This window comes from Streptomyces sp. NPDC017943 (assembly GCF_044328425.1).
Classification (GTDB): Bacteria; Actinomycetota; Actinomycetes; order Streptomycetales; family Streptomycetaceae; genus Streptomyces; species Streptomyces djakartensis_A.
Map to the genome: position 1 here is coordinate 115,344 of NZ_JBIRHH010000002.1, position 115,343 is coordinate 230,686.

Annotated in this window: 78 protein-coding genes (2 of these 78 cut by a window edge); 46 read left to right on the plus strand and 32 right to left on the minus strand. The window is 73.5% G+C overall.

Features of this window, described 5'->3' with window-relative positions:
- Positions 1-123, minus strand: partial view of a glycosyltransferase family 2 protein gene (locus ACH4C6_RS05495; protein ID WP_398107917.1) — the 5' portion only. The gene continues 594 nt to the left of window position 1, outside the view; only the first 123 of its 717 coding nucleotides appear in the window; the start codon lies at positions 121-123; the stop codon falls past the left edge of the window.
- A gap of 146 nt (positions 124-269) precedes the next feature.
- Between ACH4C6_RS05495 and ACH4C6_RS05500 the strand changes: the two genes are divergently transcribed.
- Positions 270-992, plus strand: a complete 723-nt coding sequence (locus tag ACH4C6_RS05500) for a response regulator transcription factor (protein ID WP_398107200.1) — start codon at positions 270-272, stop codon at positions 990-992.
- Positions 982-2,094 carry a sensor histidine kinase gene (locus ACH4C6_RS05505; protein WP_398107201.1) on the plus strand — a complete coding sequence of 371 codons (1,113 nt, stop codon included), beginning with the start codon at positions 982-984 and terminating at the stop codon, positions 2,092-2,094. The genes ACH4C6_RS05500 and ACH4C6_RS05505 overlap by 11 nt, the downstream gene beginning before the upstream one ends.
- Before the next feature lie 85 nt (positions 2,095-2,179).
- On the opposite strand, the gene ACH4C6_RS05510 is transcribed toward ACH4C6_RS05505, so the two are convergent.
- From ACH4C6_RS05510 to ACH4C6_RS05520, 3 genes are read right to left on the minus strand one after another with little or no spacing between them, the layout of a single operon-like run.
- Entirely contained in the window at positions 2,180-3,232 is a 1,053-nt protein-coding gene (locus ACH4C6_RS05510; RefSeq protein WP_398107202.1) for an NAD-dependent epimerase/dehydratase family protein, read from the minus strand.
- 53 nt (positions 3,233-3,285) lie between these two features.
- Positions 3,286-3,729: a hypothetical protein gene (locus tag ACH4C6_RS05515; protein WP_398107203.1), complete on the minus strand. Its 444-nt coding sequence runs from the start codon at positions 3,727-3,729 to the stop codon at positions 3,286-3,288.
- Positions 3,726-4,862 (minus strand): molybdopterin-dependent oxidoreductase, encoded by a 1,137-nt coding sequence (locus tag ACH4C6_RS05520; protein WP_398107204.1) that lies wholly within the window; start codon positions 4,860-4,862, stop codon positions 3,726-3,728. The genes ACH4C6_RS05515 and ACH4C6_RS05520 overlap by 4 nt, the downstream gene beginning before the upstream one ends.
- Before the next feature lie 176 nt (positions 4,863-5,038).
- Here ACH4C6_RS05520 and ACH4C6_RS05525 point away from each other — a divergent pair, with 176 nt between their 5' ends.
- The 5 genes from ACH4C6_RS05525 to ACH4C6_RS05545 all read left to right on the plus strand — a co-directional run bounded on the left by ACH4C6_RS05525 (position 5,039) and on the right by ACH4C6_RS05545 (position 9,498).
- The gene (locus ACH4C6_RS05525) at positions 5,039-6,385 is read left to right on the plus strand and encodes a hypothetical protein (protein WP_398107205.1); all 1,347 of its coding nucleotides are present in this window, start codon (positions 5,039-5,041) and stop codon (positions 6,383-6,385) included.
- Positions 6,386-6,612: 227 nt separating this feature from the next.
- The gene (locus tag ACH4C6_RS05530) at positions 6,613-7,791 is read left to right on the plus strand and encodes a Cmx/CmrA family chloramphenicol efflux MFS transporter (RefSeq protein ID WP_398107206.1); all 1,179 of its coding nucleotides are present in this window, start codon (positions 6,613-6,615) and stop codon (positions 7,789-7,791) included.
- Between the two features lie 415 nt (positions 7,792-8,206).
- Positions 8,207-8,305: a CGNR zinc finger domain-containing protein gene (locus ACH4C6_RS05535; RefSeq protein ID WP_398107918.1), complete on the plus strand. Its 99-nt coding sequence runs from the start codon at positions 8,207-8,209 to the stop codon at positions 8,303-8,305.
- Positions 8,306-8,485: 180 nt separating this feature from the next.
- A complete protein-coding gene (locus tag ACH4C6_RS05540; RefSeq protein WP_398107207.1) occupies positions 8,486-8,677 on the plus strand; it encodes a hypothetical protein in 192 nt (63 codons plus the stop codon).
- A gap of 269 nt (positions 8,678-8,946) precedes the next feature.
- The gene (locus ACH4C6_RS05545) at positions 8,947-9,498 is read left to right on the plus strand and encodes a YceI family protein (RefSeq protein ID WP_398107208.1); all 552 of its coding nucleotides are present in this window, start codon (positions 8,947-8,949) and stop codon (positions 9,496-9,498) included.
- Between the two features lie 114 nt (positions 9,499-9,612).
- On the opposite strand, the gene ACH4C6_RS05550 is transcribed toward ACH4C6_RS05545, so the two are convergent.
- Positions 9,613-9,945 (minus strand): glyoxalase superfamily protein, encoded by a 333-nt coding sequence (locus tag ACH4C6_RS05550; RefSeq protein WP_398107209.1) that lies wholly within the window; start codon positions 9,943-9,945, stop codon positions 9,613-9,615.
- Positions 9,946-10,325: 380 nt separating this feature from the next.
- Here ACH4C6_RS05550 and ACH4C6_RS05555 point away from each other — a divergent pair, with 380 nt between their 5' ends.
- On the plus strand, positions 10,326-10,661 hold the full coding sequence (locus tag ACH4C6_RS05555) for a hypothetical protein (protein ID WP_398107210.1): 336 nt from the start codon (positions 10,326-10,328) through the stop codon (positions 10,659-10,661).
- Positions 10,662-10,724: 63 nt separating this feature from the next.
- On the opposite strand, the gene ACH4C6_RS05560 is transcribed toward ACH4C6_RS05555, so the two are convergent.
- Positions 10,725-11,615, minus strand: a complete 891-nt coding sequence (locus ACH4C6_RS05560) for a transglutaminase domain-containing protein (RefSeq protein ID WP_398107211.1) — start codon at positions 11,613-11,615, stop codon at positions 10,725-10,727.
- Positions 11,616-11,783: 168 nt separating this feature from the next.
- Between ACH4C6_RS05560 and ACH4C6_RS05565 the strand changes: the two genes are divergently transcribed.
- The 6 genes from ACH4C6_RS05565 (at position 11,784) to ACH4C6_RS05590 (ending at position 20,272) form a co-directional block, all read left to right on the plus strand.
- Positions 11,784-13,292, plus strand: a complete 1,509-nt coding sequence (locus tag ACH4C6_RS05565; protein ID WP_398107212.1) for a DUF4246 domain-containing protein — start codon at positions 11,784-11,786, stop codon at positions 13,290-13,292.
- 241 nt (positions 13,293-13,533) lie between these two features.
- Positions 13,534-14,100: a GNAT family N-acetyltransferase gene (locus ACH4C6_RS05570; RefSeq protein WP_398107213.1), complete on the plus strand. Its 567-nt coding sequence runs from the start codon at positions 13,534-13,536 to the stop codon at positions 14,098-14,100.
- 828 nt (positions 14,101-14,928) lie between these two features.
- Complete coding sequence (locus ACH4C6_RS05575; protein ID WP_398107214.1) at positions 14,929-15,843, plus strand: diiron oxygenase; 915 nt, start codon at positions 14,929-14,931, stop codon at positions 15,841-15,843.
- A 38-nt stretch (positions 15,844-15,881) separates the two neighbouring features.
- The gene (locus ACH4C6_RS05580) at positions 15,882-17,531 is read left to right on the plus strand and encodes an FAD-dependent oxidoreductase (RefSeq protein ID WP_398107215.1); all 1,650 of its coding nucleotides are present in this window, start codon (positions 15,882-15,884) and stop codon (positions 17,529-17,531) included.
- 183 nt (positions 17,532-17,714) lie between these two features.
- A complete protein-coding gene (locus tag ACH4C6_RS05585; protein WP_398107216.1) occupies positions 17,715-19,472 on the plus strand; it encodes an aminotransferase class I/II-fold pyridoxal phosphate-dependent enzyme in 1,758 nt (585 codons plus the stop codon).
- Positions 19,469-20,272 (plus strand): phosphatidate cytidylyltransferase, encoded by an 804-nt coding sequence (locus tag ACH4C6_RS05590; protein ID WP_398107217.1) that lies wholly within the window; start codon positions 19,469-19,471, stop codon positions 20,270-20,272. The genes ACH4C6_RS05585 and ACH4C6_RS05590 overlap by 4 nt, the downstream gene beginning before the upstream one ends.
- A gap of 78 nt (positions 20,273-20,350) precedes the next feature.
- Here ACH4C6_RS05590 and ACH4C6_RS05595 read toward each other — a convergent pair whose 3' ends face one another.
- Positions 20,351-20,884, minus strand: a complete 534-nt coding sequence (locus ACH4C6_RS05595) for a 2'-5' RNA ligase family protein (RefSeq protein ID WP_398107218.1) — start codon at positions 20,882-20,884, stop codon at positions 20,351-20,353.
- A gap of 215 nt (positions 20,885-21,099) precedes the next feature.
- Here ACH4C6_RS05595 and ACH4C6_RS05600 point away from each other — a divergent pair, with 215 nt between their 5' ends.
- Entirely contained in the window at positions 21,100-22,161 is a 1,062-nt protein-coding gene (locus tag ACH4C6_RS05600) for a fatty acid desaturase family protein (RefSeq protein ID WP_398107219.1), read from the plus strand.
- 126 nt (positions 22,162-22,287) lie between these two features.
- Positions 22,288-23,157: a GyrI-like domain-containing protein gene (locus ACH4C6_RS05605; protein WP_398107220.1), complete on the plus strand. Its 870-nt coding sequence runs from the start codon at positions 22,288-22,290 to the stop codon at positions 23,155-23,157.
- 81 nt (positions 23,158-23,238) lie between these two features.
- Here ACH4C6_RS05605 and ACH4C6_RS05610 read toward each other — a convergent pair whose 3' ends face one another.
- On the minus strand, positions 23,239-23,457 hold the full coding sequence (locus tag ACH4C6_RS05610; protein WP_398107221.1) for a hypothetical protein: 219 nt from the start codon (positions 23,455-23,457) through the stop codon (positions 23,239-23,241).
- A gap of 304 nt (positions 23,458-23,761) precedes the next feature.
- Between ACH4C6_RS05610 and ACH4C6_RS05615 the strand changes: the two genes are divergently transcribed.
- Together ACH4C6_RS05615 and ACH4C6_RS05620 are read left to right on the plus strand one after the other, a co-directional pair.
- Positions 23,762-26,803 (plus strand): family 16 glycoside hydrolase, encoded by a 3,042-nt coding sequence (locus ACH4C6_RS05615; protein ID WP_398107222.1) that lies wholly within the window; start codon positions 23,762-23,764, stop codon positions 26,801-26,803.
- A 93-nt stretch (positions 26,804-26,896) separates the two neighbouring features.
- A complete protein-coding gene (locus ACH4C6_RS05620; RefSeq protein ID WP_398107223.1) occupies positions 26,897-27,298 on the plus strand; it encodes a thiol-disulfide oxidoreductase DCC family protein in 402 nt (133 codons plus the stop codon).
- A gap of 47 nt (positions 27,299-27,345) precedes the next feature.
- Here ACH4C6_RS05620 and ACH4C6_RS05625 read toward each other — a convergent pair whose 3' ends face one another.
- Positions 27,346-28,530, minus strand: a complete 1,185-nt coding sequence (locus ACH4C6_RS05625) for a mannose-binding protein (protein ID WP_398107224.1) — start codon at positions 28,528-28,530, stop codon at positions 27,346-27,348.
- A 504-nt stretch (positions 28,531-29,034) separates the two neighbouring features.
- Between ACH4C6_RS05625 and ACH4C6_RS05630 the strand changes: the two genes are divergently transcribed.
- The 4 genes from ACH4C6_RS05630 (at position 29,035) to ACH4C6_RS05645 (ending at position 35,681) form a co-directional block, all read left to right on the plus strand.
- On the plus strand, positions 29,035-29,745 hold the full coding sequence (locus ACH4C6_RS05630) for a type VII secretion system-associated protein (protein WP_398107225.1): 711 nt from the start codon (positions 29,035-29,037) through the stop codon (positions 29,743-29,745).
- Positions 29,742-30,974 carry a ricin-type beta-trefoil lectin domain protein gene (locus ACH4C6_RS05635; RefSeq protein ID WP_398107226.1) on the plus strand — a complete coding sequence of 411 codons (1,233 nt, stop codon included), beginning with the start codon at positions 29,742-29,744 and terminating at the stop codon, positions 30,972-30,974. Before ACH4C6_RS05630 ends, ACH4C6_RS05635 begins: the two co-directional genes overlap by 4 nt.
- 145 nt (positions 30,975-31,119) lie before the next feature.
- Positions 31,120-34,437, plus strand: coding sequence for a right-handed parallel beta-helix repeat-containing protein (locus ACH4C6_RS05640; protein ID WP_398107227.1), 3,318 nt, complete (start codon positions 31,120-31,122; stop codon positions 34,435-34,437).
- The gene (locus tag ACH4C6_RS05645) at positions 34,434-35,681 is read left to right on the plus strand and encodes a S8 family serine peptidase (RefSeq protein ID WP_398107228.1); all 1,248 of its coding nucleotides are present in this window, start codon (positions 34,434-34,436) and stop codon (positions 35,679-35,681) included. The genes ACH4C6_RS05640 and ACH4C6_RS05645 overlap by 4 nt, the downstream gene beginning before the upstream one ends.
- A 77-nt stretch (positions 35,682-35,758) precedes the next feature.
- Here ACH4C6_RS05645 and eccCa read toward each other — a convergent pair whose 3' ends face one another.
- Positions 35,759-39,772, minus strand: a complete 4,014-nt coding sequence (gene eccCa, locus ACH4C6_RS05650; protein WP_398107229.1) for a type VII secretion protein EccCa — start codon at positions 39,770-39,772, stop codon at positions 35,759-35,761.
- Between the two features lie 454 nt (positions 39,773-40,226).
- Between eccCa and eccD the strand changes: the two genes are divergently transcribed.
- From eccD to ACH4C6_RS05705, 11 genes are all read left to right on the plus strand, one after another.
- Positions 40,227-41,627, plus strand: coding sequence for a type VII secretion integral membrane protein EccD (gene eccD, locus ACH4C6_RS05655; RefSeq protein WP_398107230.1), 1,401 nt, complete (start codon positions 40,227-40,229; stop codon positions 41,625-41,627).
- A gap of 44 nt (positions 41,628-41,671) precedes the next feature.
- On the plus strand, positions 41,672-43,246 hold the full coding sequence (eccB, locus tag ACH4C6_RS05660; RefSeq protein WP_398107231.1) for a type VII secretion protein EccB: 1,575 nt from the start codon (positions 41,672-41,674) through the stop codon (positions 43,244-43,246).
- 533 nt (positions 43,247-43,779) lie between these two features.
- Entirely contained in the window at positions 43,780-44,115 is a 336-nt protein-coding gene (locus tag ACH4C6_RS05665; protein WP_398107232.1) for a hypothetical protein, read from the plus strand.
- Positions 44,116-44,203: 88 nt separating this feature from the next.
- Positions 44,204-44,512: a WXG100 family type VII secretion target gene (locus ACH4C6_RS05670; RefSeq protein WP_398107233.1), complete on the plus strand. Its 309-nt coding sequence runs from the start codon at positions 44,204-44,206 to the stop codon at positions 44,510-44,512.
- Positions 44,513-44,617: 105 nt separating this feature from the next.
- Positions 44,618-45,088: a type VII secretion system-associated protein gene (locus ACH4C6_RS05675; protein WP_398107234.1), complete on the plus strand. Its 471-nt coding sequence runs from the start codon at positions 44,618-44,620 to the stop codon at positions 45,086-45,088.
- Between the two features lie 129 nt (positions 45,089-45,217).
- Complete coding sequence (locus ACH4C6_RS05680; protein ID WP_398107235.1) at positions 45,218-48,913, plus strand: AAWKG family protein; 3,696 nt, start codon at positions 45,218-45,220, stop codon at positions 48,911-48,913.
- A 31-nt stretch (positions 48,914-48,944) separates the two neighbouring features.
- The gene (locus ACH4C6_RS05685; RefSeq protein WP_398107236.1) at positions 48,945-49,397 is read left to right on the plus strand and encodes a YbaB/EbfC family nucleoid-associated protein; all 453 of its coding nucleotides are present in this window, start codon (positions 48,945-48,947) and stop codon (positions 49,395-49,397) included.
- 2 nt (positions 49,398-49,399) lie between these two features.
- A complete protein-coding gene (locus tag ACH4C6_RS05690) occupies positions 49,400-49,777 on the plus strand; it encodes a hypothetical protein (RefSeq protein WP_398107237.1) in 378 nt (125 codons plus the stop codon).
- Positions 49,778-49,858: 81 nt separating this feature from the next.
- A complete protein-coding gene (locus ACH4C6_RS05695; protein WP_398107238.1) occupies positions 49,859-67,453 on the plus strand; it encodes a hypothetical protein in 17,595 nt (5,864 codons plus the stop codon).
- 106 nt (positions 67,454-67,559) lie between these two features.
- Positions 67,560-67,853 carry a helix-turn-helix transcriptional regulator gene (locus ACH4C6_RS05700; RefSeq protein ID WP_398107239.1) on the plus strand — a complete coding sequence of 98 codons (294 nt, stop codon included), beginning with the start codon at positions 67,560-67,562 and terminating at the stop codon, positions 67,851-67,853.
- Between the two features lie 313 nt (positions 67,854-68,166).
- The gene (locus ACH4C6_RS05705; RefSeq protein ID WP_398107919.1) at positions 68,167-69,945 is read left to right on the plus strand and encodes a S8 family serine peptidase; all 1,779 of its coding nucleotides are present in this window, start codon (positions 68,167-68,169) and stop codon (positions 69,943-69,945) included.
- Positions 69,946-70,099: 154 nt separating this feature from the next.
- Here ACH4C6_RS05705 and ACH4C6_RS05710 read toward each other — a convergent pair whose 3' ends face one another.
- The 4 genes from ACH4C6_RS05710 to ACH4C6_RS05725 all read right to left on the minus strand — a co-directional run bounded on the left by ACH4C6_RS05710 (position 70,100) and on the right by ACH4C6_RS05725 (position 74,980).
- Positions 70,100-71,539, minus strand: a complete 1,440-nt coding sequence (locus ACH4C6_RS05710) for a GH1 family beta-glucosidase (protein WP_398107240.1) — start codon at positions 71,537-71,539, stop codon at positions 70,100-70,102.
- Positions 71,540-71,658: 119 nt separating this feature from the next.
- A complete protein-coding gene (locus ACH4C6_RS05715) occupies positions 71,659-72,582 on the minus strand; it encodes a carbohydrate ABC transporter permease (RefSeq protein WP_398107241.1) in 924 nt (307 codons plus the stop codon).
- Between the two features lie 12 nt (positions 72,583-72,594).
- Complete coding sequence (locus ACH4C6_RS05720; protein ID WP_398107242.1) at positions 72,595-73,581, minus strand: carbohydrate ABC transporter permease; 987 nt, start codon at positions 73,579-73,581, stop codon at positions 72,595-72,597.
- Between the two features lie 88 nt (positions 73,582-73,669).
- Entirely contained in the window at positions 73,670-74,980 is a 1,311-nt protein-coding gene (locus tag ACH4C6_RS05725; RefSeq protein WP_398107243.1) for an ABC transporter substrate-binding protein, read from the minus strand.
- A 325-nt stretch (positions 74,981-75,305) separates the two neighbouring features.
- On the opposite strand from ACH4C6_RS05725, the gene ACH4C6_RS05730 reads away from it, so the two are divergent.
- Positions 75,306-76,319, plus strand: a complete 1,014-nt coding sequence (locus tag ACH4C6_RS05730; RefSeq protein ID WP_398107244.1) for a LacI family DNA-binding transcriptional regulator — start codon at positions 75,306-75,308, stop codon at positions 76,317-76,319.
- A gap of 149 nt (positions 76,320-76,468) precedes the next feature.
- Here ACH4C6_RS05730 and ACH4C6_RS05735 read toward each other — a convergent pair whose 3' ends face one another.
- A complete protein-coding gene (locus ACH4C6_RS05735) occupies positions 76,469-77,428 on the minus strand; it encodes an SDR family NAD(P)-dependent oxidoreductase (RefSeq protein WP_398107245.1) in 960 nt (319 codons plus the stop codon).
- Between the two features lie 137 nt (positions 77,429-77,565).
- On the opposite strand from ACH4C6_RS05735, the gene ACH4C6_RS05740 reads away from it, so the two are divergent.
- On the plus strand, positions 77,566-78,159 hold the full coding sequence (locus ACH4C6_RS05740; protein WP_398107246.1) for a TetR/AcrR family transcriptional regulator: 594 nt from the start codon (positions 77,566-77,568) through the stop codon (positions 78,157-78,159).
- Positions 78,160-78,176: 17 nt separating this feature from the next.
- Here ACH4C6_RS05740 and ACH4C6_RS05745 read toward each other — a convergent pair whose 3' ends face one another.
- The 9 genes from ACH4C6_RS05745 to paaA are packed head-to-tail and all read right to left on the minus strand — an operon-like array spanning position 78,177 to position 85,878.
- Positions 78,177-79,436, minus strand: a complete 1,260-nt coding sequence (locus ACH4C6_RS05745; protein WP_398107247.1) for a kynureninase — start codon at positions 79,434-79,436, stop codon at positions 78,177-78,179.
- Positions 79,433-80,281 (minus strand): alpha/beta hydrolase family protein, encoded by an 849-nt coding sequence (locus ACH4C6_RS05750; protein ID WP_398107248.1) that lies wholly within the window; start codon positions 80,279-80,281, stop codon positions 79,433-79,435. The genes ACH4C6_RS05745 and ACH4C6_RS05750 overlap by 4 nt, the downstream gene beginning before the upstream one ends.
- Positions 80,271-81,116 carry a tryptophan 2,3-dioxygenase gene (locus ACH4C6_RS05755; protein ID WP_398107249.1) on the minus strand — a complete coding sequence of 282 codons (846 nt, stop codon included), beginning with the start codon at positions 81,114-81,116 and terminating at the stop codon, positions 80,271-80,273. Before ACH4C6_RS05755 ends, ACH4C6_RS05750 begins: the two co-directional genes overlap by 11 nt.
- 45 nt (positions 81,117-81,161) lie before the next feature.
- The gene (locus ACH4C6_RS05760; protein WP_398107250.1) at positions 81,162-81,941 is read right to left on the minus strand and encodes an SDR family oxidoreductase; all 780 of its coding nucleotides are present in this window, start codon (positions 81,939-81,941) and stop codon (positions 81,162-81,164) included.
- 43 nt (positions 81,942-81,984) lie between these two features.
- The gene (locus ACH4C6_RS05765; RefSeq protein ID WP_398107251.1) at positions 81,985-83,136 is read right to left on the minus strand and encodes a 2Fe-2S iron-sulfur cluster-binding protein; all 1,152 of its coding nucleotides are present in this window, start codon (positions 83,134-83,136) and stop codon (positions 81,985-81,987) included.
- Positions 83,137-83,143: 7 nt separating this feature from the next.
- Positions 83,144-83,656 (minus strand): 1,2-phenylacetyl-CoA epoxidase subunit PaaD, encoded by a 513-nt coding sequence (gene paaD, locus ACH4C6_RS05770; RefSeq protein ID WP_398107252.1) that lies wholly within the window; start codon positions 83,654-83,656, stop codon positions 83,144-83,146.
- Positions 83,653-84,480: a 1,2-phenylacetyl-CoA epoxidase subunit PaaC gene (gene paaC, locus ACH4C6_RS05775; RefSeq protein ID WP_398107253.1), complete on the minus strand. Its 828-nt coding sequence runs from the start codon at positions 84,478-84,480 to the stop codon at positions 83,653-83,655. Before paaC ends, paaD begins: the two co-directional genes overlap by 4 nt.
- Complete coding sequence (locus ACH4C6_RS05780) at positions 84,464-84,775, minus strand: 1,2-phenylacetyl-CoA epoxidase subunit B (RefSeq protein WP_398107254.1); 312 nt, start codon at positions 84,773-84,775, stop codon at positions 84,464-84,466. Before ACH4C6_RS05780 ends, paaC begins: the two co-directional genes overlap by 17 nt.
- A complete protein-coding gene (gene paaA / locus ACH4C6_RS05785) occupies positions 84,772-85,878 on the minus strand; it encodes a 1,2-phenylacetyl-CoA epoxidase subunit PaaA (protein WP_398107255.1) in 1,107 nt (368 codons plus the stop codon). Before paaA ends, ACH4C6_RS05780 begins: the two co-directional genes overlap by 4 nt.
- A gap of 334 nt (positions 85,879-86,212) precedes the next feature.
- Between paaA and ACH4C6_RS05790 the strand changes: the two genes are divergently transcribed.
- From ACH4C6_RS05790 to ACH4C6_RS05800, 3 genes are all read left to right on the plus strand, one after another.
- Positions 86,213-86,461 (plus strand): acyl carrier protein, encoded by a 249-nt coding sequence (locus ACH4C6_RS05790; protein WP_398107256.1) that lies wholly within the window; start codon positions 86,213-86,215, stop codon positions 86,459-86,461.
- Complete coding sequence (locus ACH4C6_RS05795) at positions 86,461-87,945, plus strand: class I adenylate-forming enzyme family protein (RefSeq protein ID WP_398107257.1); 1,485 nt, start codon at positions 86,461-86,463, stop codon at positions 87,943-87,945. The genes ACH4C6_RS05790 and ACH4C6_RS05795 overlap by 1 nt, the downstream gene beginning before the upstream one ends.
- A gap of 188 nt (positions 87,946-88,133) precedes the next feature.
- A complete protein-coding gene (locus ACH4C6_RS05800; protein WP_398107258.1) occupies positions 88,134-88,883 on the plus strand; it encodes an enterobactin synthetase in 750 nt (249 codons plus the stop codon).
- Positions 88,884-88,947: 64 nt separating this feature from the next.
- Here the strand turns inward: ACH4C6_RS05800 and ACH4C6_RS05805 are convergent, their stop codons facing one another.
- The 4 genes from ACH4C6_RS05805 to ACH4C6_RS05820 form a co-directional block, all read right to left on the minus strand.
- Positions 88,948-89,142 carry an antitoxin gene (locus ACH4C6_RS05805; RefSeq protein WP_398107259.1) on the minus strand — a complete coding sequence of 65 codons (195 nt, stop codon included), beginning with the start codon at positions 89,140-89,142 and terminating at the stop codon, positions 88,948-88,950.
- Between the two features lie 109 nt (positions 89,143-89,251).
- Positions 89,252-90,481 carry a crotonyl-CoA carboxylase/reductase gene (ccrA, locus tag ACH4C6_RS05810; RefSeq protein WP_398107260.1) on the minus strand — a complete coding sequence of 410 codons (1,230 nt, stop codon included), beginning with the start codon at positions 90,479-90,481 and terminating at the stop codon, positions 89,252-89,254.
- 22 nt (positions 90,482-90,503) lie between these two features.
- Positions 90,504-94,388 carry a type I polyketide synthase gene (locus tag ACH4C6_RS05815; protein ID WP_398107261.1) on the minus strand — a complete coding sequence of 1,295 codons (3,885 nt, stop codon included), beginning with the start codon at positions 94,386-94,388 and terminating at the stop codon, positions 90,504-90,506.
- Positions 94,381-103,005: an amino acid adenylation domain-containing protein gene (locus ACH4C6_RS05820; RefSeq protein ID WP_398107262.1), complete on the minus strand. Its 8,625-nt coding sequence runs from the start codon at positions 103,003-103,005 to the stop codon at positions 94,381-94,383. The genes ACH4C6_RS05815 and ACH4C6_RS05820 overlap by 8 nt, the downstream gene beginning before the upstream one ends.
- A gap of 472 nt (positions 103,006-103,477) precedes the next feature.
- On the opposite strand from ACH4C6_RS05820, the gene ACH4C6_RS05825 reads away from it, so the two are divergent.
- Together ACH4C6_RS05825 and ACH4C6_RS05830 are read left to right on the plus strand one after the other, a co-directional pair.
- On the plus strand, positions 103,478-104,773 hold the full coding sequence (locus tag ACH4C6_RS05825) for a condensation domain-containing protein (protein WP_398107263.1): 1,296 nt from the start codon (positions 103,478-103,480) through the stop codon (positions 104,771-104,773).
- A gap of 66 nt (positions 104,774-104,839) precedes the next feature.
- Positions 104,840-105,358: an RNA polymerase sigma factor gene (locus ACH4C6_RS05830; protein ID WP_398107920.1), complete on the plus strand. Its 519-nt coding sequence runs from the start codon at positions 104,840-104,842 to the stop codon at positions 105,356-105,358.
- A 121-nt stretch (positions 105,359-105,479) separates the two neighbouring features.
- On the opposite strand, the gene ACH4C6_RS05835 is transcribed toward ACH4C6_RS05830, so the two are convergent.
- Positions 105,480-106,166 carry a PAS domain-containing protein gene (locus ACH4C6_RS05835; RefSeq protein WP_398107264.1) on the minus strand — a complete coding sequence of 229 codons (687 nt, stop codon included), beginning with the start codon at positions 106,164-106,166 and terminating at the stop codon, positions 105,480-105,482.
- Between the two features lie 682 nt (positions 106,167-106,848).
- Between ACH4C6_RS05835 and ACH4C6_RS05840 the strand changes: the two genes are divergently transcribed.
- Positions 106,849-108,135, plus strand: coding sequence for a helix-turn-helix domain-containing protein (locus ACH4C6_RS05840; protein WP_398107265.1), 1,287 nt, complete (start codon positions 106,849-106,851; stop codon positions 108,133-108,135).
- Positions 108,136-108,217: 82 nt separating this feature from the next.
- Here the strand turns inward: ACH4C6_RS05840 and ACH4C6_RS05845 are convergent, their stop codons facing one another.
- A complete protein-coding gene (locus ACH4C6_RS05845; RefSeq protein ID WP_398107266.1) occupies positions 108,218-109,414 on the minus strand; it encodes a cytochrome P450 in 1,197 nt (398 codons plus the stop codon).
- A 154-nt stretch (positions 109,415-109,568) separates the two neighbouring features.
- Between ACH4C6_RS05845 and ACH4C6_RS05850 the strand changes: the two genes are divergently transcribed.
- From ACH4C6_RS05850 to ACH4C6_RS05870, 5 genes are all read left to right on the plus strand, one after another.
- Complete coding sequence (locus ACH4C6_RS05850) at positions 109,569-111,074, plus strand: FAD-dependent oxidoreductase (RefSeq protein ID WP_398107267.1); 1,506 nt, start codon at positions 109,569-109,571, stop codon at positions 111,072-111,074.
- A gap of 100 nt (positions 111,075-111,174) precedes the next feature.
- On the plus strand, positions 111,175-111,861 hold the full coding sequence (locus ACH4C6_RS05855; protein WP_398107268.1) for an adenosylcobinamide amidohydrolase: 687 nt from the start codon (positions 111,175-111,177) through the stop codon (positions 111,859-111,861).
- Between the two features lie 77 nt (positions 111,862-111,938).
- Complete coding sequence (locus ACH4C6_RS05860) at positions 111,939-112,445, plus strand: GNAT family N-acetyltransferase (protein ID WP_398107269.1); 507 nt, start codon at positions 111,939-111,941, stop codon at positions 112,443-112,445.
- A gap of 121 nt (positions 112,446-112,566) precedes the next feature.
- Positions 112,567-113,661 (plus strand): nitrous oxide reductase family maturation protein NosD, encoded by a 1,095-nt coding sequence (locus ACH4C6_RS05865; protein WP_398107270.1) that lies wholly within the window; start codon positions 112,567-112,569, stop codon positions 113,659-113,661.
- A 91-nt stretch (positions 113,662-113,752) separates the two neighbouring features.
- Positions 113,753-114,781, plus strand: a complete 1,029-nt coding sequence (locus tag ACH4C6_RS05870) for a methyltransferase (RefSeq protein ID WP_398107271.1) — start codon at positions 113,753-113,755, stop codon at positions 114,779-114,781.
- Between the two features lie 124 nt (positions 114,782-114,905).
- Here the strand turns inward: ACH4C6_RS05870 and ACH4C6_RS05875 are convergent, their stop codons facing one another.
- On the minus strand, positions 114,906-115,238 hold the full coding sequence (locus ACH4C6_RS05875; protein WP_398107272.1) for a TcmI family type II polyketide cyclase: 333 nt from the start codon (positions 115,236-115,238) through the stop codon (positions 114,906-114,908).
- Positions 115,239-115,265: 27 nt separating this feature from the next.
- On the minus strand, positions 115,266-115,343 hold the 3' end of the coding sequence (locus ACH4C6_RS05880; RefSeq protein ID WP_398107273.1) for an SRPBCC family protein. 393 nt of this gene lie beyond the right edge of the window; only the last 78 of its 471 coding nucleotides appear in the window; the start codon falls outside the window, past its right edge; the stop codon is at positions 115,266-115,268.

Consider the following 115,343-nt stretch of genomic DNA (forward strand, 5'->3'; position numbering starts at 1 on the left):
GTCGACCACGATCGCGCGCCAGTTGCGGGGGATCCGGCTCAGCACCCAGGGCAGGGCCGCCGCTTCGTCCAGGCAGGGCAGCACCACGTCGACAGGGGCGGGGGAGGTCGGGGATTCGTCGATCACGTGACTCACCCTACGAACGCAAAAGGGGCATAAAGGATCTCGGGGCCTTACGGATCGCTGACGTCCGCGCCCTGCTTACCGTTTGCTGACGTCTGCGCCCGGCCCGCGGCACGGCCGGCCGATCCGGTGCCAGACTCGTAGCCGTGAAACGTGTACTGGTCGTCGACGACGACCCGACCATCGTGGAAGTCGTCGCCTCGTACCTGACCCAGGCCGGCCTGGCCGTCACCGCGGCCACGGACGGTCCGGCAGCGGTCGCGGCCGTCTCCGCCGAACTGCCGGACCTGGTGGTGCTCGATCTGATGCTGCCCGGCATGGACGGCTTCGAGGTGTGCCGCCGTATCCGCGGGCGCGGCCCGGTGCCCGTCATCATGCTGACCGCGCGCGGTGACGAGGAGGACCGCATCCTCGGCCTGGAGATCGGGGCGGACGACTACGTCACCAAACCCTTCAGCCCCCGTGAACTCGTCCTGCGCGTGCAGTCCGTACTGCGCAGGGCCGCGACCGCGCACACCGCGGGCCGTGACGGTGGCCCCGCCCACGAGATGCGCGCCGGTGCGCTCGTCCTGGATCCGTCGGCTCGCCGCGCCCGACTGCGAGGGCGTGAACTCCCCCTGACTTTGCGCGAGTTCGACCTGCTGGAGTACTTCCTGCGCCATCCCGGGCAGGCCACGAGCCGCGAGGACCTCATGCACCGCGTGTGGGGATGGGAGTTCGGGGACCTGTCCACGGTCACCGTCCATGTGCGGCGGCTGCGGGCGAAGATCGAGGACGATCCGGCACGGCCGCGGCTGATCAGCACCGTGTGGGGCGTCGGCTACCGCTTCGACGCGGATCCGGCGGGAGGAGCTCACGATGTGGCGTGACACGTTGCTGATCGTCCTGTACGCGACGATCGGCGCGGTCGGCGCCGGTGTGCTGGGCACGGTGGTGCTGCGGCTGCTGCGCCACCGGTCCCTGACGGTGTCGCTCGCCGTCGTCGCCGGTGTCACGGTCGTGGCGATGCTCGCCGGAACGATGCTCGTGGCCTGGGCGATGCTGCTGTCCGACCACGACCTGTGGGTCGTGACGACGGTCTGCTCGATCGCCGCCGTCGTCTCGCTGATCGTCGCCCTCGTCCTGGGGCGGAGTGTCGTGCGCGGCAGCCGGGCGCTGGCACGGGCCACCCGCACGCTCGGTGAGGAGGGCGTCTTCACCCCGCCGGCTGCCGCGCCCACCGCGGAACTCGCCGAACTGGGCCGGGAACTGGCCGAGACCAGCGCGAGGCTCCGCGCCTCGCGGGAACGGGAACGCGCCCTGGAGGAGTCCCGCCGTGAGCTGGTCGCCTGGATCTCGCACGATCTGCGCACCCCGCTGGCGGGTCTCCAGGCGATGACCGAGGCGCTGGAGGACCAGATGGTCGCCGACCCGCACGTGTACCACGCCCGGATGCGCGCGGAGGTGGGGCGCCTGAGCGAGATGGTCGGCGACCTCTTCGAGCTCTCCCGCATCCAGGCCGGGGTGCTGACGCTGAGCACGACCCGGATGTCGGTGTACGACCTCGTCGACGACGCGCTGGCCGGCGCGGGCGCCCTGGCCGAGGAGCACGGGGTGCGGCTGGTGGGCGACGGCGTCGAGCCGGTTCCCGTCGAGGTGGACGGCCGTGAGATGACCCGGGTGCTGACCAATCTCCTGGTCAACGCGATCCACCGCACCCCGGCCGACGGCACGGTCGCCGTCTCCGCCAGGCGGGAGTCCGGTGACGTCGTCCTGGCGGTGACCGATGCCTGCGGCGGGATCCCGGCCGAGGATCTGCCCCGGGTCTTCGACACCGGCTGGCGGGGAACCGACGCCCGTACGCCCCCGGCCGGGGCGGGGCTCGGGCTCGCCATCGTGCGCGGCATCGTCGAGGCCCATCGCGGTCGCGCGGCGGTGCACAACGTCCCCGGCGGCTGCCGCTTCGAGGTGCGTCTGCCCGCCACCGCCTGAGGGCGCGCCGCCACCGCCCGACCGGGGGCGGCGGTGCCGTGGCCCGGTCGACCGGGGGCGGCGCTGCCGTGGCCCGGTCGACCGGTCAGTCGCCCCGCAGCGGTGCGGTGGCGAACTCGGTCATCCCCTGGGTGAACGGCACGTGCGGCGTCCACCGCAGTTCCTCGCGCAGCCGCCGTGAGGAGGCGGTGATGTGCCGGACGTCGCCCAGCCGGTACTCGCCCGTCACCACGGGCGGGATCCCGCCGCGGGCGGCGGCGAGAGCGGCGGCGGCCTCACCCACCGTGTGCGGCTCTCCGCTGCCGACGTTGTACGCCCGCGCCGTACCCGCCGGGAGAGAGCGCAGTCCCGTGAGGGCCGCCAGGTTCGCCGCGGCGACGTCCCGGACGTGGACGAAGTCCCGCAGCTGACCGCCGTCCTCGAACACGCGCGGCGGCTCTCCCCTCTCCAGCGCGGACCGGAACAGCGAGGCCACCCCCGCGTAGGGCGTGTCCCGGGGCATGCCCGGTCCGTACACGTTGTGGTAGCGCAAGGCGGCCACCCGTCCGCCGGTCGCCCGGGCCCAGGAGGCGGCGAGGTGCTCCTGGGCCAGCTTGGTCGCCGCGTAGACGTTGCGCGGGTCGGTGGGAGCGTCCTCGGTGACCGGGCCGGGGGCGAGCCGGTCACCGCACCGCGGGCAGGGCGGTTCGAACCGGCCCGCCTCCAGGTCGCCCACCACCCGGGGGCCCGGCCGGACGTGGCCGTGGCGCGGGCAGGTGTAGTGGCCTTCGCCGTAGACGACCATGGAACCGGCCAGGACCAGGTGCGCGACGCCGGCCGCGGCCATCCCGGCCAGGAGGACGGCCGTGCCGAGATCGTTGCAGGCGACGTAGTCCGGGGCGTCGGAGAGGTCCTTGCCCAGCCCGACCATCGCGGCCTGGTGCAGGACGGCGTCCACTCCGGCGAGCGCGTCCGCGACGGCCCCCGCGTCGCGGACGTCGGCGCGGCGGAAGTCGACTCCGTCGGGGACCGCCGGCGGAACGTGGTGGGCGGCGGGGAGCAGGGCGTCGAGCACCCGCACCTCGTCGCCGTTGCGCAGCAGAGCGTCGACGATGTGCGAGCCGATGAAGCCCGCGCCTCCGGTGACCAGGATGTTCATGCCCGCGACCGTACGGCTGCGGGGAGCCGCGCGGGGTGCGTCGGCCCGGTGCGTCAGGAGTTCGTAAGGCTTGTGCCGCCGGCGCCCGTGCGTCGCGGCCTCCGTCGGCCGCGGCGCACCCTGCGGACGGCAACGAGCACCGCGGTCACCACGGCCACGCTCAGCAGGGTGAGCAGCCAGTTGCGCGGGTAGTCCAGCGGGAGCACGGAGGGGTTGCCGCGGGGCCCGGGGCGCAGCAGGGGCGGCAGGGCGACCGCGGTCAGCGCGCCGGCCACCAGCAGGCCGCCCCGGACGGCCCCGCGGGCCGCGCCGCGCACCGCGATCATGCCGATCAGCAGCACCGCGGGCGCGATCAGAGCGTCGTGCAGCAGCACGGCACCCCCCAGCCACACCACCACGCCGGACAGGTCACGCACCTCCAGCAGCAGGGACACACCCGTCCCCAGCAGGGCCAGGCCGAGCAGGCCGGTGAGGAGCCGCAGCAGTCGCGTCGTCATGCCTCCAGCACCTCCAGCCGGGCGACCCACTTGGTCTGGAGGACGCCCGGCCGGTTCGGTGCGATCAAACGCGCCGGGAAGCCGTGGTCGGGGGCGAGTTCCTCACCGTCGAGGCGCAGGGCGAGCAGGGTCAGCGGATCGCGCGCGTGCGCGACGTCCAGCTCGGACACCCGGTACCCCCCACGGGTCTGCAGGGAGATCACGCGGACGCGGGCGTGGGCGGGCGCACCCGCCCGTTCCAGCAGGTCGGCGATCCGCACACCGCCCCAGTGCGCCGACTTGCTCCAGCCTTCCACGCATGCGATGGGCAACTCGGCCTCGTACTGCGGCAGTCCGCGCAGCTCGGACAGGGTCAGGACGAAGGGGCGGGGACCGACGACCGTGAGCCGGTAGCCGTCCGCGGCGACCGTCCCGACGCCGGCCGCCGCGGCCGTCCGGTTGACCGGCAGTCCTTGCAGGCCCTTGTCCGGGTGACGCGGAGCGAGAAGGTCGAGGCCCTTGAGGGGTGTGAAGGACTGACCGACGGTCGTCACCGTCACCGCGCCGGCCGCCAGCCCCACGGCGGTCAGCAACGAGCGCCGGTCCCAGGCGTCCTGAGCGGGAAGAGCGAGCGTGTCGGCCGACCGCCGCCTCCAATGGTCCCTGATCTGCGGTGCCTTGACCGCGATGTGCAGGACCAGGGATCCGGTGACCACCCAGGCCAGGGCGTAGTGCACGGGGACGAACGAGAACGGCCACGGGTACCACTGGGCCGTGTTGAGCAGTCCGGTCCCCACCTCCAGAACAGCAGCGCCCACCAGCAGTCCGACCGACAGGCGTTCCAGCCCGTGGCGCGCCGAACGCACGGGCGGCCGGACGAACAGCCTCGGGTACACGGTCCACAGCTTGGCGAGCAGCAGGGGAACGGCGGCGATGCCCGAGGCGACGTGGAGGCCCTGGGTGAGCCGGTACCCCCAGACGGGACGGCTGGGGAAGCCGGGCAGCCACGCCGGAGGGTGCTGCATGAGGTGACTGATCAGCCCGGTGCCGAAGCACAGCACGAAGGCGGCCCCGAGCCAGCGGCCGATCACGGTCGCCGTACGGGGGTCGTGGAGCCTGCCGTCGAACCGGGGTGGGAGCAAGCGTGGTCTCATGCCTCCCATCCCACTGCCTGTGCGCGGGCGCCGGAACGGGCAAATCCTTACGGGGCGGGGACGTCTGCGCCCGGCGCGGCGACGGGCGGACGGGTACCGGACGGGTGTCTTACGGACCTCTGACGTCTGCCGGTGTGCACGCCCGGTGCGGCACACCTCGATCTAGCGTGGCGCCGGTGAACCGCGCCTCTCTTCGTGATCTGTGCTCCGCCGCTCTCGCCGCCGGTCTGGTCGCCGCGGCGATTCTGGTCGGACGGCACACCGACGACTTCCGTGACACATTGCGGGTCGGCTGGCCGCCGCTGCTGGCCGACTTCGACCCTCATTTCGGCCCCGGCACCCCGGCGGCCGTCCTCCTGGCGGTCGCCGGCGTGACGTACGGGCCGCGGGTGGCGGCGCGCCTGCCGTGGCGGGCCGTGCCCCTGGGCGCCTGGCTGACGTCCATGGCCTGGATCTGGTCCCTGGCGCTGATCGACGGCCCGCACGCCGGGGTCGCCGTGCGCCTCACGACCCGCCACGAGTACCTGCAGGTCGTCGACCGCTTCCACGACATCCCGGCGGCGCTGGGCGGCTTCACCGAGCACATCCTGCTGCACTCCCCCGACAACTGGCCCGCCCATGTCGCCGGCCATCCGCCCGCGGCCACCCTGACCTTCGTCCTGCTGGACAGGGTGGGTCTGCACGGGGGCGGCTGGGCCGGGGCGTGGTGCATCACCGTGGGCGCCAGTGCCGGTGCGGCGGTCCTGGTCGCCGTGCGCGCACTCGCCTCGGAAGACCTCGCCCGCCGGGCGGCCCCCTTCGTGGTCCTCGCCCCGGCCGCCGTGTGGATGGGCACGTCGGCCGACGCCTACTTCGCGGGGGTGGCCGCGTGGGCCGTCGCCCTGCTCGCCGTGGCCGTCACCAGGCGCTCGTGCGGGGCGGCCGCCGCCTCCGGGCTGCTGTTCGGCCTCACCTGCTACCTCTCCTACGGCCTGACCCTGTTCGCCCCGATCGCCGCGAGCGTGCTGTTCCTCGGGCGTCGCGGGCTGCGCGCCCGGCCCGCGCTGGGGGCGGCCCTCGCGGCGGGCGCGGCGGTCGTCCCCACGCTGTTCACCCTGGCCGGCTTCGACTGGTGGGAGGCGTACCGGCTGCTCGTCACGCGGTACTACCAGGGGGCGGGCGGAGTGCGCCCGTACGGCTACTGGGTGTGGGCGAACCTCGCCTGCACGGTCGTGATCACCGGGCTCGCCACCGCCGCGGGCCTGGCCCGGGCCGCCGGTGTGCCCGCGCGGCTGCGGCGGGAGGGGCCCTCGCCCCAGGGCACGGCTCGGGCGCGGCTGGCGCTCGTGGTCGGTGCCGCGTGCCTCGCCCTCCTCGTCGCCGACCTGTCCGGCATGAGCAAGGCGGAGACCGAACGCATCTGGCTGCCGTTCGCGATGTGGCTGCTGCCCGCGTGCGCCTACCTGACGAGGGCGCGCGGCTGGCTGTGCGCCCAGGTGCTCGTCGCCCTGGCCGTCAACCACCTGCTGCACACCGGTTGGTGACGCACAACCGGGATGCCTCGCGCGGCACCGGTCCGGTAGCGTGCGGGCCATGTCGAGTCCTGAGTCGGACGAGGTGGGGGCTCACGGTCACGCCGTCAGCCCCCTTGCTCACTGAGTCCGCAACCCTGCCGTCGCGCCGCTCTCCGCGGCGTGACACGTGTGCGTTCCCGGGCTGACCGCGGTGACGAGATGACCTCTCGTGCTTCTCCTCACCCCGGAGCCACTCGATGCCTCTTCCCCTGTATCTGCTTGCCGTGGCCGTCTTCGCCATGGGCACCTCGGAGTTCATGCTCGCCGGCCTCCTGCCGGACATCGCCTCGGATCTCGGCGTCCCGGTCGGGACAGCGGGCTCCCTCACCTCGGCCTTCGCGATCGGCATGATCGTCGGCGCCCCGCTCGTGGCCGTGCTCGCCCGTAACCGGTCCACGCGGGCCGGCCTTCTCGTGTTCGTCCTCGTGTTCACGGCGGCCCACGCCGTGGGTGCCGTCGCCACCGGCTTCCCCGTCCTCTTCGCCACCCGGGTCGTCGCGGCGGTCGCGAACGCCGGGTTCCTCGCCGTGGCCCTGACGGCCGCCGTCACGCTCGTCCCGCCCGACCGGAAGGGACGCGCGCTGGCGGTGCTGCTGTCCGGCACCGCACTGGCCACGATCGCCGGTGTCCCCGGCGGGGCCGCGCTCGGCGCTCTGCTCGGCTGGCGTGCGACGTTCTGGGCTGTGGCCCTTCTCTGCCTCCCCGCCGCCCTCGGCATCCTCCGGGGCGTCCCGGCCGGACGTGAGGGGGCCGGGGTGGCGGGGAGGCCCTCGCTGCGGGCGGAGCTCGCCGAGCTCACCCGGCCGCCGCTGCTCCTGGTGATGCTGCTCGGCGCGCTGGTGAACGCGGCCACCTTCGGGAGCCTCACCTTCCTCGCCCCCGTCGTCACCGGCAGCGCCGGGCTGGGCGAGTGGTGGGTCCCCGTCGCCCTGGTGGTCTTCGGCGCCGGCTCGTTCGCCGGCGTCACCGTCGCCGGCCGGCTGTCCGACCGGCGTCCGGGCCGGGTGGTCGCTCTCGGCGGTCCCTTGCTGCTTGCCGGCTGGCCGGCCCTGGCACTGCTCGCCGGCGAGCCGATCGCCCTGTTCCCCCTGCTGTTCGTGCAGGGCGCCCTGTCGTTCGCCCTGGGGAGCACCCTCATCGCGCGGGTCCTGCACGAGGCGGCCGGAGCCCCGACCCTGGCCGGCGCCTACGCCACGGCGGCGCTCAACGCGGGCGCCGCGGCCGGTCCCGTCGCGGCCGCGGCCGCCCTCGGTTCCCCGGCCGGGGAGTCGGGGCCCCTGTGGCTGAGCGGACTGCTGGTCGCCCTCGCGCTGCTCGTCGCGTACCCCGCCCTTCCCGTCCTCACGGGCGGCCGGAGCAGCGAGATGCCCGGGTGACGCCCTCCGGGGTCACGCGGCCGCCCGGCGCAGCCGCGTGGCCCGCAGGGCGTCCACCACGGCGCCGACGGTGAAACGGACGGTACGGGCTCCGTCCCCGGCGATGTCGACCCGCGCGGTGCCGGTGACCTGGAGGGTTCTGCCGGTCGTCCAGTCCGCGAAGAGCAGGCTGGCTCGGGACCCGGGACCCGGGGCTCGAGGCTCGGGACCCGGGGCTCGGGGGCGGGGTGGGGCGTGACCTGCTCACGGGCACCGAGGGGCTGACCGTCTGGCCGGCGAGCAGCAACGCGGAGGCGGCGTCCGGCGTGGGTCAGCCGACCCCACAGGGGGGTCCGGCCCGGACGGCCGCCTACTCCTGCCTGCGGTTGCTGCGTGTCCCGACCCGGTCCGCGGGTGTGCGCGCCCCTCCTGTGCGCTGCGCTTCTTCGACACGTCGCGCGACGGGACGCGCCGCTGGTGCTCCGAGGCGGTGTGCGGCGACCGGGCCGAGGCGTCACGCCAGCACGCGCGGTAGCGCGGGACCCGACGACCGGGCGCCGGGGCAGTGGTAGGTGCGCGGGACGGGGTCGTCGGCCGGTGGCCGTCCCGCTGCCGCGACCTTTCCGCGGACGACGTGCGTCACCCGCGCCTCGGTGGGAACCCGGGCCCCGCAAGTTCGCACCACCAGATCGCACCACCAGAGGAGGTTCGTGGCATGCCCAATCCGCAGCAGCCGGAGCTACGGCGCAACGACAAGGGAGCCGCCACCCCCGAGGACAGTCGCCAGATGAAGGCGGCCCAGCCGGACGGCACCGGAGGCGGTACCCCGCACGGCACGGACAAGGGCGAGAAGGGTGGAGGAGAGGGCGGCGGAGTGCCTCCGGCGCAGCAGCCCGACCACCCCTGAGCCCGGCGCACGACCCGGCCGAACGGCCCCGCTCGGGGCCGTTCGGCGCGTTCCGAGCCTCTTCCGGGTCGGCCGGCGACCGGCCGGGCGCCGAGTCGTCCGCGGCCGCGAAGTGCACCTGAACGCGTTGCAGTGGCGATCGCCGGTCAGGGTGCAATCGCCCGCGGCCGTGCGCGTTGGGCGGGACGGGAATCGCGTGGCGGCCTAGCGTGGCCGGTAACGATCCCGGCGGTCCGCCGCCGATCCGGCTCCCAGGGAGGTTCCTCACCATGACTGTCCCGATCCCCGACCTCACCGGCGACTACGTGCTCGACCCGGCCCACACCCGGATCGGCTTCGTCGCCCGCCACGCCATGGTCACCAAGGTGCGCGGCGCCTTCCACGAGTTCGAGGGCACCGCCCACCTGGACGGCGCCGATCCGGCCCGGTCCAGTGGCCAGGTGGTCATCAAGGCGCAGAGCATCGACACCGGCGTGGAGCAGCGCGACCAGCACCTGCGCACCAACGACTTCCTGGACGCCCCCAATTTCCCCGACATCACCTTCCGCACCACCGAGGTCGAGAAGCGGTCCGACACCGAGTACCGGGTCACCGGCGAGCTCACCATCAAGGACCTGACCAAGCCGGTCACCATCGACTTCGAGTACACCGGCAACGCCGTCGACCCGTTCGGCAACCTGCGCGTCGGTCTGGAGGGCTCGCTGACCATTTCGCGCAAGGAGTTCGGCGTCACCTGGAACGCGGCCCTGGAGGGCGGCGGCGTCCTCGTCGGCGACAAGATCGTCCTGGAGTTCGACATCTCCGCTATCAGACAGGGTTAGCGACCGCGCGAACCCCGCCGGCACACCTGCCCCACGGCGTGCGGGAGCGACCACACGGCGCGGTCCCGGCAGCCGGATCGCGCCGGTACCCCCGTGGGTGATGCCGGCGGCCCGTCATGCGGTGGGCGTGCCGATCCGCAGGCGGTTGCCGTCGGGGTCCCGCAGCTCGATCTCACGTGCCCACGCCGCGTCGCTCACCGTCACACCGAACTCCCGGGCGAGGGTGTCGACATCCCTCACACGGAGGTACACCAGCGTGCCGGGCCGGGCGTCGCCCCGGTGCTCCGACAGGAACAGCCGCAACCCGCCCCGGGCCACCTCGACGAACGCGGGTAGTCCCGGCTCGAAGCGGTGCTCCCACTGCTGGGCGAAGCCGAGCCGCGCATACCAGGCGACCGCCGCCGCAGCGTCCTCGACGCGCAGAATGGGGATGACTTCCTCGTCCATGGCGCCATCGTCCCAGACCGGTCAGGAGGCCCCCGGCTCGCGCGGGACCCACCTCGGCAACGGCGAGCGTGCGCTGCCGACCGAAGTTCATCACCATGGGTTCGACCCTGGAGGGCTTTGCGCAGTTGCTCCGGTCGACAAGCGTGCAATGGAGCAAGCGTTTTCCCGCACAGCGCAGTACTGTGTGGGCGGTTACTCACGATCGTTCCTGTCGCTCTGCTTTCGCAGGACCTTCGCGGAATGACCGCCTTGGTCGATCGGATGGGGGGCCGGCTATGCCTTGGGGGCGGCGGCGAAGAGAGTCTGCACCCGCACCACACGCGGGGACGGACCACCTGGCGTTCGAACTCGCCCACAGCGACTTCCAGATGCTCACCCGGGTGATCGAGCACGCCCGACAGCGCCTGGAGGCGGACAGCGACGCGGACGCGCAGACGATCGGCAACGCCAGCGGGGCGGAACTGCTCCCCCTCCTCCACGCCCGGGCAGGGGCGGTGCCGGCATCCGGTGCCGCGGGCGTGCCGATGCTGGTCAGCGAGATCCGTCATGTGGAAGCCGCAGTGATCAACCTGCAGTCCTACGTCGGCCACGAAACCGTACTGTGCGACGGGCACAGCCTGTTGGAGCGGCTGGCCGTACTTGCCCGAGAGGCCCGCACCGGGCGGATCGTGGACGGCGTGCTGAGACTTCCCCATCCGCAGGCCCCGTGCGGGTGACGGCGGGAGAGGGGTGGTGGGCCGGGCCGTGAGCGGCGCTGCCACCGTCGGCCTGCGTGGCGCTCAGCTGCGAGCTCCTGCGGCCCAGCGCCCGAGGATCGGCTCGGCCAGCAGCCTGGCCGGGGAGCAGAGGGTCTGGCCGTGCTGGGCGAAGAGCTCGTCCCGTGAGTCGAAACGACCGAGGTCTGCCAGGACGTAGGAGGACAAGTCGCAGCTCCTCGCGGTGACGTCGTCGCCGGTCCGGCTTCCGGTGGCCGCATCCACGGTACCCCCGGTGGCCGTCCCCGTCGGGCAGACGGTGACCCCGTCCCAGTCGACGGCCGTCCGGGACAGCGCCTCGAACAGCGTCTCCGGTCCTCTGTTGGTGAAACCGCCCTCATCCCGTCGGTTAAGTCGGCTCAGGTCACCGAAGATCTCGGACGCCGTCAACCACTCCACACCCGTTCCCCCGTTCTCCCCCGCACCGGCCGAAGCCGCCCCGCCCTCCGCCTCGATGAGGAACTCCGGCCAGGCCAGCACGACGCGGTCGGGCACGATCTGCCGCATGCGCGGGAAGCGCGGGTACCAGAACGCTCCGTCCACCAGCAGGCCCCGGACCCGGGTCGCGGTCCCGCTCGCCCTGGCGACCGCCTCCAGGACCGCGAGCCGCTGGCTGCACGAGCCTCGGCCCCTGCGGAGCACCTGGGACACCGGTCGCTCGTCCTGCACGGAGTAGACGGGACGCACCGCGTCGGTGATCACACCGTGAGCTCGCCGAAGCAGGTCGATCCGGGCACCGGCTCGGGAGCCGGCTCCTCGCTCGGAGTGCGGTGTCGCCACGTCGATGTCGCGGAGCAGCGCGGTGACACGGCCGTCGGTCCAGTCGAGGACGGCTGTCGGCGCCGTGCTCCCGGTCACGTGCCGTGGAGCGTCGACGAACGCGCGTCTTCTCGGCGTCAGCAGTGAACTCGTCATGGCAGTGGTTCCTCCCCCGCCGGGTGAGCAGCACACCGGCCGGGCTCATACTGACAGAGCTTTTGAACGCGTTCAACCAGCGCGGTCCGCTCGCAGGAGAGTCCGGCGATGTCAGTGCACTGTCGTAGTCTTCCCGCCACCGCACACCGACCCGGAGGACCGAAGAACGTGTCCAGCTCGCCCCCGTTCCCCCTGCCCTTCCAGGCATCCCGTTCCACGGCGTTCGCACGACCGCGGACCTTGCGGGAACTGCAGATGATGGAGTGCAGCGCCCACATACGGGCGAAACCGGGGTGGTTCGACAAGATGAACGACCCGGGCATCGTCGCGACGTGGACGCGGGAAGCGGTCGCCCAGGGGCTGACCGAAGCGCAGGTCGCCTTCGTCGTCGCGGAACTGGCGCACTACGCCGCGCTGCGGGACGAGCGGACGGGCATCGAAGTGGCCGCCGTCGACGGAGTGTGGCAGTCGGACACGCTGGTCGACGACACCCTCCGATCGCGCCTGCGCGACGCCGTCAAAGTCCTGGAAGAGGTTCCCGAGGCGGAGCGGGACTGGCATCCGGGATCGGACGGCCAGGTGCTGGACCTGGTGCATCCCTCGCTGTTCTGCCTGGTGAGGGAGGTCAGCGGCGCACCGGAGCGGGCCTGGCGGAACCCGACGGACCGCTACTCGAAGCACGAGTTCTCCGAGCGTTTCCAGTGGCTGCCCACGGACGTCGACGTCGACGACGAGGGTGACGTCACCTTCCGCTCCTACATCAACAACGTGCATCCCGAGAAGCACCGAGAACTGGCCTCCGTCCTGCCGGAGTTGTTCGCCCGGATGCGTCCCCTGTGGGAGAACGTGCTCACCGACCTGCGGCATCCGCGCCCTCTGCGGATCGAAGCCGATCCGTACGGTTGGTACGACTCGGAGCCGGAGTACCCCGACAAGGCTTCCTTCACCGACGAAGCGGCCTACGCGGAGGCCTACCGCGCGTGGCAGCAGGCCCTTGACGCATGGTGGGAGAACCGCCGCCCGGTCGTTCCGGACGCCCCCGCCTTCACGCCACCCGCGGTGCCCGATGGGTCCGCGCGTGTGGACCTCCGCGGTCGCCGCCTCCAGGTCATCGTCAAACTCGCCACCCTTCATCTCACCCCGGACAAGCCCGAGTATCCCGGCGGTTCCTGGCATGTCGAGGGAATGCTGAACGAGCGGATCGTCTCGACCGGCATCTACTACTGGGACAGCGACAACATCACCGAGAGCCGGCTGGGTTTCCGCACGGCACTCGACGACCCGGACTACGAGCAGAACGACGACAACGGCTTGCGAGAGGTCTACGGCTTGGAGGACGAGGACGCGCTGAACCAGGTGCTCGGATCGGCGCCGACCCCGGCGGGCCGCTGCCTGGCGTTCCCGAACACCCTGCAGCACCGCGTCGGTTCGTTCCGACTGAAGGACCCCGCACGGCCGGGTCACCGCAAGATCCTCGCGTTCTTCCTGGTCGATCCGTCGGAACGGATCGTCTCGACGTCCGACGTTCCCCCGCAGCAGCCCTGGTCCGGCACCTCGACCATGACGCTCGACCAGGCCAAGGCGTACCGCGAGGAACTCATGCGGGAACGCAAGTTCTTCGTCGCCGAACACAACGAGCAGCTCTACGAGCGGGAGTTCTCCCTCTGCGAGCACTGAAATGCCCCGTGGTCGCTCCCCTGTCGTCCGCGCCCGGCGGCACGAGCCGGGCGCGTGCGACGATCAGGCGGTGAAGACATCTGATCTGGTTGCCGCACGAAGGCTCCTGACCGACGCCCTGTCCGTGGTGGCGGCCGATGCACCGACCCAGACCGCCTGGCACGGTCTGAACGCCCAGTGACTGCGGTGCTTGATGGGCCAGGGCCGGCAGTGCCCGCGATCGAGAGAAGCGACGAGCGTCATGACTGACATGTGGACGGGTGAGAAGGTACGGCTTCGCGGCGTCGAGCCGGAGGACTGGCAGGGTTTCCGTGACCTTGCCCGGCACACCGTCGACGTCCGCAACGCCGACGTCGTCGAGCCGCCGCGCTCCGAGGAGAGCTTCCGCATCTGGACTGCGGAGCGCGCCGGCCGTCCACCGGGCGGGGACGCGTTCCGGCTGGTCATCGAGGCGTTGAACGAGCGTACCTTCGCGGGGTCCGTGACAGTCGGCGAGACCGACCGCCGGGCCGGGCGGTTCAGGACCGGCATCGAGGTCGACCCGGGCAGTCGCCGGAAGGGATACGCGGTCGAGGCCATGGAGCTGACCTTGACCTACATGTTCGCCGAACAGCGCCTCAACAAGTGCGAAGTGGAGATCTACGCCTTCAACGACGCGTCCCTCGCCCTCTGTCGCAAGCTCGGCTTCGTCGAGGAAGGGCGGCTTCGCCAGCACGAGTTCTTCGCCGGCGACTACCACGACGTCGTCCTCATGGGCCTCACCGCGTCCGAGTACTGGGCCACCCGTCGGCCTCCGTCGGTGCGGTGAACCCGGAAAACCCGGTGACCTCGAGGACGTGTTCAGCAGGAACTGCTGCAGGACGAAGAACTGCTGCCGCACGACGAGGAACTGCTGCCGCACGAGGACGAGCTGCTGCCGCACGACGAGGAACCGGAGCCGCAGGACGAGGAGCTGCCGCACGAGGAACCGCCGCCCGAGCAGCCACCGGACGAGCCGTCGCCGCCCGGCGCCCACCAGGACGAGTGGTCGACCGGGCTCCCGGCACCGTGCGTCGTCGACGCTCCGTACGGAGCGCCCGCGGCGCCGGCGCTGCCACCGGTCGACCACGCTCCACGTCGCGCCCCGGCGCCCGGACCGTACGCCGCCGCCCGTACCCCCAGGTCGTTCCAGGCGCGGTGCCATGCCCGGCGCACCAGCCAGGTCACCACCGTGACGGCCACCAGGACGAACCCACCCACCAACACGAATGCGATCAACACAGCGTCCCCCTTACGCCGGGCGGTGCCCGGATTGCCCGCAGTATGCCCGGCATGGGGACCACCGGTATCGCTTCTTGAGCAAGTCCAGAGCTTCGGCGCCGTCCCGCCCCGTGCGGCGGGACGGCGCCGATGGTCGTTCCGGAGGAACCACTGCCTACCGAGGGGTAGGCCGAGCACCGCCCCTTGTTATACATTCCGTCTAACAAGAGGGCCCGGCGGTGGACCGCGCCGCGCGTCACCTCGTGGCCGCGTCACGCCCGGCGGCACCTCCGCAGACCCCGCGGAGCGCCCCTGGCGCACCGGACGGCCCTGCCCCACCGATCGCATGTGCCACAGACGGAGACGGACCGTCACTCGAGACTGAGGAGTTGAGAGCATGGCAAGCAGCACGGCCCGGCCCGGAGTCGAGCGCGACACCCGGACCGGCGAAGTCGCCGGCCGACTGCTCGACTCGGCCGCGACACTGTCGTACGACCCCGCGACCGAGGTGGACTGGGAGACACCCCTCGACAAGGACTTCCACGGCGCCAGCCCGGAGTGGAGCACCCTGTACGGCACGTCGTACTGGAACGAGCTCTCCGAGGCGCAGCGCAAGGAGCTGACGCGGCAGGAAGCCGCCTCCGTGGCCAGCACCGGCATCTGGTTCGAGATGATCCTCCAGCAGCTGATCCTCCGGGACGTCTACGCCAAGGACCCGACCGACGACACGGTCCAGTGGGCCCTCACCGAGATCGCGGACGAGTGCCGGCACTCGATCATGTTCGCCCGCGGCGCCCGGAAGCTCGGGGCACCGGCCTACCGGCCCCGCCGCCTGGCGATCGAACTGGGCCGGGCCTTCAAGACGCTGGCGTTCGGCGAGGCCGCCTACGCGGCGATCCTCGTCGCCGAGGAAGTCCTCGACGTCATGCAGCGCGACTGGATGCGGGACGAGCGGGTCGTGCCGTTCGTGAGGACCATCAACAACATCCATGTGGTCGAGGAGTCCCGCCACATGAAGTTCGCCCGCGAGGAGACCCGGCGGCATCTGGCGAAGGCCGGGCCGGTCCGCCGGCACATCCACGCGTTCGTGATCGCCGTGGCGGCGTACGTCATCGTCACGAGCATGGTGAACGAGTCCGTCTACGCCAACTCCGGGCTCGACCCCGAGCGGGCACGCGCCGAGGCACGCGCCAACGAGCACCACAAGGCGATGATGCGCTCCAGCTGCGCCGGCCTGATGGAGTTCCTCGCCTCGGCGGGGCTGCTGACCAAGCCGGCGCTGGCGTTCTACCAGCGCGCCCACCTCATCTGACCAGCCCCCAGGCAGCGCTGTTCGAGCAGAGCGGACCCATGACCTACGCCATCACCCAGACCTGCTGCGCCGATGCCACCTGCGTCGCCGTCTGCCCGGTCAACTGCATCCACCCCACCCCTCAGGAGCGGGCGTTCGGCAGCACCGAGATGCTGTACGTGGACCCCAGGGCCTGCATCGACTGCGGCGCGTGCGCCGACGCGTGCCCGGTCGACGCCGTCTTCCCCGTGGACCGGCTGACCGGCCCGCAGAAGGCGTACGCCGACATCAACGCCGCCTACTTCGCCGAGGCGCCGGCACCCGAACTCCCCGAGGAGAGCCCGAACTTCCACGTCTGGGACGGGCCCGTGTTCGACCGGGTCCTGCCGGCGGACTTCCGGCCGTTGCGGATCGCCGTCGTCGGCACGGGGCCGGCCGGCATGTACACCGCCCAGGACCTGCTGCTGCACACCAACGCCGAGGTCACGCTCGTCGACCGGCTGCCGGTCGCGGGCGGGCTCGTGCGGTTCGGCGTCGCCCCCGACCATCCCACGACCAAGCAGATCGGCGACACCTTCGCCCGCTTCCACGCCCACCCGCGGGTGCGGATGCTGCTGGGGCTGGAGGTCGGCGCACACGTGTCGGCGCAGGAACTCGCCGCCCACCACGACGCGGTGGTGTACGCGGTGGGGGCGTCCGCCGACCGCCGGCTCGGCCTCCCCGGGGAGGATCTGGCGGGCAGCCTGTCCGCCACGACGTTCGTCGCCTGGTACAACGCCCACCCGGACGTCGCCCCCGACGCGGTCGACCTGTCCGCCGAGCGCGTGGTCGTGGTGGGCAACGGCAACGTCGCCCTGGACGTGGCCCGCATCCTGGTCACCGACCCCGAGCAGCTCGCCGGCACCGACATCGCCGACCACGCGCTGCGCGCCCTGCGCGACTCCCGCGTGCGCGAGGTCGTCGTCCTGGGCCGCCGCGGCCCGGAGAACGCCGCCTGCACGCGGCCGGAACTGCTCGCCCTGACCCACCTGCCCGGTGTGGACCTGATCGTGGACGACCACGATCCCCGCACCGGCCGCGCCATCGAGGCCGCCGGGCCGCACGACATCGCCGCGGTGCTGCGGGAGGTGCGGCGCGAGGAACTCGACTGGTCTGGGGCGCCCGGTGCGGGCCGGCGCATCGTGCTGCGCTTCCACTCCGCGCCCACGGAGATCGTGGGAACCGACGCGGCGGCGGTTCGGGCCGTGCGCGTCACCGACGCACGCGGGGAAGCCCTGATCCCCGCCACGTCCGTGCTGCGGGCCATCGGCTACCGCGGGACGCCGGTTCCCGGGCTGCCGTTCGACGAGACGACGGGAACCGTTCCGCACGACGAGGGCCGGGTCGCCGGGATGCCGGGTGCCTACGTCGTCGGATGGATCAAGCGCGGTTCGTCCGGAGGCATCGGCACCAACCGGGCCTGCGCCGCCGAAACGGTGAGCAGCCTGCTCGCAGACGCCGTCGCCGACGTCCTCGAGCCGCCCGCCCACTCGGCGAGGTCCTTCCAGCGGCTGGCCCGCCGCCGAGCACCGCGCCTCGTCGACGCACGGGGCATGGCGGCCATCGACCGGGCCGAGCGCCTGCGCGGCGGACCGGACGGCAGACCCCGCAGGAAGCTGGCCACGGTGACCGAGCTGGTCACCGCGTCACGGCGTGGACCGGCCCTCTGACGACCGGGGAGCAATACGTCCCGACAGCACGCCCAGGATCCGAACACGCCGACGGCGCACAGCCGGTCGGGCCGCTCACCGCCTGAGTACCCGTACTCAGACCGTCCGAGCTGTCCTACCCTGCTCCACCAAGATCGGCCGACGTCACACTGAACCCCCTTGGTCCCGACCGAAGAGGTTCCGATGAGCCGTCCCCTCACCCTGCGCTCCGCAGACGCCGACGACATGGTGTGGATCCATGAACTCCGGCACCGTGTCTACGCGGAGGAGCTCGGCCAGCACCCGCGCAACAGCGAGGGACGGCTGGTCGACGGGTTGGACGGCGACAACGTCTACCTGGTCGCCGCGCGGGACGCGGACCGCCTCGGGTTCGTGAGCGTGACGCCGCCGTGGGTGGGACGGTACGGGCTGGACAAGTACCTGACCCGGGCCGAACTCCCGCTCCTGGACGGGCCCGACGTCTTCGAGGTGCGGCTGCTCACCGTCGAGCCGCGGGCCCGCTTCGGCGCGTCGGGCCTCCTGCTGATGTACGCGGCACTGCGCTGGATCGCCTCCCGGGGCGGGCGGCACGTGGTGGCCATGGGCCGCTCCGACCTGATCGGCATGTACCGGGCGGCGGGTCTGCGTCCGGCCGGCCGCACCGTCCGCAGCGGCGCGGTCGACTTCGAGGTGCTGACGGCAGAGGTGGCGGAGCTGTCCCGCTGCGCGACGGGACGGCATGCGGGGGCCCTGGCGCGCGCGGCGGCCGGCGTGGACTGGCGACTGGACGCCCCGTTCGCGCCCGGGCCCGACGGCTGCGAGCACGGTGGTGCCTCGTTCACCGCGATCGGGACGGACTTCCGCACGCTCGAACGGCGTCGCGAGGTCGTCACGGCCGATGTGCTCGACGCCTGGTTCCCACCGGCCCCCGCGGCACACGCCGTGCTCACCGAGGACGCCGGCTGGGTCGCCCGCACCTCGCCCCCGACCGGTGCGGAGGGCATGCTCGCGGAGCTCGCCTCCGTCCGCGGGCTGCCCCCGCGGACGCTCGCTGTCGGCTCCGGCTCCTCCGACCTGATCTTCCGGGCCTTCGGCCGCTGGCTGACCCCGGCGAGCCGGGTCCTGCTGATGGACCCGGGCTACGGCGAGTACGCCCACGTCACGGAACGGGTGATCGGCTGCCGCGTGGACCGGTTCCGGCTGCGGCGCGAGGAGGGCTGGCGCATCGATCCGGGGAGGCTGTCGGCGGTCGTCGCCGACGGCTCGTACGACCTCGTGGTCGTGGTCAACCCGAACAACCCGACCGGCCGCCACGCACCGGCCGGCGAGCTGGCCGCGGTGATCGCGGCGGCGCCCGCCCACACCCGGTGGTGGATCGACGAGGCGTATCTCGGGTACGTCGACCCCTCCGAGTCCCTCGCCCCGCTCGCCGCGCGGGACCCGCGTGTGGTGGTCTGCACCTCGATGTCGAAGACGTACGCCCTGTCCGGAGTGCGGGCCGCGTACCTGGTGGCCGAGCCCGGCACGGCCGCGGAGCTGCGCCGATGGACGCCCCCGTGGGCGGTGAGCCTGCCGGCCCAGCTCGCGGCGGTGGCGGCGCTGCGCGATCCGGGCTACTACGCCGACCGGTTGCAGCGCACGCACGAGTTGCGCGCGCTGCTCGCGGCGGACCTGGCCGCTGTCGACGACTCCGTCACGGTCGAGGAGTCGGTGGCCAACTTCCTCACGCTCACACTGCCTCGGGGCGGGCCGAGCGCCGCGTCCCTGGTCGCGGAGTGCCGGCGGCACGGTGTCCACCTGAGGGACCTGTCACCGCTCTCGCCGGCGTACGAGGGCCGCACGGTGCGTGTCGCGGTCCGCGACACCGGCGAGAACGCCCGCATCGTGGACGCGTACCGAGCCGCTCTCGGCGAACTGCCGCTGCGTGAGCGCACGTTGTCGGCCGCCGGGGCCGGGCGGTGACCTCGGTGGCCGCGCTGGCTCCGTGGCTGGGCGGTGCTCTGCTGGTGAGTGGCGTGGCGGTGGGGACGTCGCGGCGAAGGGAGTTGGTCACCCGGTGGTGTGCGTGGGCGGTGGGTGTGCCGGTGGTGACGGCCGCGTTCTGGTGGGGGCGGCCCGGGATCACCCTGCTTGCCGCAGTCGTCGCGGTCGTCGCGGTGCTGGAGTTCGGGGCGTTGGCTCGGCTCCCCCGCCCCGACCGGGCGGTGCTGGCGTCGGCCGTGCCCGCTCTGATCGCCGCCGCCGCGTGGGCGCCCGATCAGGTCGGCCGGGTCGCGGGTGCCGGGGCGCTGGCCCTGGTCGCCGTGCTCCTGGTGAGCGGCGACGCGGACGACGGGCTGCGGCGGCTCGGCACGGGGTTGCTCGGCCTGCTCTGGCTGGGGGTGCTGGCCGGCCTCGCGCCGCTGGGCGCGCTCGGTCTGGCGCTCTTCGCCGCGGTGTCGGTCGCCGACGTGGTGGCGTACTTCGCCGGGCAGCGGCTGGGTGGGCCGCTGCTGTCGCGGCTGTCGCCGGCCAAGCGGTGGAGTGGCACGCTGTGCGGCGCGGCAGCGGGCCTCGCGGTCCTCGCGCTGCTGTCGGCGTGGAGCTGGCAGGCGGCACTCGCGGTGGCCGTGGGCGGCCCGGCGGGCGACCTGGTGGAGTCCCTCGTCAAGCGCGGTGCCGGGGTCAAGGACTCCGGTCGATGGCTGGCGGGAGCCGGAGGACTCCTGGACCGGATCGACTCCCTGCTGGGCGCACTGGCGGTGGCGGTCCTCCTGGGCTGAGGGGTCCCGCTCGGGCAGGGAGGGCCGCACACTCGATCAGCCGTCTTCACGCGCGCTGTTGCCCTCCCGGGCGGCAGCTCACTCACGGGGATCCAGGACCTCCAGGGCACCGGTCACGGTGTCGTAGCTGCGCAGGGTCGTGAGCTGCAACGGAGAGGGTGGGGGCGGCAGCAGTGCGGGGATCCGCCGGTCGGCGAAGGCGCCGGCGCGCCTCGTGCGGCCGAGGGTGATGTGCGGGGCCCAGCGATCGGGCTCGTGGAAGGGGTTGAGCGTGTCGGCGGGGCTGTCCGCGGCCACCGCGTCCCACACCCGGCGGTGCAGTGCGACCAGGGCGGCGTCGAGTTCCAGCTCCCAGGCGAGCACCGAGGTGGGCCGTTCGAAGCGGACGACGCCGGTGCACCGCGCGAGCAGCGGCAACGTGGCGGCGACCTCGGTCAGCTCCCAGCGGATGGGTGCGGTCAGCTCCGGACAGGTGGCCAGGGTGATGTGCGGGCTGTTGGTCGGTGAGCGGTGGCGCGCCTGACTGGGCAGCCCCGCGTCCGCGAGCCGGCGCCAGGCCTCCCGGACCTCGTGCTCCGCACCCTCATCCAGCAGCAACTCGACCGTGCGCACGGTCGCAGCCTACCGATCGCGAGGGGCCGGGTCGTGGTGACGGCCCTGCGGGCCGAGCGTGAGTGATTCCACGATGGTGCCGGAGGGCCGACCGCGTCGCACCGCGGTGCCCTCTCGCGCTGCGGCTCTCCCCAGGTGGGAGGTGGTGCTACCTCCACCTTGATCAGGGGGAGCACTCCATTCTGCGGGCGGCGGGTCGCCCGGACACTGAGGGCATGACGAATTCCCTTGTCCTTCCGGTCGATCCGCCGGCGTCAGCCGGCCGAGGCACGCAGCGGGGTGGCAGCGACTTCGCGGAACTGTCACGGCGGATGGCGGAGGCCGGACTTCTCCGGCGGCGTCCGCTGTACTACTCGGTGCGCTTCGGGCTGGTCGCTGCCGCTCTCGCGGGCTGCGTCGGCGCGTTCGTGGCCCTGGGGGACAGTTGGGTCCAACTGGTCGTCGCCGTCGCCCTGGCCGCTGTCTTCGGGCAGCTCGGGCTGGCCGCGCACGACCTGGCCCACCGGCAGGTCTTCTCACGTCGCCGGCCCAGCGAGGCGGGCGGACTGCTCGTGGCCGACCTGCTGCTGGGCATGAGCTACGGGTGGTGGATGAACAAGCACACCCGGCATCACGCCCATCCCAACCACGAGGGCAAGGACCCGGACGTCTCGCCGGACATCCTCGTGTGGTCACAGCGGCAGGCGCGCAAGGCCAAGGGATTGCCGGCCTTCGTCGGGAAGCACCAGGCCGCGCTCTTCTTCCCGTTGCTGACCCTGGAAGGACTGAATCTCAGCTTCAACAGTTTCCGGTCCCTGACGAGCCCGTCGATGAAGAAGCCGGTGCTGGAGGGGACGCTGCTCGTGGCGCATTTCGCGGTGTATCTCGGCGGCCTGTTCACGGTCCTCTCGCCGGTCAAGGCGCTCGTCTTCCTCGCGGTCCACCAGGGCCTGTTCGGGGTCTATCTCGGTTCGGTGTTCGCTCCCAACCACAAGGGCATGCCGATGATCGAGGAGGGAACCCGGCTGGACTTCCTGCGCCGCCAGGTGCTCACCTCCCGCAACGTGCAGGGCGGCGTGCTGATCGACGTCTTCATGGGCGGGCTCAACTACCAGATCGAGCACCACCTCTTCCCCAGCATGCCGACGCCCGCCCTGGCCAGGGCCCAGCACATCACCGAACGGTACTGCGCCGAGCTGGGCGTCCCCTACCACCAGACCGGGCTGATCGAGTCGTACGGCCTGGCGCTGCGGCATCTCAGGAGCGTCGGCGAGCCGCTGCGGGCCCGGGAGGGCTGACACGCCCGCGGTGCAGCCCCGGCGGGGCTCCGGGCGTCGCGGGCCGGGCATCCGATCGAACCCGTCCTCGGCGATCAGGCGCGGGCCCCCTGCCCGCTGCCAAGGTGGGAGGCGAAAGGAGGCCGCATGATCTCGGCACTCAACCAGCTCGTCGACCTCGTCGAGGAGCACCTCTCCGAGGAACTCGACGTCGGCCGGCTGGCCGGGTCGCTCGGCACCACCGAGTACCACCTGCGCCGGATGTTCTCGTCGCTGGCCGGCATGCCGCTGTCGGAGTACGTGCGGCGGCGGCGCATGACGCTGGCCGCCGCCGAGGTGGTCCGGGGCGAGGGCGACCTGCTGGGCATCGCCGTCCGGTACGGCTACGGCTCGGGCGAGGCGTTCGGCCGCGCGTTCCGGGCGGTCCACGGCGCGGGCCCCGGCGACGTACGCCGAGACGGAGGCCCCCTGCGCACACAACCGCAGCTCAGGTTCCGCCTGACCGTCGAAGGGAGTACCCCCATGGACACCCGCCTCGTCGACCGCCCCGCGTTCCGTCTGGTCGGACACGCCGTCCGTGTCCCGCTCATCCACCGCGGCGTCAACCCGCACATCCAGGAGCACATCGCCTCACTGCCGCTGTCGGAGCACCAGCGGCTGAAGGACCTCGGCAACACGGTGCCCGAGGGCTTGTTGCAGGTCAGCGACGACGTCGATCCCGACGGCCGGGAGGGCACCGAGCTGACCTACCTGCACGGAGTCGCCGTCAGCGGGGACACACCGGTGCCGGAGGGGCTCGACGTCATCGAGGTGCCGGCCGGCAGGTGGGCGGTCTTCCGCACCAGCGGGCCGCATCCGCAGGCCCTGCAGTCGACCTGGGCGGCCACCGCCACCGAGTGGTTCCCCTCCAACCCGTGGCGACTGCGACCGGGTCCCTCGGCCGTCTCCGTCCTCGACCGTACGGACGACTTCACCACCGCCACCTGCGAGTTGTGGCTTCCCGTCGAGCCGGGGTGACACCCGTGCGGGCACCGCAGGCGCAAGGCGTCACGATCACCACGGGTCAGCACCGAACCTCGGGCCGCATCGCCCGGCAGTTCAGAACAGCCGCCCCTGCGTGACCTGCCGAGCAGGGCGCGCGTCGGGCCGGCCCGTCCCCGCGCGCGCCGGCACGGGCTCCTCGCCGAACAGGGGCGCCGTACCGCACTCGTCCAGCTCGGCCGGAATCCACGTGTCCGCCTCCGGGCGCGGCGGCGCCTCACGGTCGAAGTCGTCCGGGGTCATGCACACCCAGTCGCGGCCGCCTTCTTCGGTCACGTGTCGTCACCGCCTCTCCCCCGGGCCCACTCCCGGAACGCTTCCCGGGTCCCAGTGCACCCTCTCATGATCAGTTCCACCGTCGCGGGTTTCTGAACACCCCGGTCCCGCGGCGGCGGAAGCACCATGGTGGTGACGGCTCGTCAAGTGGCGCGTGCGGTCCGGCCGGACCACTTTGAACACATCGATGACAAAGTCTGGACATGACAAGCGAAAGTCTCTTACCTTTGCGGCGCAACCGCGCTCCACCCCGTGAACGACCGGAACGATCCGGCACGGTCCGGTCCCCAGCACAGGAGGACCAATGCGCCAACGACCCTTCCCACGAGCCCGAAGACACTTCCTCGCGCTGCTCGCGTCCACCGTCCTCGCCGGCGGCGCCCTCGCCGTCCCGGCAGTCGCGGCGGATCCCGCCCCGGCGGTCACCGAGCCCCCGCCGGCGGCCGCCGCCGACATCCCGCCGCAGGAGCCGGGCGTCACACTGCGCGTCTACGACGTCCAGACACCGCTCGGCAAGCTGTGCACCCTCAAGCCGGGGCAGACGCCCAACCACGACAAGCTGATGCCCACGATCGACTGGTCCACGGCTGCCGACTTCGGCGGGTTCGAGGACCGGTTCGTCTCGGAGGCGACCGGTTACCTGGTCGCCCCGCGCGACGGGTCGTACGTGTTCCGGCTCACCAGCGACGACGGCTCCCGCCTCTCGCTCGACGGGTCCACGGTGATCGACCACGACGGACTGCACGGCGCCGAACCGAAGGACGGCACCGTCCACCTCACCGCCGGACCGCACCCCCTGCGCGTGGACCACTTCGAACGCGACGGCGGGCAGCAGGTGCAGCTGTCCTGGAAACCGCCGGGGGAGAGCGAGTTCACCGTCGTGCCGCGCGAGGCGCTGAGCACCGACGCCGGTGTGGTCCGGGTGACGGCGCCCGGACGCAAGGAGTGCGAGGCGGGCGGCGACTCCCCGGGCGACGGGCTGCCCCTCACCTCCGTGCGCCCCGACCTCGACCTCACCGATCTGCGTCCGGAGGGTTTCGAACCCCAGGTCAGCGGCATGGACTGGCTGCCCGACGGACGGCTGGCCATCAGCACCTGGGGCGGCAGTGACAACGTTGCCGGTGAGGTGTACCTGCTCGGCAACGTCACGGGCCGGACCAGCCGCGACAAGGTCACCGTCAAGAAGGTCGCCGAGGGCCTGCGCGAGCCCATGGGCATCAAGTACGTCGACGGGTCCCTGTACGTCTCGCAGAAGCACGAGCTGACACGGTTGGTGGACGACGACGGCGACGACGTCACCGACACCTACCGCACGGTCGCGACCTGGCCCTACGGGGGCAACTTCCACGAGTTCGCGTTCGGCCTGCTGTACCGCGACGGCTACTTCTACGTGAACCTGTCCGTCGCCATCGACTACGGCGGCGCGACCACCACCCCACAGCCGGCCCCCGACCGCGGGACCACGTACCGGATCAGCAAGAAGACGGGCCGGATCAGCCCGGTCGCGGGTGGGCTGCGCACACCGAACGGGATCGGATGGGGCCCGGAGGGCGGCCTGTTCACCACCGACAACCAGGGCGGCTGGCTCCCCTCCTCGAAGCTGGTCCAGATCGAACAGGGCCGCTTCTTCAACCACTACACCGAGCCCGCCGGGCCCTTCGAGTCCTCCCCCGTCACCGCGCCGGTGCTGTGGCTGCCGCAGAACGAGATCGCCAACTCGCCCTCGACACCGCTGTACCTGAAGAAGGGGCCGTTCGCGGGCCAGATGCTGATCGGCGACGTCACCTACGGCGGCCTCCAGCGCGCCTACCTGGAGAAGGTCAAGGGCCAGTACCAGGGCGCGGTCTTCCGCTACACCCAGGGCCTGGAGGCCGGCGTCAACCGCCTCACCCTCGGACCCGACGGCGCCCTCTACGCCGGCGGGCTCGGCGCCGACGGCAACTGGGGCCAGGAGGGCAAACTCCGCTTCGGACTGCAGAAGCTGACACCCAACGGCGGCAACACCTTCGACATCAAGGCCATGCGCGCCGTCCCGGGCGGCTTCGATCTGACGTACACCCAGCCGGTGTCCGAGCAGACCGCCGCACAGCTCGCCGCGCGCTACCGGATCGAGCAGTGGCGCTACACCCCGACCAAGGACTACGGCGGCCCGAAGATCGCCGAGGAGCAGCTGGCCGTGCGCTCGGCGACGCTCTCCGGCGACCGCCGGACCGTCCGGCTGCGCACCGACGGGCTCAAGCCCGGACACGTGGTGCACGTGCGTTCCCCGCGCCCCTTCACCTCGGCCTCCGGGGAGGCCCTGTGGAGCACCGAGGCCTGGTACACGCTCAACGCCCTGCCCGGGAAGCAGCCGCCGGCCGCCACCCTGTACGAGGCGGAGGAGGCCCGGCTGACCGGCGCGGCCGGGATCAACACCGACTACTCCGGCTACTCGGGCAGCGGCTTCGTCGACCGGTATGCCACCGAGGGCAAGGCCGCCACGACATTCGACGTGACCGTCCCCAGGAGCGGCACGTACGACGTGAACCTCCGCTACTCCAACGGCCCGAACCCGTTCGCAGGCACCAAGTCCCTGTCCCTGTACGCCGACGACAGGAAGGTCCGGCAGACCCTGCTGCCGTCCACCGGGGACTGGGACTCCTGGTCCACCCGGACCGAGCAGGTGAAGCTGCGCGCCGGCCGCAACGCCCTCTCCTACCGGATCGACGCCGGTGACACCGGCCATGTGAACCTCGACCTGATCACCGTGCGTCCGCACGGCGCCGAGGTGACGCTCTTCGACGGAACCGCCGGGTCGCAGGCGCAGTGGCAGCACACGGACGGGCGCAAGGCGGCCTGGCCGCTGAGCGAGGAGAAGTCGATGGAGGTGTGCTGCGGCGACCTCCGCAGCAAGGACGCCTACCAGGACTTCGCCCTGCACGTGGAGTTCCGCGTGCCCCTCCTCCCACCGGACGTCACCGGCCAGGACCGGGGGAACAGCGGCATCTTCCTCCAGGACCGCTACGAACTGCAGATCCTCGACTCCTACGGCGACACCTCGCCGGCCGACAACGAGGCCGGTGCCATCTACCTGAAGAAGGCACCCGACAGCAACAGGGCGACCGCGCCGGAGACGTGGCAGACCTACGACGTCGTCTTCCGTGCGGCCCGCTTCGACGAGGAGGGCAGAAAGACCGCCGACGCCCGGGTGACGGTCGTGTGGAACGGCAGGAAGGTCCACGACGACCTCGTGCTCGACGGGCCGACCGCCTCCGGCCGGGCCGAGACGCCCGCGGCGGGAGCGATACGCCTGCAGGACCACGGCAACAAGGTTCGTTTCCGCAACATCCAGGTGCGTCCCTTGTAGTGCGTCCTGTGTGGCCCCCCGCGGTGTGCCGTCGCCGGCGGCCGTCCGCGGGGCGGCCGACGGCCCGTCCCCCGGGTGAGGGACGATGGAGGGGTGCGAAGGCAACCAGTACTGATCTTCGACGGGGACTGCGGCTTCTGCACCTCGTCCGTGGGTGTCGTCCAGCGCCTGGTGCGGCCCCGCTGCGAGGTCGTGGCCTGGCAGCAGGCGGATCTCGGCGCGCTCGGCGTCACCGCGGAGCGCGCCCGCCACGAGGCCCTGTGGGTGACGCCCACCGGGCGGGTGTACGGCGGTGCCCAGGCGGTGGCGAAGACCCTGCTCAGCGCCGGTGGAGCGTGGCCCGTCGCGGGAGCCGTCCTCACCCTGCCGCCCGTGCGGTGGGTCGCCCACGGCGTCTACCGTCTCGTGGCCCGGAACCGCATGCGGCTGCCGGGCGGGACGGCGGCGTGCGCGGTGCCCGGAGCGAAGGCGCGGCCGGCCGCGCCCCGGACGTAGCACCGCGTCGCCGTCGACTCCGGCGGCAGGGGTCGGGACCGGGTGGGTCAGGTCGACCAGATGACTCCGCCGTTGTGCACGATGACCACCTTGGCGTCCGCGCGCAGCACCAACTGCGCGCCCTCGTGGCCATGGGTGCGGGCGGCCCAGATGGGACGGTCGTCACCGTTGTGGATGACGAGGTTGCCGTCCTGCTGGAAGATCGCCCGGTGGTTCTCGCCGAAGGTCATCGACGCCCAGATGGGCTTGCCCTTCTCGTTGTAGACGACGAGGTTGCCGTCGGTCTGCATGATCATGCGGATGCGGTTGGTGGTCCAGGCCTGGTTCACCTCCAGGACGCTGACCGCCGAGACGGTCGCGGTGCCCCAGTCGGGCTTGGGCGCGGCCTTCGGCTTCGGTTTCGGCTTGGGCGCGGACTTCTTCGTGGGCGAGCTGCTCGGGCTCGGCTTCGGCGGGGCCGCCACCGGCTGGGGCGCGGCCGCCACCGGGGCGGCGCTCTTCCGCGGCTTCTTCCTGGGCGACGCACTGGGCTTCTCGGCCACGTAGTCGTCCAGGGCGGCGGGGGCCGACTCCGGCTTCAGGACCGTGTCCGCGTCGCCGGCCGTCACCGTCCTGGACGCGTTGCGGCCGTCGTCGTCGTTCCCGCCGCCGGTCAGCAGCAGCGGTACGGCCACCAGCACGGCGCCGAGGACCGCTGCTCCCGCGAGGACGGGTTTGCGGGGCCGGCCCGTCTGGACGCCGGTGCCGGACGCGGGGGCGGGATGCACCGCGGTGGCGGCAGCGGCCACGCCGATGCGCGTGACGGGAGCCTCTGGTGCCGCCGACGCCTGGGACGCCGTGGCTTCCGGTGCGGAAGCGGCGGTCTCCGGCGCGGCGGTGCCCGTCCGGGGTTCCGCGGCCGGGTCCGGCGCGGCGGGGGCCGCAGTGCCCTCGGGCTCGGCTTCGGGAGCGGTGGGAGCGGCCAGTCGCCCGGCAGGTGCGGCACCGGGCTCGGCCGTACCCGACTCGGCTGTGCCCGGTTCGGTCGTGCCCGACTCAGCCGTACGCGTGTCGGTCGTACCCGACTCGGCCATGCCCGGTTCGGTGGTGGCCGGCTTCTCCTCGGGCGCGGTGGCACGGCCCGGGCCCTCGGCCGTCGGTGCGGACGTGCCGGACGGGGAGCCGGTCTCCTCTCCGCCGGGGCCGGCGGCCCTCTCCGCTCGCGCGCCAGGGGTGTGGTGCTGGGGGGACATGCGGTTACTCCTCCTCGGTGGCGGAGCTCTCGGTGATGGGCGGGGCCGCGCGGCGGCCGAACGCGGTCAACGCCGCGCCGCCGGGCGCGGGTTCGGCAGTGCCACGCCTCGGTGAGCCTTCGGCTCGTCCGCGTCGCCGAGCATGCACGACACCTCGGCACCCCGGAACGCAGCACGCCTGCGGTCGGACGTCCCGGCAGGACCGAACCGTACGTCGACGAGTCCGACGACAAAGCCAACTTAACGCGTCCCCGGGACGACGACCCCGCCACCGCTGCAACACCCGGAGTCGCTTTGTCCGTTGGCGTCTCGCTGCTCCCGGAACGTTCTCCACCCGGGCAGCAAACGGGCACGCCACAGGCCCATACGGAGCTTGCTCGGGCACCTACGGACCAGGCCGGTGTGGCATCCTGAGGACCCCGGCCGATCGGTGTCGGCGTGTGTCCGTGCCGTTCGGCACTCGACTACCCAAGTATGCGTAGGGACCCAAGAGTTCAGGTGGAGATGCGGCCCCGAGAACGGCAAGCGGCCCTGCCGGGCGCCCTGCCCGAGACACCTGACACACCCGAGACGATCAAGACACCCGAGACACCCGAGATACCCGACGCCGTGCGCGCCGCGGCCCGTCGGGCCCCGGGGCACTGGATCGGTGTGGTGGACCCCGACTGGGCGCCTGAGCGGACGCCGCCGGAGTGGGCGGTGCTCGGGGAATGGCGGTCGGACGACAGCGGGGACGTCACCGAGTTCCGCGCCAACCCCGCCTACCGGCCCTCGGCGAGGATGCTCGGCTGGCCGGAGCCCACGGATCCGGTGGACGCCGCGGCGCAGCGGGCCGCCACCGGATACGGCCCGGTGGACGACGCCCTGGCGGCACTCGCCGCAGCGGAGGTCGCCGTCGTGCGCGGGCCGGACGGCGGGCCGCTCGTCGCCGCCGGGCGGGACGGGGCGCCGGTGGTGCTGTTGTTCACCTCACCGGCGCACGCGTTCATGTCCTCGGCACTTCACCACGACACCCTGTCGGTGGAGGAGCTGACACCTTCCCTGCCCGGCCCCGGCACCGTGCTACTGGTCAACGCCGGGGCGGCGGCGCCGCTACTGGTCCCGGCTGACAGCGTCCCCGGATCCGGAGCCGGTACGGGGGACGGGGCCGGCCCCGTGTTCCCGGGTGACGGCTTACAGGAACCCTGGCCCCACACCACAGGGAGGACCCCGTGACGCGACCGGCCCAGCAACCCCCCACCACCCCGGACGCCCCCGCGCAGGCCCGCCCCGAGAGCGAGGCCGCCCCCGCCACGACCACCGCCACCGGGTCGGCCCCCGAGCGGGAGACGCCGGAAGCCGGCACGGGGACGACGGCGACGGCGGCGGCCGGGGCACCGACCACCGGACCACTCCCGCCGGACGAGAAGGGCGAGGTGGCGTCGCAGGGCGAAGAGGCGTCCTCCACAGCGGTGAAGGCGACCGGTCACGGGAGCGGAACCCCCACCGGCGCCACGACCGCAACGGCCCCCGCCGCCCTGGCCGGGAGCGACGCCGACCCCGAGGCCGCCGCGGTGGCCGAGAGCCGGCTGCCCGCCCTCGTACGGACCATGTCCCGCACCGCGATCGACCGGCCGCAGCCCCAGGCGGTTGCCGTCGGGCGGCCCGGCAAAGCGGTCCTGGCCGGAGCGGCGATCGTCGGCGCGCTGCTGGTGTCGGTGCCGTTCCTCGTGCTCGGCGGTAACGACGACGGTGGCGAGCGCAAGCAGGCGGCCGGTGCGGGCACCGTGCTCGGCGACGACGGCCAGGAGGCGCCCGGTGAGTTCGTGGCGGCCTCGCCCGGCGACAGGCCCTCCCGCGCACCGGAGAAGCCGACCGCCGAGCCCGGGAAGCCGGCGACCCGGGTCACCCCCGGTGCGGGCACCGACGAGCACGACGGCGACAAGGCGCCGAAGACGCCGAAGAAGGACTCCGGGGCGAAGGCCGAGCCCGAGGCACCGGCCGACAGCGGGCGGGACGGCGCGGACCGGTCCGGCGGCGGCAAGGACCGGCCCGCCAAGGCCGGTTCGGGCGTCAGCCTCGGCTCCCCCGTCTCGCTGCACAGCCACCTCTCCGGCCGCTGCGTCGACGTAGCCGACGGCGACTTCAGCGACGGCAAGCAGCTGTGGGTGTGGGACTGCAACGGCAGCCCCGCGCAGAAGTGGCAGTTCGCCTCGGACGGCACCGTGCGCATCGGCGGCAAGTGCCTGGACGTGGCCGGGGCCGACTACGGCGACGGCACCCCCATCCAGATCGCCTGGTGCAACGGCAACGCCGCGCAGCAGTTCACGCTGAACGGCAGCCACGACCTGGTCAACACGGTGGTCGGCAAGTGCGTCGACGTCAAGGACAACAACCGGGGCAACGGGGCCGGGCTGCAGCTGTGGACCTGCGCCGGTACCGACAACCAGAAGTGGAGCGTCTGACCGGACAGGCAGCGGAGCGACGTACCGCTCCGGGAGACTCGCCTCGCGCAGGGGCGAGGCATCATGACCCCGTCGGCCCGCCGACACGCGCCCCCGTCGAGCGGGGCGCACGCTGAAGACCACGCCACGGCAAGGAGGTTGGTGCGTGTCGCGCCAGGTACTGACGGTCGGCCCGGGAGACGGGGACCGCTACCGGACGATCGGTGAGGCGCTCTCGGCTGCCCGGACCGGCGCGATCATCAGCGTCCGGCCCGGGACCTACGCGGAGAACCTGGTGATCCACACCCGGGTCACCCTCACCGCGGCCGAGGGACGGGGCACCGTGGAGATCAGGCCGCGCTCGGGCAGCGTGCTCGCGTTGCGCGCCGACGCGGTGATGCTCTCCGAACTGACCCTGCGCGGCGGCGACGCCGAGGAACCGGCCGTGGACGTGCGGCGCGGGCAGGCCGCGCTGGACGGCTGTGAGATCGTCGGCGCCGCGTGGACCGCGCTGCTCGCCGGAGGCACCGGCTCGCTCGCCCTGCGGGACTGCCGGGTGAGCAATGGGCAGGGGGCGGGCGTCGTGGTCACCTCGACCACGCCCACCACGGTGGAGTCCTGCACCTTCGAGCACCTGGGGACCAGCGGCCTGGTCCTCGCCGAGCAGGGCGAGGCACGTGTGCGGGGCTGCACCGTGCGCGACGCCCGCGGCAACGGCCTGCTCGCCAACGGTGAGTCGCGCGGCACCGTCGAGGACTGCGACCTCTCCTCCACCGACAAGCCCTCCCTGGCCCTGGAGCAGAACTGCTCCCTCTCGGTCGTCCGCACCGTCGTGCACGACACCAGCACCGGCGTGCACCTGAGCAGCGCGGGCCGTACGACGCTGGAGGACGTACGGGTCACGGGCGCCTCCGGGAACGGGATCACGCTGGCCGCCGGGACCGACCCGGTGCTGCGGCGCTGCCGGGTCTCCCGTACCCGCGGCCACGGTGTGCTGGTCACCGACCGGGCCCGGGGCACCTTCGAGGACTGCTGGGTGGACGGCGCCGGGGGTGCGGCCCTGCGGGTCGCCGGGGCGGCATCGCCGGCCCTCACCGGCTTCACCGTCCGCGACTGCGAGGAGACGGGTCTGCTGCTGGAGGAGGACTCGGCACCGGAACTGGACCGCCTCGAAGTGATCGGCGGAGCACCGGCGGTCCTGGTGCGCGGCGGCGCCAACCCGCTGCTGCGCCGGGCCCGGCTGGTGGAGCCGTCCGGCGACGGGGTGACGGCCGTCAAGGACGCCCGCGGGCGGGCCGAGGACTGCGAGATACTCCGGCCGAAGGGCGCGGGGGTGCGCGTCGCCTCGGGCAGCACCCTGTACCTGGCGGGCGGCGGGGTGTCCGACGCCGCCGCCGGCGGCCTGGCCGTCGAGGACGGCGGGAACGTCACCGTCCGCGACTTCCGCGTCGAGGTGTCCGGCGAGGACGGTGTGGTGGTGGCCGCCGGCGGCGAGCTGACCGCCAACCGCACCGCGGTGCACGCCGCCCAGGGGCACGGCTTCCTGCTGCGGGAGGGGGCGCTGGCGTCCCTGAGCGGCTGCGAGGCGACCGGCGGAGCGCAGGACGGCTTCCGGGTGGAGTCCACGGCGCCCGTCTCGCTGGTGAACTGCCTGGCCCGGGAGAACGAGGGGGGCGGCCTGGTGCAGACGGCCCCCGGTGAACGGCTCGCCGTGGAGGGCCTGAACAGTACCGGCAACGGCAAGCGGGACGCCTGGGGCACCGGGAACGCCGAGAACACCGATCCGGCGGGCTCCGGCGCGGCGGACGCACCCCCACCGGATCGCGCCGACGGGCCGCTCGGCGCCCTCAACGCGCTGATCGGTCTGGAGAACGTCAAGCAGCAGGTGCGCACCCTGGTCAACCTGACGCAGCTCGCCCAGCGCCGGGAGAAGCTGGGCATGCCCGCCCCGCCGATGAGCCGCCACCTGGTCTTCGCCGGGCCGCCCGGCACCGGCAAGACGACCGTGGCCCGGCTCTACGGCTCCATCCTGGCCGAGCTGGGGTCGCTGCGCAGCGGGCACCTGGTGGAGGTGTCCCGTGCCGACCTGGTCGCGCAGGTCGTCGGCGGGACCGCGATCAAGACCACCGAGACCTTCCAACGGGCCCTCGGCGGCGTGCTGTTCATCGACGAGGCGTACACGCTCACCTCGGACAGCGGCAACGGCGGCGCGGACTTCGGTCGTGAGGCGGTGGACACGCTGCTGAAACTGATGGAGGACCATCGCGACGACGTGGTGGTCGTGGCCGCGGGCTACTCCCGCGAGATGGAGTCCTTCCTCACCTTCAACCCCGGCCTGGCCTCGCGCTTCTCGCGCACGGTCGAGTTCGAGAACTACTCGGTGCCCGAACTGGTCGCGATCATGGAGAACATGTGTGCCCAGCATCAGTACCAGCTGGGCGAGGGCACCGCGCAGGCGCTGGCCGCGCACTTCGAGGCGATGCCGCGGGACGCCGGTTTCGGCAACGGCCGTGCGGCACGCGGTGTGTTCGAGGAGATGGTGGACCGGCAGGCGGTCCGGCTCGCCTCCCAGCAGCAGGTCAGTGAGCACGATCTGCGGCTGCTGCTGCCGGAGGACGTCTCGGCGACGGCCGCCGCCGCGGCGAGCGACCCGTCCCCGGCCGGGGACGACCCGCTGACCCGCCTCGGCGACATGATCGGGCTGGCCGAGGTCAAGCGGGACGTGGCGGACCTCGTCAATCTCATCACCACCGCCCGTCACCGGGCGGCCGCCGGACTGCCGGTTCCCTCGCTCAGCCACCACCTGGTGTTCACCGGCCCGCCCGGCACCGGCAAGACGACGGTGGCCCGCCTCTACGGCGAGATCCTCTCCCAGCTCGGCATCCTCGAGCGGGGCCAGCTGGTCGAGGCGGCCCGCGCCGATCTCGTCGGGCGGTACATCGGCCACACCGCGCAGCTCACCCGTGAGGTCTTCGAACGGGCCCGCGGCGGCGTGCTGTTCATCGACGAGGCCTACACCCTCACCCCGCGCGGCGAGGGCAACGACTTCGGCCAGGAGGCGGTGGACACCCTGCTGAAGCTGATGGAGGACCACCGTGACGAGGTGGTCGTCATCGTCGCCGGCTACACCGACGAGATGGAACGCTTCCTGGCCTCGAACCCGGGGTTGTCCTCGCGGTTCCCGCGGCGGGTCGCCTTCGCCGACTACTCCTCCGAGGAACTGGTCACCATCGTGCGCACGCAGGCCGCGGACATGGGCTACGAGTGCGGTCCCGGCACCGGGCCGCTGCTCAAGGAGTACTTCGACGCCCTGCCCCGGGACCGCTCCTTCGGCAACGCGCGGCTGGCCCGCCAGATGGTGGAGTCGATGGTCACCCGGCAGGCCGGGCGGCTCAGTTCGCTGGCCGCGCCCACCCTCGACGACCTGCGCATCCTCCTGCCGGAGGACGTCACCGCCGCGACCGCGAAGGCGGCTCCCCGATGAAGGCCCACGTCCGTGCCGCCTCCCGCCTGCTGTCCGGTGCCGGCCTGGCCGCCGCGCTGCTGCTGCCCCCGGCCGGCAGCGCGCTCGCGGCGCAGCCGCCCCTGCACCCCGCGGCCGACGGGAAGGGGCAGCAGCTGCCCGGCATGCCCTCCGCGCTCGATCCGGACGCCGGGCAGGAGGCCTGCACCCCCGCCTCCGACGCGACGGCGAAGAAGCAGGACTGGTCCCGTCAGCGGCTGGACCTCGAACGGGTGCACCGGCACAGCACCGGCGCCGGGGTGACCGTCGCCCTGATCGACACCGGGGTCGACCCCGAGGCCGCCGGGCTGGACGGACGGGTCACCGCCCAGGGCGCGGCCGGCGACGACTGCGTGGGACACGGCACCTTCCTCGCCGGGCTCGTCGCGGGCACCGGCGGGACGACGCCGGGTCTCGCGGGTGTCGCGCCCGGCGCGAGGATCCTCGCGCTGCGGGGCACCGACACGTACGGCCGGGCGGAGTCCACGCTGGTGGTGGACGCGCTGCGCGCGGCTGTCGCCGCGCGGGCCGACGTGATCGCGGTGGGGGTCGCCCTGCCCCGCCGCGACCCCGCGCTGAGCCGCGCGGTGGCCGACGCCCGCGAGGCCGGTGCGGTGGTGGTCGCGGCCGCCACCCCGGACCCGCCGTCCCGCGGCGGCGGCGAGGAGACCCCGGCGCGCACCTACTATCCGGCCGGGGAGCCGGGTGTCCTGTCCGTCGCCGACATGCTGCCCAGCGGGGCCCGCCCGGAGGGTTCCCCGCGCACCGGCGGCATCGATCTGGCCGCCCCCGGCGCGGGTGTGGTGTCCGGCGGCCCGCGCGGCGACGGCCACTACCTCGGCGGCGGCGCCGCCGTGGCGACGGCCTACGCCGCCGGGGCCGCGGCGGTGGTGCGCGCCGCCCACCCCGACGCCTCCCCCGCGGCCGTCACCCGCCGTCTGACCGCCACCGCCTACCCGGCCGACATCCCCCAGCTGGACCCGTACGCCGCCGTCACCACCGTCCTGGAGGGCTCCCCCGGGACGGCTCGGGCGGAGGGCGGGTCCACGCCCGTGGCCGTGCGGGACACGTCCGCGGCGGAGGGTGTCACCCACCGCGCCACGCTGTTCGTCCTCGTCGGCTCCGCCGGCGTCCTGTGCGTCCTGTGGGCCGCCTTCGCCTACCCGCGCGCCCGCGCCCGGGGCTGGCGCCCGGCGGAGGCGGGCACCGGGACGGATCAGCGGTGAGCTGACGTCGGGGCCCGCGCGCGGTCACCGACGGAACGGGAGCGGGGGCCACTCAGGTGGCCCCCGCTCCCGTTCCGTCAGGCGTCCGGCTCCCGGTCCCCCTCCACCAGTGCCGTCTGCATCAGGCGCTCGCGGCGGCGGGCGATGTGCAGGGCGCGGCCCGGGGGGAGGTTGCGCGGTTTGGCGTTGCCGAACAGGCGGCCCTCGGTGGGCGGGCAGGACAGCAGGACGGCGGGGTTGTTGGCCTCGTCGAGGCGGCGCAGCAGGCCGTCGCCCAGGCCGCGGCCGGCCCCCATGGCACTGCGCGCGACCACCAGGTGCAGACCCATCTCGAAGCCGAGTGTGAGGTGCTCGAAGAGCGGCTCGAAGGGGCTCTGGAAGGAGTTGGTGGAGACCATGTCGTAGTCGTCGACGAGGATGAACAGGCGCGGGCCGGTCCACCAGTCGCATCGGCGCATGCGCGCCGGTGCGATGTCGGCGCCCGGGACGCGGGTCTTCATGGCGCGGGCGGCGCCCTCGACCGTCTCCTTGAGGTTGTCCAGGGAGATGACGTGCCCGATGCGGTACTCCTCGGGGACGGTGTCCACGAGCGTGCGGCGGTAGTCGACCACGATGATCTTCGCCTCGCTGGGGGCGTAGCGGGCGGTGATGCCCGCGGAGACGCGGCGCAGCAGGTTCGTCTTGCCGCTCTCGGTGTCACCGACCACGATCAGGTGCGGGGTGCGGCTGAAATCGTGCCAGACCGGTTCCAGGGCGTCCTGGTCGATGCCGAGCGGGAGGCGCATGCCGCCGCCCTCGGTGGCCTCGGGGGCGGGCAGTTCCGCGAGCGGGAGCCGGTGCGGCAGCATGCGGACCTGGGGGGCGGACGGGCCCGTCCAGTGACGTGACACCTCGGACACCAGGTGGGCGACCCCGTCGCCGAGGTCGTCCAGGGAGCCGCTGCCGTCCAGGCGCGGCAGACCGGCCAGGAAGTGCATCTTGGTGTCGGCCGTGATGCCGCGGCCCCCGCTGCGCGGCACCGAACGGGCCTTGCGGGTGTCGACCTCGGAGTCCATGGGGTCGCCCATGCGCAGTTCGAGTCGGGTGGCGGCCTGGTCGCGGACCTGGGCGGACAGTTCCACCCAGCGGGTGGTGGTGATCAGCAGGTGGATGCCGTAGTTCAGGCCGCGGGCGGCGAGTTCGTTGAACTTCGGGATCAGGTCGTCGTAGTCCTGGCGGACGGTGGACCAGCCGTCGACCACCATGAAGACGTCGCCGAAGGGTTCGTCGGGGAACTCACCGGCGGCCCGGCGGCGGCGGTAGGACTGCATCGAGTCGAGGGTGTGGTCGACGAAGAACTGCTCGCGGCGGGCCAGCAGCGTCATCACCTCGGCGACCGCTCGGTGCACGCGCTCGGGGTTGAGCCGCGCAGCGACGCCGCCGACGTGCGGCAGGCCGGCCAGCTGGGAGAGGCCGCCGCCGCCGAAGTCGAGGCAGTAGAACTGGACTTCGGCCGGGGTGTGGGTGAGGGCGAGGGCCCCGATCAGGGTGCGGACGAGGGTGGACTTGCCGCTCTGCGAACCGCCGGCGACGGCGACGTGCCCGCCGGCCCCGGACAGGTCCACGACCAGCGGGTCGCGGCGCTGCTCGAAGGGCTTGTCCACCAGGCCGACCGGGACGCGCAGCCTGCCGGTGCCCGGCCAGCCGGCGGCGGTGAGGCCGCGCTCGGGGTCGGGGGCGATGCCGGGCAGCAGGGCGTCGAGCGGGGACGGCTCGTCCAGCGGGGGCAGCCACACCTGGTGGGCGGCCGGGCCGGAGTCGCGCAGCCGGTCGAGCGCCACGGCGAGGAGGGTCTCCTCCTCGCCGGTCTCCTCGGTCTCGGGCTCCGGCTCGGGTGCCGCCTCCAGGGTGCGCGGCACGACCCAGCCACTGGTCCACGGCACGACCTGGCTGGCCACCCGGGCCTGCACCACGGCGCCGGTGCGGCGGTGGTAGGTGCCGGAGGAGTAGGCCGCGCGGAAGCGCGTCAGTGCCTCCACGCCGGACTTCAGGTAGCCGCTGCCGGGCTGGGCGGGCAGCTGGTAGGCGTCCGGCACCCCGAGCACGCCGCGGCTCTCCATGGCGGAGAAGGTGCGCAGGCCGATGCGGTACGACAGGTGGCTCTCCAGCTGGTGCATGCGGCCCTCGTCCAGACGCTGCGAGGCCAGCAGCAGGTGCACCCCGAGGGAGCGGCCGAGGCGGCCGATCATGACGAAGAGGTCCATGAACTCGCGGTGGGCGGAGAGCAGTTCGCTGAACTCGTCGACCACGACGAACAGGCTGGGCAGGGGGGTGAGCCCGGCTCCGGCGGCGCGGGCCCGCTCGTACTCCAGGGCGGAGGTGTAGTTCCCGGCGGCCCGCAGCAGTTCCTGGCGGCGCATGAGTTCGCCGTGCAGGGCGTCCTGCATGCGTTCGACGAGGGCGACTTCGTCGGCGAGGTTGGTGATGACGGCGGAGGTGTGTGGGAGTTCCTCCAGGCCGAGGAAGGTGGCGCCGCCCTTGAAGTCGACGAGGACGAAGTTGAGCGTCTCCGAGGAGTTGGTCAGGGCCAGGCCGAGGACGAGGGTGCGCAGCAGTTCGCTCTTGCCGGAGCCGGTGGCGCCGATGAGCATGCCGTGCGGTCCCATGCCGCCCTGCGCGGACTCCTTGATGTCGAGTTCCACGGGGCGGCCGTCCACGCCGACCGCGACGGGTACCCGGAGCCGGGCGGAGCCGGTGTGCCGGGCGAAGAGGGTCTGCGGGTCGTGGCGGTGCAGGTCGGGGATGCCGAGCAGGGTGGTCAGCTCGACGTCGGAGTCCAGGGGCTGGGCGATGTCGGTGCCGAGGCTGATGCGGCGGGCGGTGAGGAGCCGGGCCAGGGACTCCGCGCCGAGCGGGCCGAGCCGGTCGGGGCGGCCGAGCGGCACGGAGCGTTCCTTGCGGCTGCGGTCGGTGCGCACCAGGTTCACCCGGTCCGGCCCGACGGTCAGCCGCAGGGTGTTGCGGCCGGGACGCCAGCGCAGGGCACCGGAGACGTCGAGGACCACCGCGTTGCGGTAGCCGTGCCCTTCCCAGCGGTGCCCCTCGGGGACGGTGACGCCGTCGAGGACGACGACCGTGTAGGGCTCGTCGCGTCCGGGGCGGGCGTCGGGGTCGAAGCCGGGGCGCTCGGCGAACTCGGCCCCGAGCAGGTCGTCCAGTTCCGTGAGGTCGGCGGTGATCCGGCGGACCTGGCCCGCGCCGTCCTCCTCGTGCGGGTGCAGGGCGTGCGGCAGCCACTTGGCCCACTCCCAGTCGGCCCGGCGCTCGTCGCTGACGCAGACCGCGAGCCACAGCTCCTCGGGGGCGTGGAACACCGCGAGCTGACCGAGTGCGGCGCGCACCAGGGAGCGGACGGCGTCATGTCCGGTATCCCCGGCCGGGGAGGCGGCCGGGGAGGCGGTCGGCGCCGGCCGGGCGGACGGGTCGTCGGGGCTCTCCTCGGGGCGCAGCAGGATCCGGGCGGAGGAGCGCAGGTAGAGGCCGAGGGGCTGGTCGGGGATGGTGGAGTAGGCGCGGATGAAGCGGCGCAGCGCGTGCGCGCAGAGGGGTTCGAGGTCCTCCACGGGCCGGGTGGAGACCGGCTGGAGGGTGAGGGCGAGCTGCTGCTCGCCGACCGCGAGGCGGACCTCGCCGAAGTCCTCGTCGGCGGGCCGTCGTTCCCACAGGCGGGAGGTGCGGGCCAGGGAGCGCAGCGAGGCCGGCTCCGGGTGGCGCCAGGCGAGGGCCCGCTGCTGTTCGACGATGGTGGCCCGGACGCGCTTGCGGATCTGCGCCAGGTAGCGGAGGTAGTCGCGGCGTTCGCCCCTGAGGCGTTGCTTGCGCTCGCTGGAGCGGCGCATCAGCTGGCCCAGGAGCATGGCTCCGGCCGACAGCGCCATGACGCCCATCGCCAGGTAGATGAAGACCCCGTTGCCGCCACCGGGGCGCAGGAACATCAGCATCATCGACACCGACATCAGCGCCATCGGCAGATAGGTCCATATCGCCGAGGTGTCCGGAACCGTCTCGGCGAGGACCGGGGGTTCCTGGAGGGTCAATTGCCCTTCGGGCATCTCCGGTCCGCGTCTGCGGGCAGGCCGGCGAAACAGCACCACGCTCAAGGGACGAAACCTCCGGGTTCGCTGGACTTTCCGGCCCGCACCGAATACCCGCCATGCGTGGTGGCGGGAAGTGTCCCACCGGGTGGACGCGCGTGGTCCCGGGCAACGGCGATATCCGGGGCGGTCGTGTTCCGGGCGGTGGGGGCGGGCAACTCCTGTGCCGATCTGCTCCGTACCGGGCGTGTCCGATCCGCAGCACAATCCGGCGGGCGTCGGCAGTAGTCTGCATTCACCGCACGCCACCTGTCCACGCGAGAGGGGTGGTTACCGGACGCTCGGCGACAATTCCAGTGCTCTGGCCCGTCGTTGGTGGCCGCATATACCGTGCGTACTCTTCATCCGTTCCCCCATTCCCGGGGGCACGTCTCCCTGTCACCCACCCCCACGGAAGACGAGAGTTCAGCTGATGACCGACAGCGCGGTGGCCGAACTGTGCCGCCTGACCGTACGCGCGCCGAGCGTCTCCGTCGATCTGGCCGTGCCCGCCGATGTGCCGGTCGCCGATCTGCTGCCCACCCTGCTGCGCTATGTCGGCGAGGAGGCCGAGGAGGCCGGTCTCGACCACGCCGGCTGGGTGCTCCAGCGGCTCGGTGACGCCCCGCTCGACGAGGAGACCACGCTCGCCCGCTCCGGACTCACCGACGGGGACGTGCTCTACCTGCGTCCCCACACCGAGGCGCTGCCGGAGGCCAGGCTCGACGACCTGGTCGACGGGATAGCCGACACGGCGGGCCGGCGGCTGCACAACTGGCACCCGGGCGCGGCGCGCGGCCTGCTGGTGGGCACCGCGGTGGCCACCGTCCTGACCGCGCTGCTGCTGGTGTTCTGGCCCGGGGTGAACTCCTCGTCGCGGCCCGCGTACGCGGGGGTGACCGGGTTGCTGCTGCTCGCCGGGGCGGGTACGGCCAGCCGCGCGGTCGGGGACCGGCTCTCGGCCAGTGCGCTGGGCCTGCTGGTGGCGCCCTGTCTGGCGCTGGCCGGCTGGGTGCTGCCCGGCGGCGACCTGACGGGGCCGGACGCCGCACAGGTCGTGGGTGCGCGGCTGCTGGCGGCGGGCGCCGCGGGCGCGGGCGGGGCCGTGCTGGCGCTGGCCGCCACCGCGGTCGGTGCTCCGGCGCTGGTGGCCACGGCGGTGGTGTCGGTGGCCGCCGCGGTCGCCGGGGCGCTGATCGGTTACAGCGGTCTGGACGTGCCGGCCACGGCGGCGCTGGTGGCGACGGTGGTCGCGCTGGGCGCCGGGGCGGTGGCGCCCTTCGCCTTCAAGCTGGCGGGGATGCGGATGCCGGCGCTGCCGTCGTCGGCGAGCCAGCTCCAGGAGGGCATCGAGCCGTACGCGGGCGCCGAGGTCGCCGAGCGCACGGAACTGGCCGGGCGCTGGGTCACCGCGCTGTTCGCCGCCACCGGCGTCGTCTGCGCGACCGCGCTGGCCGTGCTCGCCGAACGTCCGGACCTGCCCGAGGTGCTGACCTGCCTGGCGCTGAGCCTGCTGCTGCTCCTGCACTGCCGGGGCCTGGTGCACATCGCCCAGCGGCTGACCCTGGCGGTCCCCGGGGTGTGGGGTCTGCTGCTGCTGGCCCGCGCCTGGGCGGTCGACAGCGGCAGCGGCGGGCGCACGGTGGTCTGCGCGGTCCTGCTCGCCGCGGCGGCGGGCCTGGTGGTGGCGGCCTGGGTCGTGCCCGGCCGCCGCGTCCTGCCGTACTGGGGCCGGGCTGCGGAGCTGGCGCACACCGGCTTCGCGGTGGCGCTGCTGCCGCTCGCCCTGTGGGTGGCGGGCCTGTTCGGCTGGCTGCGCGGCCTGTTCGGCTGAGCGTTCGCGAAGCCGGTCCATCGAGTACGAGGTGAGGAGAGGCTGTGCAGTCCAAACGCGACCAGGTACAAGCCCACGGATTCATGATGGGCAGGCTCAGCTCGGGCCTGCTGACGGCCGACCCGGACGCCCCGGAGAGCCCGCTGGGACGCACCACGCGCGGTGTGGTCTTCGGCGTGCTGGTCACCGTCCTGGTCGGTGCGGGCGCCACCGTCTACGGTCTGCTGCGCCCCGGCGGCAACGACGGCTGGCGCGACGGCGAGCACCTGGTGGTCAACCGCGACACCGGCGCCCGCTATCTGTGGACCGGCACCGACGGGGTGCTGCACCCGGTGCGCAACTACGCGTCGGCGCGGCTGATCGGCGGGCCCGACCTGGAGACGGACGACGTGGGCACCGCTTCGCTGCGCGACACCCCGGTGGGCGCGCCCGTCGGCATCCCCGGCGCCCCGGACACCGTGCCGGACCCGGGTCGGCTGGACGACGGCGCCTGGCACATGTGCGTCACCGGCCCGCAGGGGGCGCTGCCCAGCACCTCCGGCGCCACGGCCGACACCGGCGTGGACGAGCCGGGGGCCACCACGGTGGTCGCCGGGGCACCCGTGGATTCCCAGGGGGTGGGCGGGGACCGCGCGGTACTGGTGCGCGGCCCGGACGGCACCGAGTACCTGGTGTGGCGGGGCAGCAGGCTGCCGCTGGACCGCGCCTCCGACGCGCGCAACGCCCTCGGGTACGGCTCGGAACGGCCGATGCGGGTCTCCGCGGCCTTCCTGGACGCGCTGGCCCCCGGGCCCGCCCTGAAGCCGCCCGACGTGCCCGGACGCGGCGAGGAGGGTCCCGAGCTCGGCGGTGAGGCCGGCCGTGTCGGCCAGCTGTTCAAGGTGAGCGTGCCCGGGGGCGGCAGCACCTACCACCTGCTCCGCAAGGACGGCCTGGTACCGCTGACACGGCTGGGAGCCGCTCTGGTGCTGGGCGACCCGGCCACCCAGAAGGAGGCCTACCAGGGGAAGTCGCCCGAGGTGCGCACGGTGGGCGCCGACATCCTGCGCGAACACCGGGCGCGGAACGCCGGCCCGGCCGGATCCGCCCAGCTGCCGGACGCGCCGCCGACCGTGCAGTCCACACCGCGGGGATCGGCACTGTGCGCCAAGGTGGACGGCGGGGACGGCGGCGCCCGGATCAGCTCCGTGCTGGCGCCGTTGGCCGCGCTCGCCCCGGTGGCTGTGCCGCAGGGCGCCGGCGAGCCGGTGGAACCGGCCTGTGCCCCGCCGGACGCCGCGGTCGTCCGCCCCGGGCACGGCGCCCTGGTCAGGGCGCTGCACGCCAGCGGCGCGGCCCACGCGGGCACCACCTACCTCGTGGCGGACAACGGTGTGAAGTACCGGGTCACCTCCAAGGAGGCGCTGTCCGCGCTCGGTTACGGGGCCGGGGACGTCGACTCGGTGCCGGCACCCCTGCTCGCGTCCTTCCCGACCGGCGCGGATCTGGACCCGGCCGCCGCCTCGGGCGCCGCCGAGGTGAGGGTCACGGCCCCCGCGTGCGGCCCCGCCGCGGCGGAGCGCAAGGGCGCCGGGGGCGGGACGGCGGACAAGCCCGACACAGTCCGCACCGCGCAGTGATCCGGACAAGGAACACGTTCGGACCGAACAAAGGGAAAAGGGGCGGCAGCGGGGGCGAATTCCAGCCGAATTGATTCCGGACGGCGTACGGCCGGCGCCGCCGACGGCCGGGGCGGAACTCGGGAAAACGCCGATGCCCGGCCCCGCGGCCGCCGGAAGTCGGCGCGATGAATTGCCGGTGTCCGGCGCGCCACCTCAAATGAAGCTCAAGAATTCCCGGGAGACGATGCCTGGAATGACCGCGGCCCACGCGGACATTCCAGGAAACGAGCCGCCGCGGTGACCGTTTGCGCCCCTCCCGTGCCCGCTTCGTGCCCGCTTCCGCGAATGTGCCGCCGGGTACTCGCCCACCGGTGCGGCGGATACCTTCACCCTGCCGAAACCCCCCGGCAACTCCACTGGTATGTAGGGTCCTTGGTGAGCCGGACCGAAGCTCAAAACCATTCCTGCACGCGTTGCGCGGAACGCGGGGTTCTCTCTAGCCTCAGCGGGCAACCAGGCGACAGGACTTGCTCGAACGAAGGGAGCGCGACATGGCGGACAGTGCCGCGAGGAAAGCGGATTACGCCAAGGGCTTGGGGGGCGTCTCGTCCCTGGAGTCGGCCCGGAGCCAGGTCGAGAAGATCCAGAACAACGTGGCCGAGCTGGCCGCGCGTTCGGGCGTCGGCGGTGACGAGGGGCAGGCCCTCCTCAAGCTCTTCCGGAGCTGGAACGCCGAGGCGCAGAAGGTCGTCGTCCAGATCAGCAAGATGGTCGACGCGCTCCAGGAGAACGTGACCTCCGCCAACCGTCTGGCGCAGGAGAACCAGGACCTGACCGAGGTCCTCAACAGCAAGACCACCCAGGGCGTCTTCGAAGCACTGCGCTGACTTCCCCCCTTCCGGCATCGGCCCTCGTGGCGTGGCCGGACCCCGTGAGCCTTCCGGGCCTGGCGCCCGGCCCCCGAGAGGAGACGTCATGGCCGACGGCATCATCGACGTGCAGTACCCCGTGGTCCAGCGGGCCATCGAGGATCTGAAGGACCAGACCCAGCAGATCATCAACACGCTCAACACCCTCGAGGACGAGCTGAAGCCGCTCGTCGGCTCCTGGGAGGGTTCCGACCGGCAGATGTACGTCCAGGTCCAGGCGGAGTGGGACCAGGCCACCAAGAACATGGCCATGCTGCTCGGCGACAGCGGTCAGCTGATCCAGAGCATCCACGACAACCACTCCCGCGACGAGCGCCGCAGCGCCGACAACTGGGGCAACGTCCGGGCCAGGTAGCACCCTCGGCCCCTCACCGGTACGGCCGTCCGCGCGCCGGCGCCGGCGGACCGTACCGGTGCCGCTCGTCACCCCGTCCGGTACCAAGCCGCAGGAGGACGTCCCATGGCCGGTGACAAGGCCGACGTCAAGCACTTCGACCTCAAGCAGATGGAGAACTTCCGCGACAACGAGGTGCAGCCGGTGTACACCGCCGCCAAGAAGCACCGCGAGGAGGGCGACGGGTCACACATCCGCCCGCTCGGCCAGCTCATCGACGGGCACACCACCCCGGACAACCTCGCCCAGGACAAGCAGCTGCTGCGCATCGGCAAGATGGTCACCGAACCGCTGGTGTCGGGCCCCAAGCTCATCGAGGACGTGCGCGCCGCGGCGGAGTCGATCGACAAGCTGCTCGGCGACCAGATGGAGTTGTTCAAGGAGCTCAAGGAGGCCCTCGGCGACACCATCGACGAGGCCAACAAGACGAAGGACAAGAACCTCAGCGCCATCGACGCGCAGACGCTGCTCATGACCTTCGAAGAGGTCGACTCCCTGACCGCCGGCAGCTCCGGCGGGAACAACGACGACACCTGACCCCGCGCCGCACGTGCCGGCCCGGCCGCGGAGCGGCCGGCACACCCGCACCGCGGCACCCGGCTGCTGATGGCATGAGAACGCCGTGCACCGGCACACAGGACAGGCACCGACCAGAAAGGGCGCCCGGTGGCCGATCGGTACGATCCCAACTCCGTTGCGAACCTGGACAAGTTCGACAACGCCGGTGACCCGTCGTCCGACACCTGGGCCACCCTGGTCACCCACATCACCGGGTACCCCGTGCCGGACCGCGGCACGATCTTCGACACCCTGCGCTCCGACCACGGCGGCAAGCTCTTCCGGATGGACATCAAGGACCGCAGCCTCAGCCTGCTCGTCAAGGACTCCGGCTTCCTGACCAACACCGGCGAGGACTACGACATCTGGTTCTTCGACCGCGGGAAGAAGACCCAGATCAAGCAGGCCCGCATCGTCTTCGAGGGCCGGGTCAAGGCCGGGGACGAGGTGATCTTCGCCTCCCCGGGGTCCGACAACGTGCACGACGCCCAGGTCCGTGAGGGCAACGAGTTCACGGACTACAACAAGGACAAGATGAGCACGATCCCGCTGGCCCGGTACATGAACGGGCCACGGGCGGCGCTGCTCGCCCTGCTGGGCGGCAGCACCCAGGACGCCCGGTTCAGCAACCTGGGCGTCGGCGGCGGCGACGTGGTGGACCTCAATTCGTTCGACACCACCGGCGAGTCCTTCGACTACGCCGCCAAGTTCTTCAAGGACCACGCCGTGGTGCTGAAGGACTGGGAGGACCGCTTCGGCCGGGACGACGCGAGCTGGAAGGGCGAGGCCGCCGAGGTCTTCCGCAGCCTGCTGAAGAAGATCCGCGAGAACTACGACAACTACGTCGAGACCTTCAACGCGAATCCCGGCTCGGGCAGCGGGACCGGCACCGGCAACACGGTCTACTCCCGCGCCCTGTCCCTGGGCCGCACGTATCTGGAGAACGCGGCCGACACCCTGCTGAAGGCGTGGCTGGACTGGGCCAAGTCGCCGTACTACGACCCGCACCAGGTGCTGCGGTACGTCCTGGACGACCTCGCCCAGTGGGTGGACGCCAACAATGTCGCCAAGACCGACATCAAGGTCACCCACTACCGGTACGGCAGCTCCACCTACCACTCCCCGCAGGCCGGCTTCCTCCAGGAGCACCCGGAGTACGGCGACCTCACCGACATCGCCAACTGGGCGAAGGTCGGCGACAAGGCCGTCAGGATCTGGAGCCAGGGCGTCGACGAGTACCTGGGCAAACCCGCGGCCCAGGTGCAGTCCTCTCTCAACAACCACTTCCTCGACCTGGGCAAGGACTTCTCGGAGAACCTGCCCGAGCCGAAGTCGACCACCACCGCGGCCGACGACTACGAGAAGAGGAAGCTGCAGGAGGAGAAGGAGGAGATCGACAAGCAGAACGAGGAGAACCGCAAGAACCAGGACGAGCTGCGCGCCGAGCAGGAGCGCCAGCGCGAGGAGGACCGCCGGTACCAGGAGGAGCTGCGCAAGGAGCAGAACCAGCAGCGCGAGGAGGACAAGAAGTACCAGGACGAACTGCGCGCGGAGCAGAAACGCGAGCAGGACGAGGCCAAGAAGATCCAGGACGAACTCCGCGACGAGCAGAAGCGCGAGCAGGACGAGGCCAGGAAGTACCAGGACGAGCTGCGCGCGGAGCAGAACCAGCAGCGTGACGAGGACAAGAAGTACGCGGACGAACTCCGCGAGGAGCAGAAGCGCGAGCAGGACGAGGCCAGGCGCGAGGCCGAGGAGCAGCGCAAGGCCATGGAGGAGAACCTGGGCGGCCTCAACGACCCGCGGGGCCCGCTGAACGAGCAGGACCTCGGCAGCCTCGACGACCTGCTCGGCCGGAACGTCCCGGTCACCGAGAGCGCCGGCGACCTGAACGGCACGGGCGGCGACGACCGGAGCCCGACCGGCGGCATCCCTCCCGTCACCACGTCCCTGGGCAATCTGGGCGCGCTGAACAACGGCCCGTCCGGCAGGACCGGCAGCGCGGCCGACGACGAGGTCACCCGGAGCCTCGGCAGCCTCGGCGCACTGAACGACGGTCCGGGCGCGTCCCTGCGGACCCCGACCGGCGGCAGCACCCGGCTCGACGACGGCAAGCTCACCACCGGGTTCCCCGACGGCAGCAGCACCTCGTTCGACCCGGACTCCGGGGTGCTCACCACCACCCACCCGGACGGCAGCGTCACCACGGCCGACCTGGGCGACGGCACGAGGGTGACCAACCCCGACGGCTCGGTCACGTCCCTCGGCGACCACGGCAAGCTGACCACGACCTTCCCCGACGGCACCACCCAGAGCGTCGACCCCACCACCGGCCGCACCACCACGACCGCACCGGACGGCACCACCTCGACGACGGACCTGGGCAGCCTCGACGGCCTGAACAGCCGCGACGGGGTGCTCGACACCCCGACCGGAGGCAGCACACAGTTCAAGGGCGGCGATCTGACGACCGACTTCCGCGACGGTGGACGCACGTCCTTCGACCCGGACTCCGGGGTGCTCACCACCACCCACCCGGACGGCAGCGTCACCACGGCCGACCTGGGCGACGGCACGAGGGTGACCAACCCCGACGGCTCGGTCACGTCCCTCGGCGACGACGGCAAGCTGACCACGACCTTCCCCGACGGCACCACCCAGAGCGTCGACCCCACCACCGGCCGCACCACCACGACCGCACCGGACGGCACCACCACCACCGAGGACCTCGGGCAGTGGGGAAGCCTCAACGGCCAGAACCAGCAGGGGAATTCCGGTGACCTGGGTGACCTGGGCGACCTCGGCCGGGACCTGGCGACCGAGTCGATCGGCGACCTGGGCGACCTCGGCGGCCTCCACGCGGACCCGTCCGGCCTGGAGACACCTACCGGCGGCCACACCTCGCTCGAGGACGACGGCGACTTCGCCACCACGTTCCGCGACGGCAGCCAAAGCGTCTTCGACCCGGACAACGGCATGCTCACCACCACCCGGCCGGACGGCTCCAGCACGACCGCCGACCTCACCCACGGTGCCACGGTCACCAACCCGGACGGCTCCCTCACCACCCTGGACAACGGCCGGTTGACCACCACCTTCCCGGACGGCAGCACCCAGGTCATCGACCCGGACACCGGCATCGCCACGGTCACCGACCCGCAGGGCCGCACCGAGACGGTGGACCTGCACGACCTCAACACGCCGTCGGTGCCGGACCGTTCCGACCTCCTCGACGGTGTGGGCGAGCTGAACGGAACCGGTGGCGGCAGCTCCACGGTCACCCGGGACGTTCCGCTGTCCGCACTGGGGCTGGGGGGCGGCAGCGGACCGGCCGCCAGTTCCGCCGCTCCGGGCGGCTTCTCCGCTGCGGGCTCCTTCTCCCCCGACGGCTCCGGGGTGGCTCCGCTGTCGGAGGGCGCCACCGCCCCGCTCGCACCGGCCGCCACCTCCGGCGCCCCGGGCAGCCCCGGCATGCCCGGCAGTCCCGGCATGCCCATGGGCGGCATGGGTGGCATGGGCGCGGGAGGTGAGCGGGGCAACGGCGAACGGGTGCGGGCCGTCCTCGTCGACGCGGCGGAGGAGAGCGAACGGCGCAATCGCCGCCGGCGGAGCCCGTGGAACCGCCAGGAGGACGCCGACACCTTCCTCGCCCCCGCTTCCCGGGTGGCCACCACCGGTGGCGAGTCCCCCGAGGAGGAGGCGGAGCCCGGCCGCAGGCCGGCCACGTCCGCCGACTACCTGGAGGAGGACGCGGACGTGTGGGGCACCGACGAGGGCGGCACACCGGCCGTCATCGGCCGATGAACGGACCCCGCGGAAGAAGGGAGGGGCGAGCGTGACGGAACCGCTGGAGAAGCGCCTGGAACAGGCGATGGCAGAACTCCAGGCCGCCCAGGAGGCGTTGGCCCGCACCGAACGTGAGCTGCGCGAGACGTCGTTCGCGGTGCTCTCCTCCGACCGTGCGGTACGCGCGACGGTCGGGCCGCAGGGTGAGCTGACCGGGCTCGAGTTCCTGGAGAACAAGTACCGCGACATGTCGCCGCAGGAGCTGGCCGCCAGTGTCCTGGAAGCGGCGGGCGCGGCACGCCTGAAGATGAACCGGCATGTCATGAAGGCGATGGCTCCCTTCACGGAGCCCAGCAGCAACGTGCCCGAGCTGAAGGGCTTCGAGGTCGACTGGGAGCGGATCTTCGGCCCCGAGGTGCTGCGCGACGACGAGGAGCCGGCGCGCGGCGGTGAGCAGGGGCCCGCTTGGCGGGACGCACTCGACGAGGACGGGGAGGACTGACGGTGGGACAGCGCTACTACGTGGATCCGCACCGCATCGAGGCCCTGGCCGGGCAGTTGGAGGAGATCGGCTCCCTGGCCCGGAGCATGACCGAGGAGTTCCTCGACGAACTGGCGCCGACGGTCAACTGGCCCGGCACGGAAGGGGAGTTCGCCGAGAAGGCCAGGCCCCAGGAGCAGAAGGAACGCCAGACGACCAAGGACACGATGATGTCCATCCGTGACGCCCTGGTGGGCATCACCGACGCCACGGTCAGCCAGGTGCGGATGATGAAGGACACCCGCGACCGCAACATCGAGGACATCGAGCAGCGCAACAGCCGGATCGAGACCGACGGACTGGGCGGCGACGGGAGCCCGGGCGGGCATGGGCGCCGCTGACACCGGCACCACCGGCCGCTCCCTCGTCCCCGAGGGAGCGGCCACCGCGTGCTGCCCGCGTGACGCCCGGGACGGCCGCCGATGAGCCTCCAGGCGTCACCCGAGGTCAACGCGATGATCTTCATCCTCACCGGGGAGAAGCTCATCGACGCCGACGAGGACCTCGCCTACGACAGCCGCAAGCCCTACTCCGGCCTGGGCCGCAAGATCGACCGGCTCTCGTCCCTGATCGACAAGTCGATCCACGACATCGCCGAGTCCATGCCGGACGACCTGTCCAAGTCGTACGCCAAGGCAATGGGCATGCTCGTCGACGACGGCGGCAAGAACTACCTGCGCGAGTTCGCCGAGCAGCTCGACAAGATCGCCGAGGGCCGGCGCAAGACGTCCATGGACATCATGGAGTCCAAGTGGCAGGTCATCGCCGAGGTCATCCGGCTGCTCATCGAAATCGCCATCTACCTCGCCATGTCCTTCTTCACCGGAGGCGCCTCGGCCAGTCAGATCATGATGGCCAAGCTCCGCAGCCGGTTCATGATCCTCACCACGCTCAGTCATCTGCTCCAGCGGCTGCACCTCGCGCCGTCGCTGACGGAGGCGTTCGCCGAGGCGTTCACCACCTTCGCGGTGCGGCTGGCGATGATGAACTTCGCCCCCAACGGCCGCCGCCCCGGCGGCTTCGACTGGAACGACATCCTCAAGTCGGCCGCGTTCGGCGCCGCCGCGGGCTTCCTCACCAGTGTCTTCGACGACTTCGCGAAGAGCATCGTCAGGAGCTACGACAACAACTTCCTCAAGAACGGCCCCGACCTCGACTTCAAGAACGGCCCCGGCCGGCGCGACGTCCCGGACATCGACACGAGGCCCGCCGCGGGGCCGCACCGCGACCACACCTCCGACGGCCGCCCCGGCCCTGACCCGTCCCCGAACGGGCCGACACCGCACCGCGACACCCTGACGACCTTCCGCGACGATCCGCTCTCCTTCCGGAACAACCCCGGTCTGTGGCGCAACAACCGGCTGCTGCGCCACAACGCCGACCGGCCCGGCGCGCTGGCCGGTCACTACGGCCTCAAGGGAGCCGCCGACTTCCTCGCCGCCGGCTCCGGTGAGGCCCTCGCGGAGATCCTGATCAAGGGGGCGTTCGACGGCGACTGGTCCACGAGCTGGTCCACCTTCGTCGGCGCGGGCATCAGCAGCCAGGTCGAGGCGACCCTCACGGACACGGCGCTCAACAGCGGCGCCGAACTGCGCCACGCCATCGACAAGTTGCGGCTGAGGCCGTCCACAGTGTCCGGCGGCGACGGTGACTCCGGCGACCGGACGTCCGGGGACTCCTCCGGCTCCCCAGGCTCTCGTTCCGGCGACGGGACCGGTGACGGTGACGGGACCGGCCGCACCGGTGACCGGCCGGGCGGCAGCACGGGCGGCGGTTCCACGCTCGCCTCTCCCCCGCCCGGCACCCCGCAGACCACCGGTCCTGGCGGCGTCGCGAACGTCACCTCGCCGTCCGCCGACTTCTCCGGCAGTCAGCCCCCGCCGCCCTACACCGCGGGCCCGCTGCCCGTGACGGCCGCGGAGAACGCGCTGTGGCAGCAGGTGCACACGGGTCCGCCCGAGATCCGCGAGCAGGCTCTGCGCGATCTCGCCACCGCACGCGGTGCGCAGCCCCCGGGCAGCACGGAGATCGGGGTCCGCGACGCGCTGCACAGCGACCTGTCGCAGCGCCCCGAGGTACGGGTGGTGCCCGCGGGGAACAGCCCCGCCGCCCGGATCGACACCGACGAGGTGCGGCGCGCTCTCGACTCCTTCGGCGTACCGGTCACGGTGGAATCGCCCCTGCCCGGCGACACCGCGAGCTCGGCGGACATGTCCGGCGGCACGTCGACCGAAGCCCGACCGGAGACGGCCCCACCTCGGCAGGCCCCAGGTCACGGTGCCGACGACGGCTCTGCCGCCACCGGCTCCCCCGGCGCTACCAGCCCCGGGATCGACTCCCTCGGCCCCGCCGCGCCCGGCACCGGCTCCCTCAGCCCCTCCACACCCGACGCCGGCGCCCCCGCCCCTGTCACACCCGGGACCAGCTCCCTCGGCCCCGCCACGCCCGGCACCGGCTCGGGCAGCCCCGCCGCGCCCGGCACCGGCTCCGGCAGCAGCCCGGTCTCCGGCGCCTCCGGTGCCCGGCCCGGTGGCGTGCCGACGGCGGGCACCTCCGGGGCGCCCTCCTCCCCCGCCCCGTCGCAGGGCAGCCCTGGCACGCCGGACGCCCCGCAGGCGGACGGAGACACCGTCGACAGGCAGGGCGTCCGCGACGAGGCGGACGGCGTCGCCGAGGGCGAGCCCGGCGCTCTCACCGACCCGGTCTCCGACCCGGCGGGAACGACGCCCCGAACCGTCGTCGTATCGGACGGCGCTACCCAGGACAAGCCCGACCTTCTCACCGGCCCGGTCACCGACACGACGGGGAGGGCGCCCCGAACCGTCGCCGTGTCGGACGGCCTTGCCGTGAGCGAGCCCGACGCTCTCACCGACCCAGCCGCCGACCCGACGGGGACGGCTCCCCTCACCGTCGTCGTGTCGGAGTCCCCGCCCCCTGCGCAGGGCTCGCCGGAGGCCGCTGCGCTTCTGGACGGGGCCGGCGCCGACCGTGCCGTCGTCCTCGGGCCGCCTTCGACGCTGGACGGCGCGGGGCGTCCCGTACGCGCCGCCGTCGAGCTGACCCGTGAAGGGCCCGGCCAGCCCGTCGACGTCCGGCCGCTCACCGGCCCGGCTCCGGGGGCGCCGGACGGCACCGGGGGCACGGTGGACGCCGCGTTCCCCGGCTCCGACGTGCTGCTCCCCCTCGCCGACGCCGTCGGCTCGCCCGCCCCCGCCGGTCGCGCCTCCCGGCCCGCCACCGAGAGCGCCGCCGTCGGGAACCCCCCGGCCCCCACGAGCGACACCGGCTCGGCCTTCGACGCGAAACCGTTCAGGACCGAGTCGGCTCCGTCGCCTGCGGACGCGTCGCCCACCGAGATGCCGGCCGAGGTGACGCCCCCGGCGGACAGCGGCCCGACGGAACCGGACGCCGCCTCCCCCACCGCGCCGCCCGCGACCCGGCCCTCCACCCTGTCCCGGCCGTGGGCGGAGCCGGCCACCGAGGTGCACGTCGAGTCGGGCAACTCGCCGGCGCCGCTCGCCGTGTCCCCACCGCAGGGTGGGCTCGTCGTTCGTCCGGTGGACGCCACGGCCGACGCCGGGGCCGGTCCTGCGCGTCGTTCCCCGGCGCGGCCGGTCGTGACGACGCTGACCGGTCACACCGTGCCTGTCGCGCACCTGCGGCGCTGGGTGCCCGAGGCCGCCGCCCAGCCCCGACCCGGCCGGGCGGTACGGACGCTGACCGTCTCGCAGAGCCCGGCCGAGGACGGTACGGCCCACAGTGAGGGCCGTCGGACGCTGCTCGGGCAGGACACGTACCGCGGGGTGCGCACGGTGTCCGCTCCCGCCACCGTCGACGGGGCGTCCGCGCCGCCCAGGACCGTCTTCACCGGGCCGCCCGCCGCCCTGCCCGGCTCCGGTACCGAGGCCGGCGCCGACTACGTCGTCGCGCACGGCACCCCCCGAACCGTCACGCTCGGCACCGACGACACCGCGCACCCCGGCGTGAAGGTGAGCGGGGTGCAGTTCGGCGAGGTCCTGAAGTCGTGGTCCGAGGACGGTGCTCCGGACCGGCCGATCGTGCTGTTCTCCTGCGAGACCGGGCGGCAGCCCGCGGTGGCGGGCCTGCCGGTCGCCCAGCACGTAGCGAACCGCACCGGGCGGCCGGTGTTCGCACCGACCACCGAGGTGGGAACGGCCCGGGACCGCGACGGCAACGTCCGGGCGGTGCTCACCGAAGGGCCGGACGGCCCCGGCCGCTGGCGGCTGTTCACCCCGGAGCCCGGTGGCGCCGACCTCGACGACCTGGCGCGCATCGCCGGTCTGCACGCCGGTCCGGAACCGGCCGACGCCTTCACCCGCGCGCGCACCCTCCAGCAGATCCGCACCCTGCGCGACACCCTCGGCACCGACGCCGAACAGCGGCCGGAGAAGCACGCGTTGCTCGCCGGGCTCGCCCTGGTCGACAACCTGCGCTGGCTGAGTCCGAGCACCGCGGCCCGCTACGGCGACGGCCGGATGACCCCGGACCTGCTGCGCCGGATGGTCACCGACTGGAGCGACCCGGCGGGCAGCGATGCCGGTGCGGCGAGCGACCCCGCCCCGGAGCAGTACACGCGGTTCCTGCGTGCCGCCGCCGGTCTGCGCTCCGCCGGGGGCGTCGACGCCACGCTGGAGACCCTGCTGCCCCCGCCGCCGCCCGCGCTCCCCCCGACCGCCATGGTCTCGCCGTCGGACGTGCGCGGACTGACGTACGCACCCTCCGCGCAGATCACCTGGTCGCTGTCCGACACCCCGTTGCCGCTGGCCGAGTTGGCCCTCAGCCCCGAGGACAGCGCGGAGCTGGCCCGCCGCAGGCCCGATCTGGTCCCGGAGCCGAGCCGGCCGGGAAGTCCCGCCGAGGATCCGGCCCTGTTCAGCACGAGCGGCACCGCTCCCGCCGGCGTGGAGACGGTGCACGCGGACGGACACGCCTTCACGCGGCTGGACACCCCGGGTGGGGGCGACTGCCTGTTCCGGGCGCTCCTCGACAGCGCCCGCAGCCGGCCGGTGCCCCCGGCGTGGGCCGCGCGCAACGTCGCCGGTCTGCGCGGACTGCTGCGCGACCGGATCCGGGGCACCGAACTGGGTACCGCGGCGGCGACGGCGTTCCCGGACCCCGTCTACTCCGTCGTGGACGACCTGCGGGTGCGCGCCCTCGCCGGAGCCCGCGACGCCGGGGAGAGCGCCCGCATCACCGACGAGTGGAACCGGATCGCACGGGCCGTCGTCACCGACGGCGACCCCGAGCGGTGGCGGCAACTCCTGCGCGACAGCGACTACCCGCACCTCGCCGACGTGGCCCCCACGCCCGCCGAGGCGCGCCGGATCGGCTCGGGTGCCCTGGTCGCCGCGGCCGCCGAGCGGCCCGGCCTGTGGGCGTCCCCCTTCGCCGACCTGCTCCCGGAGGCCCTGGCGCACACCCTGGACCTGGACCTGCGGCTCGTACGGCCGCATCCGCAGGGGTCCGCCGGTTCGCTCGTCACCTCGCTGCACCCGGGAGGCCGGAGCGGCACCCTGCACCTCGCGTACAACGGCACCGACCACTACGACGCCCTGGTCCCGGAGCCCGCCCCGCTCACCCCCCGTCCGGACCCGGTCGGCACGCGGGACACCCAGGCCGAGGACCCCGTCACCTCCGCTCCTCCCGCACGGGACGCGGCCGTCGAGGACACGGCCGTCGAGGACACGGCCGTCGAGGACGCGACCGGACAGGACACCACCGCTCAGGACGCGGAAGGCGGCCCGGAGTCCGAGAACCCCGACCGGGGTGACGTCGTGCCGCTGGAGACGCAACTCGAGAGGTACCGGCCGGCACGCCTGCTGACCGGCCAGGACGTCACCGTGCCCGGACCGGCGCCGCGCACCGTCACCTTCGCGGACGGCAGCCGGCTGCCCACGGTCCTGATCCACCCCGACGGCGACCCCGGAGGCGGGACCCCGGGCGACCGGGCGTCGCGCGCTCTCCCGGGCGGCCTGTTCACCGGCCCCGGCGTCGTCACCCTGCGCTCGCCCGAGTCGGTGGCCCGGGAGATCCTGGACGGACTGCCGGGGCGCCTGCGGTCCCAGTTCGACGGGGCGGAGCTGCTGAGGATGCTGACCGACCACCCGGGCGCCTTCACCGCTCCGCGCGGTGCGCGGTTCGTGGGCCGGGAGAAGTCCGGCGTCGGGCACGAGATGACGGTCGAGGCCGTCCCGTACCACCGCTGGGAGCGTTTCGCCGACGTCGACGGCGGCACCACGCGCGTCGACACCATGCGGCGCGGCCAGGCGGGCACCGCCGGTGGGCGCAGTGTCGGTGTCGGGCGGCGGATCGCGGGCGGGGTGAGCATGGGTCCCCCGCTGAACTGGCTGCTGAAGATCGGTGTCTCCCTGGGCTGGACCCGCAGAACGGACTACGCCCAGGGCACGCAGGCGTACAACCAGACCGAGTGGCGCGCGCACGAGGGCTCGCACCTGCACCTGGACGACGTGTACTACCGGGTGCGGGTGGAGCGGGTCACCGAGGCGCCGAAGGCCGACGGACCGGTGGGCGGAGGCAGCCGGTCCGCGGAGTCCGCCCCGGCCGCCGACCCGGCCCCCGTGCGGCCGGCCTGGCGGCGCACCGAGGTGCACGCGGCGCACTTCGCCGTGCGGGACGGTCTCGGCTGGCGACTGCCGGACGACCTCACCGTGCCGTTCCAGGGCCCTCGGCGCGCGCCCCGCACCCTCACCTTCCCCGACGGGACGGAGCCGCGGGTCACCGATGTCACCGGTCTGCACCTGGTCGACCCGCCGGAGGACGTGGCGCTGGCCGTCTCCGGTGCGCGGCCCGGGAGTTCGGCGCACCGCACGCTGGTGTCGTACGTCCGGCCGACGCGGCTGCTCGGCCTGTTCGGACGGATGACGGGCGCGGTCGCCGGGCCCGAACTGACCCGCGGCAGCGGCCGGTACCCGCTGGGGCACCTGGTCGTGGAACGGTCGGTGCCGCACCGGGCCACTCTGGTCACCGAGTCCGTCAAGGCGGAGGTGCGCGACCTCACCCAGACCACCTACCAGAACGAACGCGGTCACGTCCGGGACACCCGCTTCGGCGTCCAGGTCACCGCCGGGCCCAACCACACCCTCGTCGGCCCGGAGACGGACGTGCGCCTCCAGGGCGGTCCGCTGGTCCGCGCCGACCTCACCAGCGGGCGCGGTCACCACCTCGGTGCCGACGCGGCACGCAAGACCACCGGCCGGATCCGCAACCACCCGATGGCCCTGTACCGGGTCGAGCGCACGCTGATGGTGCGCAGGCCCGGGGAACCGGCGTCCGCGGCCCGTCCGGTGCGGGTGGTCAGTCTCGACTGGATGTCCACGCAGGACGCGCGCCGGCTGGCGGGCTGGGACAGCCGGACGCCCGGCCGGACGGGACCCGACCCCGACGCCGAACCACCGGTGCCCTGGTACCTCACCCGGGAGGACCCGGTCCACCTCGGAGGCCAGGTCCGGGCCGAGGGCTTCCGCCCCGACCGCCCGCGGCACGACCGCCTCCAGGACGCCCCGTCCCGCCCGCAGGAGCCGTCGCCCGACGCCGCACGGCAGTCCGCCCCGCAGGACCCGCTGCGGGTCTTCACCGACGCCGTGCTCGACACCCTGCACCACTCCTACCCGTCGCTGTTCGTCCCGCCGCTGATGCTGCGCCACCCGCGGCTGGCCAGGTTCTGGTACGGCGACGGGCGCCTTCGGACCGCTTCGCACAACGACCGCCAGGTGCGGGAGGCCCTCAACCGGCCGAGCCTGGCGCAGAGTCTGGACGAGCTGACCACCACCGGGGTGCCGGTCACCCTCACCGAGGACGGGAAGGTCGAGCGCGGCCACCACACGCTCGTCCTCAGGGCGCGGCTGGCCGACCGGCGGTTCGAGACCACCATGAGCGAGCGATCGCTGCGCAACGCGGTGGTCGGCACCGAGATCTCCGGGCAGGGGCAGCAGGCGTCCGTCACGCTCTCCGGCGGTGTCGAGCTGGGCATCTCGCCGCGCGACCACGACAAGGTGCCCGAGGCGGGGCTGCCGCGCCGGACCGGGAACGTGACCCTCGGGGCCCGCTACGCCACGACCGACCAGAAGGCCACCCGCACCACGGCCGCGGTCACCCACGACCACCTCACGTTCCACAACGGCGCCGACCTCTACAGCTACCGGGTCGAGCTGGGCGCCACCTTCGAAGGGCACCGCCGCCCGCGGGGCTGGGCGCGGCTCGCCTCGTTCGGCATCCTGGGCGCGGGCGTCTTCGTCAGCAGGGTCGCCGAACGGCCGCTGTTCGCCCGGGGATCCGAGACCGTGGGCCGGGTGGAACTGGCCGTGCCCGCCGCACACGGCTCCGTCCGGTACGGCCCCGCGGACCCACCGCCCGGCCGGCCCGCAGCCCCCGCAGCCGTCGCTCCCGCGCAGCGGCTGCCCGCCACCGAGGCCGACCAGCTCCTCGACGGCACCCGTCCGCTGCACCGGGCCGACCCGGCCGACCGGCGACTCACCGAGCGGCTGCTGAGCGCGCCGCACGTGGTGCTCGGAACCGAGGGCGGTCCCCGGCGCCAGCAGCTCGTGCAGGACGTCGCGGACCAGGCCTCCGGCTCGTCCTGGCACGTCGGCGCACCCGGGGCCCCGGTCCGGACCGCTCTGCGCCGGGCCGTGGCGAACCTCTCGGTGGCGAGTCAACTCGGCCAGTATCTAGGGCCGTTCGGCTCGCGCATCACCGGACTCACCGGCGCGGGACCGCTCCAGACCCACTACCTCAAGGCCGCGATCCGGGGCGAGTTGTCCAACCTGCGCGTCAGGAGCGACCCCAAGCCGGCCAGCCTGGAAGCCACCATCGGCAACGAGCGCCGGGTCGTCGGCACCGCCGGCAGCGTCTCGCACGCCACGCTCGGCGTGCAGGGCGCCCACATGCCGCTCCAGCAGGCCCCCGGGCAGGCGGCGGTGACGGGCACCTACTCGACCGCCCTGCAGTACGCCTGGGGCCGGGGGCGCAGCATCGCGCAGACCCTCACACGAGGCCGCAACACCACCCTCACCTTCGCAGGGCGCATGTATCTGGTGGTCGCCGACGCCGCCGAGACCGTCGCGGTCCGGGACCGCTGGACGGCCGCGATGGGCCTGGCGGGCACCCGCGCCGGGACCCGGATCAGCGCGGCGGCCGGGCGCCTGTCGGAACACCTGGGCCGCCGCCTCGCCCCCCGGCGGGCCGCCGCAGCGCTGCACCGCATCCGCGACGCGGTGATGTTCCACCTGCCCATGCAGGACGCCATCGAGACCGGGCTCGCCCCGGACGGCCTGGGCACCGCCACCCCGCGCAACCTCGGCGGCGGCTACCGGGTGCCCGGCTTCCTGCGCGGTCGGCGTTTCCCCACCCACCCCAGCGGCCGGCTCGACGCGAGCCGTGCCGCGCGGCACCTGCTGGGGCAACTGGAGACGATCGGGGTGCCCTCGCACGACCGCGAGCAGGTCCTTCAGCGCCTCTCTCCCGACTTCCTGCGCGCCCACCTGCACGAGCTGACCACCGACGGGATGACCCTGCCGGTGCGTCACCGCGTCATGACGCGCCCCCACCACCTGGCCGTCGGCGGCAGCCCGGCCGTCCTCCACTTCCGGCTGACCCCGGTCACCACCACGGTGGAGAGACTGCGCACCGGCTTCGAGCTGGAGGACTACCGCACCATCGCCCGCGACGACGCCGTCGCCTCGTCGCAGGACCGCGGTGCCGACACGACCCTCGGGGTCAGCGAGCGTGCGGCGGCCGGCAGCGGCGGTGTCCTCACCGCGAGCCCCGCGCTCCAGGGCACCGCCGCCAAGCAGCGCTCCAGCACCCGGACCGAGACGCACGGCAGCACCGCGATGCCGAACATCGCCACCACCCAGGCGCACGCCGAGATCGTCACCAGCTATGTGCTGACCGTCTCCATGACCGACACGACCGGCGCGCCGCTCGCGCCCCGGACCGCGGCCTCGGTCGGCACCCTCAACGAGATGCTCCCGGTCTCGCTGCTCACCCCGGACGGCGACGGCTCGGACGGTGCGGTGACCGAGCAGGAGGTGCCCGAGCCGGAGCGGGCGGTGCGGATGCTGACGGCCGAGCAGGCCCGTCCCGAGGGCATCGCCGCGTGGCGCACGTCCGGTGACGGCACCGGCGAGTCGGACGTCCTGCCCTTCGACGACCGGATCGGCTCCGGGATCCTCGCCGTGGACATCGTCGGCGCGGCCAACGTCCAGGACGGCCTGACCCTCGCCACCGCCCGGGCGGACGGTCTCGGCGACGGCGACCTGGGCCGGCGGCACAGCGGCCGCGTCCTCGCCGAGCGGGTGCGCATGGCCCGTCTCACCCCGCTCACCGGCCTCGGTACGGCCCCCGCCCAGGCGCAGCTGGAAGCCACGTCCCAGGGCGGCCTGACCGCCGGGTTCCGCGAGGCGCTCGGCCCGGACGGCTCGGTCCTGCCCACCCAGTCCTCGGCCCGCCTCTTCGGGCAGTCCCACACCGCCGACTCGCGCCTCCACGCGAAGATGCACCGCACCGGGGCACGCCTGCTCGCGGTCGAGAACAAGCCGCGCATGGAGGCGATGCAGCGCAGGAAGACCTCCGACGCGCTGGAGTCCGGCATCACCGACAACGTCGAGGGCACGGTGGGCACGTCGCCCCTGGCGGGCAACAGCAACGCCGGCGTGACCAACCCCGGCGCCACGGTCCCGATCGGCGGCGCCAACGACAGCACGGCCCTCAAGGGCACCGTGGACACGACGCTCGGCACCCACCTCAAGGTCGTCACCGAGCGCAGCATGCTCTTCGCGCTGCCGGTGAGCTGGCTGTCGGTCAGCGAGGTGCACCACCACGTCGGCGACAGCCGGGCCCTGCACGCCCTCGGCAAGGCCCGGCGCGGGCCGCGCGCCGCGGAGGCCCGGACGACCGCCCTGGTCTGGCTGCGCGAGGACATCGCCCGGGACTACGGCCTCCTCGACGACACCACCTTCCCCGGCGAGGTGGGCGCCGCCTGGGACGACCTGGCGAAGGCCACGGCCGACCTCGCCACCGCCGAGCAGCGCTACTACGACGCCCGGGCACGGGCCCGCGACACCTGGCTCGACCTGACACCCCGGGAACAGCAGGAGACCGTCGCCGGGGAGCCGGGACCACCGCCCTCGTCAGCGGCCGTCGCCGCGTGGCAGGCGGCGCGCGCGGAGGTCCGGCTGTGGGAGCAGCGCACCGACGCCGCCGCCGCGGAGCACCACCGTCTGCACGGGGCCGCCTCCCGCCTCACCGCCCATCACCGCGACCCGTCCGCCGTCCCCGCCCCGGACCCCCGGCAGCCGTACGCCCCGCCCGCGTGGCGCTCCGAGGCGCCCGAGCCGTACACCGTCACCGACGCCACCGGCTCCGGCCCGCGCACGCTCACCTCGCCCGACGGCGCCACGGTGCGCGAGATCCACGACGTGCCGCACGACGGCGCCTCGTTCTTCCACGCCCTGCTCGCCGTCGCCCGGGACCGGGGGCGGCTGCCCCACCTGCTCGGCACCGACCTGGCCGGCCGCTTCACGGCGGCTCCCGGCGATCCCGGGGTCACCGCCGAGGCCGTCGGCACCGCCCGCGACCGTCTGGCCTGGGCACTGGGCGAGGACGGCAACGCCGACCTGCTCGACTCGCTCGCCCTGGACACGGCCGACACGTTCACCCAGGAGGAACTCGACGCCGCGGGCGTGCGGTTCACCCCGGCCCAGCAAGCGGAGTTCGATGCCTTCGGACGGCTGCCGCAGACCTTCTGGCCGAGCCCCGGCCAGCGGGTGGCACTGGCCGTGGCAGCCCTGGCCCGGCCGTTCGCGAGCGAACCGCTCCGCGAAGCGGCGGCAGACCCGGACGACGACCGGGCCGCGCCCGGGCGTCGCGCCGGGGACCACGGCGGCGCCGACCTGCTGCCCGCCCTCGCCGCCCGGACCCTGGGCGTCCCGCTGACCGTGGTCACCGGGGAGGGCCGCAGCCAGCTCTTCCTCCCGCACGGCGGTGACCCGGCCGCCGTGCGGCCGGCCACCGACCCCGTCCTCTTCACCGCCGGCGGCTTCTTCCACGCCGCGCTCCCGCCGGGCACCCCGCCCCCTCCGGCCGCTTCTCTTCCGCGGCCCACCGACCCCACGGCGGCCGGGCAGGCCGGAACCCTCGGCACGCCGTCCGCGCACCGCAGTGGCACGCCCGGCCGGCAGCAGGCCCCGCGTCCGAGCCACACCTCACCGCCCTGGTCGCCGCCGACCGGTGGCACGGGCCCGCGGTACCGCCTCGACCGGAACGGCGTCCTCACCGCACCCGACGGCGCCACCTACACCCAGGGCACCCCGACCGGCCGCGGGAACGCATTCTTCGGCGCGTTGTCCACGGCCCTGCGCCAAGCGGCCGCACAGCCCGGACTGCACCACCGTGAGGCGGCGCGCCTGCGCACCCGCGCCGGGCTCACGCCGGCACAGCTGATGCGGCTGAACGGCCTCCCGGGGACGGCCGCCGAGCGCGACGCCCTCTTCTCGCCCCCTCCCCTCCGCAGGCGACCGGGGGCGCCCGAGCCGAGCCAAGAGGCTCTCGAGGGGCACCTGCGCCGTCATCTCGCGGACGCTCCCTGGGGCCCGGAGGCCGATCGCGCGGTGGCCGAGTGGGCCGCTGCCGCGACGGGCACCACGGTCACCCTGATCGAGGAGAACGGCACCGCGCACACCTACGCGGGACCTGCCGCCGACGGCCCCCATCTGCGGCTGCGCCGCCGGGGCGGCGACTTCGTCCCGCTCCTGCCCCAGCAGGACGAGGCGTACGAGCTGAGCACGCTGTCGGGCGACGACACCGGCACGGGCACGCAGCCCGCGGCCCCGCAGCCGGTCCTGCGCACCTTCAAGCTGGGCACCTACGAGTTCACCAACCTCAACCAGACGGACGACTACCTCGACAAGGCCGTCCGGATCATCGAACTGCTCGACGAACACCCCACCATCAAGGACTACGTGGGCGGTCGCACGGTCCGTATCACCCTGCATCTGCGGACCACCGAGACACCCGCCGACGTCATCGACCGCGGCGACGACGGCGTCGACATCGCCCTCGCCAGCTACTACTTCGAGAAGTACGACACCGGCTACATCATGGGCATGCTCGCCCACGAGATCGGCCTGCACCCCCTCGCCTCCCGCGACACCGCCATCCCCGACGAGGAGGCCATGTTCCAGGGCGTCCCCCTCACCGTCCCCGGACTGAGCGACCTGAAGAACCCGCGCATCATGAACACCGAGGGCGCCGGCCAGGCCGACCACATCATGGCCGCCTTCCCCAGCAGCACCCGGCACCGCATCTACCGCGACATCGTCGTCGACATGGCCCGGATCCTCGCGCACCGGGCCCGGGTGGGCGTCCCGGGAGCGAAGACCCAGGACGTCACCGACCTGTTCGACACCTACCTGATGGACGTCGCCTCCATCGCCGTCACCGGCGACCACCGGCTGAACGCGGTCAAGGAACCCAACTACACGGCCAGGGTGTACAACGCCTACAAGGAGCTGCTCGCCGCGCAGCTCGGTGAGAACACCGCGCTGCGGAACCTGCTGCCGTCGAACAAGACCCTGTTCGGCGTCGCGAGGTCGTTCACCCAGCTGGCCACCAGTATCGCGACCAACAACCGCGGCGACAGCATCCAGCGGCCCGCCGCCCCGGCACAGACCGCCACCGCCTCCGGCGTCACCGGCAGTCCCGGCCCGGGCCCCGGCTCCAGCTCCGAGGAGGCGCGCCCCCGACTGCCCGAGAGCCGCCCCGAGACGGCGCCGCCGTCACCCGTGCCGGGCACTCCGGGGCCGCGGGGCACCGTCGACCGCCGCCCCCGGTTCGTGGTCCGCTCGGGCTTCGACGCACGCCGGTTCCGGTACGGCGGTGAGCCGGTCACCGACCTGACCGTCCGCGTCGCCCTGCGCGGCACGGACGAGCAGACCGCCCGCGTGTTCGCCCGACTCAGTGGCGGGGTCGAGGAGTTCCTCAACGCGCCCGCCTACCGCCTCCCCTACGGCGACCGGCTGCACGTCACCGTGGAACTCGTCGGCGCCACCGACACGGACGGCGGCGCCCCGCACCTGACCGTGGACCTGACGGGCCGCGACCGGGCCATGGACCAGGTCTCCTGGTGGGCCGACGCCGCCCCGGTGCAGCTGGTGCACGAACTCACGCACCAACTCGGCCTGCGCGACGAGTACCGCGACGCCGGCACCCCGCACCGCCCCCACGTCCTCGGCAGCCTGCTCGGCGGTCTCGACGAGGCTCCCGAGGACACCTCACTCGCGCCGGCGGGCCTGCGCGACCGGCACCTGGCCCTCCTCGGCGCCCTCGTCGGCGAGCTGACCCCGCCACCGCTCCCGCACGACGGTGCGCACGACGGCCACGACTGGACGGCGGCCCGGAGCGCCGCCGTCCCCGAACCCCGCACATCCGTCTGGGTCGACCCGGTCTCGCTGCCCCGGCCGGCCGACGGCACCGCACACGCCGATGTCGCCGCCCCCATGCCGCAGGACGCGGCCGCGACGCCGGATGCGCCCGCGCCGGTGCCCTTCAAGCTGGGCACCTACGAGTTCACCAACCTCAACCAGACGGACGACTACCTCGACAAGGCCGTCCGGATCATCGAACTGCTCGACGAACACCCCACCATCAAGAACTACACGGGCGACCGAACCGTCCGCATCACCCTGCATCTGCGGACCACCGAGACACCCGCCGACGTCATCGACCGCGGCGACGACGGCGTCGACATCAACCTCGCCAGCTACTACTTCGAGAAGTACGACACCGGCTACATCATGGGCATGCTCGCCCACGAGATCGGCCTGCACCCCCTCGCCTCCCGCGACACCCGCATCCCCGAGGAGGAGGATCTCTACCGCGGCATGCCCCTGCCTGTCCCGGGGCTGGAGTCGCTGAAGACCCCCCGGTTCATGAACACCGAGGGCGCCGGCCAGGAGGACCACGTGATGGCCGCCTTCCCGCACACCGTCCGCCACGGGATCTACCGCGACATCGTCGTCGAGATGGCCCAGGTCCTGGCCCACCGCGCGCAGGTGGGCGTGCCGGGAGCGAAGGCGAAGGACGTCACCGACCTGGTCGACACGTATCTCATGGATCTGGCCTCCATCGCGGTGACGAACGACCACCGGGCGAAGGCGATCCTGGATCCCGCCTACACGGCCCGCGTCTACAACGCGTACAAGGAGCAGTTGCTCCAGCGCCTCCCGCAGGACAGCCCCGTCCGGGCCCTGCTGCCCGCCGACAAGGGCAGGTTCGGCGTGCTCGGTGACTTCGCCCAACTGGCCACCGCCGTCGGCACCAACAACCGCGGTGACAGCATCCAGCGACCCGCGCAGCACAGTCACACCCCGGCTCCTCCGGGTGAGGCCCGCCCCCGGCTGCCCCGAGCGGGCGACGAGGCGGCAGCGGCCGTCCCACCGCGTATGCCGCAGTCCGCGGACTCCGCACCCCCGGCTCCGGAACCGGTGTTCGCGCCGTTCACGTCGGGCAACTTCGAGTTCACCAACCTCAAGCACACGGACGAGAGGTACCGCGACAAGGCGATCCGCATCATCGATCTGCTCCGCCGGCACGCCACGATCCGGGACTACGTGGGCGGTCGCACGGTCCGCATCACCCTGCATCTGCGCACCACCGAGACACCCGCCGACGTCATCGACCGCGGCGACGACGGCGTCGACATCAACCTCGCCAGCTACTACTTCGAGAAGTATGACACCGGCTACATCATGGGCATGCTCGCCCACGAGATCGGCCTGCACCCCCTCGCCTCCCGCGACACCGCCATCCCCGACGAGGAGGCCATGTTCCAGGGCGTCCCCCTCACCGTCCCCGGACTGAGCGACCTGAAGAACCCGCGCACCATGAACACCGAAGGCGCGGGCCAGGCCGACCACATCATGGCCGCCTTCCCCAGCAGCACCCGGCACCGCATCTACCGCGACATCGTCGTCGACATGGCCCGGATCCTCGACGAGGACGCACGGGCCGGCGAGGAGGGCGCCAGGAGCAAGGACGTCACGGACCTCGTCGACACCTACCTGATGGACCTCGCCACGATCGCCGTCACGAACGACCGGCGCAAGGACGCGGCGTGGGAACCCCGTTACACGGCGAAGGTCTACAACGCCTACAAGGAGCAGTTCGCCGCGCGGCTGGCGCCCGACAGTCCCGTGCGACGGCTGCTGCCCCCGGACAAGAGCTGGTACAACGTCACCAACAACTTCCTCGGACTCGGGGCCAGCTTCGCCTTCAACAACCAGGGCGACAGCATCCAGGCCCGGCCCTCGGAACCGGGCGGCGGCACCACGGGCGAGGCCCGGCCCGGACTGCCCGCCGCGGGCGGCACCGCGCCGCGACCGCACCGGGCGCCCGCATCGCAGCCGGCCCAGACACCTCTCGACCACCGCCCCCGGTTCGTCGTCCGCTCGGGTTTCGACGCACGGCGCTTCACCTACGACGGCGAGCCGGTCACCGACCTGACGGTCCGCGTCGCCCTGCGCGGCACCCACGAGCAGAGGGCACGCGTCCTCGACCGGCTCCAGTGGGGTGTGCACCACCTCCTCAACTCGCCCGGCCATCTGCTCCCGAACGGCGACCGGCTGCACGTCACGGTGGAACACGTCGATCCGGCCGCACCGGGCGCCGAAGCCCCTCACCTGACGGTCGAACTGACCGGCCGCGACCGGGCCATGGACCAGAACACCTGGTGGACGGACGCCGAACCCGCGCAGCTGGTGCACGAACTCAGCCACCAGCTCGGCCTGCGCGACGAGTACCGCGACGACGGCACCCCGCACCGCCCCCACGTGCCCGGCAGCCTCCTCGGCGCACTGGACGAGGACCCCGAGGACGCCTCTCTTTCTGCCGCCGGTCTCCGGAGCCGGCATCTGGCCCTGTTGCAGGCGCAGGTCGGTGACGTGACGCCGCGGTCCCCGCAGGGCGCGCAGGGCGCCGAACCGACGTGGGCGGAGGCGCGCACCGGCACCCCGCCGGTGCCGCGCACCTCCGTCTGGGTCGACCCGGTGTCCCTGCCCGCGGCGGAGGCCACCGCCGACGGCACACACCCCACCGAGGTCCCGGCCCTCATGCCGCGCAGCGCGGACCGGGCACCGGCCGCCGCGCAGGCGCCCACGCCGTTCAGGTCGGGGAACTTCGAGTTCACCAACCTCAAGCACACGAACGAGAGGTACCGCGACAAGGCGGTCAGGATCATCGAGTTGCTCGGCGATCACCCGGTGATCCGGTCCTACGTCGGCGACCGCCCCGTGCGGATCACCCTGCACCTGCGCACGACCGAGACCCCGGCCGACGTCCGTGACCTGGGCGCCGAAGGCGTGCAGATCAACCTCGCCAGCTACTACTTCGAGAAGTACGACATCGGTTACATCATGGGCATGCTGGCCCACGAGATCGGCCTGCACCCCCTGGCCTCCCGCGACACCGGCATCCCCGACGAGGAGTCGATGTTCCAGGACATTCCGCTGCCGGTGCCGGGCCTTGCGGATCTGGCCGAGCCGCGCACGATGAGCACCCGGGGCGCCGGGCAGGCCGACCACATCATGGCGGCCTTCCCCAGCAGTACGAGGCACCGGATCTACCGCGAGATCGTCGTCGGGATGGCCGGGATCCTCGCGCGGCAGGCGCAGGCGGGGGAAGAGGGGGCGAGAGCCGCGGACGTCACCGATCTGTTCGACTGCTACCTGATGGACCTCGCGTCCATCGCGATCACGAACGACTACCGCATGAACGCGGCGAAGGAGCCCACCTACACGGCGAAGGTCTACAACGCCTACAAGGACCTGCTCCGTGCGAGCCTTGCGGACCAGGCAGCCCTCCAGGCACTCCTGCCGACGGACAAGAGCTTCTTCGGGGTGATCAACGACTTCCGCCGGATCGGCACATACCTGGCGATCAACAACCGCGGCGACAGCATCCAGCCGGCCCAGGGCACCTGAGCGAGCGGACGGGACGCGGTCCGGTGCATCCGCGCAGCGGGTGTGGCCGGAAGAGGGAGGCAGCGGCGCCGATCGGCGCCGGGTTCCCGGATCGGGTGGAGGCGTGGTGGGCAGGCGGGCCGGCTGGTCCTTCGTGACCTCGCATGCCCGGGTACTCGCCGCCGTCGCCGCGATGCCCGACGCACGCGTCCGGGACATCGCGCACACGAGCGGCATCACCGAACGCGCCGCACACCGCGTCCTCGCCGACCTCGAGCGCGCCGGTTTCCTCACCCGGTGGCGCGTGGGGCGGCGCAACCGGTACACGGTCCACTTGGAGCGGGGCCGGTGCCACCCGGACGAGACGGCGCTGCCGGTGCCGGCGCTCCTGGCCCTCGTCCGGCTGACGGAGCGGCCGTAGGGGCGCGGCCGCCTGGAGGGCTCGGCGTCGGCCTGTGAGTCGCCGGGCGACGCGGCCGCTTGGAGGGCTCGGCGTCGGCCTGCGAGTCGCCGGGCGCGGTCCCGGCCGTGCCCGCGATGCGGAGCCCGGCCCTCTACTTGTCCGCTCGCGACGATCAGTGCCCCGCAGCCCCTTCCCTTGTCATGCCCTCATCTGAAATGTTGCGTCGACCCATTCGACCCACGGCCCGGCCGGCGCCACCCTCTGCCCCGGGCTCCCGGAGGATGCTGTGACAACCCCCCGCACATCACCGCGCCGTCTCAGACGGTCGCTGCTGTCCGTCGCCGCCGTCGGAGCGGCCCTCGCGCTGGCCACGCCCGCCGGCGCCGCCGGCACCGGCACCGGGCTCCCGCCGGCACCGGCCGCGGCCCGCGCCGAGTCCCGCACCGCCACCACCGCCCAGACCGCCGCCGGCTGGGTCGCCGGGACCAGGTCCTACCTGGTCGTCACCACGCCCGGTGACACGGCGGCCGTCCCCAACGCCGTGGCCGCCAACGGCGGCTCGGTCTTCGCGTCCTACGACGCGATCGGTGTCGTGGTCGCCCACTCCGCCTCCGTCGGCTTCGCGACCGCCATGCGCTCCGTCGCGGGCGTGCAGAAGGTCGGCGCGACCCGCACCTCGGACGTCCCCGCGGACGCCTACTCCCCCACCCTGCCGAGCGCTCCCCCGCAGTCGGCCACCACCCTCACCGAGACCGCGCGGTGGGACATGACCCGGATCAACGCCGACAAGGCCTGGGCCGTCAGCACCGGCTCGCCGTCGGTCAAGGTCGGCGTCCTGGACACCGGAGTGGACGACCGGCACCAGGACCTCGCGCCCAACTTCGACGCCGCCGACTCCGCCTCCTGCGCCTACGGCAAGGCCGACACCCGCTCCGGGGCGTGGCGTGACGTCGGCACCCACGGCACGCATGTGGCGGGCACCATCGCCGCCGCGAAGAACGGCAAGGGCGTGGTCGGCGTCGCACCGGGCGTCACCATCGCGTCGGTGCGCATCGCGGAGCCGGGCACCAGCATGTTCTTCGCCGAGAACACGATCTGCGGCTTCATGTGGGCCGGTGACCACGGCTTCGACGTCACCAACAACAGCTATTACACCGACCCGTGGATGTTCAACTGCCCCGACGACCCGGACCAGGCGGCCATCATCGAGGGGGTGCGCCGGGCCCAGGAGTACGCGGAGGGCAAGGGCTCCCTCCAGGTCGCCGCGGCCGGCAACTCCGACTACAACCTGGCCGACAAGCGCTCGGACAGCTCCAGCCCGAACGACTCGACCCCCGTCAACCGCACCCTCACCAACGCCTGCGTCGACATCCCGACGGAACTGCCGGGCGTCGTGACCGTCGCGGCGATGGGCAACGGGAACGTCAAGGCGTCCTACTCCAACTACGGCCGGGACGTCATCGACGTCGCGGCGCCGGGCGGCGACGGAGCCTACGGCGTCTACTCCACCCTGCCGGGCGGCAAGTACGGCAACATGAACGGCACGTCGATGGCCTCACCGCACGTCACCGGTGTCGCCGCGCTGCTGAAGAGCGCCGACCCGTCGGCCACCCCGGCTCAGCTCCGTGAGCGGCTGGGCGCCCAGGCCACGGACACGGCCTGCCCGTCCGACAGCCGCTGCACCGGCACCACGGCGAAGAACGCGTTCTTCGGCGAGGGCCAGGTCGACGCGCTGAAGGCCGTCGGCGGAACGACACCGCAGCCGGGCCGCTACTTCGAGAACACCGCCGACGTCGCCGTCACCGACAACGCCACCGTGGAGTCGCCGATATCGGTGACCGGCGTGACGGGCAACGCCCCGGCCGCGCTGAAGGTGGGTGTCGACGTCAAGCACACCTACCGCGGTGACCTGGTGCTCTCGCTCGTCGCCCCGGACGGGTCCGTCCACCTCCTGGAGGACTTCGCCGACGGTGACAGCGGCGACGACGTGGTGAAGACGTACACGGTCGACGCCTCCTCGGAGACCGCCTCCGGCACGTGGAAGCTCCGTGTGCGCGACATCGCCACCCGGGACACCGGCCGCATCGACACCTGGAACCTGACCTTCTAGCCGCGCGCGCCTCGTGCCGTGCGCGGGTGGCTGTCGCCCACGGCACGACCCCGCCCGCGGCACGACCCCGCCCCCGGTTCCCCGCGGTCGCGGGGAGCCGGGGGCGGGGTGCTCGGTGCGGCGTCACGCGGGGTCGGGCCGCCGCACCGGTCCGTCAGGCGCCCGGGAGGACGCCGGTGCGGGCCACCTCGGCGTACCAGCGGGCGCTGGCCTTCGGGATGCGGGTGCCGGTCGGGTAGTCGACGTACACCGCGCCGAAGCGCTTGCTGTAGCCGTGGGCCCATTCGAAGTTGTCCAGCAGGGACCACAGGAAGTAGCCGCGCACGTCCGAGCCGTCCAGGATCGCCTGGTGGACGGCGGCCAGATGGCCGCGCACGTAGGCGATCCGGGCGGGGTCGTTGACCCGCCCCTCGGGGTCGGCGTAGTCGTCGAAGGCCGCGCCGTTCTCCGTGATGACCAGCGGCAGCCGCGGGAAGTCGGCGCTGAGCCGGCGCAGCAGGTCGTACAGGCCGCTGGGGTCGACGGCCCAGCCCATCGCGGTGGTGTCACCGGGCGGCTGGTGGAAGGCGACCCGGTCGGCTCCCGGCCAGGGGCTGTGGGCGCTTCTGCCGTGCCCGTCGGAGGTGTGGGTGCCGCTGCCGTCGGCCTCGGAGACCACGGTGGGGGTGTAGTAGTTGACGCCGAGGAAGTCCAGCGGCTGGTGGATTTGCGTCAGGTCGCCGTCCTGGACGAAGGCCCAGTCGGTCAGTGCGGCGGTGTCCTTGAACAGGTCCTCCGGGTAGGCGCCGTTCAGCATCGGGCCGGTGAACACGCGGTTGGCGAGCGCGTCGATCCGGCGGACCGCGTCCGCGTCGCCGTCCGAGGCGGTGAGCGGACGCACGTGGTGGATGTTGAGGGTGACCGAGACCTGGGCGTCGGCGCGCAGACGGTCGCGCAGCGCCTGGGCGGCGAGGCCGTGGCCCAGGTTGAGGTGGTGCGCGGCGCGCAGGGCGGCGACCGGGTCGGTGCGGCCGGGGGCGTGCACACCGGAGCCGTAGCCGAGGAAGGCGCTGCACCAGGGCTCGTTGAGCGTGGTCCAGGTCTTCACCCGGTCGCCGAGGGCGTCCGCCGCGAGGGCCGCGTACTCGGCGAACCGCTCGGCCGTGGCCCGCTCGGGCCAGCCGCCCGCGTCCTCCAGTTCCTGGGGGAGGTCCCAGTGGTAGAGGGTGGCGACGGGCTGGATGCCCTTGTCGAGCAGGTCGTCCACGAGGCGCCGGTAGAAGTCCAGGCCCTTCTGCACGGCGGGGCCGCGGCCGGTGGGCTGGATGCGGGGCCAGGCCAGGGAGAAGCGGTAGGCGCCCAGGCCGAGTTCGGCCATGAGGGCGACGTCCTCGCGCCGGCGGTGGTAGTGGTCGGTGGCCGTGTCGCCGGTGTCGCCGTTGCGGACCCGGCCGGGAGTGCGGGCGTAGGTGTCCCAGATGGACGGGGTCCTGCCGTCCTCGGCGGCTGCTCCTTCGATCTGGTAGGAGGCGGTGGCGGAGCCCCAGAGGAAGCCCTTGGGGAAGGTGCGGGCGGCGTCCGGGGCGGACGCGGTCTGCTGTGCTGCGGTGACCACGTAAGTCCTTTCGAGGTGAGGTGTGCGACGGGCGCGAGGAGCCGGGGCGGGAGGGGGTGACGGGCGCGGAGAGCCGGACGGGACCGTCCGGGCGGCGGCCCGGCCGCGTGGGCGGTGGTTCAGCCCTTGACCGCGCCCGCCATGATGCCGCTGACGATCTGGCGGCCGAAGACGATGAACATCGCCAGGAGCGGCAGCGTGCCGAGCAGGGCGCCGGCCATGATCAGCGACTGGTCGCGGACGTAGCCCGCGCTGAGCTGGGTGAGGGCGACGGGGACCGTCGGGTTGGTCATGTCGAGGACCACGAACGGCCAGAAGAAGTCGTTCCAGGCGTGCACGAACGTGATCATGAACAGGACGGCCATCGCGGGGCGGGCGACGGGCAGCACGATGCTCCAGAAGATCCGCAGCGAGTGTGCCCCGTCCACGCGCCCGGCCTCGACGAGTTCGTCCGGCAGGGCCTCCGACAGGTACTGCCGCATGAAGAACACACCCACCGCGCTCACCAGCGTCGGGAAAATGACGGCGGGCAGCTGCTGCGACCATCCGAGTTCGGCCATCATCATGAACAGCGGTACGACGCCGAGCTGCGGCGGCACGAGCATGGTGCCGATGACCAGCATGAGCAGGGCGTTGCGCCCCTTGAACCGCAGTTTGGCGAAGGCGAATCCGGCGAGTGTCGCGAACAGCACCGTGGACAGGGCGATGACCCCGGCCACGATGAGGCTGTTGATCATCGCCTTGCCCATCGCCGCCTCGTCCCAGGCGCGGGCGAGGTTGCTGAACAGGTTCGGTCCGGGCAGGAACGGCGGCGGGGTCTGGCTGACCCGGGTGTTGTCCGTGGAGGCGGCGACCATCGTCCAGTACAGCGGGAAGACCGACAGCACGGCCATGACGGCGAGCAGGACGTAGGTGAGGGGGCCGGCGTGGTGCTGGCGGCCGGCCCGCTGGCGCAGCAGCCGGCGGCCCCCGCGGCCGACGGTCTTCTCGGGTGAGGCCGGGCCCGCGGTGTCCGTCCGGGCCGGGAGACTGTGAGTGGTCATGGTGACTCCGGGTCAGGACGTGCGGGAGCGGGCGCGCTTGACGACGCGCTGGACGAGGAAGACGAGGAGGAGCAGCAGGAACATGGCCCAGGCGACGGTGGCGGAACGGCCCATCTGGTAGTTCTTCCAGCCCTCCTCGTACAGCAGCAGGCCCAGGGTCTGGTACTGGTTGTCCGCGCCGCCGCTGACGCCGTTGGGCCCCTGGCCGAAGATCAGCGGCTCACCGAACAGCTGCGTGGCGCCGATCGTGGAGAGCACGATGGTGAAGACGATCGTGGAACGGATCCCGGGGACCGTGACATGGGTGAACTGCTGCCACCGGGAGGCGCCGTCGAGCGAGGCGGCCTCGTAGCGGTCGGCGGGGATGGCCTGCATGGCGGCCAGGTAGAGCAGCGCGTTGTAGCCGGTCCAGCGCCAGATCACGATGGTGGAGATGGCCACCTGGGCGGGCCACTTGTCGGCCTCCCAGTCCACCGGGTCGATCCCGACCGAGCCCAGCGCCCAGTTGATCATGCCGAAGTCACGCTCGAAGATCATGGTGAAGACGAGGGCGGCCGCGGCGACGGAGGTGGCGTAGGGCACCAGTGAGGCCACGCGGAAGAACAGCGAGCCGCGCATCCGGTAGTTGAGCAGGTGCGCCAGGCCGAGGGCCATCAGCAACTGCGGCACCGTGGAGATCACGCCGATGGTGATCGTGTTCTGCAGCGCGTTCCAGAACCGGGAGTCGCCCCACAGCTCGACGTAGTTGTCGAAGGCCACCCACTCCATGACGTCGAGGGTGGCCAGTTCGACGTCGTGCAGGGAGATCCAGGACGTGTAGACGAGGGGGTAGAAGCTGAACGCGGCGAAGACCACGAAGAACGGCGCGACGAAGACGTACGGGGCGCCCTTGATGTCGAGCCGGTGCAGGAGCGCGCCGCGCCGCCGGGCGGTGCCCTCCTCCGGGGGCGGCCCCGCGGGCTCGTCCCCGGTCAGGGCCTTGGTGGTGGAGATGGCCACCGGACTTCCTTCCTGAGAGCGGTTGGGTGAGCCGGCCGTCCGGGCCCGGCCGCGGCGGGCGGGCCCGGACGGCCGCGGGGACCGGGGGTCAGCCGACCGCCTTCTCGATGCGCTCCGCGGTGGTCTCCCACGCCTTGTCCCGATCCGTGCCCTGCTGCTCGATCAGCGTCAGGCCCTGGGAGAAGGTGTCCTTGATCGTGCCGTCCTTGCGGCCGAGGACCTGCTTGTCGGGGATCTCCTGGGCCGCGGCGCCGAAGATCCGGCCGATGGGCGCGCCGCTGAAGTACTCCGACTTGGCGTCCTTCACCTCGGGGCTGTCCAGCGCCTGGCGCGAGGAGGGGATGTTGCCGATCTCCTTGAAGATGTGGGCCTGCTGCTCGGGGGCGGTCAGCCAGGCGACGAGCTTCTTGGCCTCCTCCTTGACCGGGCTCTGCTCGACGACGCCGAGGAAGGACCCGCCCCAGTTGGCGCCCTTCGGGGCCTTGGCCACGTCCCACTTGCCCTTGTTCGCCGGTCCGGCCTTCTCACTGATGTGGCTCAGCATCCAGGCCGGGCACACGGCCGTGGCGAACGTGCCGTTGGCCAGACCGGGGTCCCAACCCGGCTGGAACTGGCGGAGCTTGGCCGACAGGCCGTCCTCCGCCGCGTCGGCGGCGAGTGCCCACGCCTGCTTGACGGCCGGGTTGCTGTCGTAGATCAGCTCACCCTTCTCGTCGTAGAACTGCTCGGAGTTGCCGTAGATCATGGCGTTGAACAGGCCGCTGGCCGCGTCCATGTAGGCGACGCCGTCGCCCTTGAAGTCCTTCTTGAAGGTGCGGCCGACCTCGACGTACTTCTTCCAGTCGCCTTCCCAGAGCTTCGCGACCTCGTCGCGTTCGGTGGGCAGGCCGGCCTTCTCGAAGTAGTCCTTGCGGTAGCAGACGGCCATGGGGCCGATATCGGTGCCGAGGCCGAGCACCTTGCCGTCGCCGGTGCTGATCTGCGATTCCTTCCACGGAAGGAAGTGGTCGGTGCCCTCCGTCCCGGAGAAGTCGGCGAACTTGTCCGCCTGCGTCTCCGTGATCTCCTTGGCCCGGCCGATCTCGATGCCCTGGATGTCCTTCAGGCCCTTGCCGGCGGCGAGCCTGGTCTGCAGGGCGGTGTAGTACGTCTGCTCGTCGCCGGCGATCTCGGCCTTGATGTCGACGTCGGGGTTCTCCTTCTCGTACTGCTCGAGAAGGCCGGTCTCCTTGAGGCCCATCACCCCGTACAGGCCCATGGTGATGGTGACCTTGCCGTCCTTCTTGCCGCCGCCGGTGGCGGAGTCGTCGCTGCCGCCGCAGCCGACCACGAGCGCCAGCGCGCCGGCGGTCGCGGCCGCCGCCACCGCCTTTCTGCGCAACGAACCGGAAGTGCTCATGGGTGTCCTCCTAGCGACGGCGCCGCCCCGTCGACGGCGACGAGAGCTGCGCTGGCTGCGGGCATGGCCGCAGCGCTGAGTTCGGGATGGTTTGTCAGGGTGGGAACGTGCCCACTCGTGGGTGGGCACGTTCCCACCGGGGCGCCTCGTAGACTCGTACGGGCGGACCGATCTGTCAATGACTTGAACACAACTCGTTGCCGCGCAGGCTGCGGTGCGGTGGGTGGCCGCTCGCTCGGGCAGTGCCCCGGCGGCGCCTGGATCTGCAAGAATTGCGCAGGTCACCTCCGCGGCATCTGCCGCCGCGGCGCCGAGGGGGGAGCTCATGACCGGCAACCGCCGTCCAACGATCAAAACGGTCGCCGCCCGCGCCGGCGTGGGCCGCACGACGGTCTCCCGTGTCGTCAACGGCTCGGACCTGGTCAGCGCCGACGCCCGCGCCCGGGTGCTCGCGGCGATCAAGGAGCTCAACTACGTCCCGAACTCCGTCGCCCGCGGCCTGGTGACCAACCGCACCGACGCGGTGGCCCTGGTGATCCCCGAGTCGGAGAGCCGGCTCGGCTCGGAGCCGTTCTTCGCCGCGATCATCCGCGGTGTCAGCGGCGCGTGCGCGGAGAGCCGCACCCAGTTGCAGCTCGTGCTCGTGCGCGACGAGGCCGAACGCGACCAGCTGGCCGAGTCGGTGGCGACCCGCCGTGTGGACGGTGTGCTGCTGGTCTCCGTGCACTCCGGGGACCGGCTGCCGGGCATGCTGGAGGAGATGGGGCTGCCCACCGTCCTGGCCGGCCGCCGCGACGCGGGCGAGCAGCTGAGCTACGTCAACGCGGACAACGCCGGCGGCGCCGCGGAGGCGGTGCGGCACCTGCTGGGACGCGGACGGCGGCGGGTGGCCACGATCACCGGCCCGCTGGACATGGACGTGGGCCGCAGCCGGCTCGCCGGATGGCGCGCCGCACACCGGGAGGCGGGCGCCGCCGCGCCGGACCTCCTCGTCGAGACGGGCGACTTCACCGAGGAGGGGGGTGCTCGCGCCATGCGTTTGCTTCTTGAACGCGTCCCCGACCTGGACGCCGTCTTCGCCGCCTCCGACCTCATGGCGGTCGGCGCCCTGGCCGAACTGCGCCGCTGGAGGCGACGGGTGCCGGAGGACGTGGCCGTCGTCGGGTTCGAGGACTCCGTCCTCGCCCGCCACACCAACCCCCCGTTGACGACCGTGCGTCAGCCGGTGGAGGAACTGGGCCGGACGATGGCCCGCATTCTCGCCGACATCACGCGGCAGGGCGCGGACCGCCGGCAGATCACCCTGCCGACGGAACTGGTGGTGCGCGAGTCCTCCTGACCCTCGACCCCCGCTCCCGCAGCCGCGGTTCCGCGGGCCGCGCGACCGGGCCGCAGCACACTCCCGCCCCACACGCGGGCGCCGCGGACCGGTATCACGGTCCGCGGCGCCGGAGCGGGGTCGCGTAGGGAACGGTCGCCCCCCTGGAGTCAGTTGTGGGTGCCCAGGGTCTGCTCGGAAACCTGCCACAGCCGCGCGGCCGCCTCGGGGTCCAGGGCGTGGTCGGCGACGCCGGTGCGGGCGCCGAGCTGTCCGCGGACCGCCTCGTTGCAGTCCTCGAAGTAGCGCCCGCTGACACCGTCCAGCAACGGCGACGCCGCCAGCAGCACGGAGGTCGCGGCGCCCTGCTCCGTCGTCTTCCAGCGCAGCTCCACACCTCCCGCGGACTGCGCGCGCAGCCGGGCGAGCTCCTCCTCGGTGACGTGCCGCTGGAGGTTGGTGCGGATCCCGCCGGGCATGAGCGCGTTGACGGTGATGCCGTCCGCCGCCCAGCGCACGGCGCCCTCGACCGCGAACAGGACGTTGGCCGTCTTCGACTGGCCGTAGGCGGACCAGGGTTCGTAGGGGCGCTCGCGGAAGTGGATGTCGTCGAAGACGACGCCGGAGCGGTGGTGGGCGCTGGAGCTGACGGCCACGACACGGGCGCCGTCCCGGGCCAGGGCCGGGTGCAGGCCGGTGGCCAGGGCGAAGTGCCCGAGGTGGTTGGTGGCGAACTGGAGCTCCCAGCCCTCCGGAGTGCGCAGCTCCGGGGAGGCCATCACCCCGGCGTTGTTGACCAGGATGTGCAGGGGCCCGTCCCACCCGGCGACGAACGCGGCGACGGAGGCCCGGTCGGCCAGGTCGAGGGCCGCGACCCGGACGTCCCGGTTGCCGGTGGTGGCGGTGACGTCCTGGGCGGTGCGCCGCCCGGCGGCGGTGTCGCGGACGGCGAGGGTGACCTGCGCGCCCGCGGCGGCCAGGGCGCGCACGGTCTCCACGCCGATGCCGGAGGCGCCGCCGGTGACGACGGCGCGGCGGCCGGTCAGGTCGACGCCCTGGACGACCTGCGCGGCGGTGGTCTCCGCATCGAAGGGGGTGGTGAGACGTGTGGGGGAAGTGCTGGGGTTCATGGCGGGTCCCGTCTGGCTGCATGCCTGGAGCTGGGCGCGGAGGACGGCGAGGCCGGTACAGTGGGAACCGGAGGAGCCTCCGCATACAGCGAGAGTAAACGGAGGATGCTCCGTTTGCAACCAGAGGAGGATGAGCCGTGACCGCCGACCCCCGGCCGCTGCGCGCCGACGCGCGCCGCAACCGCGAGCGACTGATCGAGGTGGCCGCCCGGGCCTTCGCCCAGGACGGGACCGCAGTGACGCTCGGCTCCGTGGCCAAGGAGGCCGGGGTGGGCATCGGTACGCTCTACCGCCACTTCGCCACCCGCGAGGAACTCGTCGAGGCGGTCTACCGCAGCGAGCTGGAGAGACTGTGCGCGTCCGCAGCGGAGTTGCTGCGCACCGAGGAACCCGACGCCGCGCTGCGCGCCTGGATGGACGGTTTCGTCCGCTACATGACCACCAAGCGCGGGATGTCGGAGGCGTTGCGTGCCGTCATCGCCGGCGGAAGTGATCCCTTCTCCCGGAGCAGGGCCATGCTGACCGCCGCGATCACCGAGTTGCTCGACGCCGGCCGGGAGGCGGGGCGGGTGCGCGACGACATCGAGCCGGACGACGTGCTCTTCAGCCTCAGCGGTCTGTCCCTCGCCGCCACGACGCCCGAGCACCACACCCGGATGGCCCGGCTCCTGGACCTCCTGATGGACGGGCTGCGCCGTCACGGCCCCCCGCAGCGGACGGGCCCCCGGTGAGCCGGTGACCCGGTCCCTCAGGTCACCGGTCCCGCGGCCGGTGGTGCCGGGTCGTAGGCGGCGTCCCGGGTGAGGTCGCGCAGGCGGAGGGCGGCGGTGAGCATGTCCCGGTGGCTGGTGTAGAGCGCGTTGACGCCGAAGCGCAGCAGGTCGGGTGCGCGCATGTCGGCGACCACGCCGTGCTCGGCGAGGGCGGCCACCAGTCCGCGGGCGTGCGGGTGGCGGAGGCTGACCTGGCTGCCGCGGCGTCCCGGCTCGGCCGGCGTGACGGAGGTGAAGCCCGAGGGGGCCAGCAACTCGTCCGCGCAGCGCAGGAAGAAGCCCGTCAGGGACAGGCTCTTGTCCCGGACCTGCTGCATGTCCACGCCGTCGAAGGCGGTCAGGGCCGCCTCCAGGGCGAGCAGGGACAGGATCGGCGGAGTCCCGATCCGCGCGCGGGCGATGCCGGGGGCGGGCGTGTACGCGTCGCCGAGTGCGAACGGGTCGGCATGGCCGGTCCATCCGGGCAGCGGTGTCTCCAGCGCGGCGTGATGGCGCCGCGCCACGTACAGGAAGGCGGGTGCGCCGGGTCCGCCGGAGAGGAACTTGTAGCCGCAGCCGACGGCCAGGTCGACGCCGGTCCCGTCGACGTCCAGGGGAAGGGCGCCGGCCGCGTGGCACAGGTCCCAGAGCGCCAGCGCCCCGGCGTCGTGGACGGCCCGGGTCAGCGCCCGCATGTCGTGCAGCTCGCCGGTGCGGAAATCGACGGGCGTGTAGCTGACGACGGCGACCCGGTGGCCCTCGGCGGCGAGGAACGACGGCAGGGCGGCCGGTGGCACCCGCCGCACGGTCAGGTTCCTGCGCCGGGCGACCGCGTCCGCCAGATAGCGGTCGGTGGGGAAGTGCCCGGGGTCGGTGACCAGGAGCGGACGGTCCGGGCGGAGCGCGACCGCGGCGTCGAGCGCGGTGAACAACTGCACGCTGGTGGAGTCGCCCACGACGGTCTGCCCGGGGGCGGCGCCGATGAGGGCACCGACGGCGTCCCCGACCCGCAGGGGCGCCTGCCACCAGCCGGCCGCGTTCCACGAGCCGATGAGCCCCGCGCCCCACTGGCGGCGCACGGCGTCGTCGAGGGCCGCGGGCACGGCCGCGGGCAGCGGGCCCAGGGAGTTGCCGTCGAGGTACACGACGCCGGGCGGCAGCAGGAACCGCGCGCGGAGCGGGGCGAGGGGGTCGTCGGCGTCGAGTTGTGCGGCTCGCCCGTGCAGGCCGGCCGGTGCGGACAGTGCGGTGGTCATCGGTGTGCGGCCTCCTCGCCCGCCCGGCCGGCGTCCCTCCGGGGGAAGGCGGCCGCCATGTCCCGAAGCGTGTCGGCGACCGCGCGGGCGCCGGGTGCTCCGGGTTCGATGAGGGTGTAGTGGCCGGTACCGGGCAGGACGACCGTCCTGAGGTCGCGGTGCACGGCCGCGTAGTCGCCGAACTGGGTGAGCGGGACCTCCTCGTCGGCCGCCCCGTGCAGCAGCACGGTGGGCACACCGGTGGAGCCGGCGTCGCGCAGCAGGCTGAGCGGGTCGACCTCGGGCAGCCGCTCCGCGAAGACGGCCTCTCCGCCCAGGAGTTGGAGGGCGGCGCCGTCGCTGAGGTCGTCGCGGCGGGTGGCGGCCAGGTCGGTGATCGGCGCCAGGGCGAGCACACTCGTCGGCAGGGTGCGGGTGTGCCAGCGCGAACCCTCGGGCAGCAGGCCGCGGGCGGCGCACCACAACGCCAGGTGCCCGCCGGAGCAGTGGCCCGCGAGGACGTACGGGCGCCCCCCGGGCAGGGTGTCGACGATGCGGGCGACGTCGTCGAAGGTCTCGGGGTAGCCGCCCGCGCCGCCGGAACGGCGGAAGCCGGGCAGCAGGACGTCGAAGCCCTGCCGGGACAGGTAGGCCGCGAACGGCGTCAGGTGCATGCGGTCGTAACGCCAGTAGCCGCCGTGCAGCAGCACGACCAGCGGGGCGTCGGGGTCGCCGGACGGCCAGGCGTCGTAGGACTGGTGGGGGTGGTCGCCGTAACGGCCGTGCACCGGCGCCAGCACCGGTTTCAGGCTCAGGACCCGCTGTTCCTCCTCGGCGGCGAAGGCGGAGATCGCCCTAGAGGTCACCGCGCACCTCCCACAGTTCGGGGAAGACCGGGCGGGCCGCGCGGCGTTCCAGCCAGGCGAGTCCGGCCGATCCGGCACTGCCCGCCTTGCCGCCCATGGCGCGGCGCACCACCAGGACGTGCTCGAACCGCCAGCGCGTGACCAGTTCGGCGATGTCGGTGAGGAGTTCGCCCAGCGCGAGGTGGGGGTGGTGCTGCGGTCCGGCGTAGACGTGCCGCCAGGTGGCCACGACCCCGGGGTCGGAGGTGTAGGGGCGGGTGACGTCCCGCTCGAGGACGTGCCGGGGAACGGGCAGTCCCTGGCGGTGGAGGTGGGCCAGCACCTCGTCGTAGAGGGAGGGTTCGCGGTAGGTCTCGCCCAGCGCCTCGTGTACGGCCGGGTCGCCGCGGTGGGCGCGCAGCAGTCCGGCGGACTTGTCGCCGAGGAGGAACTCCAGGTGCCGGTACATGGCCGACTGGAACCCGGACGCCCGGCCGAACGCGGCCCGGAAGCCGTTGAACTGGGCGGGGGTCAGCGCGGCGATGGGCGCCCAGGCGCCGTTGAGGGCCGTCAGCGCGCGGCGGCTGCGGGTGAGGGCGTCCATGGCCGCGGCCGGGTCGTCCTTGGCGAACGCCACCTTGGCCGTGCGCCACTCGTGCACGATCAGGGTGAACCACAGCTCCATCACCTGGGTGGTGACCAGGAAGCCCATCTCGTCCGGGGCTTCGGTGAGCGGGTGCTGCAGCGTGTTGAGGACGGACGCGTGCACGTACGTGTCGTAGGGGCTCGCGCCGGGGAAGGGGCGGGTCAGGTCGTCGTCCACCGGATGGTCGAGGGCGGACGTGCCGTGGTTCATCGCATCTCCTTGGAAGGCCGGCCGGTCGGGGCGGGTGGCTCGGGGTCACACACCGAGGTGGGCGCCGCCGGAGGCGTCGATCCACTGGCCGGTCACCCAGCGGGCGTCGTCGCTCGCGACGAAGGAGACGACGTCGGCGATGTCCGCCGGGTCGCCGAGCCGCTTGAAGACGGAGGCCTCGGAGTACCTGCGGCGGATCTCCGGGATGCTGAGCGTGGGGTTGATCTCCGTCTCGGTGTAGCCGGGGGCGACGGCGTTGACGGTGATGCCGCGGGAGCCCAGCTCCTGGGCGAGGGAGAGGGTGAGGTAGTCGAGGGCGGCCTTGGTCATGGTGTACGAGACGATCGGCGGGAAGGCGACGCGGGTCGCGACGGAGGAGATGGTGATGATCCGTCCGCCGTCGCGCAGCCGGTCCAGTCCTCGCTGGATGACGAAGAACGGCGCCTTGGTGTTGATGGCGAAGACCCGGTCGTAGTCGGCCTCGGTGACCTGCGCGAAGGGCTTCGGCAGGGTGATGCCGGCGTTGCTGACCAGGATGTCCAGGCCGTCGGGGGCCTCTTGGGCGGCCAGGGCGCGGTCGAAGGCGGCCCACAGGGTGTCGGCGTCGCCGGGCACGCCCAGTTCGGCGTGCACGGGGAAGGCACGCCCGCCGTCGGCCTCGATCTCCTTGACGGTGCGCTCGGCGGCCGCTTCGTCGTGGCCGTAGTGGACCGCCACCAGGGCGCCCTCCCGGGCGAGACGGCGGCTGATGGCTCTGCCGATGCCCCGGCTGCCGCCGGTGACCAGGGCGGTCTTCCCTTCGTGACGAGCGGTGGTGGTGGTCAAGGCGCGTCTCCTTCCTGGTGGGTGGCGTGACCGGGGGCGGTCCTCAGGCGTCGAAGTCGAGGGTGACCTCGGGGGTGTTCGGGCGGGCCCGGCAGACGAGCGTGTATCCGGCGGCGAGGTCCCCCGCGTCGAGGGCGTGCTGGGCATCCGCCGCCACCTGCCCGGACAGGACCTTGGCCCGGCAACTGCCGCACACGCCCTCGCGGCAGGCGTAGGGGATGTCGGGGTGGGCGCGCAGCAGGGCGTCGAGGAGGGACAGGTCCCCGGGCCGGACGACGGCGACGCGGCGGCGCCCGTCGAGCAGGGCGCTCACCCGGGTCTCCCCCACCGCGGGCACCGGTCCGGACGCCGGCGGCTGGGGTTCGCGCCGTGGGCGGGGTGCCGACGGCGTCGTGAAGAGTTCCCAGCGTACGAGCGCCGGGTCCGCTCCCCAGTCCGCCAGGGCCCGTCGCGCGCTGTGCAGGAGCCCGGGCGGGCCGCACAGGGCGAACGCCGTGTCCGGGCCGGGCCGGGCGCCCAGGGCCGCCAGCAGGTGGCGCAACCCGGCCGCGTCGAGCCGTCGCGCGAGCGGCCCGTCCGCGCTCCCCCGGTCCTCCCGGGTCAGGACGTGCAGGACGGTGAGCCGGTCGACGAACTCGTCCTTCAAGTGAGCCAGTTCGTCGGCCAGCAGGGCGTCGGCGGAGGTGGGGACGGAGTGGATCAGGCTGACCCGGCAGGCCGGGTCCCGGCGCAGGGCGTGGGCGGCCATCGGCGCCAGCGGGGTGATGCCGGAGCCGCCCGCGAGGAGCATGTGGTGGCCTCCGGGCGGGAGCTCCGGCAGGGTGAAGGAGCCGGTGGGCGCGGAGAGTTCGAGCCGGTCGCCGGTCCGGAGACGGCTGGTGGCATACGCGCCGAAGCCGCCGGGGCCACCGCGTTTGATCACCAGGCGCAGCGCCCCGGGCTCGTCGGGGGGCGGGCACAGCGAGTAGCTGCGGCGCAGTTCACCGCCGGGGCGGCGGTGCCGGACGACGACGTGCTGGCCCGGGTGGTGGGCGAAGACGGCGCGCAAAGCTTCCGGCACCTCGAGGGTGACGGCCACCGTGTCGGCCGTCGGGCGGCGGAGCCCGGCCACACGCAGCGAGTGGAAGCCGCCCCGGCGGGAGGGAACGGGCTGCATGGGCGGGGCGGTCGTGGGCGGGGCTGTGGTGGTGTTCACGCGGGCCTCACAGCGCGGTCAGATGGGGGAAGGGCTCACGGCACGCCGTGCACCACAGCACCGACTGGCAGCGCGACGGCCCGAAGGTGCTGTGCGGACGGGTCGCCCGGGAACCGCAGTGGGGGCAGGGCACGCCGCCCAGCTCGACAGGGACCGGGCCGTCCGGGACCGGCGAGACGGGCGGGGCGATGCCGTGTGCGGCGAGCCTGCGCCGGCCCTCGGGGGTGATGCGGTCCGTGGTCCAGGGCGGCGACAGCACCTGCCGCACGCGGCCGTCGGGGTGACCGCAGGCGGCCAGGACGTCCCGTACGGCGGCGGTGATCTCGGGCAGCGCCGGGCAGCCGAGGTAGGTGGGCAGGATCTCCACCTCCAGCACCCCGTCCGCACCCGGCCCGACCGAGCCCACCACGCCGAGATCGCCGAGGCCGATCACCGGCAGCTCCGGGTCGGGCAGCGCCCCGACCCGCTCGCGCACCTCCTGGACGGAGCAGCGGGGCGGGGACGGCGTCGACGCGGTCACCAGCGACCTCCCGGGAACTGCCGGTGCACCGACTGGAGTTCGGCGATGAGCGGGCCGAACTCCTCGGTGTGCAGACCGGACCGCCCGCCCCTGGCCGACCAGGACGGGCCGGGCAGGGTGAGTCCCGCACCCGTGACGACCTCGGAGACGGTCCGCTGCCAGGCCGTCCGCGCGAGCGCCGGGGAGGGGGCCGTGCCGGACGCGGACAGGCGGCGGGCCACCTCGTCCTCGTCGAAGAGCTCAGCGGTGTAGGGCCACACCCGGTCCAGGCCCTGCTGCATGCGCCGGGCGCTCTCCCGCGTGCCGCCCGCGAGCGTCCGGGTCCACCGGTCGGCGTGCAGCCGGTGGAAGGCGACCTCCTTGGCGGCGCGGGCGCCGAACGCGGCGAGTTCGGCGTCGGAGCAGTCCGCCAGCGCCTGGTAGTACGCGACCGCGTAGTGGGTGTAGGCCAGTTGACGGGCCACGGTCGTCGCGAAGTCCCCGTTGGGGAGCTCGGTCAGCAGGACGTTGGTGAACTCGCGCTCCGAGCGGGTGAAGGCGAGGTCGTCCTCGGTGCGGCCGCTGCCGTCGAGCCGGCCGGCGCGGGTGAGCAGCACGCGGGCGTGCCCGATGAGGTCGAGGGCGATGTTGGACAGGGCCAGGTCCTCGTCCACGGTGGGCGCGCGGGTGATCCACTGGCAGAGGCGCTGACCGAGGACGAGGGCGTCGTCGCCCAGGCGCAGGAGGTGGACGGCCAGGTCGGCGGCGGTGCAAGTCGCGGCGGCCGGGGCGCCTTCCGCGCCGGGCGCCGCGGGAACTGCCGGGTCGTCACGCGTGGTGGTCACCTCGGGGGCCTTTCTCGGTCAGCGGCGTGAAGTGCTCGGGGTGGCGGTAGGGCTTGCCGGTGCCCGCGAAGTACGGATCGCGTTCGTCCGGGGAGGCCGTGTGCACGGCGTCGGAGCGGACCACCCACAGCGACAGCGGCTCGCCGCGGCGTGTGAACAGGTCCCGCGCCGTGGCCAGCGCCGCGTCCGGCCCGGCGGCGCGCACCGACCCCACGTGCTGGTGGGCGAGGCCCCGGCGGGCCCGCAGGAACACCTCCCAGGACGCCGGCACGCCCTCCCCCGCTGCGCCGTTCATCCCGCCTCCTTCCCCACGGCACGCGTGACGTCCGTGCGCTCCGTGGCGTCCGTGGCGTCCGCCGCGCCCGTCGCGTCCGCCGCCTCCGCGCGGGCGGCGTACGCGACGGCGGCCTCGCGCACCCAGGCGCCGTCCTCGTGTGCGGCCCGGCGGTGGGCGATGCGCTGCCGGGCCCAGTGGGTGTCGTCGCCCAGGGCCTCGCGGTAGGTGTCCCAGTCGACGGGCGTGAAGTCGTAGTGGCCGCGCTCCTCGTTCCAGCGGATCGCCGGGTCGGGCAGCGTCAGTCCGAGGCGTTCGGCCTGCGGGACGCAACTGTCGACGAAGCGCTGGCGGAGTTCGTCGTTGGTGTGCCGCTTGATCCCCCAGGCCATCGCCCGGCGCGACACCGCGGCGCCCAGTGCGGCGGTCCGCGCGTCGGCCCCGCCCGCCTCGGTGTCGGGGGGTCCGAACATCAGCGCCACGGCCGGCAGCCACCACCGGTCCACCGCGTCCTGCGCCATCTCCTTCTGCTGCGGCGTCCCCTCGCACAGGGCGCGCATCAGGTCGTAGCCCTGCCGGACGTGGAAGGCCTCCTCCTGGCAGACGCGACGCATCGCGCGGGCGTACGGCCCGTAGGACGTGCGGCACAGCGGCGCCTGGTTGATGACGGCGGCGCCGTCCGTCAGCCAGGCGATGGCCCCGGTGTCCGCCCAGGTCAGCGCGGGGTGGTTGAACGTGGCGGAGGCGCGCTGCTGTCCCCGGTGCAACGCGTCCAGCAGCTCGGCGCGGTCCACGCCCAGGGTCTCGGCGGCGGAGTAGAGGTACAGCCCGTGCCCTGCTTCGTCCTGCACCTTCGCGAGGAGGACCGACTTGCGGTGCAGGGACGGGGCTCGGGTGAGCCACGCGCCCTCCGGCTGCATGCCGATGATCTCGGAGTGGGCGTGCTGGGCGATCTGGCGGATCAGCATGCGGCGGTAGGCGTCGGGCATCCAGTCGCGCGGTTCGATGGTCTCGCCGTCGGCGATGAGAGCGTCGAAGTGGGCGAGCAGTGCGTCCTGTTCCGCGGTGGCGGGCTCGGGAGCAGCGGCGGCGACCGCTCCGGCCGTCGCGGTGGATCCGGTCACGCAGCACCGCCCCCAGGGACGGCGACCGCCGCGCCGCCGGGGAACGCCGGCGCGGGAGACCCTCCCGGTGCCGGGACCCGTACCGGCTGCCTGGGCACGCGCATCACTCCTTCGGTTCGGGGGCGTTCGCCCGGCCGGGGCCCGACCGGGCGGCCGGGACGCTTCGTTGCGGAAAGAGGCCGGGCACGGCCCCGGCTATCCCCGCCGCACGAGGATCGGGCGCGTGACAAAGCTCACGGCACGACCCCGGGAGTGGAACCGGTCGTGCCGTCCTCTTGAGGAGGTGACAGCCGAGTCCCGTACGGCGGCCGGCACGCCGAGGAAAGGGGAAACCATGAGCACCATCAGGGAGTTGCTGGTCGAACTCACCGGTACGGCCGAGTACGCCGACCGGATCGGCGACGACGTCGACCTGGCGGCCAGCGGCATCGACTCCGGGGACCTGGTGCGCCTGGTCCTCCTGGTCGAGCAGCGGCTCGGTGTCGAGATCACCGCCGAGGACATGGAGAAGCTGCACACCATCGGCGACTACGAGCGCTTCCTGGCCGAGCACTCGGTCGCCGGGGCGAGCGGCGGCGCGTGATGTGGCTGACGCAGCTGCTGGAACGCAACCGCCAGTGCCGGCCCGGCCGGACCGCGCTGGTGGACGAGGAACGCAGCGTCACGTGGGCCGAGTTGCACGACCGGACCGTCGAACTGGCGCGAGGGCTGGCCGAGTCGGGCATCCGCCCGGGTGACCGGGTGGCCGTTCTCTCCAAGGACCGCGTCGAGGTGCTGGAGACCTACTTCGCTCTGGCCCGGCTGGGCGCGCTGTTCGTGCCGCTGAACCACAGCCTGGCCGAGCCCGAGGTGGCCGGCATCGTCGAGCGCGTCGGCGCGGTGGCCGTCATCGGCGAGTCGGATCTGCTCGACCGGCACCTCGACCTCGCGGACTCGGTGCGGATCCGGCTGGCCCTCGACAAGCCCGCCTTCGCGACGCTGGGCAGCCTGGCGACCGAGCGGGACCTGCCCGTCGTCGCCGACACCGACCCCATCGCCGTGCTGCACACCTCGGCCACCACCGGGCAGGCCAAGGGCGTCACCGTCGACAGCGCGTCCTTCCGGGCCATCGCCCTGGGCTGGCTGGTGATGGCCCGCCCCACGGACGACATCGTCATGGTCAACTGCTGCCCCCTGTACCACGGCAGCATGGTGGTGTCCCTCACCTACATGGCGGCCGGCGCGACGATCGTGCTGATGCCGGGCTTCACCCCGCAGCGGGCCCTCGCCGCGGTGGAGCGGCACCGGGCCACGCACATGTGGATGGTCCCGCAGATGCTGCGGTTCATGCTCCAGGCCAAGGCGTCCGCGCACACCGACCTGTCCTCCCTGCGGGAAGTCCTGTACGGGGCCGCACCCATGCCCCTCGACGTCTACGCCGAGGCGGTGGAGCGGCTGGGCTGCGGGTTCCGGCAGGTCTACGGCATGACGGAGGTGGGCGGCCCGTTCGTCACGCTGGGCCCCGACGAGCACCCCGCGCCCGGGGACGTCACCGCCCGCATCCCCTGCGGCAGGGTCGTGCCCGGCATGTCCGCACGCGCCGTCGACGGGACCGGCCGGGAGCTGCCGCCGGGTGACATCGGCGAGATCGTGGTGCGGGGTCCCGGCGTCATGCAGGGCTACTGGAACGACCCGGAGGCCACCCGCGAGATCACCCTCGACGGCTGGATCAGGACGGGCGACCTGGGCTTCCTGGACGAGGAGGGCCGGATCAGCCTGGTGGACCGCACGAAGGACGTGATCATCCGGGCGGGCCAGAACGTCTACCCCTCGGAGATAGAGCGGGCCCTGATGACCCACCCGGCGGTCCGCGACGCGGCGGTCGTCGGGATGCCCGACGAGGACTACGGCGAGGTGCCGCTGGCGTACGTCGTGACGGAGCCGGGCACGGAGCCGGGGGCGGCGGCGCTGCTGGCGCACGTGGCCGGGCTGCTCGCGCCGTACAAGCGGCCGCGGCGGGTGGAGTTCATCGAGCAGGTGCCGCGCAACCCCGCAGGGAAGATCATCAAGAAGCTGCTGCGGGTGTGAGGGCGGGGCGGGCGGTGACGACCGGGCGCCCCACGCAGGCCGGGCCGGCCACGGCGACGACGCCGGGGCCGGCCCGAGGCGGCTGGTGGGGTCCGTCAGAGGCACGCGACGCCGAGCCGACAGCAGACAGCCCGGCGCCGACCCGGACCCGTCACCGGACCGGGCCGGCGACGCACGGTGGCGGACCCGTGTCGCTCGAGCCGTTCGCGCCACCTGGGCGGCGGCCTGCCGTGGACGTCCTCGGGGGTGACGACGGCGCGCGCCTGCCCGGCCCGTCGGCGCTTGCCGCGCTGCCGGTCGCCTCCGGGCTGGGGCTGGGTGTCGCCACCGTGTCCGAGCCGTGCCTGGAGCCGGCCGGACCCGCCGAGGCGGAGGTGGCGGCGTCGATGCCGGCCCGGCGGCGGCTGGAGTTCCTGGCGGGCCGGTGGGCCGCCCGGCGTGCCCTGCGCGCAGTGGGCCTGGACTGCGGGGAGATCCCCCGAGCGGGGCGGCTGCCGGTGTTCCCGCCCGGCGCGGCCGCGTCGATCTCGCACAGCGCCGGGATCGCGGTCGCCGTGGCCCGCGGCCCGGGCCGGGACCTCCCCCTCGGCTGCGACCTGGAGCTGCGGCCCCTCCCCCGCGGCGCGGCCCGGCTGGTGCTGCGCGAGGACGAGGAGGGACTGCTTTCCCGCGGCTGCCGGCCCACGGGCACGGCCTGGTCGGTGACCGAGCTGTTCTCCGCGAAGGAGGCGGCGTGGAAGGCCCTGGATGTGCGCGACAGTGCCTGCGGGGTGGGTACCGCACCGGGGAGTCTGCGGGATCTGCGGGCCGAACTGGCGGGAGACGAGTTGCGCGTGGCCCTGCGGGGCGTCCCCGCACGGGCCGTCCGGGTGCGGGTGACGCACGTGGGGGCGGGCGTGTTCAGTCAGGTCACCGGGTGGGCCGGCCGGCCCGGCTGACCGCGCTGCGGCATACCGCCGCCCCCGGCGCGGCGCACCGGGGGCGGCGGGACGGTCCAGCCGGTCAGTGTTCCGACGTCCCGCCGTCCCGGTAGGAGCGCCGTACCGTGTCACCGGCCTTGTCGGTCTGGGCGTCGTACTTGTTGCCCGTCCGATCGTCGACCATGCGCTCGGCGCTGCCGACGCCCTTGTCCGCCTGGTCGGGGTGACCCTTGGCCATCTGCTTGGCCTTGTTCATCATGTCGCCCAGCTTGCCCATGGAAGGTACCTCCGGGGAGTGCGCGTACGTCGTACTCCGCGCAGGTACCCCTCCCGCCGAGGACGAATCACCCCAGCCGACTCATTTCGGTCTGATTGTCCGCGGTCGCTCATCCGCGGTCGCCCACCCGGGCGGCCATGTTCCCCGCGGGGTGCCGGTTGTCGTGGATGAGCTGGTGCGCGAGGCCGATCTCGTCGAAATCGAAGGTACGGGACAGGCAGGGATCAATGATTCCCTGGTCGATCAGCCGGGTCACCTCGCGCGCCTCACGGGCCGTGGCGACGTGCGAGCCCTGCAGGCGCTTCTGCCGCATCCACAGGAACCGCAGGTCGACGTCGCCGTTGTAGCCGGTGGTGCCGCCGCACAGGACGACCATGCCGCCGTTGTCGCACAGGTACAGGGACGTCGGGATCGTGTCGGCGCCGGAGTGCTCCAGGACGATGCGCGGGTTGCGGCGCTCCCCGAGCACGTCCCAGAAGCGCCGCCCGAAGGCGCGGGCACCCGACAGCCAGCGGGCGGTCGCCGCCTCGTCGGAGGTGTCCGGCAACCGCCCCCAGTGATCGAAGTCCCGCCGGTCGATCCAGCCCTCGGCGCCCAGCTTGAGGCAGAACTCGCCGCGCTCCTCGCTGGAGACGACCGCGACGGGGATGCCGCCGACGTGCCGGACCAGCTGGATGGCGATGCAGCCCAGCCCGCCGGCGCCGCCCCACACCAGGACCGGGTCGCCGGGGCGCACGGTGTGCGGCGGCCAGCCGAACAGCTGGCGGTAGGCGGTGGCCGCGGTCGCCATGTAGCAGGCGGCCTCCGGCCAGGACAGCCGGGCGGGCTTGGGGTGGCACATGTAGTCGTCGACGACCGCGAACTGGGCGAAGGAACCGTGGTTCTCCTCGTAGCCCCACACGCGCTGACTGGTCGACCAGGTGGGATCGCCACCGAGGCGGATGTCCTCGGCCTTCTCGTCCCAGCGGTTGGCGAGGACGACGACCTCGTCGCCGAGCCTCACTCCGCGCACGTCCTCGCCGACCGCCCACACGATGCCGGACAGGTCGGAGCCGCCGATGTGGAAGTCCTCGGTGGCGCCCGCCTTCTGCCGGGCCGCGATCACGTCGAGCGGCGAACCCAGCGCGGCCCAGACGTTGTTGTAGTTGATGCCGGCCGCCATCACCTTCACCAGGACCTGTCCCCGCCCGACGGGAGGGACGTCGACCACCTCGGTCCTGAAGGCGTCGACGGGCTGTCCGTAGCGCTCACGCCGGATGAGCGAGGCGTACATCTTCTTCGGGGCGGTACCCAACTCGGGCGCGTCACCGAGTTCGTAGAGGTCCTGGGTCGCACTCACGCTGTCTCTCCTCGACGCGGGTTCACGGGGAAGGGGATGCGGCGGGCCGGTCGCCGAGGCCGCGCAGGGCCTTGGCGACCGCCTCGCCGATGCGGGCGATCGGTTCGGGTTCGGTCATCTCGTAGTGGCCGCAGGGCACGCGGTGGTCGTGCAGGGTCCCGTCGACGTACGGCCGCCAGCTGTCGGCCTTGCCGGGCAGTACCGCGAGGTCGGCCGGGACGTCGGTGTGCCGCTCCTCGGCGGCGCTGAAGAACAGCACGTCACCGCGGTAGACACCGGGCGTGAACTGCGGTGCGATGCGCAGGTTGTTGCGCATGACGGCGGCGATGGCGGCGGCCTCGGCGCGGGTGACGGGGACACTCGACGGGTCGGCCGCGACGCGGGCGTCGATGCGGTCCAGGACGGTCTCCACCGGCGCCGGGTCGACGGGCAGGCCCGCCACCCGGGACAGCAGGGCCGCCACCTGGCGTTCGGCCGCGTCGGGGTCGTGGGTGGTGCCGTGCGGCTGGGGCGCGTCGAGCATGGCGAGCAGCTCGACGCGCTCGCCGTCGCGCTGGAGCGCACAGGCCATGGCGTGGGCGACGAAACCGCCGTAGGACCAGCCCAGCAGGCGGTACGGGCCCTGCGGCTGCACCTGGCGGACCAGGTCGAGGTAGTGGGCGACCATGGCGGTGGCGTCCGGCGCGGGCGGGGTCGTGCCGTCGAGTCCGGCGGCCTGGATGCCGTAGACGGGCTGGTCGCCGCCGAGGTGCGGCAGCAGACCCGTGTAGCGCCAGGCAACGCCCGCGCCGGGGTGGACGCAGAACAGGGGGCCGGCGGCGCCTTCGGGGCGCAGCGGCAGCAGCGGGCCGAGGGCGGTGGGCGCCGGCTCCTGGGCCTTCGGGTCGTTCTCGCCGGTCGCGGCGAGGATCCCGGCGACGGTGGGCGCGGCCAGCAGGGCGGCCGCCGGCACGTCGAGCACACCCGACTGACGCAGCCGGCCCGCCAGCAGCACGGCGCGCATCGAATCGCCGCCGAGGTCGAAGAAGTTGTCGTGCAGGCCGATACCGCCGATGCCGAGGATCTCCTCCCACAGGCGGGTCACCTCGCGTTCGCGGTCGGTGCGCGGGGGGACGTGCTCCGTGGTGAGCCGGGGCCGGGGGGCGAGGCCGGTGGCGGCCGTGGCCGGGGTGTCGTCGGTGGCGGGGCCGGTGCGTGCGCCGGGGGCGTCGATCCAGTGGCGCCGGCGTTCGAAGGCGTAGGGCGGCAGCGGGACCCGCCGGGGTGTGCCGGGGACCGGGGGCAGGGCGCTGTCCACGCCCGCGCTCCACAGCCGCCCCAGTGCCTCGGCGAGGACGAACCCGTCGGAGGCCTCGGCCTTGGCGTGGCGCATGGTGGTGACCGTCACCGGCGCCTGGTCGGTGAGCCGGCCGGTGGCCAGCTTGGTCAGGGTGTCGCCCGGGCCGATCTCCACCAGGACGGGGTGCAGCCGGTCCCACAGCGCGCTGATGCCGTCGGCGAACCGCACGGTGCGGCGGGTGTGGTCGAGCCAGTGCCGTACGGAGGTGGCCTGGGCGTCGGTGACCCAGGTGCCGGTGACGTTGGTGACGTAGGGGATGCGCGGCGGGCGCAGGGTGACCTGGCGCAGGTGGGTCTCGTAGGCGGGGAGGACCGGGTCCAGGACGTGGGAGTGGGCCGCGACGGGGATGCGCAGACGGCGGAACGGCACGCCCCGGCGGGCGAGTTCGTCCTCCAGGCGGGTGACGGCGTCGAGGTGCCCGGCGACGGTGCAGGCGCCGGGCCCGTTGACGGCGGCCAGGGACAGGTCGTCGCCGAGCAGCGGCGCGATCTCCTCGGCCGGGGCGGCGACGCCGAGCGTGGCACCCCCGGCGGAGGCGATGAGCCGGATGCGTTCGGTGACCAGGGGGAGCATGTCCGCGAGGTCGACGACGCCGGCCAGGCAGGCGGCCGTGTACTCGCCGAGCGAGTGACCGATCAGCGCGTCGGGGCGTACGCCCGACTCGATGAGGGTGCGGGCCAGGGCGTACTCGGTGACCACCAGGCCGAGGAAGGCGGAGGTGTCGTCGGGCCGCCGTTCCTCGAACAGGGCGGTGCGCAGGTCGGCGCCGAGGACGGGCCGCAGGATGCGGGCGCACTCGTCGACGGTGTCGCGGTAGACGGTGTGGTCGCGGTACAGCTCCGCTCCCATGCCCGGGTACTGGGTGCCGCCGCCCGGCAGCAGGAACGCCACGCGGGGCGGTTCCCCGGTGAGGGGCGGGGTGGTCGCGGCGGCGGAGCGCAGTGCGCCGACGGCCTCCGCGCGGGAGGCGGCCGTGACCGTGAGCCGGTGGTTGAGCGCGGGCCGGTCGGTGCGCAGGGAGTGGGCGAGGTCGTCCAGCCGCAGCTCCGGGCGGCGTTCGAGGTGCCGTGCGAGTGCCTCGGCCTGCCCGCTCAGGGCGCCGGCGGTCCGGGCGGACAGCGGCAGCACCAGGCGGCGGCCGTCCTCGGGCGGGCGGGGCGCGCCGGGAGCGGTGGGCGGGGCCTCCTCCAGGATGACGTGGGCGTTGGTGCCGCCGATGCCGAAGGCGCTGACGGCGGCGCGGCGGGGGTGTTCGCCCGCGGGCCAGTCCTCCAGGGCGGTGGGCACGCGGAAGGGGCTCGCGTCGAAGTCGATGAGCGGGTTGGGGCGGTCGAAGTGCAGGCTGGGCGGGATCTGCCGGTGCTCCAGGGCGAGGACGGCCTTGATGAGGCCGGCGATGCCGGCGGCGGCTCCCAGGTGGCCGATGTTGGTCTTGACCGAGCCGAGTGCGCAGAACCCGGTGCGCGGCGTGCTCTGCCGGAACGCCTCGGTCAGGGCGGACACCTCGATGGGGTCGCCGAGCCGGGTGGCGGTGCCGTGCGCCTCGACCAGCCCGATCGTGCCGGCGTCGACCTCCGCCTGGGCCTGCGCGGCGAGGATGACCTCGCTCTGCCCGGCGGCGCTGGGCGCGCTGAAGCCGACCTTGCGGCGGCCGTCGTTGTTGACGGCGCTGCCGCGGATGACGGCGCGGATGCGGTCGCCGTCGGCGAGGGCGTCCTCCAGCCGTTTCAGCACCACGGCCCCGACACCGTCGCCCGAGGAGGTGCCGGCGGCGTCCGCGGCGAAGGCGCGGCAGTGGCCGTCGGGCGAGAAGGGCCCGTCGGGCACGTGGCGGTAGCCGAGGGCGGCCGAGGGGTTGAGGGAGACGGCGGCGGCGAGCGCGGTGTCGCAGCGGTGGTCGAGCAGGTCCTGGCAGGCGGTGTGCACGGCGACCAGCGCGGTCGAGCAGGCCGTCTGGAGGGACACGCTGGGCCCGGTGAGGCCGAGTTCGTAGGAGACGCGCGTGGCGAGCGTGCCGAGGGAGTTGGCGGTGGCGGCGTGGACGAGCGCCACCGAGCCGGGCTGCCCGGCGAAGCGCGGGTGGACGTGGGCCGGGTAGTAGCGGCTGTCGCCGGCTCCCGCGTACACGCCGAACGCCTCGCCCGTCCGCTCCGAGCCCAGGCAGCCGGCGTCCTCCAGGGCGTGGTACGCCACCTCCAGCAGCAGCCGCTGCTGCGGGTCGACGACGGCGGCCTCGGCGGGGCTGTAGCCGAAGAAGCCGGAGTCGAAGCGGTCGATGCCCTCGACGACGGACACCTTCCGGACCAGTGCCGGATCGTCCAGGTCGCTCGGGTCGCCGCCCGCGGCGAGGAACTCCTCGTCGGTGACGGGCCGTACGGATTCGCGGCCGGCTGCGAGGTTGTCCCAGAAGGCGTCGAGGTCGTCGGCGCCGGGGAAGCGGCCCGCCATGCCGATGACGGCGACGGCGGGGAGGTCCTCGGCCTGGAGGGTGCTGGTGTCGTGCACGGCGTGTGCCTCGTCCTTTCCCGGTTCGGTGGTGTGCGGGCCCGAGTCGTCCCGGTCAGGCACGGCCGCGGTCCCCGCCGTGCCGGGCGGAGCGGCGTGCGCGCGCGGCCCGCTGCCGCTGCGCCTGTGCCTTGGCGCGGTCCAGGCCGGCCGGCTCGGGCCGGGGCGCCGCCCGGACCGCCGGTGCGGCGGTCCCCGTGGGGCCGGTGGCGGTGGCCGCCAGGTGGCGTGCCAGGTCCCGCACGGTGGGGTGCGCGAACAGGTCGACCACCGGCAGTTCGGTGCCGAAGGCGCGGTTGACGGCTGTCTGCGCGGTGACGAGCAGCAGGGAATTGCCGCCCAGGTCGAAGAAGTTGTCGTCCCGGCCCACCCGGTCGCGGCCCAGGACCCGGCACCAGACCTCGGCGAGCCGGCGCTCCAGCTCGCGCAGGTGCTCGCCCGCCTCCGTGCGGTCCGCTCCGGCCGCGGTGCCCGTGGAACGCAGGACCCACGCGTCGGACGGCCCGGCCGCACGGGCGCCTTCGCCCGCCGCCCGGTACAGGGCGCCCAGGTCGGTGCCGTCCTCGAGACCGACGCGCCCGGCCAGCCGCCGCGTGGCGCGCACGGGCGCCACGACGTGGCTGCCGACCCAGGGGGCGGTGCGGTCGGCGCCGATGAGCAGGTGCGGCTCGTCCAGGGAGCGGGCCAGATCGAACGAGCGCAGCGCGGCGGGGGTGTCGAGCAGCCGGTAGCCGCGGGCCTCGCTGAGCGCGGTGAGCCCGTACCCGCGGCTCATGCCGCGCTCGCGCCACATGCTCCACGCCAGGGACTGCGCGGGCAGGCCGAGGCCGCGGCGGTGCCGGGCGAGGGCGTCCAGGTAGGCGTTGGCGGCGGCGTAGGCGGCGTTCATGGCACCGCCGAAGAAGCCGTTCACCGAGGAGAAGGTGACGAAGGAGGTCACCGGATGGTCCTCGGTGAGCCGGTGCAGCGTCCACGCCCCGCGCACCTTCGCCTCCAGCGCCCGGCGCCAGGTGGCCGTGTCCAGCTCCCCCACGGGGCGTTCCACGAGGGTGCCGGCCAGGTGCAGCACCGACCCCAGGGGCACGCCCCACGCCGCGGCGGCGGCCCCGACCGCGTCGCGCATCTGCTGTTCGTCGGTGACGTCGGCCGGGGTGTAGCGGACCTCGCCCCGTTCGCGCAGGCGGGTCAGGACCCGGCCGTCGGGCCGTGGCGTGCGGCCGACGACGAGCAGCCGGGTGCCGGGGGTGCGCAGCAGATGGGCGGCGAGTTCGGCGCCGACGCCGCCCAGTCCGCCGGTGAGCAGGGTGAAGCCGTCGGGTGAGGGCTGTCCGGCGCGGGGCGGGGTGTCGGGCAGGGGCGCGAGGCGGCGTACGTACCGCTGCCCGTCGCGGTACGCCACGTCCGTGTCGCCGGTCGCGGCCGCCGCCTCGGTGAGGAGGTGGGTCAGCGGGTCCGTGCCGCTGTCCAGGGGCAGGTCGAGGTGCGTGGCGCGCAACGGGCCGCACTCCTCGCTCAGCGACTTCAGCAGCGCGCCGCACAGGGCGTGGGCGGGGTGGGCGGGTTCGCCGGGACGCACGGCCTGGGCCCCGGCCGTCACGTACACCAGGTCGACGGGCCCGGAGGGTTCCGGCCGTGCGGTCAGGGCCCGGGCGAGGGCGAGCAGTTCCTCCGCGCCGGTCGTGTCGTACGGCTCCACGGCGCCGGCACCGGGCGGCGCGCCGAGGTACAGCACGGCGTCGACCGGGCGCTGGTCGCGCTCCAGCCGCTCAAGCAGCGCGGTGTGGTCGCTCTCCTCGCCGGGCCGGACGCGGTAGTGGGCCGCGTCCAGGCGCGCGTAGGCCGTACCGGTCTCGGCCAGGGTGCAGCGGCCGCCGCTCTCGCGGAGCGCGTCCGCGAGCCGCCGGGCCAGGGCGTCCTGTGGCCGGGCCAGGACGAGGGTGTGCCGTCCGGGTGCCGCGGGACGGGCGCCGGGGTGCTCCACCCGCTGCCACACCGGTCGCAGGAACCAGTCGGGGACGGTGGCCGCGGTGCCCAGCAGCAGTTGCGTGCGGCGCACCTCGGCGTCGAACTCGCCCGCTTCGAAGCGTTTGCGCAGTCTGGTGCGCTGGATCTTGCCGATCTCCGTCTTGGGGACGGTCTCGCGCGCCACCGGGACGAGGAAGGCCGGGCTGACGCCGATCTCCCGGGTGACCTTCCCGGCGATCTCGCGCAGGGCTTCGGCGGTGACCTCGGGCTCGAGGTGGAAGAACAGGGCCAGTTCGTCGGTGGGCGACGAGGGTTCGGAGCGCACGGCCACCGCCGCGGTGAAACTCCGTTCCACGAAGGGCAGTTCCTCGACGCAGGCCTCGATCTCGTGGCTGTAGTGGTTGACGCCGTTGACGATGATGACGTCCTTGGCCCGCCCGGTGATGTGGAGCTCGCCGGCCCGCAGGTACGCCAGGTCGCCCGTGTCGAACCAGCCGTCGTCGGTGAACGCCTCGGCGTTGGCGGCGGGGTTGTCGTGGTAGCCGCCGGTGACGGAGGTGCCGCGGATCTGGAACCGGCCCGCCTCGCCCTCGGCGAGGACCCGGCCCTGCTCGTCGACGACCCGCATGGCGAACCCGGGGTAGGGCCGTCCGCAGCTGACGAACATCCCTTCGTCCGGTCGGGGTTCGGCGGGAAGGACGGCGTCGGTGACCACGGAGCAGGTCTCGGACATGCCCCAGCCGGGGTGCATCACGTCCTGCGGCAGGCCGAACGGCTCCAGCGTGTGCAGGAACCGGCGGGCGGCGGAGGCGACGACGACCTCGCCGGCGTTCATCACCAGCCGCATGGGCGAGAGGTCCCAGGTGCGTCCGGCGAAGCGGTCGGCCTGCCCGGCGAGGAGCCCGAAGGCGAAGTTGGGCGCCCAGGTGACGGTGACCCGGTGCCGGTCGGCGAGGTCCATCCAGCGCAGCGGGTCCTGGAGGATCCAGGGGGTGGGGGCGTGGATCTGGCGGCAGCCGAGGTACACGTCGCGCAGGTGGAACATCACCACGCCGGTGACGTGGTCGAGCGGGATCCAGTTGAGGGACACGTCGTCCGGGCCGAGCGCGTTCATCTGCTCGGTGGCGGCGGAGCGGGTCAGCACGTTGCGGTGGGTCAGGCGCACCGCCTTGGGCAGGCCGGTGCTGCCGGACGTCATCAGCATCAGCATCAGGTCGTCCGGGCCGGCCGGGTGCCAGTCGTGGTCCTCGGGAGCCTCGCGCAGGGCGTCGGCCGTGGTGAGCCGCAGTCCGGGCCAGTCCTGCCGGGCCGCGACCCCGCGCAGTCCGGCCTCGCGGGCGGCGGAGCAGACGATCCAGGGCCGGCCGAGCATCCGCCAGATGCCCTCCAGCTTGGTGAGCGCCGCGGAGGGGGTGTCGTAGCCGGTGGGCACGGTGAGCGGGACGGCGACGAAACCGCCGAGGACGCAGCCCCACAGCACGGCGAGGAAGTCCTCGGTCGCGTCGCACTGGAGGATCACCTGGTCACCGGGGCGCAGGCCCGCCCGGCGCAGTCCGGCGAGCACGCGGGACGCCTCGGGGATCAAGGAGGCGTAGCTGCGCCGGTGTTCGGTGCCGTCCGGGTGGACGTGGACGATGTCGCCCCGGCCCTGTTCGGCGGCGCGGCGCAGGGCCTCCGCCCAGCCGGCCACCGAGGGTTCGGCCAGGGCGGGGCCCTCGCTGACGGCCGGGACGGTGGAGCGGGGTGCTGTGCGGGCGGGGGCGGACGCGGGCTGCGCGGTGGGGCCGTGCAGGCCGGCGTGGCGGCGGCCGAGTTCCTCCGCGGTGGTCTCGACCGACACCTCGGCGGCCGTGACGCCCGGGATCCGGACCAGCCGTTCGCGCCATGCGCCGGCGGCGGTGCGGTCGACGGCGGGCAGGGTGCGCAGGGCCGCGGTGTCCACGGTGCCGTCCTGCGCACGGGGCAGCAGGTTGACGGCCGTGACGCGGACCGTGCCGTGGCCCGTGCGGTCCAGGGCGGTCTCGAGGTGCTCGGCGGCGTCCGGCCGTCCCGGCACCACGTACAGGTGCGCGGGGGCGCCGTCGGTTCCGGGCAGGGCGTGGGCCTCGCGGATGCCGGGCACCGCGAGGGCCGCCTGCTCCAGTTCCGCGAGGTCGGGCCCGGCCGCGGCGGGGGTGCGCTCGGGGAGCGCGGGCAGTTCCCCGAGCCGGACGCCGGGGTCGGTGACCACCGTGCGCAGGGTGTCGTGCAGGGCGTGGGTGAACGCCTCGGCGGTTTCGGCGTCGTAGAGGTCGGTGGCGTACTCGACGTGCAGGGTCAGTCCGCCGGGCGTGCCGTCGGGGGCACGGCGTTCCAGCACGTCCACGAAGAGGTCGAACTTGGCGGTGCCGGTGGCCGTGGGCCGCAACTCGGTGCGCCGGCCGTCCAGTTCGAGGACGGCGGGGGTGTTGTTCTGCAGGGCCAGCATCACCTGGAACAGCGGGTGGCGCCCGGGTGTGCGGGCGGGGTTGAGTTCCTCCACCAGCCGGTCGAAGGGCAGGTCCTGGTGGTCCAGGGCGGCCAGGTCGGCGGTGCGCAGCCGGGCGAGGAGGTCGCGGAAGGCGGGGTCGCCGGAGGTGTCGGCCCGCAGGACCAGCGTGTTGGTGATCAGCCCGATCAGCTGGTCGAGGGCGGGTTCGGTGCGGCCCGCGACGGGCGTGCCGAGGACGATGTCCTCGCCGGCGCCGCAGCGGGTGAGCAGGGCGCTGATTGCGGCGTGGAGCACCATGAACAGGCTGGCGCCCTCGCGGTCGGCGAGGCGCAGCAAGGCGTGGTGCAGGTCGGTGGCGACGGTGGTCTCGACGTGTGCGCCGCCGCCGCGCGGCGCGGCGGGACGTGGCCGGTCGCCGGGCAAGGTGCACTCGTCGGGCAGGCCGTCCAGTGCGGTGCGCCAGTGCTCGGTGAGCTGCTCCAGCCGCCCCGGGCCGTCCGGTTGGGGGGCCAGCAGGGCGCGCTGCCACAGGGCGTAGTCGGCGTACTGGACGGGCAGCGGCGTCCACTCGGGCGCCCTGCCGTCCCGGCGGGCCGCGTAGGCGGTGCCCAGGTCGTCGGCGAAGGGGCCGAGCGACCAGCCGTCGGCCGCGCTGTGGTGCAGGACGAACAGCAGCACGCGGTCGCTGCCGGTGCCCAGCAGCCAGGCGGCGAGGGGGCTTTCGGTGGTGAGATCGAAGCGGTGCCGCAGTGCGGCGCGGACGTGGGCGGCGGTCTCGGCGGCGGGGCAGTCGACGCGGCGCAGTTCCGGACGCAGTTCCCCCGGCGGCAGGATGCGCTGGTAGGCCGTTCCGTCGTGCTCGGCGAGCACCGTCCGCAGGCTCTCGTGCCGGTCGGCCAGGTCGCCGAGGGCCGACCGGAGCGCCTCGGTGTCGAGGCCGGCGCCGGCCGGGACGAGGAGCGGGATGTTGTAGGTGGCCGCTCCGTCGTCGAACCGGTTCAGGAACCACATGCGTTCCTGCGCGAAGGACAACGGCACCCGCTGCGGGCGTACGGTGTCGCCGAGGGCCGGGCGGGGCGGGGCGTCGCCCGTCACCGTGAGCCGCTGGGCGAGGGCGGCCGGGGTGGGCGCGTCGAACAGTGCGGTGATGGGGATCTCGGCGCCGGTGGCCTGCCGGATCCGGGCCAGCAGCCGGGTGGCGAGCAGGGAGTCGCCGCCCAGGTCGAAGAAGCCGTCGTCGGTGCCCACGGTGCCGGGGGGCAGCTTCAGCACGTCCTCGAACTGCGCGCACACCAGGGCTTGCTGCGGCGTCTCGGGACGGGCGCCGGAGGCGGCCGCGGTGAAGTCGGGGACGGGCAGCGCCTCGGTGTCGAGTTTGCCGTTCGCGGTGAGCGGCAGTGCGTCCACCGGGACGCACACGGCGGGAACCATGTGCTCGGGCAGGTGGGCCGCGGCGTGGGCCCGCAGGGCGGCGGGGCTCGCGGGGACCCCGCCCGCGGGGACGGTGTAGGCGACGAGGTGCAGGGCGCCGTTGGGAGCCCGGCGGGGGACGACGGCGGCGCGGGCGACCCCGGGGTGGGCGCCGAGGACGGCCTCGATCTCGCCGGGTTCGACGCGGAAGCCGCGCAACTGCACCTGGGAGTCGGCGCGGCCCAGGTAGTCGAGGGTGCCGTCGGGGCGGCGCCGGGCCAGGTCGCCCGAACGGTACATGCGGGTGCCGGGCGGGCCGTAGGGGTCGTCGAGGAACCGTTCGGCGGTCAGCTCCGGCCGGTTCAGGTAGCCGGCGGCGACGCCGGCGCCGGACACGTACATCTCGCCGGTCGCGCCGGGCGGCACCGGGCGGCCCTGCGGGTCCAGCAGGTGCACGCGCAGGTCGGCGAGCGGGGTGCCGATGACGCTGCCCCGGCGCGGGTCGTCCAGGTCGGCCCGGGTGAGACGGTGGTGGGTGACGTGGACGGTGGTCTCGGTGATGCCGTACATGTTCACCAGTGCCGGGCGGTCCAGGCCGTGCCGGTGCACCCAGGGACGCAGCCGCGCCGGGCGCAGGGCCTCGCCGCCGAACACGACGTAGCGCAACCGCGCGGTGTCGCCGCCCCGTTCGGCGTCCGCCTCGACGAGTTGCTCGAACGCGGAGGGCGTCTGGCTGAGGACGGTCACCCCCTCGCGGTGCAGCAGTTCCAGCAGCTCGCGGGGGGAGCGGCTGACGGCGTACGGCACGACGGCGACCCGGCCGCCGTGCAGCAGGGCGCCCCAGATCTCCCAGACGGAGAAGTCGAAGGCGTAGGAGTGGAACAGCGTCCAGACGTCGTCGGCACGGAAGTCGAAGTGCTCGGCCGCGGCGGCGAAGAGCCGCACGACGTTCGCGTGCGGGACGGGCACGCCCTTGGGGCGTCCGGTGGACCCCGAGGTGTGGATGATGTAGGCGGTGTCGGACGGGCTCACCGGCCCGTGGCGTTCGGTGTCGCTCAGGTCGGCGCCGGAGCGGCGGGCGAGGTCCGCCGCGACCTCGGGGTCGTCGAGGAGGACGGCGGGCAGCGCGCCGGAGGCGAGGTGGGCATGGGCGTGCTCGGTGACGAGGACGACGGGGGCCGCGTCCTCGGCGACCAGCCGCAGCCGTCCGGCCGGGTGGCCGGGGTCCAGGGGAAGGTAGGCGGCACCGGTCTTCAGGACGGCCAGCAGGGCGGGCAGCAGCCGCACGCCGCGTTCCAGGGCCAGCGCCACGACCCGGCCGGGGCCCGCGCCGTGCTCGGTGAGCAGCCGGGCGAGCCGGTTGGCCTCGGCGTTGAGCGCACCGTAGGTGAGCCGCTCGTCCCCGCAGCTGACGGCGGTCCGCTCCGGCGCGGCCGCCGCCCGCTCCTCGAACACCTCCGTGAGGGTCCGCTCGACGGGATACGTGTGCACGGGCGTGTCCTCGGGGTGCTCCCCCGGCAGCAGCACGTCCAGGTCGCCCAGCGGTGCCGCCGGGGCGGCCTGGGCGACGCGGCGCAGCACCGCGAGGAACCGGTCGCGGTGCAGGGCGAGTTCGTCCTCCTCGTACAGGGCGGGATTGGCGTCGAAGGCCAGCCACAGCCCGCCGCTCCGACCTCCCGGGCGCACCGAGATCTGCAGGTCCTCGACGGCTCCCCCGGACAGGTGGTGCCAGGTGGTGGGGTGGCCGCCGAAGTCCGGCGACTCGTCGAACGGCACGATGTTGAGCACCGGCCCGTACAGCCGGCGTCCGGTGCCCAGCAGCCCCAGGTCCCGGCGGAGGTACTCGCCGCGGTAGCGCTGGTGCCGGCGCAGGGCCTTCAGCTCCTGGGCGACGGCCCGCACCAGCTCTCCCAGGGGCGTGCCGGGAGCGGCGGTCACACGCAGCGGCAGCACGTCGGAGGCGGTGCCGGGGGTGCGCAGGGCGGCGCTGCCCAGGCGGCTCATGGTGGCCATGCCCAGCACCAGGTCGTCGGCGCCGGTCATCCGGTGCAGATAGGCGACCGTGGCCGCGGTCAGCAGGTCGGTGCGCTGCACGCCGAGCCGGGCGGCCGCCGCGTCGAGGATGTCGGTCTCCGCGGGCGTCAGTTCGGCGGTGCGGCGCAGGAACGGCGCGGTGGGAGCGGCCGTGCGGGAGGTGAGCCGGGCGGGCTCCGGCAGGGCGGACAGGCGCTGCGCCCAGTGGTCGCGGTCGCGGACGTGGACCTCGGAGGCACGGTAGGCGGCCTCCTCCGCCTGGAGCCGGCTCACCGGCGCGAAGCCGCAGGGCTCCGGTTCGCGCCCCTCGGACAGCGCGTTGTACGTCTCGGCCAGCCGCCGTCCGAGCAGCTTGTAGCTGTAGCCGTCGAGCAGGATGTGGTGGGCCCGCAGCAGCCACAGGTGGCGGTCGGGGGCCAGCGTCAGCAGGGTGTGGGCGAACAGCGGGCCCTTCTCCAGGTCCGCGGGCGCCGCGAGGTCGGCGCGCACGTGTGCCCAGGCGGCCGCCTCGGGGTCCTCGGTGCCGCTGACGTCGACCCGGTGCAGGGCCCAGTCGTCGGCGTCGGCGGCGGTGTGGCAGCGGGGGCCGTCGTCGGTCTCGGCGAAGCGCAGGGCGAAGGTGTCCGCCTCGCCCACGGTGCGCCGCAGCGCGGCCTCGAACAGGCCGGTGTCGAGGGGTCCGTGGATCTCCACCGCCTCCGCGGTGTTGTACGCGGCGCTGTCCGGTGCGAGCCGCCCGGCGTACCAGAGGCCCTCCTGGGCTCCGGACAGCGGTCGACGTTCGTCCTCGCGGAGTGACATGGCACAACCCTCACGTGACTAGCCGTTGTGTCCCGGACGGCGATGGCCCGGCCGGATCGGACGGGTGCGGCCACCGCTCCGGGCGGTCCTCGCGCGGGTGTACGCGCCGGACCGGCGGCCGACAGGGGCGGGACGGAGGTCGCACGCCGGGGCGGGGGGAGGCACCTCACCCGGCCCCGGTTTCACGGCACATCACGGTGCGTCACCCGAACCGGCCGGGTCAAGCGCCACCGGGCCGTGGCGGTCTCCCTTAGGGGTTTCCCTGGAATGCGCGGGTACGGGGAGTGCTCCGGTCCCGTCAACTTCTAGGGAAATCACGCGACTTGCCTCGCCACCGCGTTCTCGGCTGGATCGGGACGTGTTCCGCCGTGCACTCTCGAAGAGCCCCCTGCGCCCCGCGGAGAGTCGCGGCGGCCGACCCGATCCGGGGCCGTGGAACCCCGGGATGGACGACGGAAAGAAGGCTGACGGCATGCACCGTGCGCTGTGTCCGGTCGAGACGCTCTACGTGGGCCAGAGAAGCAGGGCCGTGCTGTCCTGCACGCTGCGCGGACACGTGGACGTCGCGGCGCTGTCGGCCGCGTTCGACGCCATGACGGAGACGAACCCGCCGCTGCGGTCCCGCATCGAGCAGGACGGCACGGCGCACCTGCTGCGCGTGCTCGGCGAGGACGAGCGGCCCCGGCTGATCACCCGGACCGGTGAGGGGACGGAGGCCTACGCGGCGGAACTGAACCGGCCCCTCCCGGTCGGGGGACCGCTGAGCCGGGCCGTCCTGGTCAGCGCCCCGGACGGCGAGAGCCACCTGTTCGTCCTGGTGGTGGACCACACCGTCGTCGACGGGCACAGCAGCATCGCACTGCACAACGCGCTGTGGGACCGTTACCGGGCCCTGGTCGAGGGGGAGCCCACCCCCGCCGGCTCCGGCTCGCCGGGCTGGCCCGAGCCCGTCAGCCGGCTGGTGCCCGACGCCGACGCCGCCGACACGGCGAAGTACCTGGACGCCCGTCTGCACGACGTGCGGAGCCACCCGGTCGAGCTGGTGCCCTACGACGCCACGGCCGGCGAACACGCCGACGGGGCCGGGCAGATCGAGGTGCGCCGGCTGACCCTGGACGCCGAGCACACCTCGCGACTGCGGCGAAGGGCACGCGACGCGGGTGTCTCCGTCCACGCCCTCATCGCCGCGACGCTGCTGGGCACGGCCCGGCGGCGGCTGGACGGCGACGGCCCCCGCACCCTCGGCTGCCTCTCCCCCGTGGACCTGCGCTCCCGGCTGTCCCCGCCGCTGCCCGCCTCCGCCCTGGTGCCCGCGGTCACCACCCATCTGCAGACCCTCGACGTGTCGGGCACGGCCGAGCCGCTGGACCTCGCGCGTACCGTGCACGGCCGCCTGAGCGACTTCCTCGCCCGCGGCGACCACTTCCACGAACTGCGCATCACGCCCGAGATCCCCCGCACCCCCGCGCTGCAACTGGCCACCGTGATCGTGACCAACATGGGCGTCGTCCCGGGCCCGCGGCTGCCGGCGGGACTGCGGGCGGCCGACGTGCGTCTGGTGCCGGCCCGCGAGCACTACTTCCCGCAGGCGGGACGCAGCCCCGTCATGGCGTGCGTCGTCTCCTTCGAGGGGCGGCTGTCCGTCGAGTTCCCCCACTCCACCGCCTGTTACAGCCCGGCCTTCATGAGCGCCTTCCGCGACGACGTCCGCGGCGGGCTGCTCCGCCTCGCGAGCGCGGCGGCACCCGGCCGCGCCGCCACGGGCTGACCACGGCCCGGGCCGACCAGGGCCTCTCCCCGCTCCCCCGCCGCCGACGAGGAACCCGTGACCGACATGACCAACGTCAGCGAACTCCCCTCCCCCCTGACGCTGCTCCCCCGCGCGCAAGCGGGTGACGAGCACGCGATGAACCACCTGCTGACCGGCATCACGCCGTACGTCGCGCGCATCTGCCGGTCCATCACCCACGACGACGGCGCCGACGCCACGCAGGAGGCGCTGCTCGCCATCTACCGCGGTCTGGGTTCCCTGCGCGAACCGGCGGCGTTCTACGGCTGGGTGCGCTCGGTGACGGTCCGCGAGGCCGTCCGCACCGCCAAGCGCTACGGCGAGGAGCGCTGCTGCTCCGAGGTGGATTCCCGGCAGGAGGCCAACCCCCTGGACGCGGTGCACATCAGCGATGTGCTGGAGCGTCTGTCCCGGGCGCACCGGCAGGTGCTGACCCTGCGTGCCTACGGGCTCAACGAGGAGGAGATGGCGGAGGTGCTCGCCCTGCCCGTGGGCACCGTCCGCTCGCGCCTGTTCCGGGCCCGCCGCCGCTTCCAGGAGGCGTGGCAGCCGTCGGCGGCCTGACGCCGGGTCACCCACGAGGCGCGGCCGTGGCGGTGCCCCTCCCACCGCCACGGCCGCCCGGGAACCGGCGCCCCGGGACCGCACCGGCGCACGGTCCGATCACCGCCGCCCGTGTGCCGCCTCAGCGCACGTGCTCCGCAAGGACGCGCGGGGGCCACTGCCCCGGTGCGAACATCCCGAGTGCGTGGGCCCGCGCCACCAGGGCGGGGCGGTTGGGCGCGTCGAAGCGCCGCAGCATCTGCCCGACGCGGTACTCGATTCCCTGACGGCTCAGATAGAGACGGGAGGCCAGCTGCACCGTGGACTCACCGCTCGCCACCCCCTCCAGGACCTGTGCGTCGAGGGCGCTGAGCACCGGCCCGCCGGGCCGGGCGTGTTCGGCCCGGCGCAGCAGGACGACGACGCCGACGATGCCGCCCGCCGGTTCCCGGACGGCGACCGCGGTGACGTCCGCCGGGAAATCACGGCCGTCGCCGTCCCGGCCGGTCGCCTTTTCCGTGAACCGCCGAAGACGCCCTGCGGAAAGGGCCGCGAATTTCTCCCGGAGCCGTGCGGGAAAGGGCGAACGGAGAAGGTCGAGAAGGCTGTGCCCGCATATCTCGTCGGCGGTCAGCCCGAATTGGCCGGCGAATTCCGGTTCTGCGGCCGTGACGACCGGGTCGCCGGGCGAGACGTGGGCCGTGCAGGCACCCGCCGAAGCGGCGCCTCCCGGGGGGCCGTCGCCGGTCGGGCCACGGCGGGCGGGGGCGGCCGCGGCGGCCGTCCGGTTCTTGCGGGGCGAGGCGTCGGGGAAACTCGTGGTCGCCACGGACGTACCGTCCTTCTTCCTGCGTGCGGGCTGGGAAGGGTGAGCGGACGCGGAGCGGACCGGTGCGCTGTGCCTGGGTGTGGACGAGCGTCCGGTGACGGCGTGCACCACCTCGCCGGTGGCCGGGGCCGGTGTCCGCGTCCTGCCGGGCAGGCCGGCACGAGGGCGCCGGACTCCCGGGTGGGTCAGGGTGAGCAGAGGAGGCGGCACCGAGGCGAACGGCCCACGGCTGCCGGGGATAACGTTGTCACGGCCATGCGATCTCGGCGTCCGATCCGAACCGGAGACCGAGGACCGGGTCCGCGGGCCGTACCTCCGGCCTTCGCGAGAGGCCCGGTCGGAACCTGCTCAGCACGAGAACCTCCGCATGACGAAGTCGGGATCACATCAAGGGGGCGCTTTCGAGATTAAGCGTCGGAAACTCCTCTGGCAAGGGTTTGCCAAGTGACCTGGGCAACCCGTCAACCACGCTGTGAAACGGGCTTGATCCGGGCAATGTCCGCGGCTTTTCAAACAACGGCCGCACATCCGGACAACGCCTGGGCGGCGGCCTGTTGACCTGCGTTTAATGGCTTGTCGCCCCTTGCCGGGCTTCATACAGTGTGGGCGATCGTCACGCCCGACCGGGCAGGCGGGACCGGCAGAGTTCTCGCCGACGGCGCCGAGGAACCGGAGGAGGGAGATGCTCGAACAGCCGCATTTCGGCCGCCGGCTGAAAAGGCTACGGCTGGCACGGGGGTTGAGCCAGGCCGGACTGGTCGGCCGGGGCATGTCGACGGGATACCTGTCGCGGCTGGAATCCGGTGAGCGGCCTCCCACCGAACGCGCCGTGGCCTACCTCGCCCAGCGGCTGGGCGTCGATCCGTCGGCCCTGACCGGTCCGTCCGACGGCAGGTCCCTGCCCGGCATCCTGGCCGCCGTCGCCTCGGCACCGCCCGGCGCGGACGACACACCGGCGCTGCGCCGCGCGGTCGAGGAGGACGCGGGCGAGGACCCCGCCGCCCGCTGGCAGGCGCTGTGGCTGCTGAGCGGGGCCGCGGGCCGCGAGGGCGACCACGAGCTGGAGCGCAGGACGCTGACGGAACTCGTCGACCTGAGCGATCGGTTGGACGCGGCGGAGCTGCGGGCCCGGTCGCGGGTCCGGCTGGCCCGCTGCTCGCGCGCGCTGGGGGACGTGCGCGCGGCCGAGGAGGCGGCCGTCGGGGCGCTGTCCGTGGCGCGCACCGCGCGCCTCGGCGTGGCCGACACGCTGTCCGCTCTGACCGTGCTGATCGGGGTCGAGACGGCACTCGGCGAGCTGGAGGCGGCCGGCCGCCATGTCGCCGAACTGGAGCGGGAACTGCTCCCCCGGGCCGCACCGGCCCTGGCGGCCGAGGCGCTGTGGGCGGCCGCGGTGGTCAGCGACCGCCAGGGTGACGCCGCGACCGCCCGGACGCGCCTGGAACGGGCCCTGAGCCTGCTGGACGGCGGGGACGATGTGGCTCTGTGGGCCCGGCTGCGGCTCGCGGCGGCCGCCGCCGCGCTCCAGACGTCACCGCCCCGCGTGGCGGACGCCGAGCACCGGCTGGGTGAGGCCGCCGCCGTCCTCCGCCTCGTCGGCACCCCCGCACAACTCCAGGAGATGCGGGCGCTCCAGGCCCATCTGGCCTTCCACCAGGGGCGGTTGGAGGACGCCAGGGCGCTCAGCCGCGCCCTGCTCACCGAGGAGGACCTGCGGCTGTCCTACCGCGACCGCGTACGCCTGTCGGTTCTCGACGGCCGCCTGAAGATCCTCGCGGACCGTGCCGACGAGGGCATCGCCGCGCTGCGCCGGCTGGGGCGGCAGGCGGCGGAGTCCGCCAACGTGGATCTGGCGGCCCATGTCTGGCAGTCCCTGGCCACGACCCTGGCCGACGTCCGCCCCCGCGACCTCGCCGCAGGTGCACGGGAGCGACCCGGGTCGGAGCACCGGCGCGACTCCTGCCTCTGACCCGGGCGGCGGCGGGGGCCGTGGGCTCCCGGCGACGGGACCGGGCATCCGCCTGCGCCACGCCCCGCACCCCCCGGTCACCTCACCATGCCACCGGCAGCTCCACGGGGAAGCGGCGGATCGTGCGGGTGTCCCAGATCAGCTCCTCCGCCGGGACCGCCAGGCGCAGGCCGGGCAGCCGGGTGAACAGCACCTCGATCGCGGCTCTCAGTTCCGCGACGGCGAGGGTGCTGGCGACGCAATGGTGACCGCCCCAGCCGAACGTCATGTGCGGGTGGGGCGTCCGCTCGACGTCGATGGCGTCGGGGTCCTCGAACACCTCCGGGTCGCGGTTGGCCGCCAGGTAGGAGACGTGGACGAATTCACCCGCGCGGATCAGCACACCCTCCAGCTTCACGTCCTCCAGGGCGACGCGCGGGATCCCGACGCCCTTGCGGAAGGGGATGTGGCGCAGGAGTTCGTCCAGCAGCCGGGGCAGCCGCTCGGGACTGCGCTCCATCAGGGCGCGCAGGTCGGGGCGGGTCAGCAGGGTGTAGGCGATGTTGCTGATCTGGCAGGTGGCCGTGTCGTTGCCGCTGAGGATGAGGGTCAGGGCCAGGACGGCCAGTTCGTCGTCGCTCAGGGGCTCCTCCCCCCGCTCGGACGCCGCCATGGTGGTGATGAGGTCGCTGCCGCCGTCCCTGCGGCGTTCGGCGACGAGCGCGGTGAAATAGGCGCGCAGCTGCTGCTTGGCCGCGACCGCCGTCTGTCTGGCCTCGGGCGCGGTGGTGAGCATCTGCTGGGTGAGGCGCAGCATCAGGGGCCGGTCCGCGGCGGGTACGTCCAGCAGCGCGCAGATGGTGTGGTTGGGCAACGGCTCGGACAGGCAGCGGGCCAGGTCGGCCGGCGGGCCGGTCTCGGCCATCGTGTCCACGAGTCGGTGCGCCACCTGCTCGATGGCCGGTGTCATGCCCCTCACGCTGCTCTGTGTGAAGGCCCGGGCGGCGGCATGACGCAGCCGGGTGCTGCGCGGCGGGTCCATGACGTTGAGCGACTCCGGGGAGACGATCGGCTCGGGGGTCATCCGGGGGTAGTCCCGGCCGACGACGGCGGCCCGGCTGAAGCGCGGGTCGGTGGTCACCTGGCGCACCCCCTCGAAGCTGGTGACCAGCCACGCCTTGGCCTCGCCGTGGGACAGCCGGATGCGGGTGACCGGGCCCTGGGCCATGAGGTGTGCGAGGGCGGGGTCGAAGGCGAGGTGCTCGCTGAAGTCGAAGGGGCAGGCGGCGGCGTGGGCCATGTGTACTCCTGAGGGCGTGCGGGGGTGCGGCCATGTGGGCGGAACCGGTCGGCACGGGCCTCGGCCGCCCTGCCCGAGGGGGACATTCCGCATAGTGCGGCAGAGCGCCGCTCCATGCACCCAGTGCCGGTCAAACGGCAGAAAGCAGGGAGACGTGCTTGATCCCACCCCTTCGTCACCCCGGCAGCCGACCGTGGACGTGCTGGTCGTCGGCGCCGGACCGACCGGTCTCACCCTCGCCTGCGACCTGGCCCGGCGCGGTGTGCGCACCCATGTCGTCGAGGCGGCCGAGCACCTGCCCGCGGGCTCCCGCGGCAAGAGCCTGCAGTCACGCACGCTGGAGGTGTTCGACGACCTCGGCGTGGGCGACGCCGTGCAGGCCGCCGGTTCCCTCTTCCCGCCCATGCAGACGTGGCGGGACGGCGAGCGCGGGGGCCAGTGGCAGCTGATCGAACCGGACCCGGACGCCCCGGTGTCGCGCCATCCGCGGCCGTGGCTGGTCCCGCAGTGGCGCACGCTGGAGATCCTGCGCGACCGCTTCCTCGAACTGGGCGGGACGCTGGAGTGCGGTGCGCGGCTGACCTCCCTGACGCAGTCGGACACGCAGGTGACGGCCGAGGTGACGTCCTGCGACGGTGGCCGGCGGCTGCTCCCGGCGCTCTACCTGGTGGGTGCCGACGGCGGCCACAGCACGGTCCGTGAGGCGTCGGGCATCGCCATGAAGGGCGAGGACGGCGGGCTCCGCTCGGCGGTGGTGGCGGACGTCCGCGTCCGGGGACTGGACCGCGAGCACTGGCACATCTGGCCCGACCCGGCCGGTGAGCTGCTGATGTGCCCGCTGCCGGGTACGGAGGACTTCCAGCTCAACGCCAAGATCACCGGGGAGGAGTTCACCGCGGCACCCGGGACCGTGCGCGAACTGGTCGCCGCCCGGACCCATCTCCCCCCGGACGCCGTCACGGACGTGGGGTGGTTCTCGTTCTACCGGCCCCGCACCGCGCTGGCCGAGCGCTTCCGGCAGGGACGCGTCCTCCTGGCCGGGGACGCCGCTCACCTGCACCCGCCGGGCGGCGGCCAGGGACTGAACATCGGCGTGCAGGACGCCTGCAACCTCGGCTGGAAGCTCGCCCTGGTCGCGGGGTCCCACGCCCCGGACACGCTGCTGGACAGCTACGAGGCCGAGCGCCGGGCGGCGGCCGCCGACGTGCTGGATCTGAGCACACGGCTGTACCGGGCCGGACGCAGGACCCAGGACGCCGGTGAGCAGGCCCGCTACCGGGGCAAGGTCTGCCACCTGCTGTCGGTGCACTACCGCGACAGCAGTCTCTCGACCGACACCCGCGCCGACCGTTCCGCGAGCGGTGTCCGGGCCGGTGACCGTGCTCCCGACCTGCCGTGCGTCACCGCCGACGGCCCCTGCGAGCGGCTCTTCGACCTCCTGCGGGGGCCGGAGTTCACCCTGCTCGCCGTGGACTGCGCGCCGCCGCGGCCCATGCCCGGCCTGCGCACCCACCGGGTGACCGGCGGCCCGCTCGCCGAGGCACTGGGCAGTGGACTGTTCGTGATCCGCCCGGACCACCACATCGGTCTGGCCACCGACGCGCCCGCACATGTCGAGCGGTACCTGACCGGGATCGGTCTGCGTGCCGGGCAGCCGTGAGCAAGCGCCCTGATCGGGCCCACACCGGGTCCGCCCCCCGGACGCGGGGCGGGCCCGGCATACGATCGGCCGGTAGCCGTCCTGCAAGGAGTGCCCGTCCGTGACCGCCGCGATCCCGCTGCCCCGCCCCGCCGCCACCGAACTGCTGACGGTGGAGCGGCTCAGCCGCGTCGAGGACGGCGAGCGGCTCCACGGGCTGCTGTGGCGGGCGGGCGAGGGGTGGCGGATGGTCAGCAGCGCCGTCCTCGGGGGAGGCATCGGGACGCGGACGTTCGTCCTCAACGCCCAGGTCGCGCACGGCTACCGGCGCACCGACCCCGACCGGCACCTGGCGGAACTCGCCCGGGCCGCCGGGGCCGACGGGCCGGGCGTCGGGCTCATGACGGCGGCCGACGTCCGCGCCCACGGCCGCGCCCGTGACGGCGGCGTGGAGGCGTTCGCCACCGCGGGCCTGGGGGTGCGAGGCTGGGCGGCCTCCCCGGTGGCGGGCAGTGACGCGGACGCACGGCCGGGCACGGTCAACATCGTCGTCGCGCTGCCCGTGGCCCTGTCCGACGCCGCCCTGGTCAACGCCGTCGCGACGGCCACCGAGGCGAAGGTGCAGGCGCTGCTCGACGCGGGCCACGACTGCTCCGGGACCCCGACGGACGCCGTGTGCGTCGCCGCCCGCTCCCCCCTGCCCGGGGACGAGGCGCACGCCTTCGCCGGCCCCCGCTCGCTGTGGGGCGCGCGGCTGGCCCGCGCCGTCCACCGGGCCGTGCGCGACGCCGCCCCCGCCGGGGTGTGAGGCCGGAAACCGGTGGCTCGCCGGGAGCCGTCCGGCGTACCGTCGCTGCCCCGGAAGCGCTCGGACGGCAGGTGATCATGGAACTTCGCCCTTTCGCCCCTCGGCATGCGCCGGCGGTCGCCGGCTGGCCGGCGTCCGCGGCGGAGGTCCTCATGTGGTGCGGGCGGCGCGAGTTCCCCCTGTCCGCGCGGACGGTCACCGGGTGGCAGGAGGACGACGACGTACGGGCCCACGTCCTGGTCGACGGTGAAACGCCCCTGGCGTACGGGGAGCTGTGGTTCGACGCCGAGGAGGGCGAGGTCGAGCTGGCGCGGCTCATCGTGGCGCCCTGGGCCCGGGGCGAGGGACGGGGCCGTGCGCTCGTGGCGGCACTCACCGCCCGGGCCGTCGAGGCCGGCTTCGCCGACGTCTTCCTGCGGGTGCACCCGGACAACGACCGGGCCCTCGGATGCTATCTGGGCGCCGGGTTCGTGCCGGTGGACGACGGGCTGGCGCAGAGCTGGAACGCCGTTCAGCCGGTCGCCTACAGATGGCTGCGGCACGCACCCCGGGCGACGGGGGCCACGGACGGCCGGGAGGACTGAGGCCGCTCCGAGATCCCGTGCGGCTCCCGACTGCGGGCGGGTGGCGGAACGCGCCTGATGCCACGCCGCCGGATGGCCCATCGCACCGGTTCCCGGCCAAAGGGAACATAACCTGCGCGATATGAACAAATGCCATATCGCGTATCTGGCGTGCACGGCCGCGCTGCTCGGGACGAGCCTGGGTGCCGCTCCGTCCACCGCCGCCGCGCACACCGTCCGTCTGGTGAAGCCGGGCGACTCGATCCAGCAGGCGGTCGACGCGGCCGGGCCCGGCGACACCGTGCTGCTGGCGCACGGCGTCCACCACGGCAGCGTCGACGTGACCACGCCGGGGATCACCCTGCGCGGCATGGGCCGCGGCACCGTGCTCCGGCCCGCGGCGGCCACCGGCTCCTCCTCCACCGCCAAGGCCGCCTCGGCCGCCGCCGGGGCGTGTGCCGCGGCCGGCAACGGCATCTGCGTCACGGGCACCAGGACCGACAGCGTCAAGGGCGTCACCATCGCCTCCCTGACGGTCACCGGCTTCCGCAAGACCGGCGTGTACGCCCACTCGGCCGAGGCGCTCACCGTGCGCAGCGTCGCCGCGGTCGGGAACGGGGTCTGGGGCATCGCCACCGAGCGCTCGCCGCGCGGGGTGTTCCGCGGCAACACCGCACGGGACAACGGTGACGCGGGCCTGTTCCTCGCCAACACGGTGACGGAGGAGGAAGGTGCCTCGGACGCCCGGGGCACGGTGGTGGAGCGCAACCGGCTGGAGGGCAACCGGATCGGCGTCACCGTCCGCCGGCTGCGCAACCTGACCGTCGTCGGCAACCGCCTGACGGGCAACTGCGCGGCGGTGTTCCTCGTCGGGGACGAGAACAAGCCGAAGGCGGGGCGGGTGACCGTGCGCGAGAACCGTATCGAGCGCAACAACAAGTCCTGCCCGAAGACCGCGCGCCTGGACGCTCTCCAGGGCTCCGGCATCGTGCTGACGGGCACCGACGACAACGTGATCACCCACAACGTGATCAGGGACAACGCCGGCACGTCCCCGCTGTCGGGCGGCATCGTCGTGTTCAAGAGCTTCGTGGGCACGCCCAGTGAGCGCAACCGGATCAGCGACAACCTGCTGAGCGGCAACTCCCCGGCGGACCTGGTCAACACGGACCCCGGCAAGGGCAACACGTTCCAGGGCAACTCCTGCGTCTCCTCGCAGCCCGCCGGTCTGTGCTGACGGCGCGTCGTCGCCCTGCGCGCCGCAGCGCCCGTCCCCCACACGTCTGACGACCCTCGTGCTTCACGTGAATTGATCAGGAAGGCGGCACATGACGACCACTCAGCCCGCTCCTCCCCCGTCCATGCGGCTGCGGGAGCTCGTTTTCGGGGCGGCCTGCGCCGCCGCCCTGCGCGCGGCCGCCCGGCTGGGCGTGGCCGACGCCCTCGGTGACACGCCGATGGCCGTGGAGGACATCGCGGCGTCCGTGAAGACGGAACCCGCCCCGCTGCGGCGGCTGTTGCGGGCCCTGTCCTGCTACGGCGTCTTCAGTGAGCGCCCCGACGGCACGTTCGCGCACACCGACCTCTCGCGGCTGCTGCGCGAGGACGACCCGGACAGCCTGCGGGCCATCGCCCTGTGGTGCACCGAGCCCTGGACATGGGACGTGTGGCCGAAGCTGGACGAGGCGGTGCGCACCGGCCGCAGCGTGGTGCAGGAGCTGTACGGCAAGGAGTTCTTCCCCTACCTCAACGAGGACGCCCCGGAGTCCGCCGACGTCTTCAACCGCGCCATGACGACCTCCAGCGTGCAGTCCGCGCAGGACGTCGCCCGGTTCCTCGACCTCACGGGCTGCGCGTCGGTCGCCGACATCGGCGGCGGACAGGGGCACGTGGTGGCGAGCCTGCTGGACAAGTACCCCACCCTGGAGGGCACGCTGCTCGACCTTCCCCGGGTGGTGGAGAACGCGGTGCCGCGGCTGCTGCCGGGCGGGGACCTGGCGGACCGGGCGCGCGTGGTGCCGGGCGACGTCCGCTCGGCCGTGCCGGTGCGCGCCGACGTCTACGTCATCAAGAACGTCCTGGAGTGGGACGACGAGAGCACCACCCGGACCCTGCGCAACGTCCGTGAGGCCGGTGGCGCGGGCACGCGTGTCGTGGTCATCGAGAACCTCGTCGACGACACGCCCTCCATGCGGTTCAGCACCGCGATGGACCTGCTGCTGCTCCTCAACGTGGGCGGGGCGAAGCACACCACGCAGAGCATGGTGGACCGGCTGACCAAGGCGGGACTGGTCATCGACGACATCAGCCCCGTCAACCCCTATCTGCACGCGTTCGACTGCCACATCCCCGGCTGACCCGAGCGCACCCCGGACGCCCGGGAGCCCCGGCGACCCCGGGTCTCCCCCGGCCGGCCGCAGACGCCGGTTCGCCGGGTCCACGACGTCGTGGGCCCGGCGAACCGGTGAGGTCCGGCGGCGGTCAGCCGGCCGGCTCGCGCTCCCAGAGGTAGAAGCGCTGCGCCATGGCGTCCTTCGGGGAACGCCAGGTGGCGGGGTCGTACGCGCTGACGTACGCCTCCAGCCGCTCGCTGATGTCGCGGAACTCGGGGTGTCCGGCCACCTGCGCGATGGCCTGCCCGGGCTCGCGCTCGGACTCGATCAGATGCATGTACACATCGCCGAACTGGAAGAGGCTGCGCCGGGTCACGCCGACGAGGTGCGGCAGTTCCCCACGGTCGGACTCCGCGAACACCTTGGCGATGTCGGGCGCCGATCCCGGGGCCATCCGGGCGACGATCAGGGCTTGGTGCATGGGGTGTGCTCCGTCCGGTTCAGCGGGTCAGACCGGGCTCTCGCCGCGCTCGGCGGCGATCTTCTCGATGCGGTCGCGGATCAGCCCCATCTGCACCTTGGAGTT

What these genes read in the sequence shown, in the direction of transcription:
- ACH4C6_RS05695 (WP_398107238.1), top strand. Translation starts at nt 49,859, where the DNA reads ATGAGCCTCCAGGCGTCACCCGAGGTCAACGCGATGATCTTCATCCTC.
- ACH4C6_RS05755 (WP_398107249.1), bottom strand. Translation starts at nt 81,116, where the DNA reads ATGAACCACGGCACGTCCGCCCTCGACCATCCGGTGGACGACGACCTG.
- ACH4C6_RS05795 (WP_398107257.1), top strand. Translation starts at nt 86,461, where the DNA reads ATGTGGCTGACGCAGCTGCTGGAACGCAACCGCCAGTGCCGGCCCGGC.
- ACH4C6_RS05665 (WP_398107232.1), top strand. Translation starts at nt 43,780, where the DNA reads ATGGCGGACAGTGCCGCGAGGAAAGCGGATTACGCCAAGGGCTTGGGG.
- ACH4C6_RS05805 (WP_398107259.1), bottom strand. Translation starts at nt 89,142, where the DNA reads ATGGGCAAGCTGGGCGACATGATGAACAAGGCCAAGCAGATGGCCAAG.
- ACH4C6_RS05875 (WP_398107272.1), bottom strand. Translation starts at nt 115,238, where the DNA reads ATGCACCAAGCCCTGATCGTCGCCCGGATGGCCCCGGGATCGGCGCCC.
- ACH4C6_RS05530 (WP_398107206.1), top strand. Translation starts at nt 6,613, where the DNA reads ATGCCTCTTCCCCTGTATCTGCTTGCCGTGGCCGTCTTCGCCATGGGC.
- ACH4C6_RS05715 (WP_398107241.1), bottom strand. Translation starts at nt 72,582, where the DNA reads ATGACCACTCACAGTCTCCCGGCCCGGACGGACACCGCGGGCCCGGCC.
- ACH4C6_RS05560 (WP_398107211.1), bottom strand. Translation starts at nt 11,615, where the DNA reads ATGACGAGTTCACTGCTGACGCCGAGAAGACGCGCGTTCGTCGACGCT.
- ACH4C6_RS05630 (WP_398107225.1), top strand. Translation starts at nt 29,035, where the DNA reads ATGCGGCCCCGAGAACGGCAAGCGGCCCTGCCGGGCGCCCTGCCCGAG.
- ACH4C6_RS05820 (WP_398107262.1), bottom strand. Translation starts at nt 103,005, where the DNA reads ATGTCACTCCGCGAGGACGAACGTCGACCGCTGTCCGGAGCCCAGGAG.
- ACH4C6_RS05575 (WP_398107214.1), top strand. Translation starts at nt 14,929, where the DNA reads ATGGCAAGCAGCACGGCCCGGCCCGGAGTCGAGCGCGACACCCGGACC.
- ACH4C6_RS05545 (WP_398107208.1), top strand. Translation starts at nt 8,947, where the DNA reads ATGACTGTCCCGATCCCCGACCTCACCGGCGACTACGTGCTCGACCCG.
- ACH4C6_RS05790 (WP_398107256.1), top strand. Translation starts at nt 86,213, where the DNA reads ATGAGCACCATCAGGGAGTTGCTGGTCGAACTCACCGGTACGGCCGAG.
- ACH4C6_RS05515 (WP_398107203.1), bottom strand. Translation starts at nt 3,729, where the DNA reads ATGACGACGCGACTGCTGCGGCTCCTCACCGGCCTGCTCGGCCTGGCC.
- ACH4C6_RS05600 (WP_398107219.1), top strand. Translation starts at nt 21,100, where the DNA reads ATGACGAATTCCCTTGTCCTTCCGGTCGATCCGCCGGCGTCAGCCGGC.
- ACH4C6_RS05780 (WP_398107254.1), bottom strand. Translation starts at nt 84,775, where the DNA reads ATGAACGGCGCAGCGGGGGAGGGCGTGCCGGCGTCCTGGGAGGTGTTC.
- ACH4C6_RS05520 (WP_398107204.1), bottom strand. Translation starts at nt 4,862, where the DNA reads ATGAGACCACGCTTGCTCCCACCCCGGTTCGACGGCAGGCTCCACGAC.
- ACH4C6_RS05615 (WP_398107222.1), top strand. Translation starts at nt 23,762, where the DNA reads ATGCGCCAACGACCCTTCCCACGAGCCCGAAGACACTTCCTCGCGCTG.
- ACH4C6_RS05870 (WP_398107271.1), top strand. Translation starts at nt 113,753, where the DNA reads ATGACGACCACTCAGCCCGCTCCTCCCCCGTCCATGCGGCTGCGGGAG.
- ACH4C6_RS05865 (WP_398107270.1), top strand. Translation starts at nt 112,567, where the DNA reads ATGAACAAATGCCATATCGCGTATCTGGCGTGCACGGCCGCGCTGCTC.
- ACH4C6_RS05830 (WP_398107920.1), top strand. Translation starts at nt 104,840, where the DNA reads ATGACCAACGTCAGCGAACTCCCCTCCCCCCTGACGCTGCTCCCCCGC.
- eccD (WP_398107230.1), top strand. Translation starts at nt 40,227, where the DNA reads ATGACCGACAGCGCGGTGGCCGAACTGTGCCGCCTGACCGTACGCGCG.
- ACH4C6_RS05735 (WP_398107245.1), bottom strand. Translation starts at nt 77,428, where the DNA reads ATGAACCCCAGCACTTCCCCCACACGTCTCACCACCCCCTTCGATGCG.
- ACH4C6_RS05580 (WP_398107215.1), top strand. Translation starts at nt 15,882, where the DNA reads ATGACCTACGCCATCACCCAGACCTGCTGCGCCGATGCCACCTGCGTC.
- ACH4C6_RS05670 (WP_398107233.1), top strand. Translation starts at nt 44,204, where the DNA reads ATGGCCGACGGCATCATCGACGTGCAGTACCCCGTGGTCCAGCGGGCC.
- eccCa (WP_398107229.1), bottom strand. Translation starts at nt 39,772, where the DNA reads ATGCCCGAAGGGCAATTGACCCTCCAGGAACCCCCGGTCCTCGCCGAG.
- ACH4C6_RS05825 (WP_398107263.1), top strand. Translation starts at nt 103,478, where the DNA reads ATGCACCGTGCGCTGTGTCCGGTCGAGACGCTCTACGTGGGCCAGAGA.
- ACH4C6_RS05675 (WP_398107234.1), top strand. Translation starts at nt 44,618, where the DNA reads ATGGCCGGTGACAAGGCCGACGTCAAGCACTTCGACCTCAAGCAGATG.
- ACH4C6_RS05625 (WP_398107224.1), bottom strand. Translation starts at nt 28,530, where the DNA reads ATGTCCCCCCAGCACCACACCCCTGGCGCGCGAGCGGAGAGGGCCGCC.
- ACH4C6_RS05845 (WP_398107266.1), bottom strand. Translation starts at nt 109,414, where the DNA reads ATGGCCCACGCCGCCGCCTGCCCCTTCGACTTCAGCGAGCACCTCGCC.
- ACH4C6_RS05745 (WP_398107247.1), bottom strand. Translation starts at nt 79,436, where the DNA reads ATGACCACCGCACTGTCCGCACCGGCCGGCCTGCACGGGCGAGCCGCA.
- ACH4C6_RS05540 (WP_398107207.1), top strand. Translation starts at nt 8,486, where the DNA reads ATGCCCAATCCGCAGCAGCCGGAGCTACGGCGCAACGACAAGGGAGCC.
- ACH4C6_RS05605 (WP_398107220.1), top strand. Translation starts at nt 22,288, where the DNA reads ATGATCTCGGCACTCAACCAGCTCGTCGACCTCGTCGAGGAGCACCTC.
- ACH4C6_RS05840 (WP_398107265.1), top strand. Translation starts at nt 106,849, where the DNA reads ATGCTCGAACAGCCGCATTTCGGCCGCCGGCTGAAAAGGCTACGGCTG.
- ACH4C6_RS05550 (WP_398107209.1), bottom strand. Translation starts at nt 9,945, where the DNA reads ATGGACGAGGAAGTCATCCCCATTCTGCGCGTCGAGGACGCTGCGGCG.
- ACH4C6_RS05725 (WP_398107243.1), bottom strand. Translation starts at nt 74,980, where the DNA reads ATGAGCACTTCCGGTTCGTTGCGCAGAAAGGCGGTGGCGGCGGCCGCG.
- ACH4C6_RS05645 (WP_398107228.1), top strand. Translation starts at nt 34,434, where the DNA reads ATGAAGGCCCACGTCCGTGCCGCCTCCCGCCTGCTGTCCGGTGCCGGC.
- ACH4C6_RS05570 (WP_398107213.1), top strand. Translation starts at nt 13,534, where the DNA reads ATGACTGACATGTGGACGGGTGAGAAGGTACGGCTTCGCGGCGTCGAG.
- ACH4C6_RS05585 (WP_398107216.1), top strand. Translation starts at nt 17,715, where the DNA reads ATGAGCCGTCCCCTCACCCTGCGCTCCGCAGACGCCGACGACATGGTG.
- ACH4C6_RS05860 (WP_398107269.1), top strand. Translation starts at nt 111,939, where the DNA reads ATGGAACTTCGCCCTTTCGCCCCTCGGCATGCGCCGGCGGTCGCCGGC.
- ACH4C6_RS05510 (WP_398107202.1), bottom strand. Translation starts at nt 3,232, where the DNA reads ATGAACATCCTGGTCACCGGAGGCGCGGGCTTCATCGGCTCGCACATC.
- ACH4C6_RS05730 (WP_398107244.1), top strand. Translation starts at nt 75,306, where the DNA reads ATGACCGGCAACCGCCGTCCAACGATCAAAACGGTCGCCGCCCGCGCC.
- ACH4C6_RS05505 (WP_398107201.1), top strand. Translation starts at nt 982, where the DNA reads ATGTGGCGTGACACGTTGCTGATCGTCCTGTACGCGACGATCGGCGCG.